This window comes from Pseudomonas sp. GW460-LB5 (assembly GCF_059423245.1).
In genome coordinates this window covers 1-112,851 of the sequence record NZ_JBWKXT010000001.1, presented here as the reverse complement: position 1 = coordinate 112,851, position 112,851 = coordinate 1, and the positions used below count along the sequence as shown (strand labels likewise).

Below are 112,851 nucleotides of genomic sequence, written 5' to 3'. Positions count from 1 at the left end.
GATTGGCTTGCTGGAGGAAGGGTTGCGTCCTTGGTCATCCATACTCGGTCACCTTATGTCGAAGCCATACGGCACGGTCTGTTGCGCCGCAAAGTGACTACCGTTCTCCCCGTATCCGCGTTGTTACGGGCGGGAAGCGAACCTGGCTAGGTGGGCCTGGATGACGCCACCTGTGCTGCAGGAATCGGCTGTCTGGTTTCTTCATACCGCAAAAACCATGACCGTAAAAAGCATTTTTACGTGTTTTTGAACTTTATTTTTCCGATTGACGAAGAGGCCTTGGCGACAGCGCCAGAGGGGGCTACGCTCAGAAGTCATACCCCTGTTCGCGATAAGCATATTCCCGGCAATCCGCCCAGCCGATGCCGCTCTGGGCAGTATTTCGCAGCAACCACTCTACCGCTGGCTGAGCCTTGGGCAGGCTGTCATGGAGCTGGATCACGCCCTTGCGCCACAACAGCATCAGGGTCAGCACCCGCTGCGCAGAGGCCTCTGCGCTCAGCGCGCCATCGTCCAGGGCATCGATATCCCACAACGACACGCGCAGTTGCTGGCGGGCCATGAACGCCTCGCCATCGGCCCGGCGCTGCCCATACGGTGGCCGGAACAACGGCACGTACTGTGCCGGCAGGTCAGCCTGCACCCGTGCCTGGCTACGCCGCAGCGAGTCCTGCCAGCCCGTCCATTGGGCATGGGAACGGTATTCCCAGCCTTGGATGCCTACACACTGCCCGCGGTAGAGCTGGCGCAAGGCATTTGCCGCCCCGGCGTCACGACGTTGCTGCAAGCGGTTGCCCAGCACGAAGAATGTAGCTTGAAGCTTTTGCCGGCGCAGGTAGTCGGCAAGCAGATCGGTGTTACCACCCTCTGGCCCTGGTCCGCCGACAAAGGTCAGCAAGAACATACGGTCGTTCAGTTCATCGCCAGTGCGCTCCCGCGCAGACAGCCGCTCCACCTCGCTGCTGGTCTGCGGCAGCAAGGCGGCCTTGCGCAGCTGCTCGTCCAGGTAACGCACGTGGAACTGGTGGCTCGGCTCAATCCAGTTTGTATAGAACGTGCCGACATCGGCCGCGAACGTTGCTGCCTGCGTACGTAAATCTGCCATTGAAGTTACCGGGTAGCAGAATGAGGCATCCTGCTCGCAGCTGCGCTGCGCCTGCTCATACCCCTGCCACAGGCGCTGCCACAGGCGCGCGCGCACAAGACGCACCTTTTGCAGGTTGATCTGCCGCAAGCCTAGCCGCGCCGCCAGCGCCGCGTCGTCCAGCAACTCGCTTTCATGCAGTACCTGCGCAAACGAGAGGATCTCGGCCCGCGAAGCCACATCGAACAGCGCCGGGCTGTTCAGTTGCTCGGGCCACAGGCTGCGATCCAGGCTTACCTGGGGTGAAGGGGCGGCTTGCACGGCAAGGCTCAGCAGCGCGGCCAGCAAGGCAAAGGCAATGCGCACGGTGGAGGGCTCCGCATCGACAAAACGCGAACTATAGCGCCTGCGCCGGCCATGGTCTGTGACTATCGTCGCCATAGTTTGGACTTGCACCGCCCAGCCCGTAGAATCTTGGGTCAACGATGCCAGGAGCCGACCCGATGCTGACGGTGATTTCACCCGCCAAGACCCTCGACTACGACACCAAGCCTGTGACAGAACGTTTCACCCTGCCCCAGTACCTGGACGACTCACAGGTACTGATCCAGCAGCTGCGCGAGCTGTCGCCTGCGCAGATCAGCGAACTGATGCACCTGTCCGACAAGCTCGCGGGCCTGAACGCCGCCCGCTTCGGCAGCTGGACCCCGGACTTCACCCCGGCCAATGCCAAGCAGGCACTGCTGGCGTTCAAGGGTGATGTGTACACCGGCCTCGACGCAGAGAGCCTGGGCGAGGACGACTTCAGCTACGCGCAAGACCACCTGCGCATGCTTTCGGGTCTGTACGGCCTGCTGCGTCCGCTGGACCTGATGCAACCCTATCGCCTGGAAATGGGCACCAAGCTGGCCAACGCCCGCGGCAAGGACTTGTATGCCTTCTGGGGCACACGCATCAGTGAATGGCTGAACCAGGCCCTGGCCGAACAAGGCGATGACGTGCTGCTGAACCTGGCCAGCAACGAGTACTTCAGTGCAGTGAAACGCAGCGCACTGAAGGCCCGAGTGATCAATGTCGACTTCAAGGACTTGAAGAACGGTCAGTACAAGATCATCAGCTTTTACGCCAAGAAAGCTCGCGGCATGATGAGCCGCTTCGTTATCCAGCAGCGCATCAGCGACCCGGAACAGCTCAAGCAGTTCGATGTGCAGGGGTACTACTACAGTGCCGAGCAGTCAAAGGCTGATCATCTGGTGTTTTTGCGGGATCATCCCTCGGATTGATCCTGTGACGCCCTCTTCGCAGCTAAAGCCGCTGCCACAGGGATTGCTCGGGCCGGGAGCTCAGCGCGCCCCAGGTGGCAGCAGGCCTTTGCCGCGAAGAGCCTGCTGCCATTAAACCTCCCCTCCGCCCTGATTTGGGGCTCGATGCAAATCGCCATCACGTCACGATTTCGGCGCCAGAAAAACATCACCCCTACCTTTATCGCAAAACGCCATAAGACCGTTCATACCTTTTTTGACGAATTCTGAAAATTTTTTTCGGATGCTGGCATAAAAATATCCCGTTACAGTTTCACCCTTTATACACGGGGGTGAACTACCCGCGTGCTATCAAATTGAAACTGCCGACAACTGAATAAATATTTAGAAATCTTTCATCCGGTCGAAACCCACTCAGGAACTTCTTATGCAGCAGATCGCTCATAGTGCCGTAACGATTTTCCTGCCTACGGGCTGTGAGAGATGACTTACAGGTGACAGAGGCAGATATCTACTCACTGCCTTGGTAACTTCAACAGGTTGCACGGGGTCCCCCGAAAACCTTGCCCATGCAGGAGAGAAGCGTCCCTTACAAATCGTCCTAGTGGTTGATTTCAAAGGATTTATCCACTTGAAAAAACAAGCACAGCAGTGTGCCAAGTAGCGCATTGCAATAAAGACGGCTGCATGCCAGGGCACGTTTTTTATTAATGGCTTTTGACTGCCAACTTTAAGTGCATAAGTTTGTGCGCTCCGGATTTATTTTGCCTGCGCTCGGCCAAGTGTGCATTCGCCATGAATCCGTGCGCCTGAAAAACTGTTGTTAATCAACCCAGCCCGACTCTCTGCGGAGGTGTCGGCGTGATAAACACATGAGGTGATAGCGATGCGTATCAGCATCTTTGGTTTGGGTTATGTGGGTGCAGTCTGTGCAGGCTGCCTGACGGCGCGTGGCCATGAAGTGATCGGTGTGGACGTGTCCAGCACCAAGATTGACCTGATCAACCAGGGCAAGTCGCCCATCGTCGAACCTGGCCTGGAAGCACTGCTGCAACAGGGCATCGCCAATGGCCGTCTGCGCGGCACTACCGACTTCGCCGAAGCCATCCGCGCCAGCGACGTTTCGATGATCTGCGTGGGTACGCCCAGCAAGAAGAACGGCGACCTGGGCCTGGAGTACATTGAGTCGGTATGCCGTGAGATCGGCTACGTACTGCGTGACACCACCCGCCGTCACACCATCGTGGTGCGCAGCACCGTGCTGCCGGGTACCGTCAAGAACGTGGTCATCCCGATCCTCGAAGACTGCTCGGGCAAACAAGCCGGCGTCGACTTCGGCGTCGCGGTAAACCCGGAATTCCTGCGTGAAAGCACCGCGATCAAGGACTACGACCAGCCCCCGATGACCGTCATCGGCGAACTGGACAGCGCCAGTGGCGACATCCTGCAAGCCCTGTACGAAGAACTCGACGCCCCGGTCATCCGCAAGCCGATCGAAGTGGCCGAGATGATCAAGTACACCTGCAACGTGTGGCACGCCACCAAAGTCACCTTCGCCAACGAAATCGGCAACATCGCCAAAGCGGTAGGCGTTGATGGGCGTGAAGTGATGGACGTGGTCTGCCAGGACACGGTACTGAACCTGTCCCAGTACTACATGCGCCCAGGCTTTGCCTTCGGCGGCTCATGCCTGCCCAAGGACGTGCGCGCCCTCACCTACCGTGCCGCCAGCCTGGACGTGCGCGCCCCGCTGCTCGACTCGCTGATGCGCAGCAACGAATCGCAGGTGCAAAACGCCTTCGAACTGATCGAAGCCCACGACAAGCGCAAGGTCGCCCTGCTTGGCCTGAGCTTCAAGGCCGGTACCGATGACCTGCGCGAAAGCCCGCTGGTAGAACTGGCCGAGCGCCTGATCGGCAAGGGCTACCAGTTGGACATCTTTGACGAGAACGTTCAGTACGCCCGCATGCATGGCGCCAACAAGGACTACATCGAGTCGAAGATCCCGCACGTGTCGTCGCTGCTCAATGCCGACCTCCAGCAGGTGATCGACAACGCCGACATCATCGTCCTGGGCAACCGTGACGAGCAGTTCCGCACGCTGGCCCAGCAAGCGCCAGCCGGCAAGCAGGTGATCGACCTGGTCGGCTTCATGAGCAAACCGAGCAGCACCACCAGCCGTACCGAAGGCATCTGCTGGTAAGCCCTCGGCCGGGCGACGCGGCCGAGCCTGCGTCGCCCACCCTTTCCCGAATTCTCGACGGATGCTGAACATGCAAAGGCTCCAGACCGTGCTGTTGCAGTGCGCCGGGTGGCTGCTCTACATGAGCCTGCTCATGCTGATCGCCCTGGCCCTGCCAGCCGATATCTTCGACTCGCAATCGAAGCACTTCATCTTCCTGGTCGGCGCAGTCGGCATCTGGCGCTATTCCATGGGCGCCACCCATTTCATCCGCGGCATGATCTTTCTTTACGGCGTGTACCCGTACCTGCGCCGCAAGGTGCAGAAAATGGGCGATGCCACCGACCCATCGCATGTCTACCTGATGGTGACCAGCTTCCGTATCGAGGCACTGACCACGGCCCAGGTTTACAGCTCGGTGATTCGCGAGGCGATCAACTGTGGCTTCCCTACCACCGTGGTCTGCTCGCTGGTGGAGATGTCCGATGAACTGCTGGTGAAAAGCCTGTGGGCCAAGTACAACCCGCCGGCCCATGTGAAACTGGACATCGTGCGCATTGCCGGTACCGGCAAACGCGATGGCCTGGCCTACGGCTTCCGCGCCATCTCGCGCATGCTGCCGGACGAAAACGCCGTGGTGGCCGTGATCGACGGCGACACCGTGCTGGCCGATGGTGTGGTACGCAAGACCGTGCCGTGGTTCAAACTGTTCCCCAACGTCGGCGGCCTGACCACCAACGAGTTCTGCGAAGTGCGCGGCGGCTACATCATGAGCGAGTGGCACAAGCTGCGCTTCGCCCAGCGCCACATCAACATGTGCTCCATGGCCCTGTCCAAGCGCGTGCTGACCATGACCGGGCGCATGTCGATGTTCCGCGCAAGCGTGGTGACCAACCCTGAGTTCATCGCCGACGTTGAAAGCGACTCGCTGATGCACTGGCGCCTGGGCCGCTTCAAGTTCCTTACCGGTGACGACAAATCCAGCTGGTTCAGCCTGATGCGCCTGGGCTACGACACCTTCTACGTGCCGGACGCTGCCATCAACACGGTCGAGCACCCACCAGAAAAGAGCTTCTTCAAGGCCAGCCGCAAGCTGATGTACCGCTGGTACGGCAACAACCTGCGGCAGAACTCCCGTGCACTGGGCCTGGGCCTGCGCCGCCTCGGGCTGTTCACCAGCATCGTGCTGTTCGACCAGCGCGTATCGATGTGGACCAGCCTGCTAGGGCTGACGGTGGCGGTGATCGCCAGCCTCAAGTTCGGCCTGGCCTTCCTGCTGGTGTACCTGCTGTGGATCGGCATCACCCGCCTGATCCTCACCATCATGCTGCTGTGCTCCGGCCACAACGTAGGCCCGGCCTACCCGCTGATTCTCTATTACAACCAGATCATCGGCGCGCTGATGAAGATCTACGTGTTCTTCCGCCTCGACAAGCAGTCGTGGACGCGTCAGCCCACTGCCCTCAAGCGTGACCTCGCCAGCTTTCAACAATGGTTCAACACCTGGTCCTCGCGGACCATGACCTTCTCGGCTGCCAGCATCTTCGTTGCTGTGCTGTTCATGGTCGTGTGAGCCCAACCCGGATCGGATCTAACAGGAACAAACCCCCATGAATACCGCCGTGAACGTCAATGTCGTGCATGAGTCCGAAGCCCAGCGCCAACACGCCCGGGTGCGCATTCCCGCCAAGCTGCGTTTCCTGGACGCCCAGCGCCAAACCCATGAAGTGAAGGTCGACGACCTTTCCGCCGGTGGCCTGAGCTTCCACACCAAGCAGCAACTGTCGGTGGGCGAAGTACTGCGCGGGCGCCTGCAGTTCGTGGTCGACAACCTGGGCCTGTCGATCGACATCGAGTTCCAGGTGCGCTCGTACAACCCGGACAATGGCCGGACCGGTGCGCAGTTCCAGAACCTTGAACCACGCGACATCGCCACCTTGCGGCACATCATCACCAGCCACCTGTCGGGCGAGCTGATCAGCATCGGCGATGTGCTGAGCACCTTGCAGCGCGACAATTTCACCAAGGCACGCAAGCAGAAAGACGGTGGGTCGGGCCTGAGCGCCTTCGGCCGACTCAAGGCAGTCACCGTCACCCTCGGCGTATTCGTGGTCGGCGTCGCGGCTTTCGGCTTTGTCGCCAAGTCGCTGTACGGCATGTACTTCGTCAGCCACGCCGAAGCCGGTGTGGTCGCGGTACCGACCACCACCGTCACCATGCCGCGCGACGGCACCGTGAGCAGCCTGGTCGACAGCGGTGGGCAGATTGCCAAGGGCGCACCACTGGCCAGCTTCACCACCAGCATGCTGGACATGCTCAAGGGCAACCTGGACGACGCGCAACTGGAGCCGGCGAAGATCGAGGAACTGTTCGGCAAGCAGCTGTCTGGCACCCTCACCAGCCCCTGCGATTGCGTGGTTGCCCGCCAACTGGTGGACGACGGGCAGTACGCAGCCAAGGGCCAGCCGATCTTCCAGCTGATTCCGCGCACCACCACGCCGATGGTCGAGGCCCGCTTCAGCTACCGCCAGTTCGACGAGGTCAAGCCAGGTACCCAGGTCAACTTCCAGGTCGCCGGCGAAGACGAAGTGCGCACTGGCCAGATCGTCAGCAGCACCAGCCTGAACAGCGAAGACTTGTCCTCCGACATCCGCGTGCAGATCAAGCCTGACAGTGGCATGCCTGCCGAACTCGCCGGCCGCCCGGCAGCGGTCAACAGCGACCGTGGCCCGTCGCTGAACTGGCTTGTAGACAAAGCCGTGGCCCGTGGCCTGTAAGAGGATCACCGCATGATGCCCTGCAAGAAGAGCGCAAGCCTGGGCCTGTGTGCCCTGGCAGCCGCCATCACCCTGGCCGGCTGTGCAGGCCTGCCTGACCAGCGCCTGGCCAACGAAGCCCTGAAACGCGGCGACACGGCACTGGCCGAGCGCAACTACAAGGCCCTGGCCGACCTGGGCTACAGCGATGCGCAAGTGGGCCTGGCGGACATCAAGGTGGCCACCCGCGACCCGTCGCAAATCAAGGAAGCCGAGGCCACTTACCGCGCCGCGGCCGCTACCTCGCCCCGTGCCCAGGCGCGTCTGGGCCGCCTGCTGGTGGCCAAGCCTGACAGCACCCAGGCCGAGCGCGAGGAAGCCGAAACCCTGCTCAGGCAGGCGGCGAAACAGGGCGAAAGCAATACCCTGATCCCGCTGGCAATGCTTTACCTCAGCTATCCGCAGAGCTTCCCAACGGTCAACGCGCAGCAGCAGATCGACCAGTGGCGCGCCGCCGGCAACCCGGAAGCGGGCCTGGCCCAGGTGCTGCTGTACCGTACCCAGGGCACCTACGACCAGCACCTGGGCGAGGTGGAGAAAATGTGCAAGGCCGCACTGAACACCACCGACATCTGCTACGTCGAACTGGCCACGGTGTACCAGAAGCGCGCTCAGGCCGATCAGCAAGCCGCCCTGCTCGCCCAGCTGAAAGCTGCCTACGCCCGTGGCGCAGTGCCGGCCACCCGGGTCGACAGCGTGGCCCGGGTCCTGGCCGATCGCAGCCTCGGCCAGACCGATGAGAAAACCGCCAAGGACCTGCTTGAGCAGGTGGCCCCAGCCAATCCGGCATCCTGGGTCAGCCTGGCGCAACTGCTGTACGACTTCCCCGAACTGGGCGACACCGACCAGTTGCTGGCCTACATCGACAAGGGCCGCAAGGCCGAACAACCACGCGCCGAACTGTTGCTGGGCCGCCTGTACTACGAAGGTAAAACCCTGCCAGCCGACGCCAAAAAAGCCGAGCAGCACCTGCAAGCGGCGGCCGATGCCGGTGAAATCAGCGCCCATTACTACCTGGGCCAGCTGTACCGCCGCGGCTACCTGGGCAATGTCGAGCCGCAGAAGGCCGTCGACAACCTGCTGGCCGCCGCCCGTGGCGGGCAGAACAGCGCCGACTATGCCCTGGCTCAGCTGTTCAGCGAAGGCCATGGCATTCGCCCGCAACCCGGCAACGCCTGGGTATTCGCCCAGCTGTCGCAGGCCAACCCGACGCCGCAATCGGCTGAACTGCTGCAGCAGCTCGATCAGCAACTGTCACCTGAACAGCGCAGCCAGGCCCAGCAACTGCTGGACCAGGAGAAGCGTGCACGCGGCAGCATGGCGCAGGGCGCACATAGCACCCTGGCCCTAGAAGCCCTGCAGGACGACGAAAAAGAAGTAGACGGTGAGGACTCGCTATGACGCTCAATCCCTTCGTGAAAGCCGGCATCGGCCTGAGCTTCGCCCTGCTGTGGTCCTGCCCGACCCTGGCGGAGATGACCGCCGAGAAAAACTTCGGCCTGGACGTGAAGATTACCGGGCAGTCGGAAGACGACCGTGACCTGGGCACCCGGCCTGGCGGCGACGTCAACGGCCTGGGCCTGGACCTGCGCCCATGGGTGTACGGCGAGCGGGGCAACTGGAGCGCCTACGCCATGGGCCAGGCGGTCGCAGCCACCGACACCATCGAAACCGACACCTTGCGCCAGAACGACGACGGCAGCACCACCGACACCGGCGAAGACAGCCGCCAGCCAGACAAAAGCTACCTGGCCATGCGTGAGTTCTGGGTGGGCTACAGCGGCCTCACCGCCTACCCGGGCGAGCAACTGCGCTTCGGTCGCCAGCGCCTGCGCAGCGACGATGGCATGTGGCGCGACACCAACATCGAAGCACTCAACTGGACCTTCGACACCACCCTGCTCAAGGCCGACCTGGGCGTGGCCCAGCGCTTCAGCGAGTACCGCACCGACCTCACCGAGCTGGCCCCGGAAGACAAGGACCGCACGCACATCTACGGCAACGTCGCCACGCAGTGGACCCCTGGCCACTGGGTGGGCGTACGCGCCCACCACACCCATGACAGCGGCAGCCTGAAAAACCCCGGCGAAACCGTCGATGCGCTGGACAAGACCCGCACCGGCGACCTGACCTGGCTGGGCCTTGAAGCCAACAGCGATGCCTACAACTGGCGCAACGACCACACCGTCAATTACTGGGGCAGCGTCACCTGGCTGACCGGTGACCGCGACAAGCTCAGCAGCCAGGCCGTAGGCGACGACCAGGTTGCCACCGGCACGCAGAGCGGCGACGTCAACGCCTGGGCCACCGACCTCGGCATCCGCTTGCGCCTGGACCCGCAATGGCAGGTCGGCGCGGCCTACGCCCGCGGCAGCGGCGGCGGCGGTGACGACGGCTCGAACAACTTCGAGCAGACCGGCCTTGAGAGCAACCGCTCCAACTTCACCGGCACCCGCTCGCGCGTGCACCGCTTCGGCGAAGCCTTCCGCGGCGAGCTGGGCAACCTGCAGGCCGCCACCCTCTTCGCCTCCTGGCAACTGCGCGACGATTACGACGCCAGCCTGATCTACCACAAGTTCTGGCGCGTCGACGGCAACCAGAATATCGGCTCCAGCGGCATCAACGCAGCCGTCAACGACAACGGCATCAGCCGCCAACTGGTCGACGGCGAAAAAGACCTTGGCCAGGAAATGGACGTGGTCGTGACCAAGTACTTCAAGCAAGGCCTGCTGCCGGCTTCGATGAGCCAGGCCATCGACGAGCCGTCCGCCCTGGTGCGCTTGCGTGCCGGTGTGTTCAAGCCGGGCGACGCCTACGGCAAGGAAGCGGACTCGTACATGCACCGCGCCTTCGTCGATGTGATCTGGCGCTTCTGAGGCCGCTAGGGGACTGACCGTTATGAACCTTCACCCGCACTTACGTCACAGCCTGTTGGCCAGCGCTTTGCTGCTGGCAAGCGGCCTGGCCGCTGCCGCAGAGCCCCAGGTAATCGCCAAGGGCTTGCAGCAGGCCAAGACCTACACCGTGGCCAGCGCACCGATCGAGCCGCTGCAGATGGACCCGCCAAAGCTGCCTGACCTGACCGGTTTCACCGCCGAAGCGGTGCAGAAGAAGATCGACCGCCGCCACAAAGGCAAGGTCAGCCTGCGCCGTATGTTCCAGGAGGACACCCTCAAGGAGTTCGTCGGCGGCGACAACAAGGCAGCCGAGTGGGTGCAGCGCCAGCACGGCATCCCGCAGGCGATCTTCGTCGATGATGGCCATGTCGACCTGGTCGAGTTGAGCAAGCAGGTACCCAGGCAGTACCTCAGCGAGGTCGAGCCAGGGGTTTACCTGGCACGCCTGCCGATCGTGGTCGGGCAGAAGGGTATCCTCGAGATCGACGGCAAGGTCAAACAACTGCGCCTGTCCCAGGAGGGCGGCTCGTTCCTGGTCAACGACGGCAAGCTGTTCGTCACCGACACCCAGGTGACCGGCTGGCGCGAAAAAGACAACGGCCCGGCCACCTTCCGCTCGCCCAAGGAATTCCGACCGTTCCTGCTGTCGTGGGGCGGTACCGAGACTTACATCGTCAACACGAAGATGGCCAGCTTCGGCTACGCCAAGTCCAAGTCGTATGGCGTGAGCATCTCGCAGTACACGCCCAATATGGCCAAGCGCATGGGCCGCCCGGAACCCACCGGCTGGATCATCGGCTCGGCGTTCAGCGACATGTGGTACGGCTTCTACTGCTACGAGACCCAGGACTTCGTGGTCAAGGACAGTACCTACCGCGACAACATCGTCTACGGCATCGACCCGCACGACCGATCGCACCGCCTGATCATTGCCGGCAACACGGTGCACGGCACCAAGAAAAAGCACGGCATCATCGTTTCGCGTGAGGTCAACGATAGCTGGATCATCAACAACAAGAGCTACGACAACAAGCTCTCGGGCGTAGTGATCGACCGTAACAGCGTCAACAATCTGGTGGCCTACAACGAGATCTACCGTAACCACACCGACGGCATCACCTTGTACGAAAGCGGCGACAACCTGATCTGGGGCAACAAGCTGATCAACAACCGCCGCCACGGGATCCGCGTGCGTAACAGCGTGAACATCCGCCTGTACGAAAACATCGCCATGGCCAACGGCCTGGTCGGCGTATACGGCCACATCAAGGACCTGTCCGACACTGACCGCGACATCGCCCTCGACCCATTCGACACCAAGGTGTCGCTGATCGTGGTGGGTGGCGAGCTGGCGGCCAACGGCTCCGGCCCGCTGTCGATCGACTCGCCGCTGTCGGTCGAGCTGTACAAGGTGTCCATGCTCGCCCCACGCAAGGCCAGCGGCATCAGCCTCAATGGTGTGCTGGGCGAGCGCCAGGACGAAATCCTCGACCTGCTGGTGCGCCAGCAAAAAGCTGTGCTGATCGACCCGGTCGAACGCCAGACCGAAATGATCGATTAAGGAAGCCCAGACCATGACCCCACACCTGATCAAACTGCTGGGCCTGTCCGCCGCCCTCCTGGCGATCAGCCAAGGCGTGCGTGCCGACGAAGTGAAGGCCCCCACCTTCAGCGCCGAACCTTGCTGCCAGCTGTGCCCCGAAGCGCACGACGCCAGCCGCTACACCACTCGCTACCAGCAGAACTTCACCACGCTGGTGCAGGCCAAGGGCGACTGGCTGTTCCGTACCCGCGAAGACCTGCGCACCGAGTTCAACACCACCCCGGCCGGCTACAAGCGCCTGCAGCAGGTGCACGACGCGTTCAAGAAGCGCGGCGTGGAGCTGGTGCTGGTGTACCAGCCGACCCGTGGCCTGGTGAACCGCAACATGCTCAACCCGGCCGAGAAAGCCGCCTTCGACTACCAGAAGGCCCTGGGCAACTACCAGGCGATGCTCAAGCGCTTCGCCAGCATGGGCTACAACGTGCCCGACCTGTCGCCGCTGACCAACGAGCAACTGGCCGCCGCCGACCAGGGCAAGGACTTCTACTTTCGCGGCGACCAGCACTGGACCCCATATGGCGCCGAGCGCGCAGCAAAAATCGTGGCCGACACCGTGCACAAGATGCCGGCCTTCGAAGGCATCCCGCGCAAGGAATTCGAGACCAAGAAGTCCGGGCGCATGGGCAAGACCGGCACCCTGCACAACGTTGCCGGCCAGCTCTGCGGCACCAGCTACGCCGTGCAGTACATGGACCAGTTCGCCACCGAACCGAAAGGCTCGAGCGGCGGCGATGACCTGTTCGGTGACGGCGGCAACGCGCAGATCACCCTGGTCGGCACCAGCCACAGTGGCAAGAACTACAACTTCTCGGGCTTCCTCGAGCAGTACATCGGCGCCGACGTGCTCAATGTCGCCTTCCCTGGCGGTGGCCTGGAAGGCTCGATGATCCAGTACCTGGGCAGTGAGGAATTCCAGAAGAACCCGCCGAAGATCCTGGTCTGGGAATTCTCCCCGCTGTACCGCCTGGACCAGGAAACCATCTGGCGGCAAATCCTGGGCCTGCTCGATGACGGCTGCGACGACCGCCCGGCCCTGATGAGCGCCAGCACCACCCTCAAGCCCGGCAAGAACGAGCTGATGGTCAACGGCAAGGGCGGCGTGATCAAAGACCTGATCAACCGCAACCTGCAGATGGACGTCAAGTTCGAAGACCCGTCGGTGAAGGTGCTGCAGGCCACCCTCTGGTACCTCAACGGCCGCCACGAGGACATCAAGCTGGAGAAACCGGAAACCTCCGACACCGACGGCCGCTTTGTCTTCCAGATGCGCGAAGACGAAGACTGGGCCAGCCAAAGCCTGTTGGCGTTCGAAGTACAGGGGCCGGAAAGCGGCACCCAGAAGGTCGAGGCCAAGCTCTGCAAACGCAACAACTTCGCCGTGCCTGCGCAAACCGCGCAAGCCGGCCAGTGAGGCGACCCATGACCATGCTCAAGCGAATTTCCAGCCCCGCCCTGCTCGCCTTGGCCCTGTTTGGCGGTGCCGCGCACGCCGCGCTGGTACCCCCACAGGGTTACTACGAAGGGATCGAAAAACTCAAGACCAGCGATGGTAACTTCCGCTGTGAAGCGGCGCCCAAGCCCTATACCGGTGCGCTGCAGTTCCGTAGCAAGTACGAAGGCTCGGACAAGGCACGGGCAACGCTCAACGCAGCCTCGGAAAAGGCCTTTCGCAAGTCGACCGAAGACATCACCACCCTTGAGAAAGGCGTGAGCAAGATGGTTGGCCAGTACATGCGCGACGGCCGCCCGGCGCAGCTCGACTGCACCCTGACGTGGCTGGGCACCTGGGCGCGCGCCGATGCGTTGATGTCCACCGACTACAACCACACCGGCAAGTCGATGCGCAAATGGGCGCTGGGCAGCATGAGCGGTTCGTGGCTGCGCCTGAAGTTCTCCAACTCGCAGCCCTTGGCCGCGCACCGCGCCGAGGCCGAGCTGATCGAAAAATGGTTCGCCCGCCTGGCCGAGCAGACCGTGCGCGACTGGAGCGACCTGCCGCTGGAGAAGATCAACAACCACAGCTACTGGGCAGCCTGGTCAGTCATGGCGACCGCTGTCGCCACCGACCGTCGCGACCTGTTCGACTGGGCCGTGAAGGAATACAAGGTAGGCGCCAACCAGGTGGATGACCAGGGCTTCCTGCCCAACGAAATCAAGCGCAAGCAGCGTGCGCTGGCCTACCACAACTACGCCCTGCCGCCGCTGGCGATGATTGCCAGCTTCGCCCAGGCCAATAACGTCGACCTGCGCAGCGAGAACAACTTCGCCCTGCAGCGCCTGGGCGAAGGGGTACTGGCCGGTGCACGCGACCCCAGCCACTTCAAGGCCCGCGCGGGTGAAAAACAGGACATGACCGACCTCAAGGTCGACGGCAAGTACGCCTGGCTCGAGCCCTGGTGTGCGCTTTATCACTGTGTCGGCGACACGCTTGATCGCAAGCAGCACATGCAGCCGTTCAACAGCTTCCGGCTGGGCGGCGACCTGACCCGGGTCTACGACCCGAACGCAGAGAGCAAAAAATGAATTGAGCCCCATTGTGGGGGCGGCACCTGTGGGAGCGGGCATGCCCGCGAAGAAGCCACCGCGGTGCATGGCAAGGGCTTTGCCCTTGTTCGCGGGCTTGCCCGCTCCCACAGGGATCTAAGTTGCCTTCCAGTCTTGCACTGGGGGGTTTGGGGGGCGCTTTGCCCTGGATGCTGTGAACAAATTAGGAGAACCGGGATGGTCTTCTCGTCCAACGTGTTCCTGTTCCTGTTCTTGCCGATCTTCCTCGGCCTGTACTACTTGAGCGGGCAACGCTATCGCAACCTGCTGCTGCTGATTGCCAGCTACATCTTCTATGCCTGGTGGCGGGTGGACTTCCTTGCACTGTTCGCCGGGGTCACCCTGTGGAACTACTGGATCGGCCTCAAAGTGGGTGCCGCCGGCGTGCGAACCAAACCGGCGCAGCGCTGGCTGCTGCTGGGCGTGGGCGTCGACCTGGCCATCCTCGGCTACTTCAAGTACGCCAACTTCGGCGTCGACAGCCTGAACGCGATCATGACCTCGTTCGGCCTGGAGCCGTTCATCCTCACCCACGTGCTGCTGCCGATCGGTATCTCGTTCTATATCTTCGAGTCGATCAGCTACATCATCGACGTATACCGCGGCGACACCCCGGCTACCCGCAACCTGATCGACTTCGCGGCGTTCGTGGCCATTTTCCCGCACCTGATTGCCGGCCCCGTGTTGCGCTTCAAAGACCTGGTCGACCAGTTCAACAACCGCACCCACACCCTGGACAAGTTCTCCGAAGGCTGCACCCGCTTCATGCAGGGTTTCATCAAGAAAGTGTTCATCGCCGACACCTTGGCGGTGGTGGCCGACCACTGCTTTGCCCTGCAAAATCCGACCACGGGTGATGCCTGGCTGGGCGCGCTGGCCTACACCGCGCAGCTGTACTTTGACTTCAGCGGCTACAGCGACATGGCCATCGGCCTGGGCCTGATGATGGGCTTCCGCTTCATGGAGAATTTCAAGCAGCCGTACATCAGCCAGTCGATTACCGAGTTCTGGCGGCGCTGGCACATCAGCCTGTCGACCTGGCTGCGCGACTACCTGTACATCACCTTGGGCGGTAACCGCAAAGGCACCTTCAACACCTACCGCAACCTGTTCCTGACCATGCTGCTGGGCGGCCTGTGGCACGGCGCCAACTTCACCTACATCATCTGGGGCGCCTGGCACGGCATGTGGCTGGCCATCGAACGCGCGCTGGGCATCGACACCAACCCGCAGCGCTTCAACCCGGTGAAGTGGGCCTTCACCTTCCTGCTGGTGGTGGTGGGCTGGGTGATCTTCCGCGCCGAGAACCTGCATGTGGCCGCCCGCATGTACGGTGCCATGTTCAGCTTTGGCGACTGGCAGCTGTCGGAGCTCAACAGCGCCCAGCTGACCGGCCTGCAAGTGGCCACCCTGATCGTCGCCTACATCTCCCTGGCGTTCTTCGGCCTGCGTGATTTCTACCGCAATGCCAAGCCGACGCCCCAGGCAACTCCGGTGCAGGTCAACAACGACGGCTCCATCGGCCTGGATTGGACCCGGGTGATGACCCGCGCCCTGGTGCTGCTGCTGTTCGTGGCCTCGATCCTCAAGCTTTCGGCGCAAAGCTACTCGCCGTTCCTGTACTTCCAGTTCTGAGACCGATGACATGAACCGCACATTACGCATTACTTACTCCCTGTCGTTCCTCGGTTTGCTGGTGGGCATGGGCGTGTGGTCCACCGGTGGCCTGCAAAGCTTTCAGCGCACCGAGCAGATGACCCTGCTCAACGGCAAGCTGGCCAAGGCCGCCGAGACCCACTACGACGCCGAGTTCCCGATCAAACGCCTGGGCACCAACCTTTGGGCGGCCATGGACTTCAAGCTGTTCAACGAGGGCCGCCCCGGTGTGGTGCTGGGCCGCGACCAGTGGCTGTTCAGCGACGAAGAGTTCAAGCCTACGGCTGGCGCCGAACAACTGATGCAGGAAAACCTGGCGCTGATCCGTGGCGTGCGCGACACCTTGCAGCAGCACGGTAGCCAGCTGGTGCTGGCGATCATCCCGGCCAAGGCGCGCGTCTATTCGGAATACCTGGGCAAGGAGCAGCCGGCCAGCCTGCACGATGACCTGTACAACCAGTTCCATGCCCAGGTGCGCCAGGCCAACGTGTTCGCCCCGGACCTGCAAGCGGCCATGGAACAAGCCAAGGCGCGTGGTCAGGTATTCCTGCGCACCGACACCCACTGGACACCGATGGGCGCCGAAGTCGTCGCCCAGGCGCTGGCCGAGGCTGTAAGCCGGCAGAACCTGCTCAATGGTGACCCGCAAACCTTCGTCACCGAAGCCGGCAGCACGGCGCCCTACAAAGGCGACCTGACCAACTTCCTGCCACTGGACCCGCTGTTCAGCAACCTGCTGCCGGCCCCGGACAACCTGCAACAACGCAGCACCCGCCCGGCGCAAGCCGCCGCTGAAGGCGATGACGCGCTGTTCGCCAACAACGAGATCCCGGTCGCGCTGGTGGGTACCAGCTACAGCGCCAACCCGCACTGGAACTTCCTCGGCGCGCTGCAACAAGCCCTGCGCAGCGACGTTGCCAATTACGCCGAAGACGGCCACGGCCCGTTGCTGCCAATGCTCAAGTACCTGCAAAGCGATGCCTTTAAAAACGCTGCACCGCAAGTGGTGGTGTGGGAATTCCCCGAACGTTATCTACCCATGAAAAACGACCTCAGCAGCTTCGATCCGCAGTGGATCGCGCAGCTGAAAAACGCCCGTAAATCCGAAGAAAACCTGGCCTTGTCGTCCACCCGGACGAACCACTGAACGATAGAGAGGAAATGCACATGACTACCAAGACTTCCATTGCCAAAGCCCTCACCCTCGCGGCCGGCCTTTCCCTTGCTTCGATGCAGGCCTTCGCCGGTGCCGATGCTGCGCTGTATGGCCCTAGCGCACCGAAAGGCTCGACCTTTGTGCGCCTGTACAACGCAGCCAGCGCACCGGCTGCCGCGTCGGTCGGCAACACCCAGATCAAGCAGGTTGGCGCCCAGGCCAGCAGCGACTTCAGCTTCCTGCCAGGCGGCGACTACACCGCCCAGGTCGGCGGCAAGAGCGTGCCGGTGAAACTGGCCTCGGACAAGTACTACACCCTGGTCAACAGCGGCACCGGCAACCCGCAGCTGATCGAAGAACCACCGTTCAAGAACAAGCAGAAAGCCCTGGTGCGCGTGCAGAACCTGAGCGACCAGCAGCTGACCCTGAAAACCGCCGACGGCAAGACCGAAGTGGTCAAGCCGGTGGCCGCCAACGGCCGTGGCGAACGCGAAATCAACCCGGTCAAGGTCAACCTGGCGCTGTACCAGGGCGACAAGAAAGTGGGTGACGTGAAACCCGTCGCCCTGGAGCGCGGCGAAGCCGCCGTGCTGTACGTAACCGGTTCCGGCAACGCTTTGTCGCCGGTGTGGGTAACTCGCCCCGTGGCTAGCAACTGATCCCCTGCCTTTAACGACTATTGGAGAAACATGATGATCCCGGTAATTCTTTCTGGTGGTAGCGGTTCGCGTCTGTGGCCTCTGTCGCGCAAGCAGTTCCCCAAGCAGTTCCTGGCCCTGACCGGCGAACACACCCTGTTCCAGCAAACCCTCGAGCGCCTGGCGTTCGAAGGCATGGACACGCCGATCGTGGTCTGCAACAAGGACCACAAATTCATCGTCCAGGAGCAGCTCGCTGCGCTGAAGCTGGAAACCCAGGGCATCCTGATGGAGCCGTTTGGCCGCAACACCGCGCCGGCCGTGACCATGGCCGCCATGAAACTGGTCAACGAAGGCCGCGACGATCTGATGCTGGTGCTGCCCGCCGACCACGTGATCGACGACCAGAAGGCCCTGCAGCGCGCCCTGGCCTTGGCCACCGTTGCCGCCGAGCGTGGCGAAATGGTGCTGTTCGGCGTACCGGCGACCAAGCCGGAAACCGGCTACGGCTACATCCGCTCCAGCCAGGACGCGCTGCTGCCCGAGGGCGTGGCGCGCGTGGCCCAGTTCGTGGAAAAACCCGACGAAAAACGTGCCGCCGAGTTCGTCCAGGCCGGTGGCTACTTCTGGAACAGTGGCATGTTCCTGTTCCGCGCCAGCCGCTTCCTCGAAGAGCTGAAAAAGCACGATGCCGACATCTACGACACCTGCGTGCTGGCCCTGGAGCGCAGCGAGGAAGAGGACGAGGTACTCAGCATCGATGAAGCGACCTTCGCCTGCTGCCCGGACAACTCCATCGACTACGCGGTGATGGAAAAGACCCAGCGCGCCTGCGTGGTGCCGATGTCGGCCGGCTGGAGCGACGTGGGCTGCTGGTCGTCGCTGTGGGACGTGCACGAGAAGGACGACAACGGCAACGTCACCAAGGGCGACGTGGTGGTGCAGGACAGCCGCAACTGCATGATCCACGGCAACGGCAAGCTGGTGTCGGTGATCGGCCTGGAGAACATCGTGGTGGTCGAGACCAAGGACGCCATGATGATTGCCCACAAGGACAAGGTCCAGGGCGTCAAGCAGATGGTCAAGACCCTCGACGAGCAGGGCCGTACTGAAACCCAGAACCATCTGGAAGTGTATCGCCCGTGGGGCTCGTACGACTCGGTGGACATGGGCGGCCGCTTCCAGGTCAAGCACATCACCGTCAAGCCGGGTGCCAGCCTGTCGCTGCAGATGCACCACCACCGTGCCGAGCACTGGATTGTGGTGTCTGGTACTGCCGAGGTCACCTGTGACGAGAACGTGTTCCTGCTGACCGAGAACCAGTCGACCTACATCCCGATCGCTTCGGTCCACCGCCTGCGCAATCCGGGCAAGATCCCGCTGGAGATCATCGAAGTGCAGTCCGGCAGCTATCTGGGCGAGGATGATATCGAGCGTTTCGAGGATGTGTATGGGCGCACTTCCACGCCGGTCGAGCGTGGGGTATCGGTCAAGACCATCGCGCAGTAAGTGAACCTTGGGGCCGCTTTGCGGCCCTTTCGCGGGACAAGCCCGCTCCCACAAGGGCTGGGGGCGGGCTCGCGTTTTTGAGCCCTCCCCCATTTCAGGCTACGATGGTCAGACCCCGCGCAACCTAGGTCTGCAAGCCCCATGATCATCGGCGCCTTCCTCATCCTCACCTGGCTGGTGCTGCTGCTGCGCTACCCGGCCAAGGCCCTACCGATCTCCTTGGCCGCCGTATGTGGCCTGGGCCTGGTAGCCTTGTTCGTTGCCTGGCAGGAAACCCGCGAAGCCTCGCAACTGGCCCGCCTGGACCTGCGCCTTGCCTATGCCCCCGAACAATGCCCGGCTGACCGCGCGTTGCAGGTACACATGAAAAACGGCAACAAGGCCCCGCTGACCGAACTGCGCTGGCGAGTGGCGGCGTATGCACCGGGCGACACGGTGAACCTGGCCGAAAGCACCTACAACGCCCCGCGCTACCGAGGGCCGGGTGATTTGCAGCCGGGGGCCGAGTGGAAGGACTGCCTGCCGCTGCCCCCCCTGCGCGCCGGTTACCGGCCACAGACCCTGGAGTTTCGCGCCGAGCACCTGCAAGGTACATTCGCCAATTAATCGAAGGCTACTCCCATGCCCACCGTCCTGATCACCGGTTGTTCCAGCGGCATCGGCCGCGCCCTCGCCGACGCCTTTCGCGATGCCGGCCACCACGTCTGGGCCACTGCTCGCAAGGCAGAGGATGTTGAAGTGCTGAACGCCGCCGGCTTCACCGCCCGGCAACTGGATGTGAACGACAGTGAGGCCCTCGCCCGCCTGGCCGAAGAACTCGAAACCCTGGATATCCTGATCAACAACGCCGGCTACGGCGCCATGGGCCCGTTGCTGGACGGTGGTGTGGATGCCCTGCGCCAACAGTTCGAAACCAACGTGTTTGCCGTGGTCGGCGTGACCCGCGCGCTGTTCCCGCTGCTGCGCCGCTCACGCGCCACGGTGGTGAACATCGGCAGCGTTTCCGGTGTGCTGGTCACGCCATTCGCCGGTGCCTACTGCGCCTCGAAAGCGGCCGTGCATGCGCTGAGCGATGCCTTGCGCCTGGAACTGGCGCCGTTCGGTGTGCAGGTGATGGAAGTGCAGCCGGGGGCGATTGACACGCAGTTCGCCAACAATGCCCAGCGCCAGGCCGAGCAGGTACTGGCGGCGGACTCACCATGGTGGCCGTTGCGTGAGCATGTCCAGGCGCGGGCGCGGGCTTCGCAGGACAAGCCGACTTCGGCGGCGGTGTTTGCCCAGGGTGTGTTGGCGGCAGTCGGCAAATCGCCGGTACCGGGGATGGTGCGGTTGGGGAATGGCAGTACGGCGTTGCCGCTGATGGCGAGGTTGCTGCCGCGACGGTTGCTGGATTGGGCACTGCGCAAGCGCTTTGGCCTGCTGCGCCCGCTCTGAGATCTCGGCTACCTGTACCGGCCCTGCCTTTACGCTTTCTTCGCGGGCTGCTCATCAAACGCCTGCCAGCCACCCCCCAAGGCCTTGTACAGCCCCACCAACGCCTGGGACACCGCCGCCGAGCTGTCGATCCACTGCTCCTCGCTGGCCAGCAATGCACCCTGCACCGTCAGCACATTGAGAAAGTCCACCGCCCCTTCCACATACTGGCGCTGGGCAGTTTCCAGGGCGATGCGGTTCTGTCGCACGGCCTCGGCCAGGTGGTCACGGCGCAACTGGCTGGCGTTGTACAGGCGAAGTACATCGTCAATCTCATGCCATGCCCCCAGCACCACCTTGCGGTAGTTCAGCGCCGCTTCCTGCTGCTGCGCCTCGCGCAGCTCCAGGGTGCCAGTGAGCCGGCCGCCCTCGAAAATCGGCAGCGACAGCTGCGGCCCGAAGGCAAAGCGGCGCGAATCCCAGCCGCCGAAATCCGACAGTTGCATGGCCTGGAAGCCGACACTGCCCGACAGCCGGATGCTCGGGTAGAAATCCGCCTTGGCCACGCCAATGCTGGCGGTGGCGGCATGCAGGCGGGCTTCGGCCTGGCGGATGTCCGGCCGGCGCTCGGCCAGTTCGGAGGGCAAGCCGATGGCAAACTGCTGCTGCGGCGCGGGCAGCTCGCCGCCCTGCAGCAATTCGGCCTGCAAGCTGCGCGGCGGTTCGGCAGCAAGCAGGCTGAGCGCGTTGATCAGGTCATCACGCCGGGCTTCCAGGCTTGGCAATCGCGACTCGATCGAAGCAACCTGGGCGCTGGCCTGGGCCACATCCAGGCGCGTGGCAACTCCTTCGGCCTGGCGGTTTTCGGACAGCTTCAGGCTGTGCCGGGCAACCTTGAGGTTGTCCTGCGTCACATCGAGGGTGTGCTGCACGGCGCGCAGCTGGATGTAATTGCCGGCGGTTTCCGAGAGCAAGGCCAGCAGCACCCCGCGGCGGTCGTTCTCGGCCACTTCGACAGTAGCATCGGCAGCCTCGACCTGGCGCCGCACGCGGCCCCACAGGTCCAGCTCCCAACCGGCCACCAGGTCGCCTTGCCAAAGGTTGTACGCCGCTTTGCCTGCCTTGCCAGACGGATCGCTCAGGCCTTCGGCGCTGTTGCGGGCGCGGCTGTAGCCGGCGCTTGCATCCACCGACGGCACTTCATCGGCAGCCACGGTACTGCGCAGGGCGCGGCTTTGCAGCAAGCGGGCGCTGGCCATCTGCAGGTCGAGGTTGCGCTCGGCAACGCGCTGGATCAAGGCACTGAGCTGTGCGTCATGGAAGGTTTCCCACCAACGCAGTTCCAGCGGTTGGGCCTGCGGCTGGCTGGCCGCCGCCTCGCCTTGCAGCGGCGCCCACTGCTGCGGTGCCTGGCTGTCAGGGCGCAGGAAGTCCGGGCCCATGGTGCAGCCCGCCAGCAACACGGCCAGCAGTACCGGGCTCAAGCGTAATGCCGGTTTCATCGTGCGCTTACCTCTTTGCCGTCCAGCTTGTCGCCACGGGTATCGATGGTCGCTTCCACCGACATGCCCACACGCAGGCGGGTGAGCAGTGGCTGGCCATCATCGAATACGATCTTCACCGGAATGCGCTGCACCACCTTGGTGAAGTTGCCGGTGGCGTTGTCCGGTTTGACGGCGGCGAAGGTGACGCCGGTAGCCGGGGCAATGCTTTCCACATGCCCTTGCAGCTTTTCGCCGGAGAAGGTGTCGACGCTGATGCTCACCGGCTGGCCAGGCTGCACGTGGGTCAGCTGGGTTTCCTGGAAGTTGCCGACCACATAGGCCTGCTGCAACGGCACCACCGACAGCAGGCGGGCACCCGGGTTGACGTAGGCGCCTATGCGCAGTGCGCGCTCGCCGACCATGCCGTCCACCGGCGCAGTAATGCGTGTGTAGGACAGGTCGAGCTGGGCCTTTTCCACGCCCGCTTCGGCCCGTTTCAGCTGGCCATCGGCGCTGGCCACCTGGGCGGTCAGAATATCCACCTGCTTGCGCGCTGCCACTAACGCCGCCTGAGCATTGGCCAGGCGCGCACGGGCCTGGTCGACGCCGCTGCGCGCCTGCTGGGCGTTCTGCACGGTACCGGCGCCCTGCTCGGCCAGGCGGCTGTAGCGGTTGACCTCATGGTCGGCGAACGCCGCTTCGGCCTGGGCGGCTTTGACAGCAGCCTCGGCCTGGGCAATCAACGATGCCTGGCGCTCAAGGGTGGCGCGGGCATCGGCGCTTTGCGCCTGGGCCACCAGCAACTGCGCCTGCGCGGCATCCAGGGCGGCCTGGTAATCACGGGCGTCGATGGTCGCCAGCAACTGGCCGGCCTTGACCTGCTGGTTGTCCTCCACCAGCACTTCTTTGATAAAGCCGGCCACCTTTGGCGCGACCACGGTGTAGTCGGCAATCACGTAGGCGTCGTTGGTGCTCTGCCGGTGGTCGCTGCCAAATATCCAGGGGCCGACGATGCCAGCCAGGACAGCCACGGCCAGCACCGAGCCGATGAACAGGGTTTTGCGGTTGTTGGTCATTTCAGCGGTTCTCGAATTCATCCAGGGGTCAGGCCACCGCACGCGGCGGATAAACCCGGGTAGGCACGAAAGGAATCAGGCAGATCAGCGCCACGGCAATGCAGGCCAGGACCAGGTACAGGTCAGCCGAGGTCAGTACCAGCGCCTGGTCGTGGATGCGCCTGGCCAAGCCCGCAGCGCTGTCGTCGACCAGCGGGGCGTTGCCCAGGCTGTCCACCAGGTGGTTGGAATGAAAGTGCCGGCGCAGGGTGCCAACGGCATCCAGCAGGCCACCGGCGATCACGGCGGCCAGGCCTTTCACGGTGTTGAACCAGCTGGAGGCGAACGGGCCTTCCTGCGGCGTCATGCCGTTGGTGGACAGCATCAGCAGCGGCAGCACCGCCATCGGCTGGCCGAACACCTGCAACAGGTAGAACGGGTAGAAGTCGCCACGGATCCACTCGCTGGTCAGCAGGCTGCTGCCGATACAGGACACCGCCAGCATCGCCAGGCCAATACCCAGCACCCAGCGGCAGTCCACCGCGCGGATGTTGCACAGCGCCGCCGTCAGCGGCAGGGCGATCAACTGCGGCATGGCCACCAGCATCATCAACGGGCTGGTCTGCGCCGGGCGGTAGCCCTGGATCTGCGCCAGGTAGGCAGAGGGGATGCTGCCCACACCCGAGAGCACAATCAGCACACCGGCCAAGGTCACCAATGCAAAACTCAGGTTGCGCCGCTGCAGCATGCGCAACTGGAAGAACGGCAACGGCTCGGACCACTCGTTGTACATGAACAGCACCAGCAACAGCAGGCCACCGCCCAGCAGCCAGCAGATCAGCGGCGAATCGAACCAGCCCCAGCGGTCGCCCAGCGACAGGCCCAGCACGATGCAGCTGATGGCCGGCAGGCCAAGCAGCACGCCACGCCAGTCGAACTGCTTGAAACGCTCCAGGCGCAGCGGGTCCTGTGGCAGGCCCCAGCCGACGCAGACGATGGCCAGCAGCGAGGGCAGGATGATCTGCCAGAACGCCCATTGCCAACCGAAATATTCGGTCCACAGCCCCGCCAGTGGTGTGCCGAGGTTGGGGCCGAAGGTAGCAGTCAGGGCGTAGCAGGCCAGGCCATAGACCTTGATACCTGGTGGCAAAAAGCGCAGGGCCACGCTCATCAGCATCGGCGGCAGGGCTCCCGAGGCAAAGCCCTGCAGCACACGCAGCAGCATCAGGCTGTGCAGGTTGGGGGCGAACGGTTGCAACAGGCCGAGCACGGCGAACAGGGCGATTGCGCTCATGGTGAAGCGCCGCAGCGAGAAGGTGGTGGCCAGCCAGGGCGCAAAGGCCATGGCCGAGACCGAGGCGGCGCTGTACACCGCCAGCAACCAGGCGCCCTCGTCGGCACCGATGCCCATGGCACCGCGGATATCGGCGAGGGAAATCTTGGTGACCGACTCGTTGAGGCCTGCACACAGCACGGCCAGCAACACACCGAACAGCCCGACCACCACCTGCAGGCCAAACGCCGTCTGCGCAGGTGCGGCCGGCGCGGGGGCGGCGGCCAGCGCCGCAGAGGGCGCGGTCAGGGAACTCATGGGAATACATCTCCAGCAACAATTTCAGGGCTGGGGCAAGTTTAAGAAGGTCGAATGCTGACGAAAACTGACTTGTTGATAGTTGTATATTGCGTCAGACGCAATCGATGCCGAAATCACGGGTCTATGCGGCCACACGCTTTCAACGTCTGGCGCAACCAACGGTGCGCGGGGTCGTTGTCAAAGCGCGGGTGCCACGCCTGCATCACATTGACCTTCTCCAACGGCACCGGGATCTCGAACGAGCGCAATGGCAACTTCAACCGCTGCACGCTGTTGAGGATATTGGCGGGTATCGGCAGGATCAGGTCCGAATCCGGCAGCGAGAACATCGCCGAATGGAAACTGGTGGTGATCAGGGCCACTCGACGTTCCACCTTGTGATTGGCCAACGCCACATCAATGGGTCCATTGGCCCGGCCGCGTCGGGACACGCTGATCTGCGGGTAGGCGGCAAATCGCTCAGGGGTGATCGGGGCGTCGAAGATCGGGTGCCCCTCCCGCGCCAGGCCCACGAAGTAGGTGTTGAACAGGCTCTGCACCTTGATTTCCGGCCCCAGCTCAATGGCCGAGCTGATGATCAGGTCGATATGCCCGTTGCGCAGCACCGCATCATCGTCACCACTGCCCTCCGGGACGAACCGCAACACCGTACGCGGCGCCTGGGCCAGCATCATGCGCAGCAGCTGAGCGCCGTACAGGGCAATGAACAGATCATTGGTGCGGATGTTGAAGGCACGGTCCAGGTTAACCAGGTCGACATCGTCACGGCTGCGAAACACCTGCCCGGCCTGCTCTACCAGCCCATGCACCTGCTCGCGCAAGGCCAGCGCCCGCGGCGTCGGCACCAGGCCACGGCCGGCGCGCACCAGGATGGGGTCACCCAGGGCATCGCGAATGCGCCCCAAGGTGCGGCTCATGGCGGCCGGGCTCAGGTTCATGCGCTGCGCTGCGCCCACGACGCTGCCTTCGTCGAGCAGGGCATCGAGGGCGACGAGCAGGTTCATGTCCGGGAGTTGCATGGCCGTTTTCCATTACAGCTGTGGGAAACGCGATGGTAGCAGGTTGGTGGATTGCATCAGACGCAATGCGCTCTTGCGTGGTGGGGCATTTATTCACTGGGCACGTTTGGCCATAAATGGGTGATGGGCAGGTCCGGCCCTTTCGCGGGGCAAGCCCGCTCCCACAGTTACTCCACAGCGTTTGGGCATTTTGGGAGTCCTGTGGGAGCGGGCTTGCCCCGCGAAAGGGCCCGACCTGCAAGCACATTACTCAGCCTCAGCCAAGGATCCCCATGCCCAGCCCCGTCCTGATCGCCATCGACGCCTCCCCTGCTTCCAGCGCCCTGCTCACCCTCGCGCGCCGCTACTGCCGCCCCGGTGAACACGAACTGCACGTGCTGCTGGCCATCGATTCCACCTTCGCCGTGCATGAGCAACCTGCGCCCTACACCGCCGAGGAACTGGAAGAATACCCCGCCGCCTGCGAGGAACAGCAGCATGCCGACCACGCCGTAGCCGCGGCCGTGCGCGAGCTGCAGCAAGCCGGCTTCACCTGCCAGGGGTGCATGGTGGCCGGCCAGCCCGTTGATGTGATTGTGGCCAAGGCGCAGGAATTGAACTGCGAGCTGATCATCATGGGCCACCGTCACCTGACACGGTTGGGGCGGTTGCTCGACCCGTCGATCAGCTCGAAGGTGATCGATCAGGTCCAGGTACCTGTGTTGGTGGGGGCGACGAGTGTATGAATCGGGACATGTGCCACCTTACGGGCAACACATCTCTCAAGGCGAACTCGGCTTCACCACCACCGTACACGTCGTCCCCGCCGCCAGCAAAAACCCTTCCGGCACGTCATCGATGTGAATACGCACCGGCACCCGCTGTGCCAGGCGCACCCAGTTGAAGGTGGGGTTCACATCGGCGATCAGCTCGCGGCTTTGTGGGTTGTCGCGGTCATAGATGCCGCGGGCAATGCTCTCCACATGCCCCTTGATGCGCTCGCCGCTCATCATCTGCAACTCGGCCTGGTCACCCACCTTCACGTGCGGCAGCTTGGTCTCCTCGAAGAACCCGTACACCCAGAACGAATTTTCGTCGACCACCGCCATCACCGCCTCACCGGTGCGCGCGTAGTCGCCCTTGTGGATATTCAGGTTGGTCACGTAGCCATCCACTGTGGCGACGATATGCGTGCGCTTGAGGTTCAGCTCGGCTGCCGCCAGTTCGGCAAGGGCTTGCTGGTAGTCTGCCTGGGCGGAGTTGGCGATGTTGCTGGCGTCGTCACGGTTTTCCTTGGAGATCACCAGGTTGTCCATGTCGGCACGGCGCTTGGCGTTGACCTTGCGCATTTCCCAGGTGGCCTTGCGTGACGCCACCATGGCCTTGGCCTGGTCGACCGCCAACTGGTAGTGCTCGGGGTCGATCTGGATCAGCAGGTCGCCCTTCTTCACCCGCTGGTTGTCCTTGACCGGTACGTCCACCACGTAGCCTGGCACATCGGCAGCGACGTTGATGATGTCGGCGCGTACGCGGCCGTCGCGGGTCCACGGCGTGGTCATGTAGTGCAGCCACAACTGGCGACCGATGGCCACGGCAGCGACCAGCACCAGCAGGGTGGCGATCAGGCTGAAGAACTTTTTCATCGAAGGATTCTCACCAGTAGACAGTAAGCGCCATGGCGCCGAACAGGCAGACGAACAGGCTCAGGCGCAACAGCGCCGGGTGCCAGAAGAAGCGGTAGCCATCATGGCTGGCAATGAACCGGTCCAGGCCCCAGGCCAGGCCCAGGGCGAACAGGAACATCAAGGTCATGGTGGGCATGTAAACGCCATGAAAGGCGATCTCACGGGGCATGGTGCAATCCTTTCGCCGGTGCCAGTGGCGACTGTGGGTCGAGCAAGGAGGAACGGATGAAGTGCAGGTAGCTCTGCGCGCGGCGCAGTACCGAGGTGTCGAAATGACGGGCGAACGGTTCGTCGGTGGCCTGCACCCTGGCAATGGCATGGTCCACGGCGACCAGGGCGCGTTCGTGGTTGCTGGCATTTGGCTGCAAGAACAAACGTGTCAGGGCACGGCCCATGACGCGGATGGCCTGGCGCCACGGCTGCGACTCGGCGTAGGCCGGGTGCACCGGTGCGCGAGCTTGTTCCTTGCGCAGCTCGATCACGGCGTGGCCGATTTCCAGCACGGTGAACATCCAGCCCATCAGTTGGCTCTGCACCTGCGGCTTGCCAGCCGCCAGGCCATAGGCCTGGTGCAGCAGGTCGCGGGTACGGCTTTCGAAGGCCGTACCGATACCGCGCAGGCGGCCACTGATGGCGAACAGCACCTGCTCGCGCAGCTCCTGCTCCAGGCGGTTCCACAACCAGCGGCTGTTGGGCGGCAGGATGATCGCCCCGGCGGCGGCACAAACGAACATGCCGATGACCATGCCGATGTAGTCGTTGATGAAGGTGTACGGGTCATACACCGTCAGGTTGTTCGGCACCGAGCCAATCGCGAAGAACACCAGCAGGCCGATGCCGTAACCGGCATAGGCAGGGCGCGACGAAAGGAACGCGCCCAGCACGAACACCGGCGCCAGCACCATGCACAGCAGCGGGAAACCGTCGATCCAGGGGAACACGAAGAAGGTTTCGAAGAAGCCGACAAAGGCGCCGATGGCTGTGCCGCAGGCCATCTGGAACGACATGCGCTTGGGGTTGGGTGACGCCGCCGAAAGGCCCACGGTAACCGTGGCGATGAGGGTCATCATGGCGCCGCTGGGCCAGTCGCTGAGCAGCCAGTAGCTGCCCAGCAGCAACAGCACCGCCGAGGCGCGTACACCGGCGGCCAGCGACACCAGCCAGCTGGTCTGCGCCACGTAGGGCTCGTCCCACTGTTCGCGCTCGTGTTTGTGCGCGGCCAGCGAGGCGTGGGTTTGGGCGTAGCTGAACATCTCGTCGACGAAGCGGTACAGCAGTTCGAAGGCGGTGTGGAAATCGAGGAGGTCGGATTCGCTGGGGTCGGTCGCCAGGTACTCGGCGCGCAGGCCCCGCACCTGCGCTTGCAGCCCCTCTTTGTAGGCAGCCAGTTCCAGGGTCAGGCGCAGTGCATCGGCGTCGGTCAACGCCCGGCCCACGTAAGGCTGCAGCAGCTCCACCAAGGTGTTCAGGCCTGGCTCGATGGCGCTGACGATCTGCAGCGGGCCACGGGCGCGCAGGCGCTCCAGCAAACGGTGCAGGGCGTTGAAGCGCGTGGTAATGGCCATGAACTCGCTGTTCATCCGTACCAGCCGGCCACTGCGACGGCGCATGTGCGGGTCTTCGAAGGCAGTGACGTTGCGCAGGCTCTCAAGGCCCACGGCCTCGGCAACGAAGCGCACGTTGCTGCTCTCGAAACGGTCCTTCTGGCTATCGCCACGCAGCGCCTCGACCACTACCCCGGCAAAAACGCCAAAGCGCTGGTACAAGGCGTTGCGCATGGCGGCACTGGCCGACTGCGGCAGGATGGCGGCGCTGACGAAGGTCGACACCAGAATGCCCAGGGCAATCTCCAGCACCCGCCATACCGCCGCCATGAAGGCCTGGTCGGGGTGCTGAAGCACCGGCAGGCCGATCATCGCGGCCGTGTAGCCGGCCAGCACAAAGCCATAGGCACGGAAGGTGCGATAGCGCATGGCGCCTGCCGAACACAGCCCCACCCACAAGGCCAGGCTGGGCAGGAACAGCTCGGTGTTCTGCGGGAAAATGGCAATCAGCGCCACCATCATCGCCGAGCCGGCCAGGGTGCCGAGCACCCGGTAGAAGCTCTTGGCGAACACATGCCCGCTTTGCGGCTGCATGACGATGAACACGGTGATCATGGCTGTGCGCGGTTGCGGCAGCTCCAGGCGCATGGCCAGCCACAGGGTGATGAACGCGGCGGCCAGCACCTTGAAGATGTACACCCAGGTCACGCCGTCGGTGCGGGCCCAGGCAAAGAAGCCCCGGCGCCACTCCAGGCTTTGCAGCCAGCGCGCGGGCAAACTGGAAGTGCTCATTCGGCGTTATCCGGCTTCTTGTCGAAAATGGCCAGGGTGGCCGGGGTTTTCGGCGCGGCCTGGCGTTCCTCTTTCGGCGCATCCTGACCGGCCTGCAGGCCACCACCCAGGGCGGTCACCAGCTCGGCATGGGCAATCAGGCGGGCGGCCTGCACCTGCTGCTGCACCTGCTGCTGGCGGAACAGCAAGGTCTGCGCGTTGAGTACGTTCAGGTAGTCGGTGAGGCCGCGCTGGAAGGCAACCATGGCGATGTCGTAGGTTTTCTGCGCGGCGGCGACGGACTCGGCAGCGAAATGCGACTGTTCTTTCATCGACTCGCGGCGGATCAACTGGTCGGAGATGTTCTTCAGTGCCCCCACCACGGTCTGGTTGTAACGGGCCACAGCCACGTCATACCCCGCCGACGCCACACCCAGTTCCGAGCGCAGGCGGCCGCCGTCGAAGATTGGCAAGCTGATGGCCGGCCCGACGTTGTAGTTGAACTTGCGCCCGGTCAGGAATTCCAGCGGGCCACCGCCGGTAGCCATGAAGCCCAGGCTGCCGACCAGGTCGACGTTGGGGAAAAAGCCGGCGTGGGCGACGTCGATACCTCGCGCCTGGGCAGCCACCTGCCAGCGGCTGGCAACCACATCGGGACGCTGGCCGACCAGTTCGGCGGGCAGGTTCGATGGCAGTTTCAGCGGCGCGGCCAAGGCCAGGGCCGGGCGCTGCAATTGCGCGCCCTCCCCCGGGCCCTTGCCGGCCAGTGCGGCCAGCTGGTTGCGGGTCAGGGCAATGTCTTCGTTCAGGCTGTCGAGCTGACGGTGGGTTTCCGGCAGCGGCGCTTCGGCCTGGCTGACTTCGAAATGGGTACCGATGCCGGCATCCAGGCGGCGCTTGGCCAGGGCCAGGATCTGCTCCTGCTGCTCCAGTTCGGCCTTGACGATATCGCGCTGGGCAAAATGCAGGCTCAGCTGGATATAGGCACGCACCACGTTGTTCTGCAGCTCCAGCTGCGCCTGGCGGGCTTCGGCCACGCTCATGTGCGCCTGGTCCACAGCCTGCTCGCTGGCATTGCGATCACGGCCCCAGAGGTCGAGGGCATAGCTGAAGCCGATGGCGGCGTTGTTGTCCCAGGTGTTGGCGCCCGACAGCGCGCCCGGGCCGTAGAACTGGTCCTCAGGCCAGTTGTGGCGCTTGAGGGTGGCCTGGCCATTGGCCTGGAGCTTTTCGGCCGACTCGACCACGCCGGCCATGGCCTTGGCCTCGCGCACACGCGCCGCGGCCATGGCCAGGCTAGGGCTACCGGCTACCGCCAGGGTAATCCAGCGATCCAGCTGCGGGTCGCCATAGGCGTGCCACCACTGCTGGTCGGGCCAATGGGCGTCGGTCGCGGCTTCGCGTATGGCCGCGTCGGTGGTCAAGGTATTGGCTTGCAGCGTCTTGCTTTGCGGGGCGATGCCCCAGGTTCCGATACAGCCACTCAAGGTGAGGGCAAGGGCACAGGCACTGAACGCATTGAGCGTTCTGATGATGCGACGCGGCACAGCTGCGATTTCCCGAGGAAGAGGTGAAGGGGGCCGGGCAATTCTAGGGGGCGGCAGCACTGGCGATAAGCGCAGATTCCTGCGAATCTTTGTTACCAAAACAGCGATAATCCGCCTTTGGTCGAAGGCAACTTTTCATCTTTTCTGCGTTACTTCGTGACACAATTTTGTCCTCTACATCGAGAGTGACCCATGGACACCCTGCAAAACATGCGTGCTTTCAGTTGCGTAGCCCAGCTTGGCAGCTTTACCGCTGCTGCCGCGCAACTGGACACGACCACCGCGAACGTGTCGCGGGCGGTCTCCAACCTGGAAGCCCATCTGCAAACAAGGCTGCTCAACCGTACCACCCGCCGCATTGCGCTGACCGAGGCCGGCAAGCGCTACCTGATGCGTTGCGAACAGATTCTTACCTATGTGGAAGAAGCCGAAGCCGAAGCCAGCGATGCCCATGCCCGCCCGGCCGGGCAGCTGAAGGTGCACTCGATGACCGGGGTCGGCCAGCATTTCGTGGTCGATGCAATCGCCCGCTACCGTGAATCGCACCCGGACGTCACCTTCGACCTGACCATGGCCAACCGCGTGCCCGACCTGCTTGACGAGGGCTATGACGTGTCCATCGTGCTGGCCACCGAACTGCCCGACTCGGGGTTCGTGTCGCAGCGCCTGGGCATCACCTACAGCATCGTCTGCGCCTCGCCCGACTACATCGCCCGCCACGGCGTGGCGCACAAGCCCGCCGACCTGCTCAAGCATGCCTGCCTGCGCATGGTCAGCCCGGTGATCCCGCTGGAAAAATGGCTGTTCGACGGCCCGGAAGGCCAGGAGATGGTCAACATCACCAGCTCGCCGTTCATGGTCAATACCGCCGACGCCATGAAAACTGCCATCCGCAGCGGCATGGGTGTAGGCGTGCTGCCGATCTATTCGGCCATCGATGGCCTGCGGGATGGCAGCCTGGTGCGGGTGCTGCCCGAATACCGCCTGCAGGAACTGAACCTGTACGCCATCTACCCGTCGCGGCAGTACCTGGATGCCAAGATCAAGACGTGGGTCGAGTACCTGCGCAACTCGCTGCCGGAGATTCTCGCCGCCCATGAGGCGGACCTGAAAACCCATCAGGTGCTGATCGCCAATTAAAAAGCTGCTGCATGGCGGGGGTGGACAATGGTAGGTTGCTAACCATTGTCGGCCCATTCGCGGGCATGCCCGCTCCCACAGGTACAGCGCTGCCCTCAAGGCCTGTACATAACCTGTGGGAGCGGCGGTGAAGCGCTCCGATTTACCCGCGAAGAATCCACCCTCGTCCCACCGCCTTGCAGAGAAGTTGCCCGATGAAAAAGACCGTCCTGGCCTTCAGCCGTATCACCCCGGCCATGGCCGAGCGCCTGCAGCAAGACTTCAACGTGATTTTGCCCAACCCCAAGCTCGGCGACATCAACGCCCAGTTCAACGAAGCCCTGCCTGAGGCCCACGGCCTGATCGGCGTTGGCCGCAAGCTGGGCCGTGCGCAGCTTGAAGGCGCGGCCAGGCTGGAGGTAGTGTCCAGCGTGTCGGTCGGCTACGACAACTATGACCTGGACTACTTCAACGAACGCGGCATCGCCCTGACCAACACCCCCGACGTACTCACCGAAAGCACCGCCGACCTGGGCTTCTCCCTGGTCATGGGCTGCGCCCGCCGCACGGCCGAACTGGATGCCTGGACCAAGGCCGGCAACTGGCAGGCCACCGTGGGGCCGGCGCTCTTCGGCAGTGATGTGCATGGCAAGACACTGGGTATCGTCGGCATGGGCAACATCGGTGCCGCCATTGCCCGTCGTGGCCGGTTCGGCTTCAACATGCCGGTCATCTACGCGGGCAACAGCCGCAAAACCGCGCTTGAGCAAGAGCTGGGCGCACAGTTCCGCAGCCTGGAGCAGTTGCTGGCCGAAGCGGACTTCGTCGTTATCGTGGTGCCATTGTCCGACGCCACCCGCAAGCTGATCAGCGCCCGGGAACTGAAGCTGATGAAGCCAAGTGCCTTCCTGATCAACATCGCCCGCGGGCCGGTGGTGGATGAAGCAGCGCTGATCGAAGCGTTGCAGAACGGCACCATTCGTGGGGCTGGCCTGGATGTGTACGAGAAGGAGCCACTGAGCGATTCGCCGCTGTTCAAACTGCCCAATGCGCTGACGTTGCCGCACATTGGTTCGGCCACTGCCGAAACCCGTGAGGCCATGGCCAACCGCGCGATGGACAACCTGCGCGCGGCGCTGCTGGGTGAGCGGCCGCGCGACCTGGTGAACCCGCAGGTATGGAAGGGCTGACAGCCTTACTTTGCCTGTACCGGCCTCTTCGCGGGCTTGCCCGCGAAGAGGCCGGTACAGGCAACAGATTATCTATTTAGCCACCAAAATACCCTCAGCCACCTTAGCCTTGGGCTTGCGAAACACCAGCACATTCCCCGCCATTACCGCCACCAGCCCGCACAAGGCCGGCGCCGTCCACTGATACCCCTCGGCCACCGCCGACACATTCAACGCCACCAACGGGAACAGCACGGTGCAGTAGGCTGCCCGCTCCGGCCCCATGCGCCCGACCAGGGTCAGGTAGGCAGTGAAGCCGATTACCGAACCCGGAATCACCAGGTACATCAGCGAACCGATGTAGCGGGTGTTCCACTCCATGGTGAAAGGAATGCCGCTGAACAGGCAATAAACCATCAACATGGCGGCGCCGTAGACCATGCCCCAGGCATTGGTGGTCATGGGCTTGAGCCCGGCCTTCTGCTGCATGCTCGACAGCATGTTCCCCGCCGAGAAGCACAGCGTGCCGAGCAAGGCCAGGCCCAGGCCGTACAGGGTTTCACGGCTGGCCGCATGGTGCGACAGCTCCGGCCAGAACAGCAGCCCCAGGCCGAGCAGGCCCAGGGCACCGCCGCCCAGCACATTGGCGGCGATCTTCTGGCCGAAGAACACCCGCGCGTTCAGGGCGTTCCACAAGGTCGCCGTGGAAAACGCCACGGCGATCAGGCCACTGGCAATCCACTGGCTGGCGGTGAGGAAGCACATGAAATTGACGCAGAACAGGCACAGGCCCTGGGCCAGGCAGATCTGGTGGCCGCGCCGGTTCATGGGTTGCAGGCGACGGGTGAGCAGCAGGATGGCGAACAGGATGAGGCCCGCAAGGGCGAAGCGATAGACGATCGAGACCGGGATGGCGACCACGCCCAGCTGGAGCTTCAGGGCGATCCAGGTGGTGCCCCAGATCAGGACGGTGAGCAGGTAGAGTGACAGGTTCATGGCGGCGGTTCCTTGGGCCTTTCAAAATCGGTGCCCGGCGCTTCGCGGGGCAAGCCCGCTCCCACAAATACCGTGCAGCCTTCGCATGCTGTGGGAGCGGGCTTGTCCCGCGAATCGGGGGCGCAGCCCTCGCCGAGGCCCTCAGTGTTCGTCCTCCTGGCATTAACCGCTTGCACAAACTTGCGCTTTTCCCTCTCAGCTAGCTGTCACTGCGGCGCAAGCGCAGTACGATGGCCGTCAGAGGAACCACCCATGACGCCACTCACCCAGCTGCAAGTGTTCAACGCCATGCACGCCTCGCCCCACGCCCGGCTGGAACTCAGCGCACACCTGGGCGATGGGCTGGCGGGGGCGTTGTGGAGCAACCGCGACGATGCCCGCGACTACCAGGCGCCGACCCATCACACCCTGTCGTGCTACATCGCCGACGGCACCGGCACCTTCCGCCGCCAGCGCCCGGCCGACAAAGGTGCGCCCGGCAAGCTGTGCGTGATGCCGGCCGGGCAGGAATCGAACTGGGTGGTCAATGGTGCAATCCGCCTGGCCCACCTGTATGTCAGCGAGGCACAGTTCGCCCTGGGCTGCGTGCGCCTGCTCGATCGGGAACCGCGAGAGCTGCAATTGCAGGAAGCGACTTTTCTGGACGACCCGCAACAGGCCGCACGTTTTCGCCACCTGATTCAGCTGGACTGGGACGAGCCCGGCGAGCGCCTGCTGGCCAGCAGCCTGGCACACGAGATCGTCGACCATGCGCTGCTCAGCCAGGTGGGGCTGCGCCAGGGCCTGCGCCTGAAAGGTGGGCTGGCGCCGAACCTGCGCCGGCAGTTGGTCGACTACATCGAGGCGCACCTGGACCAGCCGGTTACCCTGGGTGAACTGGCCTTGCGCTGCAACTTGTCCGAATACCACTTTGCGCGCATGTTCCGCACCAGTTTCGGGTTACCGCCGCACCAATACCTGCTGGCCCGGCGACTGCACCGGGCCTGCCAGCTGCTGCAACTGGGGGTGATACCGCTGGGGGAGATTGCCCTTTTGTGCGGGTTTGCCAGTGCCAGCCATTTCAGTAACCGGTTCCGGCAGGCGCTTGGTGCAACGCCTGGGGAATATCGCTCGGCATTCAAGGCGTGAAATGGGGCCGCTTTGCGGCCCTTTCGCGGCACAAGGCCGCTCCCACAGGGATCATCGTTCCCTTGCAGGAGCGGCCTTGTGCCGCGACAGGGCTGCAAAGCAGCCGCAAATACCTAGAATTCGAAGGTGCTGGACAAACTCACCTGCCGGGCATCCCCAATCGCCACAAAGTACTGGTTCACCGCCGAACTGTAATAAACCTTGTCGAACAGGTTCTTCACGTTCAATTGCAAACGCACGTTGTGCTCATCAAGCTTGGTCTCGTAACTGGCGAACGCGTCGGCCACGGTGTACGACGGCAAGTCGAAAGTGTTGGTCGCGTTGCCCGCCCGCTCACCCACGTAACGCGCGCCTGCCCCCAAGCGCAGATTGTCGCCACCGAACAGGCTGCCGAAGTCGTACACCGCCGACAACGAACCGCTGTGCCTGGCCACATTCTGCAGGCGTTTGCCTTCAAGATCAGGGTCCTTGGTCACCTTGGCATCGGTAAACGCATAGCTGCCGATCAGGCTCCAGCGCTCGCTGAGCTGCCCGGTCAGGTCAAGCTCCACACCCCGTGATGACTTCCCCTGCATTGCTGTAGACGGTCTCGCCGGTTCCGCTGTCGAAATTGGCGACCAGCACGTTGCGCTTGGTAATGTCGAACAGCGCAAGGGTACCGGTCAGGCTACCGGGCATGTCGAGCTTGGCTCCCAGCTCCCAGGACTTGCCCTCTTCGGGTGCGACCGAAGCGTCCAGCACCACACCGCCGGTCAGCGGTGCAATGCTGGAGTTGGGCTTGAACGACTCGCTGTAGCTGCCATAGAACGAGAGCTGGTCATCAACCTTGTAGACGATGCCTGCGTGCGGCACCCATGCCTGGCCGCTGGTATCGGTATTGGCCGTGAACGGCCGGCCACGGCCGGCATACTGGTCGTATTGCTGGAAACGTGCGCCGGCCACCAGTATCCAGTGCTCGTCCAGGTGCAGTGCGTCTTGCATGAACAGTGCATCGGTGCGCAGCTTGTCGGTCTGGTCGCTGTCACTGGCTCGTATGCTGGTGCCTTCCACCTCCTGACCATAAACGGGGTTCAGGTAACTGAAGGTGGAGCGGGCAGTCTGGCGAATGAGGTCGCCGCGATACACTTTGCGGTCTTCATGGTCGACGCCGAACAACAGATCATTCTGCATGCCGGCCAATTCCACATTACCGGCCAGGCTCAGAGTAGCGAACTGGTCGCGGCTCATGGCGTTGTGGGTGCCGTCGATGCTGCGCGTCAGCGTGCCTTTGGCTTCGTTGACGCCGGTCACCCGCACCTGGCTTGCATCATAGGTCTCGCGGTTGAAGCTGTAGCCAAAGTGCAGCTTCCAGTCGTCGGCCAGCTGATGGTCGACTTCCAGGCGGTACAGGTCGGAGCGCCCCTCCATGTCGTTGAACGGCTCGTCCAGGCGGCGCGTGGCGGGGATGTTCAGCGGGTGGCCGTTGCTGCCGAACGCGGTGCCACGGTCGAAGGGGTAGAGAAACTCGCGGTGCTCGTAGGCCAGCACCACCTGCGTGTCTTCGCCCAGCCAGGCCAGCGACGGCGCCACCAGCGATTCGCGGTGCACGCCGTAGTTGCGCCAGTAGTCTTCGTCTTCGTGATCGACGATCAGGCGGTAGGCGAAGTTGCTGTCGCCCAGCGCACCGGTGCTGTCCAGCCCGCCGCCACTGCCGTTCTTGCCGCTGCCGTAGGTCGAGCCACGCACGGTCAGGGCGTTGTACTGCTGCAGTTGTGGGCGCTTGCTGACCACGTTGATCACCCCGCCCGGGTCCTGGATGCCGTACAGCAGCGAGGCCGGCCCCTTGAGCACTTCGACCCGCTCGGTGCTGGCGTTGAGGCTGCGGCCCTGCACGATGGGCATGCCATCGCGCATGATCGAGCCGTCGCGGTTGTCGCCAAAGCCGCGCTTCATCACCGTGTCGGATGTGCCGCCAAAGTTGTTGCCCTGGGTAATGCCGCTGACGTTGGCCAGGGCATCATCGAGGTTGCGCGGGGCTTGGTCGCGGATGACCTGGGCCGGTACCACGTTGATGGCCTGCGGGATGTCCTGATTCGGCCCCTGCCCGCGCATGATCGAAGCGCTGGCCGGGGGCTGGTAGCTGTAGTCGTCCAGCTGCGAGGTTACGTTGGTGGCCTGCAGGTTGAGGGCGCCTGAAGTGTCGGCGGGTTCGAGGGTCAGGGTGCGTGCGTCGACGCGCCGCCAGGCCAGCCCGGCGTTGCCCAGCAGCTGTTGCAGCGCCTGCTCGGCGCTGAACCGGCCATTCAATGCCGGGGCCTGTACACCTGGCAGTTCGAGGGTGTAGACCACGCTCTGGCCGGTGGTGCGGCTGAAGGCGTTGAGCGCCTGGGCCAACGGTTGGGCCGGCTGGGCGAAGGCAAAGGCCTGCAGCTGCTCGGCGGCGCTTGCCAGGGGGGCGACGGCGAAGGCCGGCAGCGCAGCAAGGCCGAGCCAGAGAGGGACGCAACGCGGGGAGAACTTCATGGACGCTGACCTGTGAGAGGGTGATGATTGCGAATGAATCGCACTTTCACTCATTACACGGATGCCACGTCCTGTTACCTCACCCGCTAACTGAAAATATTTTCCCTGTACCGGCCTCTTCGCGGGCACAGGCAACTACCGGATCAAGGTCAAACGCCCGAACACGGTCTGCCGCGAAAAACCCATCACCTTGCCCAGCGAATCCAGCGCCAGCAGCGGCTCGGTCACCGGGAAGCTGCCGCTGACCTTGCGCCGCCCCAGTTCGCCATCCAGCAACAGGATGCGCCCCGGGTAATAGCGCCCAAGGTCTTCGACCACCTGCGCCAGCGGCACCTGGTAATAGTTCAGCCACCCCTGCCGCCAGGCCAGGCGGTTGTCACTGTCCACCACCAAGGTGTCGCCTACCCTGCCTGCGCTGTAGGCCACCTGCTGGTTGGCAGTCAGTTCACCCGCCAAAGTGCCTTGCGCGGGGCTGACCCTGACCCGCCCACTGCGCACTGTCACCTGGGCGCCCTCGCCTTGCTCACGCACCTCAAACTGGGTACCGAGCACTCGCACTTCGCCACCGCCCGCTTCGACCACGAATGGCTCACCGTTATGAGTGACCTCAAAGTATGCCGCGCCATGCAGCAACCGCACACGGCGCTCACCCTGGGCAAAATCGACTGCAATGGCGCTACCTGCATCAAGCGTCACCTGCGACTGGTCGGCCAAGGTCATCTGGCGAATCTGCCCGGCACTGCTGTAGTCAGCCTGCAGCTCCTGCAACCAGTATCCCGGGTGCCAGCCCCCGGCAACGCCCACGGCCAGCATCAGGCAGGCCGCCATCGCCATTGCCGCCATCCGCCGCCACGGGCCACGGGTCGGTGGCCTGGCCATTGCATTGAGGTAGTGCTGCAGGGCGTCCTGTTCTTCGTCGGCCAGTTGCGCGGCCGGAGCGGCGCTTTTCTGCCACAGCGCCTGGGCCTGTTGGTAGGCCTCACGGTGCCCGGGGTCGGCCAGCAACCAGCGCTTGAACGCAGCCCCTTCCGCTTGCGCGGGCTGCTCATTGATGCGGCTGAGCCATTGCAAAGCGGCCTGGGACTGCGCCTCGGTGATCGGGGGCAAACGGCTCATCGACGGGCACTCCCAGGCCGGCGTGGGGTGGGCGCGGGCTCGGCAACACTCGCCTTGCACGCTTCAAGGGCGCGCATCATATGCTTTTCCACGGCACTCTGGGACAGCTGCATGGCCTTGGCGATTTCACCGTACTTGCAGCCGTGGATGCGGTTGAGCAGAAAGATCTGCCGGGTGCGCTCGGGCAAGGCGCGCAAGGCGGCTTCGATGCGCTGCAGGTCGTGGTCGATCTCCAGCGCCTGCTCGGGCGCCTGAGCCATGCCCGTGTCGTCCATTGGCAGCGCGGCTTCTGCCACGCGTTCACGGCTGCCTTCACTGCGCAGGTGGTCGATCGCCAGGTTGCCGGCACAACGCAACAGGTACGTGTCCAGCGCCTCGACCTTGACCTCGGGGCGGCGCCAGAAACGCAGGAACAGCTCCTGGACCAGGTCTGAAGCCGTGGCGCGACAGCCTACACGCCGGCTGACCAGTGCCTCCATGCGCGCACGCTGGGCCAGGAACACCTGGACGAAACGTGCACGCCCGCCCGCGCTGTCGGCCTCGGGCTCGATGATATCCCTCTGCTCGCTCACGGGTTCACACAGCGAACACGGCCAGCAAAGGCCCGAGCACCACACTGGCGGCAGCTGCGCCCAGCAGCAGGCGCGGCTGGTAGGGCAAGCCAAACACCCACACGGTCACCCCCGCCATCATCACCGCCGTCCACTCCACCAAGCCATGGGCCCAACCACGCAGGTGCACGCTGAGGACCAGCGACAGCATCAGCAGCAGCCAACCGGCAACCCGCAACACCCGTAACTGCCCGGGGCGCGGCTTGCGCCCAAGCAGTTCGCTGAAGTGCTTTTCCATGGCCAGGCACAGGGCGACAAAGCCTGCGAATGCAATCAGTGCGTTACCCAGCATCAGCTCACCTGCGCCGTTTCAGTGCCCGGTTTTTGTGCCACGCGTGCTCGCCTGGCTGCCGGTTTGGGGATGCGCAGCATCTTGCCGGCCAGCCAGGCCAGGAACAGGCCGGTACCCAGTGCCGTCAGGTCGAAGCCCGCCATGGCCCAGTCACCCGCCTGCAACGAATGGTTCAGTCCCCGGTCGGTGCCAAGGCCGTTGAGCAGCGGCAACAGGGCAAAGGCCAGCGCACCCAGGGCCAGTTGCTCGCCCCAAGCCCGGCGCCCGCTGCGCAGCACGGCATGCACCAATGACAAGCCCCAGGCGATGAAGAAGGCATTGACCTCCCAATTGGCGCGGCCCTCGATGCCCACCGGAATCAGGCGGTTGGCCCAGAAGAAGCCCGCCACCGCCAGCAACAGCCCGCTCATGCTGGCGATATTGAGCACCTCGACCAGGCGCAACTCACCCGGCATGTGCGGGCGCTTGGCATGTTTGAGTTGGCGCTTGCCCAGCCACATCACCAGCCCGGTGCCGATCACCGCAGTGCCAGCAATGCCAAAAAAGAAGTACAGCCAGCGCAGCCAGGGCCCGGCAAAGTTGCCCATGTGCAACCCGGCAAAGCTGAAGGCGGTCATCATTGCCCCGCTCTCTGGCTTGCCCTGGCTCAGCAGCGCGCCACTGGCGCCGTCAAACGTCCAGTTGGCACTGCGCCGATAAGCCACGTGGTCGGCAGCCGATTGGGTAAAGGTGACGCGGGCATTGCTGTCACCCGGGTTCTGCACCTGGATGTTGCCAATGCGCGCCCCGGGCTGCAGCGCCTGCACCTTGGCATACAGGCTTGGCAGGGCGACCAACGGCGTCGCCAGTTGGGCTGCCTTGGGCGCATCGTCGCGCCCGAACAGGTCGTTGAAGTACTTGCCGGTGTCATTGCCATAGCTGGCCATGATGCCCGCCGGCATCACCATGTACATGAACAGCACCAGGCTGCTGTAGCTGATCATCAGGTGGAATGGCAGCACCAGCACGCCTATGGCGTTGTGCCCGTCCAGCCAGGAACGCTGGCCCTTGCCGGGGCGGAAGGTGAAGAACTCCTTGAAGATCTTCTTGTGGGTGATGATGCCGGTGACCAGCCCCAGCAGCATGATGAAGGCGCAGAAGGTCGACAGCCAGCGGCCAAACGGGTATGGCATCTGCAGCTGGAAGTGGAAACGGTAGAAAAAATCGCCACCACGGCTGTCGCGCGCCTCAACCGGTTGGCCGGTCTGCGTATCCAGGGTTTTGTTGACAAAGCCACGCGGCCCGCCATTGGGATCGCGATAGCCAACGCTCAAGCCCGCCTCGCGCTCGTTGGGCATGCGGATGAACCAGGACGCGGAATGCCCGGCGTTGTCTTGCAGATACTGCTGGGCCTTATCCAGGCTGAGGGCCGGGTCCAAGGCATGACTGCGCACTTCGGGCTGCATCCAGTGGGTAATTTCTTCCTTGAAATACGACAACGTGCCGGTCAGGAAGATGGCAAACAACAGCCAGCCGAAGATCAGGCCGGTCCAGGTGTGCAGCCAGGCCATCGCCTGGCGGAAGCCTTCTTTCATGGGTTTTTCATCCAGTAGGCAACGCCGCTGATCATGGCCAACAGCAGGCTGGGCGCCAACACGCCCAGCCAGGCACGCCAGGCGCTGCGACAGGCAAAGCACCAGATGAATGCCAGCAGGTAAAAGACGAACGACAACAACAGGCCGGTCAGCGTGGCATCGACCGTTGGCAGCGGTACTACCAGGGCAATGCAGACGCTGGCCATGGACGCCAACAGGTAGCCGCCCAATAGCGCGGCCAGGCTGCGTGAGGCAACGGCCAGCCGATAGCTGTGCGGAAGGCCGGCAGTTTTGCGCGTCATGGCAAGGTCCGGATGTTTTCTGGGGGTGCAATAATAATGATTTCAATTCTCATAGGCAAAGAGTTAGCGATGTGCTGCATGTTCTGGCCCTATCGCCGGCAAGCCAGCTCCCACCGGTACTGCACAGGGCTTGAAGACAGCGGGCTTCTGTGGGAGCTGGCTTGCCGGCGATAGGGCCGGTGGAGATTGGCGAGCACTTTGCCCTGCAATACAGTGCGAACAATTCTTACTACTATTTGCGCTACACAGCGGCGGAGTATCACGGTGCCCAGCGCGCTCACATCCACGGTCGAAGGCCTGTACCGCGCCCATCACAACTGGCTTACCCGGGTGCGGCTGTTCGAAGGTGAACTGGCGCTGCAAGTGGCCAACGATCCCCGACGGTCTCGGCGCTCGACCACAATGCGGGCGCCTGGGTCGACGGCATGCTGGTGGCCTCGCAGATGCGCCTGGCGGATTTCCGGGTCGTATCCGCTGGATGACAGTGAGCGCATCCTGCAAATGCTGGAGGTAGCACTGCCGGTTCGGGTGCGGCGCTTCACCCGGTAGTGGGTGATGGTGGATGTGGGGTGAGGGCTACCAGGTGACCGCCGCGGGTTTTGCAGGGGGCGTAGATCGAGCGCCGCCCGCGCGGCGCTCGATCTCACAGGCGACAAAAAATTCATGGCGAAAACACCCGCAAAAAAAAAGATCAAATCAACTGAGCCATTTTCCCAACCTTGCGTGACAGACATGGCAGCCCCCTCTCTCAGGACCCGACCCATGCCGTTGCGCCCCAGCCCCCTCGTCCACGCCCTGCTGCTCACCACATCGCTCGGCGTGGCCACGCCTGCCAGCCCCATTTGCAACAAGAAATTTATTTTCAAAAAGGGCTTGAATTCGGTCCGCGGTTGCCTGACCTTAGAGTCAAGAGGCGCAGAAATTCCAAGGGTCTCAAGGACCTGAGCGCGTCTCCATGCGAGCAAGCTGAATAAGGATTGAATCATGCAAATCCAGGTCAACAGCAGCAACCATTTCGAAAGCAACGCCCGTCTCGACCAGTGGGTCCGCAGTACACTGCAAAGCTCCCTGGAACGTTACGAAGAAGACCTCACCCGCATCGAGGTTCACCTGCGCGACGAGAACGGCGCCAAGCCCGGACCGCATGACAAACGCTGCCAGATGGAGGCTCGCCCCAAAGGCCACCAACCGATTTCCGTGACCCACACTGCCACTTCGGTGGACCAGGCAGTCGACGGTGCCGCCACCAAGCTCAACCACGCGCTGGAACACTTCTACGGCAAGCTGCGCAGCAAGCGCGGCGCCCTGGAACTGAGCGACCCGGACGCCTGACCGCACAATGAAAAACGCCCGGCCAAGTGCCGGGCGTTTTTATTAAAGGCCATTGAAGGCCTTCCTCAACTCACTACCCTCAGCTTTGGTACGGGGAACAGGTTCTCCAGGGTTTTCAGCAAACGCGCGTGATAAAGCGGCTTGCGGAAAAAATCCACCACCTGCAGGTGCAGCATTTCACTGACGTCATCCACGTCGGCCTGCCCGGACATGACAATCACCGGCAGGTGCTGGCGGGCCGTGTGATTGCGCATGCGCCTGATCAGACCAATGCCGCTTTCCTCCGGCATACGCAGGTCGGTGATCACCAGGGCAACGTCCGGATGACGGGTAAGCTGTTGCAAGGCAACCTGTACCGATGTCGCGGTCAGGCAGGCGAAGCCTTCATTTTCGAGAAGTTCGGCCAGCTCCAGCAGAGCGTCCTGCTCGTCATCCACCAAAAGGATCTGCTGGCGCGAGAAAGCGTTCTGCATGGCGTTGGCTCCTGCTCACCGGTCAAAGGGCATTTTTGATCGTGGTGAAGGTGGTGTTGACGGCCGTGGAGATGTCGCCAACGAAGGCGGCCAGCACCACTGCGACCATCGTCGCGATGACCGCGTATTCGATACCGGACGCACCGTCCTTGCGATGCAGGAAGGTCATGCAATGCAGAATGAACAGTTTCATGTCTCAGCTCCTTGCGGCACATGCCGGCGATTGCGGTATCAAAGTGACACCTATTTGCCATCAAAGAATCGCCAAGCTGAGGCGGACTGCAAATGTATCAAAGGATTAATCACAAAGGATTAGCTCAAGAGAATTAACACCCGCAATACTGCTAACCCTCTGTATTGCCTCGACTTAATCACAATTCCAAAAAAAAGCCCTCACGCTCATGGCAAATGGCAATGGCTGCGCTACCGTCCTATAGCGAAATAGTGACTTTTTGCCATCAGTTGCAACGTGCAGGGAGGCCGAGATGAGCAGTCGCTTGACCCTAGCCTTGGCTGCTTTCTTCCTGCTGGCAGCGCTGTTGGCCGGCTACTGGGGTGTTGTGCTGAGCCGCCCGGCGGCCACGCCCGCACCGGTTACCCCTGCGGCCGAACAACCGATTGCAGCCGTTGCCCCACCCCCCATCACTCCACCGGAGCCACCGCGTACGGCCGTGGTCGTCCTGCGCAAGGCTTTACCCGCCAATACGCCGGTCAGTGAAGACGATGTGCTGATCGAGCGCCTGCAGGTTGCCCCCACCGGGGCCTACCAGCAAACCGCCCAGGTGATCGGGCGCACCAGCGCCAGGCCACTTGCAGCGGGCACCTGGCTGGATGAGTCCAGCTTCCAGGCTGGCGGGCCGCTGGCGCGGATGATCCGTGCCAACGAGCGGGCGGTGGCAGTCGGTGTGGACGAAGTGGTCGGCGCCGCCGGCCAACTGCGCCCAGGCGACTACGTGGACGTGTTGCTGTTCCTGCGTGAAGAGCCCAACAACCCGCAATCCTCCGCCCAAGTGGTGCTGCCGGCCTTGCGCGTGCTCAGTGTCGGCGACCAGACGGGCCTGGCCAACGACGGCCGCCCGGCGCAGACCGCCGAAGAGCAAAAGGCCCGGCGCGAACAAGCCAGTATGAACAACGGCACAGGTACCCGCACCGTGGCGCTGGCAGTGCCGGAGGCCTTGGCCAGCCGTTTGATGCTGGCTGCCCAGGCTGGCACCTTGCGCCTGGCCGTGCGCAGTGCCGATGAGCAGCGCCTGGCGCGGTACTGGAACGAGCCCGGTGCCCAACCGCAGGTGGAGGCCGCCAACCGCGAACTCTACCGCTTCAGCCAGCTCTCCCAGTCGCCGGTGGCCAACGCTGCCAGCCTGGCGACCAGCAAACCCACACCCGCCATGCACATCATCCGTGGCGCACAGGCTGACGATACGAATAAAACCCCCTGACCCGGCAAGGATGCAGCGATGCGTAGTTCCTTTTTGAGACAAGCATGTTGTACCGGGCTGCTGGCCGCGCTGTTGCCCCAGGCCCAGGCAGCGGGCAAAGGCTGCGAGGCGATCAGTCAGCTCCCTTCGGTCATCGAGATAGACCAGGGCCTGCAGCAGGAACTGCGCCTGCCACTGGCGATCAGCCGGGTTGCCGTAGGCGAGCCCAAGGTGGCCGATGTGCAGGCCAGCGGTGACCGCGGTGTGGTGATTACCGCAGTGGGCCAGGGCAATACCACGTTGATGCTGTGGACAGCATGCGCCCCGTCACCGCACCGGGCCATGGTATTCGTCAAAGGCCGGGCCAGTGCCGACATGGCCGAAGACAGTTTTTTGCCATCGCAGGATGCACAACTGATCAGCCAGGTGCAGGCCGATATCCGTTTCGTGGAAGTACGCCGAAACAAGTACAGAGAAGCTGGCGCACGGCTGTTCTTCAAGGGTTCGAACAACAGCCTGATCGGTGCGCCTGGAACAGTGCCTAACACCTCTGTATCCCCAGGTTCGGTACCCATTGCGAACCCGGAGATCCCGCTCACAGAGAACGTCTTCAACATCGTCTGGGGCGGCGGCAGTAGCCGCTTCCTTGCCATGATCAACGCACTGGAAAGCAGCGGCTTCGCCTACACGTTGGCCCGCCCGAGCCTGACCGTACTCAGCGGCCAGACCGCAAGCTTCCTGGCGGGTGGCGAAATTCCGATTCCAGTCCCCAGCTCGGGCAGCGACAACGTGTCCATCGAATACAAGGAGTTCGGCGTACGTCTGGCGCTGACACCAACCATCATCAGCCCCGGCAGGATCACCCTCAAGGTGGCGCCGGAGGTCAGCGAGCTGGACTACAGCAACGTAGTAACCATCGCCGGCACGCAAGTGCCGGGTTTGACCGTAAGACGCACCGACACCAGCATTGCCCTTGCCGATGGCGAAAGCTTCATCATCAGCGGCTTGGTCAGCAGCAACACCAGGTCCGATGTCGACAAACTGCCTGGCCTCGGTAACCTCCCAATCCTGGGCGCATTCTTCCGGCAATCGACGCTCAAACGCGAAGAAACCGAACTGCTGATGATCGTAACTCCACACCTGGTCCAGCCGCTGGCCGCCAACGCGCGGCTGCCGGAACTGCCGGGTGAGAACTTGCGCAACTACGACCCCAGCTGGGGGCGCCTGTTCTTCCTGGAAAACGGCAACTTTGATGGCAAGGGTGGGTTATCCCAATGAACGAGAGCCTGAACCCCACCTTCCTCGCCATCACCCGCAATGAAGAGGACCTGCACTGGCTACAGGGCGCACTGGCGCCGCAAGGCCAGGTGATCGGTGCCACTGCCGGCAGCCTCGACGAGCTGCTGGCGCTGGTCAACGCCACCTTCAGCAACCTGATGTTCATCGGCCTGGACCGCGAACAGCTGGTCAGCCAGTGCGCCTTGATCGAGGGGGTGCTGGAGGCCAGGCCGATGTTGGCGATTGTCGCCCTTGGCGATGGCATGGACAACCAACTGGTGCTGCATGCCATGCGCGCAGGCGCCCGCGATTTCGTCGCCTATGGCTCACGCCCCAGCGAAGTGGCCGGGCTGGTGAGGCGCCTGGGCAAGCGCATGCCGGCGGTGACCAGCAACCCCAGCCTTGGCGGGCTGACCGTGCTGTTCGGTGTGCAAGCCAATGCAGACGGCGCATTGCTCACCACCCACCTGGCCCGGGTGGTGCAGGAGAGCGGCCAGCAAACCCTGCTGCTGGACCTGGGCCTGCCGCGTGGCGACAGCCTGGCGCTGCTCGGCCTGGAGGCTTCGTTCTTTTTCGGCGACGCCCTGCGCCACCTGCGCCGCCTCGACACCACACTGATCGACAGCGCATTCACGCGCGACAAGAAAGGCTTGCGCCTGCTCACTTACGCCGAGGCCGACGACCCGCTGCAACAAACCAGCGCCGCCGAGCTGTACATGCTGCTCAGCGCCCTGCGCCAGCACTTCCAGCACATTGTCGTGAACCTGACTGGGCATGCCGACAGCGAAGCCCTGCGCACGTTGGTGAGCCATTGCGACAAACTGATCGTCTACACCGACCAGAATATCCTCGACTGCCGGCGCAACCTTGAAGTGCTCGACCTGTGGCGTGACCACGGCATGAAGCTGGAGCACGCCAGCCTGCTGGTGGACCGCTACCTGAGCAACGTTGCACCCGATGCCGATACCCTGGCCAAACGCTACGGGCTGCCCTTGCTCAAGGCCATCCCCTACAGCCCCGAAGTGCGCCTAAATGTGAAGAACCAGGGCCTGAGCCTGTTCGAACTGGCCCCGCGTGAAAACCTCACTCAAGCCCTGCGCAGCCTCGGCGAACGCCTGGCACGGCGCTCGGAAAACCTCGCACCACCCGCCTTCACCTGGCTGCGTCGGCTTTGGGGGAGCAAATGAGCAATGACCAACCCTTTGGTGGCCAGCAACACGCCTCCGGCGACCCCTACGCGCTAAAGCGTGCACTGCACCGCTTTGCCATCGACGCCATCGAGGACAGCGGCCGCAACCTGCTCGAAGGCGCCCGGCCAGCACTGACCCAGTTCGTGCTGGAGCAGGTGGGCGATTACGTCGCGCGCCTGCGCCTGGCCATGTCGCGCTACGAAATGGAGCGCCTGGCCGAAGAGCTGGTAGATGAGCTGACCGGTTTCGGCCCGCTGGAAGTGTTGCTGCGAGACCCCACCGTTACGGAAATCCTGGTCAACGGCCCCCATCGGGTGTTCGTGGAACGGGCGGGCCTGTTGCAACAGACCGACCTGCGTTTTATCGACGCTCACCATGTGGAGCGGGTGATGCAGCGCATCCTCGCGCCGCTTGGCCGGCGCCTGGATGAATCCTCGCCAATGGTCGACGCGCGCATGCCCGACGGCAGCCGGGTGAATGCGATCATTCCGCCTGTGGCGCTGGACGGCCCGTGCCTGTCGATCCGCAAGTTCCGCCAGGACATGCTCAAGAGCGCCGACCTGCTGGCCACACGCGCCATCGACCAGTCCATCTTCGACTTCTTCGAACGCGCCGTGGGCAAACGTTGCAACATCCTGGTCAGTGGCGGTACCGGCACCGGCAAGACCACCCTGCTGAACATCCTCAGCCAGATGATCGCGCCCCGCGAACGCCTGGTAACCATCGAAGACGTCGCCGAGCTGCAGCTGCACCATCCCCACGTGGTGCGCCTGGAAACCCGCCCGCCGAATGCCGAAGGGCATGGCGAAATCAAGGCCAGCGAACTGATCCGCAACGCCCTGCGCATGCGCCCAGACCGCATCATTCTGGGCGAGATCCGCGGCAGCGAAGTGCTCGACGTGCTCACTGCGATGAACACCGGCCACGATGGCTCGATGAGCACGGTGCACGCCAACACCGCACAGGATGCGCTGCTGCGCCTGGAAACCCTGGTCGGCCTGAGCGGCCGGCAGATTGCCGAGAAGACCTTGCGGCAGATGGTCTGCGCGGCGCTGGATGTGGTGATCCAGCTGACCCGCCTGCCCGACGGCCGACGCTGCGTCAGCGAGGTGCTGGAAGTGGTCGGCGTGCGCGATGAGGTGTACGTGACCAACACCCTGTTCCGCCTCGATCGTCGTGGCGGCGATACCTTTCTGCGCGAAGCACCCAACCCGGCGGGCAGCAAGCTGCGCGCAGAGGGCGTGCTGTGACCGGCCCCTTGCTGCTGGCGCTGTCCCCGCTGCTGCTGGGCGTCGCCCTGCTGCTGTTGCGCCGTAGCCTGTACAAGCGGCACGAAGAACGCATCCTGCAACGCCTGGGGCGGGCGTTCAGCATTGTGCGCAATGGCACCGTCCGGCGCGAATGGCTCGACGCCCTGCTGCAGCGCGCCGGCTTGGGGGCTGTCGACATCGAGCCACAGCGCTGGTTGCTGGCGTGGCTGGGCGTGGTGCTGCTGGGGCTGATCGCCGCCGGCTGGGTGGCCGCATTGATGCTGCTGGTCGGCCTGCCAACCCTTGCGTACCTGATCCTGAGCTGGCAAAGCCGCCGGCAGATGCGGCAAATCGTCGACCAGTTGCCTGGCCTGCTGGACTACAGCGTGCGCAGCCTCAAGGCCGGCCGCACCCTCAATGACGCGGTGCTGGGCGGTATCGACAGTAGCCGCGATCCCCTGCGCTCAGCCATGGCGCGGGTGCGGCGCAACGTACAGTTGGGCGTGGCGCTGGAGGATGCTGTGAGCGAGCTGGCCGAACTGCACAAGCAGGACGAACTGCGGCTGTTCGCCCTTGGCTTGCGCATCAACCAGCGTTACGGCGGCAATGCCAGCGAGCTGATGGAAAACCTGATCAAACTGATCCGCGAGCGTGAACAAGGGGCGCGTCAGCTCAAGGCGATGACCGGCGAGACCCGCATCACCGCGATCATTCTCGGCTCCTTGCCGCTGGCGATGGTCGGCTACTTCCTGATGGCCAACCCGCATTACCTGCTGGCCATGTGGCGGGACAGCAGCGGCCAGATGATGCTGTTGCTGGCCTTTGCCCTGCAGGTGCTCGGTTGCCTGGTGCTGTGGCGAATGATGAGGAGCCTGTGACCATGGCCTTGCTGATCTGCGCCCTGTGCCTGTTCATTGCCGCCAGCCTGTTTGGCCTGCAGGTCATTCGCCAATGGCGAGCGCGGGTACTGGTGACCCGACGCCTGCAGGGGCGACTAACCCGCGACGAACGCCTGGGCGACTGGCTGCACTGGCTGGGCAGCAGCGCGTGGGGGCAGCGCTTGCAAAGATTCGACGGCGAAAGCCAGGCCCTGCTCGAACGTATCGGCTGGCGCCGCAGCCGCCAGCGCGCCCTGTTTGCCGCTGTTCAGCTGGGCCTGCCGCTGTTGGCCGTGATGCTGACACTGCTGTTGCAACAGGGGTTCAAGGGCAGCGCGGCAGCCGGCTGGGTGGTCTGGCCATTGTGCGCGCTGGGCGTCGGTTACCTGCTGCCCAAGCGCCTGCTGGCCGTGGCTGCGGCACGTCGCCAGCAGCGCATCGCCGAAGAAGTCAGCCTGATGATCCCCTTGCTGCGGATTCTTTTCGAGACCGGCCTGGCCGTCGAGCAGGCACTGCGTGTGCTGAGCCAGGAAGGCCGAACGCTGATCCCGCACATCAGCGCAGAGTTGCGCCAGGTGCTGCAACGGGTGGATTCAGGCATGGCGCTGGGCCCGGAGCTGGAAAAAGTCGCCCAGCTGCTGGCTGTGGATGAGTTCACCGATACCTGCGTGATCCTGCGCCAATTGCTGGCACAAGGCAGCGGCGCGATGAAGTCGCTGCAGGCACTGAAGGCGCTGCTCGACGACCGTCGCCTGACCCGCCTGCAAGAACGGGTATCGATGATGTCGGCAAAGATGTCGGCAGTGATGATGGTGTTCCTGTTTCCGGCCTTGCTCATTGTCCTTGCCGGGCCAGGCTTTTCTGCATTGGCGCGGGCGTTGAGCCCATGAGGACTGAATGATGAAGACAATCCTGTTGTGCGCAAGCCTGGTGTTGCTGACCGGATGCGCCGGGCAACAGCCGGAAGGGCTGCGCCAGTTGTTCGCCACCGCCAGTTGCAGCAAGCCTGACGCCGACCAGCAACTGTCATTGAACCTGGCAGACGAAATGCTCAACGACGGGCGCCCACACGCCAGCCTGGCCCACCTGCAGCAACTGCCGGACACCTTCGAACAGGTTCGCCTGCGCAAGGCCAAGGTGTCACGGCTGCTTGGCCTCAGCGAGGCCGAACCTTTGTACCGCAGCCTGCTGGGCGGTTGCCTGGCCGCCGAAGGCGAACATGGCCTTGGCCAATTGGCCTCGGCCCGGGGCGACGACGTCCAGGCCCTGCAGAACCTCCAGCGGGCAGTAAGGCTCGCGCCTACCGATGAGCGAGTGCGCAACGACCTTGGCGTGGTGCTGATGAACCTGGGGCGCTATGAGCAGGCGCGCTTCGAGTTGCTGACGGCCATCGAACTGAAAGACGACAACCCGCTGCCTGCGGTCAACCTGGTGACCTTGGCGCTGGTGCAGGACAACTGGCAGCAGGCCACCGACCTGGTAGGCCGGCTGCAGCTCAAAGCGGGGCAATTTGCCGAAGCCCAGGCACGCGCCAGCAAGATCAAGGCCGGCGGCCGAGGCCCGATCGCATCGGCCAGGGCCCCGGACATGATGGTCAATTGATACACGGAGGTGATCATGATCAGGTACGTGATGCTACTGGCCTGCTGCGTAGGCAGCGCGACTTTGATGGCCGAGCAATACCCGCCCCATGCCGCTCCGGACGAAACGGCCACCGAACGGCTGTTGCGCGTGCAGTCCAGCGGCGAGCAGGCATCCAGGCGCCTGCAGGTGCAAACCGCGCGGGAGCGTGACCAGTCCATGCAGCGCTGGCTGGATACCTACAAGTATGAAATCCCCGACTTCTACCGCTGGACCAAGATGGCAGAGCGCAATAATTAGTTCGCGGGTATTTTTGCGTCGCCTGTTAGATCGAGCGCCGCCCGCGCGGCGCTCGATCTAACAGGCGACGCGATACTCAAGCCAGGCAAGCGAAACGGCAAAACCGGCCAGCAAAAAAGGCGCAAACGGCCTTTTCTCCCCCGGCTGGCGTGCCCTGCGCCGTACCATTTGCCACACAACCAGTGCCACACCGGCACCCATAAAAGTGCCGAGTACGTGGGCCAGGCTGCTGGCCAGGGCCAGTGCGCCGAGCAGCTTGACGTCGCCAGCCCCGAATTGGCCCAGCATATAGCCGGGCAGCGTCAGCAGCAGCACGATGACGAAAGCCAGCGCGGCATCGCTGCCCGGGGCACCGAGCCAACTGTGCCCGGTGGCCAGCAACCAGGCCAGCGCACAGGCGGCAGCACCCAGCGTCAGGACATTGGAAATCTGCCGTTCCCAGGCATCCTGCCCCGCGCACAACACAAGCCAGACAAGCACTGCAAGGCTATGCATAGGCAAATGGCCATCCCTGTTCGTCGATCGGTTCTATGCTGTTACTCAGGATTCATGGTCAGGGTAGACGCAATCATGAAAGCAGGCCCGGCAAAACGGCAAAACGGCGCAGCGGCCATTGAGTTCGCGGCCGTATTCATGATCTTTTTCGCGGTGTTCTACGGCCTGGTCAGTTACACCTTGCCGATGCTGATGCTGCAGTCATTCAACCAGGCCAGCGCCGAAGCCGTGCGCCGTTGCGTGGCCCTGGACCCGAACAGCGCCAGCTACAGCACCGATGTGCAAACCCTGGCCCATCAGGTCATCAGCCAACAATTACAGTGGATGCCCTCCGCGTTCAACTTCCAGCCCGCCAGTGACGCGCAGGTAACCCTGGGCGCCAACAAATTGCTGACCGTGACCATCAATTACCCCAAAACGAAACTGACCAACGTGCTGCCGATGCTGGTACTGCCACTGATCGGTGAAGTACCGCGCCTGCCCGACCGCCTGCGGGCCGAAGCGAGCTTGCAGCTGTGAGCGGGTTGTTCGAGCGCTGGCTGGGCGGCCAGGCCACCGAGCACGCAGCGACGGCCCCGCAAGCGGTGGGGCTGCAACTTTGGCTGGATGACCAAGGGCACGTGCTGCGCCTTGCTGGCCCACTGCGCACGGTGCTCCCTGCGAGTTCGCACAGCGCCCCCCGTGTGCATGACTACCTGCAACGGCACAGCTGGCTGGTGCTTGAAGGCCCCCCTGCCGACTGGCAGGGGCAACCGCTGGACCTCGACTTCGCGACCGTACACGGCCCTGCCCTGCACACCCGCGGCTGGCTCCAGCGCCAGGCAGATGGCTGGCTGCTGCAGTTGTTCGATATCGGCGACCTGCTGGGCGAGCACGAGCAACAAGGCCATCGCCTGACGCAACAGGCACTGGCAGCCGCGCTTGGCCGCGCCCTGCGTGACTGCGACGAAGACCGCCTGATGGTGACAGCCACCGATCAACTGAAGCACCTGGCTGAGCACTGGCAGGCGGGCTCTCTGCGTCTGATGCTACTGGGCGATGGCGGCTGGTACACCTACACCAGCAGCGACAACGACTGGCCCTGGGCCGATGACGAGCGGTTGCGCCCCTGGCTACAAACGCTACCGCCACGGGGCCGAGAAGTGGCTGCCGGAAACCCGCTGTTGCAGTCATCGTGTGCCGGCTTGCCATTGCTGGCCGTGCCCTATCTGCACGGCCATACCGTGCAGGCCTGGTTGCTGTGCGCAGGGGCACAGCGGCCGCCTGCTAGCGAAACGGTTGCGGCCCTGCTGCAAGCGCTGATCGAACCCCTGCTCAGTCGCCTGCGCCAGCACCAGTTGCGGCAACGTTCACGCCACCTGGATGAACTGCAACAGCAATTGGGGGCCGGCTGGTGGTCATGGCCCCTGCAAGGGCCGCTGCAATTCGACCCCGCCCTGGCCTTGCGCCTGGGTTTACCGGCCGAAGCCACCGCAGAGCAATGGCTAGGCCGGATACACCCGGCCGATCGCGAAGCCGCACGCATGGCATTGGAACAACTGCGCGCAGGCATTGCGTTGAACCTGAACCTGCGCCTGCTGCCAGCCAACCGCCTGGCAAGCCCGCGCTGGCTACAGTGGGCAGGCCAGCTGCAAGGCCGTCAGGTTCAGGGGTTTGTGCTCGATATCAGCGCGCTGAAAGCCCAGGAACTACAGGCCGGGGCCGCGCGCGCCCGGCTCGAAAACCTGATCGCCAGCTCGCCCGCAGTGATTTACGTCCAGCGCTATGCCGAAGGTGCACTGCACAGTGAATTTTTCAGCGCCAGCCTGATGCCGCTGCTGGGCTGGCCCAAAGACAGTGAACTGGCGCGCCACCCTGCTCAGGCCGTGCATCCCGACGACCACCCGACGTGGCTCGAACGCACCCGTACGCTGCTGCGCGATGGCCAGGTACGCTGCCGCTATCGCCTGCGCGATCACCTTGGCGGTTACCACTGGATACTGGACGAAGCCCGCCTGCTGCGTGACGACCTGGGCCAGCCTGTGGAGGCTGTCGGGCTGTGGCTCGACGTCAGCGAATTGACCGAGGCGGCCGAACGTGTGCGCCAGAGCGAGGAGCGTTACCGGGTGCTGGTAGAGGACTCGCCAGCCATGATCTGCCGCTATCGCCCAGACCTCGAGCTGCTGTTTGGCAACCACCCGCTTGCCGAACAGCTGGAATGCGCGCCGCAACAATTGACGGGCATGAACCTTGATCAGTGGCTGTCCGACAGCCAACGGGCGGCCTTTCTCCAGCGCCTGTCTATGTTGACGCCGGCGCAGCCGTTGGCCAGTGCCGAAATCTGCCTGCAATTGCCCGGACGCAGAACAGCCTGGTGGGTGTGGGCCGAGCGTGGCCTGTTCGATGAGCACGGTCAGTTGCAGGAAGTGCAGGCGGTGGGGCGCGATAACACAGCGGTACGCCACAGCCAGCAGCAACTGCTGCAAGGGGCCAAGATGGCCACGCTGGGCGAATTGGCAACGGGCTTCGTGCATGAAATCAACCAGCCGCTGGCGACCATGCGCCTTGCGCTGGTCAATACCCTCAAACGCCTGGAAAGTGGCGTGGTCGATGCCGAGTATGTGGCGGGCAAGCTGCAGCGGATCGATGCCCAGGTCGAACGCATTGCGCGCCTGGTCGAGCATCTGCGCACCTATGGGCGCCGGTCCGAGGTAGAACAGCAGGTGTTCGCCGCCTGGGTGGCGGTGCAAGGTGCGCTGGGGTTGCTGGCTGAGGGGTTGAGCGGCAAAGGCGTGGCCTTGCTTGTTGAAGAGCCAGACCTGTGCCCGGAAGTACTGGGCCATGAGGACCAGCTCGAGCAGGTGCTGATCAACTTGCTGGTCAACGCCCGGGATGCGTTGCTCGAACGGAGGGTTGCCAAGCCGCGGATCAGCGTGAGCCAGCGCGTCGAGGACGGGCAGCTGTGCCTGTTGGTGGAAGACAACGGCGGCGGTATCGACCCACGCCTGCTCGAACGCATCTTCGAACCGTTCTTCACCACCAAGGCCGCCGGAGCGGGCACCGGCTTGGGCTTGTCGGTCAGCCACAGTATCGTCGAAGCCATGGGCGGCCGGCTCGAAGCGCACAACCGCAACGAAGGTGCGTGCTTCCAGGTCTGGTTGCCCGTCTACAGCGCCAGCTGAGCACGGCCGCCGGAGCAACTGAGGTTGGCCCCGACTTCGGCGTTGACCAGGTCGATGCCGAGGACCTTGAGCAACACGTTGACCAAGGGGTCCAGCAACGGGCTGAGCAGATTCTTGATCAAGGGTTCGACGATGCCTTTGACGCCGCCAAGGACGTTGCCGACGATTACCAGTACTTCACCGAGGCCGCTGTTTGCAGTGGGTTTGTAGGCTTCCAGCTGTATGCCTTGCAAGGTATCGGTGAGGCTGCCGACTACGTTGCTGTTGGCGGTTTGCATGCTCTGGTACACCGAGGGAAGGCCGATGTTCGGCGGCGTGCTGTTGGGGGCCTGGAACACCAGCGGGCGTTCGACCGCTCCGCTGCCCAGCACCTTGCTGTTGACGCGCAGGCCCAGGCCGCCACCAGCGAAGGGGCTACGTGCATCACAGATCGCAGGCAGTATGAGCAGCCGGGTGCAGCGTTTGGTCCCGATGTCGACCAAAGGCAACGCTTTGACAACGGTGGTGCCACTGGTAAAGAACGCGTCCACGGACTCAAAACGCCCCACCGCAATCTTGGCGGCTGAACTCTGAGTCTGAGTCGTCAAACGTTTGGGTGAGCAACTGAACGTTTCAGGCGATAACGGGTTGAGCCGCGTCGTCGCTTCTGCCACTTCAAGACCGATGTCCAGCGACAGCTTGTCCGGGACCAGGATTATATCGGTGACCGTACACGGCACGCCGACCAGGCATAGCACCGATTGCAATGTACTGGCGAGGTTCAGGCTGAGCAGATTGTTAAGCACATTGGTGATCGGCCCGACGAGATCCAACACGGCATTGAGCAACCCAAGCACCGAGTTGAGCAAAGGCAAATCCAGCGAAATCATCGCCCGCACCTGTGCGGTATGCACCCGCAGCTCATCGGTACGCGGGTCTCCCACCGCAGAAATCTGCTGCGGCTCGATCACTTTCAACCGTACCCGACCATTGACCAGCCCCAGCACGCTGATTGGCAAATCCACCGTTGCCGCACTTTCGCTGACCGCCAGCTGGATTACCCCCTGCACCAGTTGCAGCAATTGAATGCTGGCATCCAGCCCGGCCTGCGCTGTGCCGTTCTGAATATCGAGCAAGTCCCCCAGTTGCAATAACGTGCTGTTGCTGGCGCCCAGTGCCACCTTGCCCAGGTTGGTCACCACATCTGCCGCCGCACCACTCTGCTGCAGTACTTTTACCGCCGCTTGCAGCAACTGGGTAGCGGTGGCATCGGCAGTGAGCAGTTGCTGGTAGTCGCCCGCCTTGAGCTTGAGATCGATGGCGAGTTGGTCAAGGTAGCTAAGCAGAATGAGCTGGGTACTGGCGATGCCTTGCCAGCCGGCCACATCAAGCTGAACCTTACCACCCAGGGCGCCGAGAAGAGCGTTGAGCAAAACCGACTGCCGCGAGTCGACGGTCGCCAGCGTGGTACGAATACTCAACATCGCCTGCGGCGGCAGAGGCGACGATGCCACGGCATGCGCGTGCAAGGTCGTGGTCAACGGCACGCCATTGCCCTGCGCCAAGGTGTACACCCCCGCAGCAAAACTGGTGGGCACCGTATTGCTGACATCCACCCGTATGGCTTCATTGCGAGTGTTGTCACTGGTGAAGGTTCGCAAGCTGTTGGCGCCAGTCTGCAAGTACCCGCAACTGGCCGTTAGCGGGTTGCTGGCCGCATGGCCGTTGCGTGTGGCGGCGGCCTGGGCAATCGCGGTCGCCTGTGGCCCGCTGCCGGTGCACACGGCAAACTGGCCTGCCGCCTCCAGCGCCGACATGTCGGCAATGCGCTGCAGCTTGCGCTGTTCAAGAAACAGGCGGCCGCTGTCAATCACCACCAGCATGAACAGCAGGGCAAGGCCCAGGGTAACCACCGCCATTAGGCCGATTGCGCCACGCTGACGGGCAGCAGATGAGGGAACCACGGGCACTCCTTTGCCGGCCATTGGCCATGCGTCGCGGCTGCGATTCAAGGAGTGTAGTTACGATAATGGCTAATTGCCCACCAGGAACCAACCTGACAGGGGCCGGTCAACTTCAGCAGACAATCTTTGCAGGCCCTCAGGCATGAATAACCCTTTCGACCGAATCAGTGCTGCCTTCGCCCCCGAATACCGGGTCAACCTGAGCATTGCCAACCTCGACGGCAGCATCATGCTCACCCTGTCTGACGACGCCGGCGTAGTCGCCAAGCGCCTCATCACCCAGGCCCAGCGCAACGACCCGGTGCGCCTGCAACGGGTGATCGACAGCATCCGCCTGGGCCTCGCCATCGAACTCAGCCAGAACCCCATGCAAGTGCTGGCCGCGCTGACCCGTGACGCCCGCCACGAGCCGCGCCATTTCGTTGCCAACTGAGGGCTACTTGCCCTCCTCCACGGTCTTGCCGTTGGCGTCCAGCACCTTGGTCGAGGGGTAGCGGTACGAAGCGTAGCGCACCACCAGGATCGAAAACGCCAGCAGCAGGATGCCCCCACACAGGTACAGCAGGCCTTCGTCCGGTGCCTTGTGGTGCGAAACATCGCCGATCAGCAGGCGGGTGAGTGCGGTGATGGCCACGTACAGCAGGAAGCGGATCGGCATGTGGTTGGTCTTGAAGTAGATGCCGACCATCGCCCCCAGCTCCAGGTAGATGAACAGCAGCAGGATGTCATCGACACTGATCCCGCCCTTGCCGAGCATGTCCAGGAAGGTGACCACCGCCGCATAGGCGGTGATTGCGCCGATGCCGAACAGCGCCAGGTAATGGAACGCCTCGACACACAGGTTGCCCAGCGAGTCGGCCGAGCCGTGCAGGCCCTTGCGCAGTTTTTCTGCCCATTTGATGTTCACGATGTTCCATTCCCCGATACGTCTTGTAAGGATGATGCGTCACCGGTGTGACGCTTGTGCCATGCAGTTAAAGGGCCAGGCCCCTGTCTTGGAAGGCGACCGATTGCCGCAAGGCACGTCGGGGCGTGGCAAGAAGACGGGTCGCCTGGGCCGGCCCTTTCGCGGGTGAACCCGCTCCCACAGGTTCTGCATCTGCCTTGCAACCTGTGCTGCCCCATGGGAACGCTACAATTTCTGCTTGCGAACCAACCAACATTGCCATTACTGTATATAAATACAGTAAATCGCAACGCAACCAGCAAAAAGGCATAGAGGTGATGAATGGCCGTCGAAGTGGTGTACCGCAGCAGCCGCGACCCGGAGCGCTTGTTTATGGATAAGGCCGAAGCAGACCGTCACGACAAGATGCTCGAACTGGCCGAGCGCCTGGCCGAAGTGCTGCACAAGGCGGTGCCGTCGCTGACCGAGCAGCAGGTTGAAGAAGCCGGTATCTACATGGCCAAGAACCGCGATGTGTTCGCCCGGGCGTTCAAGAGCCAGCCGGATGCGTTGGCCGAGTTGCTGGAAGGTGGCGCAGCCGAGTGACATCGGCGGCGCCTGCTCCCACAGGGCCCCCACTGCCTTCGAGGCTTGTGCAATACCTGTGGGAGCGGGCAAGCCCTCGAAGAGGCCAGCAAAGCCAGTATCAACCTTCAGCCATATAACAGCCGCTCCGCCAACATCTGCGCCACCCGCGCCGGCGAACGCTTTTCCGCCTGCGCATGGCCAAACACTTCGGTGAGCCGTGAAGGAATGCGCGCCAGGTGCGCGGTAATGGTGCCCAGGTCCTCGCCACGGTGGGTCAGCGCCACATAGATCAGCCCACCGGCATTGATCACGTAGTCTGGCGCATACAGTATCCCGCGTGATTCCAGCTGGTCTGCCACCTGCAAGGTAGTCAGCTGGTTGTTCGCCGCCCCCGCCACTGCCGCACAGCGCAGCTGCATCACGCTCTGCCCGTTCAATACCGGCCCCACACCGCAGGGTGCGAAGATATCGCAAGGGGTGCTGATCAATGCATCGTTGGTCACCGGTTTGGCATCGAACTGCTCCATCGCCAGCCGCACCCGACCTGGGTCCAGGTCGCTGACCAGCAGCTCCGCCCCCACCGCATGCAGTTGTTCCGCCAGCGCATAACCGACATTACCCAACCCCTGCACCGCCACCCGCAAGCCTCTGAGGTCATCGCTGCCCAGCCGGAACGAGGTGGTGGCGCGAATGCCAGCGAATACCCCCATTGCCGCATGCGGCGAGGGGTCACCCGAGGCCGTGGTGCTGGTTACGTGGGGGGTACTCTGGGCGATGCAGTCCATATCCAGGGTCGAGGTGCCGCTGTCTACGGCGATGATGAAACGCCCATGCAAGGTATCGATGAAACGGCCAAACGCCTCGAACAACGCGGCGCGGTTCTCCACATGCGGGTTGCGCATGATTACCGCCTTGCCGCCACCCAGCGGCAGGCCCGCCAACGCCGCCTTGTAGCTCATGCCCTGGGCCAGGCGAATGGCATCCGTCATGGCGCTTTCATCATCGGCGTAGGGCAGGTAGCGGCAACCGCCCATGGCTGGGCCCAACTGCTCGCTGTGGATCGCTACAACCGCTTTCAGGCCCGTAGGTGGGTCATTGAACAGGTGCAGTGACTGGGTACGGGTGCTTTGCATCAGAGCGAACATCGACAGGCTCCCCACGAGGTGCTCCTTCCAGTATAGGCACCGGCCCGAAGCCGGGGTGGTCGCCGGACCACTGGACGAAACCGCCCGCCACGGCTAATACTCAAGCGTGTGTGGAGATACCCAATGAAGCCACGTCAAGCCTGCCTGGCCTGCCTGGAAAGCGAGCCTGTCGCCCTGCTGGAAGCCGCCTTGTGGATTGCCGCCGAGCACGACCGCAGCGTCGAGCCCACAGACAGCCTTGCCATTCTGCATGACCTGCAGCGTGAGATCAGCGCCAACCTGCCGATGCTGCCACTGTGCGAACTGGCCCAACCACTGCTGCGCCAACTCAATGCCCTTGGCTTTCAGCAGGATGAGTACCACCCGCTGCGCCCGCAGGCTGCACTGATGGACAAGGTGCTGCAACGCCGCCGTGGCCAGCCGCTGACCCTGGCCATCCTTACCCTGGAGCTGGCCCGGCGCTTGTCCATCCCGCTGGAGGGCGTGGGCTTCCCTGGCCATTTCCTGCTGCGTGTGCCGGGTGCCGACCACCTGCTAGACCCCTGTGGTGGCCGACGCCTGTACCCCAATGATTGCCGTGAGCTGCTGGCCCGCCAGTTCGGCCCGCAGGTTGCGCTGACGGCAGAACACCTGCGCAGTGCCAGCCCGCTGCAGATGCTGCAACGCCTGTCACGCAACCTGCGCCAGTTGCACATCAGCAACGATAACCACCTGGCGGCCTTGATCGATGCCGAGCGGATCATGCAACTGGGCCCGGTGCAAGTCAGCGACTACGTGACCCGCGCCTCGCTGTACCAGCACCTGGACTGCCCACAGGCCGAGCGCTTCGACCTGGAGCATGCGTTACTGCTGACGGAAGACCCGGTCCAGCGCCTGAAGCTGTCCGAACGTATCGGCAAGCTTCCGACGGCGAACCGTTCGCTTCACTGAGCCGGGCTGTCGGGCTGCTGGGCAGGGTGGGCTTTGGCGAACGCCGGGTGCCCAGCTGCCAGTGCGGCAACCCGAAGGATGCGCGGGAAGCTGTCGAGGTCGACGTTGAAGCGTTCGGCGGCATACAGCTGGGGGATCAGGTAAACATCCGCCAGCCCGGGTTGGTCACCGAAACAGTAACCGTGGTCACCAACCAGTTGCTCTACTGCCGCCAACCCCTGGCTGATCCAGTGGCTGATCCACTGGTTGACCTGGCCCTCGTCCTGGCCCGCCTGGCGCAGCCGGTTGAGTACGCTGACGTTATGCAGCGGATGAATGTCGCAGCCGATGATTGCCGCCACGCCACGTACCTTGGCACGCGCTTCGGCCGTGGCTGGCAGCAGCGCAGGCTGTGGATAAACCTCTTCCAGGTACTCGATGATCGCTGGCGACTGCACCAGCAAATCGCCGCCATCGGTGCGCAAGGCCGGCACGCGGCCCTGCGGGTTGACGGCGACATAGCCCGCACCGCGCTGCTCGCCCTGCAGCAGGTTGACCGGCAGGGACTGGTAAGCCAGCCCCTTCAGGGCCAGGGCAATGCGCACCCGGTAGGACGAGGTGGAACGGTAATAGGTGTACAGCTCCATGCCCCTGCCTCCTCAGTTGGCTGCGATAACCGTGCCACGGCATTCGCCAAAACCGATGCTGGCCACGCCGTCACGCGTGCAGCGGGCACGCAGGATGATTTCGTCGCCGTCTTCGAGGAACTTGCGTACCTCGCCGCTGGCCAGTTCAATCGGCAGCTTGCCGCCTTCGGTGATTTCCAGCAGGCTGCCGTACGAACCCGGCGTAGCGCCCGACAAGGTGCCCGAACCGAACAGGTCGCCCGACTGCAACTGGCAGCCATTGACGCTGTGGTGCGCCACCAGCTGGGCAACGGTCCAGTACATGCTGCGGGTGTTGCTCAGGGTCAGGCGGTGCGGGGCAACGCCCTGCTCGCGCATGCGCTCGGTCAGCAGCAGCACTTCAAGCTCGATATCGTATGCACCGGCGGCCTGGTCGCGCTTGTCCAAAAGGTATGACAGCGGCTGCGGGTCGCCTTCCGGGCGTGCAGGCTGGGCGCAGCGGAAGGGCTCCAGCGCCTCGGCAGTGACCACCCAGGGCGAGATCGTGGTAATGAAGCTTTTGGACAGGAACGGCCCCAATGGCTGATATTCCCAGGCCTGGATATCACGCGCCGACCAGTCGTTGAGCAGGCACAGGCCGGCCACGTGCTCGGCGGCGTCGCCGACCGGGATCGCCTGGCCCATGTCATTGCCCTGGCCAATCCAGATGCCCAGCTCCAGTTCGTAGTCCAGCCGCGCGCAAGGGCCAAAGCTCGGCTCGGTGTGCCCGGCCGGCAAGGTCTGGCCCTTGGGCCGGCGCACGTCGGTGCCGGACGGGCGGATGGTCGAGGCGCGACCGTGATAACCGATCGGCACGTACTTGTAGTTGGGCAGCAACGGGTTGTCGGGGCGGAACAGCTTGCCCACGTTCTTGGCGTGCTCGATGCCCACGTAGAAGTCGGTGTAGTCACCGATCTGCGCGGGTACATGCAACTGGCAGGCGCTGGCCGGGTACAGCGCGGCCTGCAGCGCAGCCTGGTGTTCGCTGTGTTCGCCAAGCAGCACCTGCAAGCGCTCACGCAGGGCGACACGGGCGCTGCGGCCCAGCGCAAAGAATGCGTTCAACGCCCCACCACGGGTGGCTTCGACGGCGGCCTTGGCGGCGCCGTCGAACAGGCCGGCGGCCAGCACCGCCTCCAGGTCAAGGATCGCGTCGCCGATGGCCACGCCACAGCGCCTGGCTTCACCCGGCCGGCTGAAGATACCCAATGGCAGGTTCTGCAGCGGGAAATCGCTGTGCCCGTTGGCATGCTCGACCCAGCTACGGGCATTGGCAGTGTGGTTCATGGGTTATCTCCGGTTCGGGTTGAAGGTGCTCGGCAAGGTGGCCCAGCAACTGTCGTAGTCGGCCTGCAATTGCGGGCATTCAAGGGCTTGCTGGCTCGGGCGCAGCACTTGGCTGGTCTCGAACATGAAGGCCATGGTGTTGTCGATCTTGTGCGGCGCCAGGTCGGCGGCAATGGCTTTTTCGCAGGTTTCGGCATCGGGGCCATGGGCGCTCATCACGCCGTGCAGCGACGCGCCACCGGGCAGGAAGCCCTCTGCCTTGGCATCGTAGGCACCGCTGATCAAGCCCATGAACTCGTTCATCAGGTTGCGGTGGAACCATGGTGGTCGGAAGGTGTTCTCGGCCACCATCCAGCGTGGCGGGAAGATCACGAAGTCCATGTTGGCCAGGCCGTGCACGCTGGTCGGCGAAGTCAGCACGGTGAAGATCGACGGGTCCGGGTGGTCGAAGCTGACCGTACCAATGGTGTTGAAGCGGCGCAGGTCGTATTTGTACGGCACGTTGCTGCCGTGCCAGGCAACCACATCCAGCGGCGAGTGCTGCAGTTCGCAGCCCCAGTGTTCGCCGAGAAACTTCTGCACCAGCTGCACCGGCCCTTCGGCCTCTTCGTAGTGCGCCACCGGGGCAAGGAAGTCGCGCGGGTTGGCCAGGCCGTTGCTGCCGATCGGGCCCAGCTCCGGAAGACGCAGCGGTGCACCGTGGTTTTCGGCGATATAGCCACGGGCCTGGCCGTCGAGCAGTTCGACGCGGAACTTCATGCCACGAGGGATCACTGCAATTTCCAGCGGCTCGACCTCCAGCACACCCAGTTCGGTGGCAATGCGCAGGCGGCCCTGTTCGGGCACCAGCAGCAGTTCACCATCGGCGTTGAAGAACACCCGCTCCATGGAACGGTTGGCGCGGTAGATGTAGATGCTCACGCCGGCCGGTTTCTCCGCGCTGGCGTTGGCCACCATGGGCAGCCAGCCTTCGATGAAGTCGGTCGGCTCGGCAGGCATCGGCTGGGGGCTCCAGCGCAGGCGGTTGGGGTTGATGGCCCCCAGCGGCCCGCTCAGCGGCTGGCGTGCCAGGCGCTCGAAACGCGGGTGCAATGCAGACGGGCGAATACGATACAACCAGGTACGGCGCAGCTCGCTGCGGGCCATGGTAAACGCGGTGCCCGAGAGCAGCTCGGCATACAGCCCGTAGGGTGCCTTCTGCGGCGAGTTCTGCCCGACCGGCAGGGCACCTGGCAGCGCTTCGCTGGCAAACTCATTGCCGAAGCCGCTGAGGTAGTGAAGGTCGGGTGATGTGTCGCGATTCATCGATGCCTCCGGGCTCTGGTCGAGCCATTGCGGGCAGCTGGCTGCTGGCCCGATGCGGGTGACAGCGCGTCTGCATTGTTTTTATCGTAATCAGATTACGAATAACGTAATTTGCTACGCGCATGGCGTCAAGCTATAAAGGCGCGACTCGACGAATCCGGAAGCAGATGTCCATGACCAAAGCCAGCTCCTCCGCCGACAACGGCAAGCAGAAAGTTCGCTCGGCGGAGGTTGGTACAGACATCCTCAAAGCCCTTGCCGAGCTCTCCCCTTCCACCTCGCTGTCACGCCTGTCAGAACATGTGCAGATGCCGGCGAGCAAGGTGCACCGCTACCTGCAGGCACTGATTGCCAGCGGCTTTGCCGAGCAGGATGCAGCCACCAACCATTACGGCCTGGGCCGCGAGGCACTGCGGGTGGGGCTGGCGGCGCTGGGCAGCATTGATGTGTTGAAAATTGCCGCACTGCCGCTGTCGCAACTGCGCGACGAACTGAACGAGAGCTGCTTCATCGCGGTGTGGGGCAACCAGGGCGCCACCGTGGTCAGCATTGAACCCGCGGTGCGGGCAGTGACTGTGGTCACGCAGATGGGCTCGGTGCTGCCGCTGCTCACTTCGTCCACAGGCCTGGTGTTCGCTGCCTACCTGCCTGAGCGCGAGACCCTGGAGTTGCGTGATCGGGAACTGGCTGCCCTGCAGCAGCGTGCAGACGATTACCAGGCAGTACTGGCGGGCATCCGCGAACGCGGCCTGCACCATGTGCACGGGCTGCTGATGCCGGGCGTGGATGCGCTGTCGGCGCCGGTGTTCAACGCCTTGGGGCAGATTGCTGCCGTAATGACCGTGGTCGGGCCGACATCGATCTTCCATGCCGACGAGCACGGTCCGGCGGCGCAACGGCTGCTGGCGGCAGCGCGGGAAACCAGCTGGCGGATGGGCTATTCGCCTGCTGCCTGAACGCCGGCGGCACTATTGCCCGATACGTAAAGGTGAATGTCATAAGCCGCTATTTTTCCTACCGGATCAAGCGCTTATTCTTTACTCACTGGCCGGCATGAAGGGCTCTCCCCCCGCCTTTCATGCCGGCGAGGTTCACCGACGTAGATTTTGAAGCTCCTTGATCTGACGTCTCGATTGGCCGCTGCGGCTTGCAGCGGCCTTTTTTTTGCCCTGAACAACATGCGCTCTCGACTGGCTGACGCGGCCCCTGTGGGAGCGGCCTTGTGTCGCGATCGGGCTGCAAAGCAGCCCCGGCAATTTATGCAGTGCGGCTGATATCCTGGGGCCGCTCTGCGGCCCAATCGCGACGCAAGGCCGCTCCCACAAAGTACCCTGCAAGCTCTCTACAGCGGGTACTTCTGCAGGTTCGCCATCATCTGCTGCAGCGCCTGCAAACTGTCCTGCGGATGCACTGCCCGCTCAAAGTCACCGATCCGTGCCCAGTTCTCGGCCACCTGCTCCGGGGTAAAGCCTTCGCGCGGATCGAAGCCCACCCCCAGGCTGCGCTCCCAACGCACCTTGCCCACCCAGCCGCCGCCTACTTCGAACAGCTCACCGGTGCCCTGGCACTGCTCGCTGCCCAGGTACACCACCAGCGGGCTGACCAACTCGGGCTTGAGCCGCTCGAATACCTGGGGCGGGATCAGACCTTCGGTCATGCGCGTGCCACCGGTGGGGGCGATGGCGTTGACCAGGATGCCGTGCTTGCGCCCTTCGATCGCCAGGGTGCGGGTCAGCCCGTACAAGCCCAGCTTGGCCATGCCGTAGTTGGCTTGGCCGAAATTGCCGTAAATGCCAGAGGTAGAAGCGGTGAAGATCACCCGCCCCCAGTTCTGCTCACGCAGGTGGGGCCAGGCCGCGCGGGTGACTTTGTAGGCCCCTTCAACGTGCACCTGGTAGACCTGCTCCCAGTCGCTGTCGTCCATCTTGTGGAAGGTCTTGTCACGCAGGATACCTGCATTGTTTACCAGCACGTCGACCCGGCCGAAGCTGTCCAGGGCCTGCTCGACGATACGTGCACCCTGGCTGACCGAATCGTGGTTGGCGATGGCGATGCCACCGGCGGCGCGGATCTCTTCCACCACCCGGTCGGCGGCCGAGGCGCTGGCACCTTCACCGTGGGTAGAGCCGCCGAGGTCGTTCACCACCACCTTGGCGCCACGTGCGGCGAACAGCAGCGCATGGGCACGGCCGAGGCCACCGCCGGCTCCGGTGACAATCACCACGCGATCTTGCAGACGGACAGGCTCGCTCATGCTCATGGCTCCAGGCAGGTTCAGGTAAGCCGAGTGTCAGCCGCAAGCAACGGGCGGACAACAAAGCTCACGCAGGCTGAATGCCTGGCAATAACGCAGGGCGATGCGGCCCGGTCAGGACCACGCCACTTTCTGCGGATAGAAGCTCACAGGCTGCTCACGAAAGGCCAGGTAGTGGCGCAGCACCTGGGCTGGCGCTTCAGTGTGCGGGTAATGGCCAATGCCCGGTAGCTGCACGGTGTCCGGTTCCGGCACCAGTTGCCGGTAGCGCTCAAGCATGTGCGTGCCGGAAAGCGGGTCGACCACGCCATTGATCAGGCGCAGTGGCACGCCTGAACGCTGCATCGCCCCGACCCAGCGCTCGCGGTGCAATCTGCGCTCGGGCATATAGCCCACCAGCTTGTGCAGGATGCGCGTCCCCCGGTTGGCGGCAATCAGGCTCCAGAAATCATCCAGAGCACTTTCGCTGGGGTGGGTGCAAGGGCCGTAGACCTGCGTCACGTTGCGCACCAGGTCATCACGCCCGAACGAACGCCCGACCAGCCAGCCGAACCGGCTGAGTAGCAGCTTCTGGATCAGCAGCATGCGGCAGCTTTCGGGGAACAGCCCGCTGTTGAGGAAAACGCAGCTGGCAACCTCGGCACGCTGTTCATGGTGCCGTGCCAGCAATTCCTGGGCGACGCTGCCGCCGTAGTCGTGGGCCAGCAGGTGCACCGGCTGGTCGACCTGCAGGTGGCCAAGCAAAGCCTCCTGCAAGTCCGCCTGCTCCATCAGGCTGTAGGCGTGATCGACCGGCTTGGCCGAATCGCCAAAGCCCAGCATGTCGCAAGCGATCACCCTGAAGCGTTGGCTCAAAGGCCCCCACAAATAGTGCCAATCCCAGCTGGCAGTGGGGAAACCGTGTAACAGAAGCAGGGGCTCTCCTTGCCCTGCGGTCCAGTAGCGGATGCTCTGGCCCCGGAAAGTGAAACTCTGTCCCCGGGTACGCCAGACGCACAATGGAATTTCGGCCATAGGCATCAGAACGGTCCCGGTGATTTGGTGTTGGCGGAATAGGGCAAGGCTGCGGTCATTGCATGTCACCTCGGCACATACATGTGCTCTCTATGTCGAGGCAGAGTCTAGCCAGCAGGCCATGGGCTGAAACTTGCGTTGCCAGCCAGCTTGATGACTGAGCGAGTCAGTGGCACGAACGGTCAGAGCAGCATGGCCAGCAGCGGTGCCGCGAACAGGTTCAACAGCCCCGTCAGGACCATGACCAGCCCGGCCACCGAACCTTCCTCGCGGCCTACCTCCTGGGCCCGGCTGACCCCGGCACCATGCGCGCCAACGCCGAACAGCGCACCCCGTGCCAACGGCGTGCGCAGCGGCAACCAGCGCAGCAGCACGCCACCGAACATGGCGCCGAGCACGCCGGTGAACATCACGAACACCGCCGTCAGCTCTGGCACCCCACCCAGGTCATGGGCCAAGGGCATGGCAAACGGCGTGGTGATCGAACGCGGCACCAGCGACAGGCTGGTTGCGTTGTCCAGCGCCAGCAGGTGCGCAAGGCCCCAGGAGCTGGCGATCGAGGCACTGCTGCCCGCCACCATGCCCACCATCAGCGCCGGCCAATGGCGCGCCAGCATGGCCCGCTGCTGCCAGATCGGCACCGCGAAGGCCACGGTCACCGGGCCGAGCACGCTCATCAACCAGTGGGTGTTGCGGGCATATTCGGCATAGGCTGTATGCAGCGGCACTGCCACCGCCAGCAGCAACACTGGCACCAGGATCAACGGCGACAGCAGGTAGCGCTTGCTGCGCCGGTACAGCCAGCGGCTGCCCAGATACGCCAGCAGGGTCAGGGCCAACCAGAACAGCGGCATGGGTTCAAGGCTCATGGCGCAAACTCCAGCGGCACACCAGCTCCACGGTCAAAGCAGTCACCACCATCACCATCAGCGTGCTCACGGCGATCACCAGCAAAATGCGCCAGCCCTCTTCACGGATGAGCGAACCGTAATCAAGCAGGCTCATCAGCGCCGGGATGAAAAACAGCAGCATCTCGGCCATCAGCCAGCCAGCGCCCAATTGCAGCATGGCCGGCTTGAGCACACCCGAAGCGAACAGTATCAGCAACAGTGCCAGGCCCATCACGCCACCGGGGATCGGCCAGCCCAGCCAACTGGCGAGCTGGCCGCCGAGCAGGAACAAAGAACAAAGGATCGCCAGCTCGACAAGCAGGCGCAGGGCTTTTTTCATTAATGCGGGTTTCATGGTGCGGATTCCTCGACAAGCCCTCATTTTAAGATTCGGCTGCCTAGGCCAGAAGCGAATTGTTAGACTGGTCGCCATTCCATAATGGAATCCGAGCATGGAATTCAAACAACTGCGCAGCTTTATCGAAGTGGTCCAACGCGGCGGTTTTACCCAGGCGGCGCAAACACTGCACATCAGCCAGTCGGCGGTGAGCAAGCAGGTAGCACAGCTGGAGCAAGATGTGGGCCAGCCGCTCCTGGAGCGCCAGGCCTCGCAGCTGCACCTGACGGCTGCCGGGCGCATTGTGCTGGAGCGCGGCGAGGCCCTGCTACGCCAACGCCAGGCACTGCTAAATGAACTCGACGACCTAAGCCAGATGGAGCGTGGCGAGCTGCGCCTGGGGTTGCCGATGCTGGGCAGTGACGCCTTGTTCGCCAGTTTGTTCGCCGAGTATCGGCGGCGCCACCCGAACATCGCGATCCAGTTGCTCGAAGGTGGCAGCCGTAACGTGGAGCAGGCGGTGAAGAGTGGCGAACTGGAACTGGGCGGCAGCCTGACGCCTAGCGACGAAACGTTCGACTACCAGCCGTTTTGCAATGAACCGCTGGATGCCCTGCTGCCGGCTGGCCATGCCTTGGCGGGCCTGGACGGGGTCGACCTGGGGCAACTGGCCGATACGCCGTTCCTGCTGTTTCAGCGCAGCTTCGTGCTCAATGACCGGCTGCTGAAGGCGTGCCAGCAGCAAGGGTTTATCCCGAAGGAAGGCGGCCGCAGTGGCCAGGCGGATTTTTTGGCAGCGCTGGTGGCAGCGGGCCAAGGCGTGGTGTTGCTGCCCCGGGTGGTGGCAAAAGCGCTTGAGCGCCCTGGGGTGGTGCGTTTGCCGCTGCGTTCGCCGCAGGATTTGCGGTGGGATATTGCCTTTATCTGGCGGCGCGGGGCGTACCTGTCACGGGCGGCGCAGGCGTGGTTGGCGTTGCTGCGCGAGTGGCCGGTGCCGGGCAGTAGCTAATGATTGAGCCAGTGCCGGCCCTTTCGCGGGTGAACCCGCTCCCACAGGGACACCACAGTTTGGGAAAACTGCGCCCTCCATGTGGGGTTTACCCGCGAAGAGGCCAGGACACGCGAACATGCCCCGTCAGGCTTTCAACGCTTGAAGCAGCTCCGCCAACCACGGTTCGGCATCGGCTTCCGGGGTCACCGTCTCGCTGGCATCCAGGCGCAGCATCGGCTGCACTTCGCGCACGCCCAGCTCGGCAAACAGCTCGCGCATTTGTTCGCCACCACCACAGTAGGTATCGCCATAGCTGGCGTCGCCCAGCGCAATCACTGCACCCGGCAGGCCACGCCAGGCCGCAGGCAGGGTGTCACGAATGGCGCTGTACAACGGCATGAGGTTGTCCGGCAGCTCGCCCATGCCGGTGGTCGAGGTCACGGCCAGCAAGGCGTCTGGGGCAAAACCTTCAAGGTCCTGCAAGGTGGCACGCGCCGCATGCCAGGCCTCCAGGCCTGCTGCCTTCAGCAACGATTCGGCGTGACGGGCGACTTCTTCGGCGGTGCCATAGACCGATCCGGAAATAATGGCGACTTTCATCGGGTAGAGGATTCCGAAACTGAGTGAAAACGTAGGATACTAGCATTCAGCGCTGGCAAAAGGCCGCCTCTACCAAAGTCGCCGCCTTCAGCCTTTCTTTGCTCAATGGCCCAGACATGATCAACGCGCAATTACTGCAATCGATGGTCGATGCGTCCAATGACGGGATCGTGGTTGCCGAACAGGAAGGCGACGACACCATCCTGATCTACGTGAACGCCGCCTTCGAACGCCTGACCGGCTATAGCCGCGACGAAATCCTCTACCAGGATTGCCGCTTCCTGCAGGCCGACGACCGTGACCAGCTTGGCCGTGCCCGCATCCGCAGGGCCTTGGCCGAAGGCCGCCCCTGTCGCGAAGTGCTGCGCAACTACCGCAAGGATGGCAGCGCGTTCTGGAACGAGCTGTCCATTACACCGGTAAGGCTCGAAAGTGAACGGCGATCCTATTTCATCGGGATTCAAAAGGATGTCAGCCGCCAGGTCGCACTGGAGCGCGAACTGGCCGAGCTGCGCGCTAGCCTGCTACCCGACGAACGCACCTGAACCAAGTACGCCACGCACGGTCAATACCGTTGAAGAAATCGCCACCACCGAGTTCGATCATGCAAGCAGACGCGCTCCTGACCCAGGACGAGCTGGATTTCATCCAGAGCATGCAGCATTCGCCACAGTTGAACCTGGCCGACTCGATGTCGAGCCTGCTGGTCAATGGCGACCGTCGCATCCAGAGCTTGCTGACCCGCCTGGTGGCCAACGAACAAGTGACTTTGCAGGCCCAGTTCAACAACCAGCAGATCAGCTTCCCACTGCAGTTGGTGGAAGACGAGTTCCACGCCTTGCATCTGCAAGTGGGTTCACCGGAAATCTACGAAGACGGCCCCATGCTGCGCGCGTGGCGGCTGCCGATGGATACGCCCAGCCCGTTGCTCGACAGCCATGAGCAGCAAAGCGGCCTGTGGGTCCGCGACATTTCGTTCAAAGGTGTACTGGTTGAGATCCGCGGCTTGCCAACAGCGCCCACCCGTTTCGAGTTGAACTTCGCACCGGGCGACATCAGCCCGATCGAACTGCATGGTGTGCTGGGCCGGCGCATCGGCCCGGACCTGGCAGCCTACGACCTGGGCCAGAGCCCGGCAGAAGAGATCGACCGCCTGCGCGACTACATCCTCCAGGCCCATCGCCGGGCGCACCCCGAACTGCACACTCAAGTATCGAGCTGACCGGCCAGAAACTGCCGCAAGCGCTGGCGCATCACACTACCTTGACCTTGCGCCCCCAGACAGGCGATCTGGCTGCCTGCCAAGTGGTCCTGTGCCACTTCTGCAGCTTCGCCGGCCAGTAACAACGGGCATTCCAGTACCGCAGCCATGCGCACCAGTCGGCGGGTGAGTTCAGCCGTGGGTGGGTGGTGGGAAAACAGCACCAGGGCATCGGGTTCCAGGCGTTCGCAGACCAGCGCCAGCTCCTGCAGCGGCTGCCCGCTTGCCAAGGGCGTCACGCCAATCTCGTCGCTGCCCAGGCTCAGGCCGGTCACCAGTAATTCCAGTTCGTGGCATTGCCCTGGCAACGCTGCCAGCAGCACTGTGCGGCCACGCGGCACATGGGCGAGCTGCAAACGGGCAAATACCCGGCCACGCAAGAACTGGTCAAGGAACAGCCACTCGCTGGCCTGCCCATAGACGCCCTGCCCGGCCGCCAGGTCGTGCCAAACCGGCATGAACACCTCAGCGAACACTTGGTCCAGGGTGTTGGCAGCAAACACCTCGTCGAACAGCCGGTCCAGGCCGGCCATGTCAAACCGCTGCACGGCCTGACGCGCCTGGTGCTGCCAGCGCAACCAGGCGTCCGTCGCCCCGCTGACCTGCGCGGCAAGGGCATGGCCGCGAGCGAGGATGCTGCCCACTTTGCTCACCGCTACGCCGCGCTCAAGCCAGCCGAGGATACGGCGGATATCATCGATGTCCGCTTGGGAATAAAGACGGTGGCCACTGTCGGTGCGGGTTGGCTGAATCAGCCCGTAGCGGCGCTCCCAGGCACGCAGGGTCACGGCGTTGACACCCGTCAGTCGGGAAACTTCGCGGATCGGAAACAGCTCCTGCTGCTCAAGAGCCACTTCGATCAGCGGATCACGTCCATGTTCGTTCATCTGCACGGCGTACCCTGAGTGCGGAAGTTGAGCGCTCATTCTACTACGCCGACACCGATCGCAGGGTGCAACCGTTTGCCGGCTGACATTTGCCGAAGATCACACAGGCGCGATAATCCGCGCCCGATTCTTGCATGCACACCTGCGTTGCCCACCACCCCGGGCCACGTAGCCAAAGGGGCCAGCTACCCGCCAGCCCCGTTGCCAGGAGATACACGATGTCTACCCCACCCGTCACCTTGATGGTGTCGCGCCGCGCCGCCCATGGCCGCTACCAGGACCTGCTGGCCTGGCTGCATGAAGGCGAGCAGCTGGCCACCGACTTCCCCGGCTACCTCGGTTCCGGCATCCTCGCCCCGCCCGCCGATGGCGACGAATTCCAGATCATCTTCCGCTTCAGCGACGAACCCACCCTGCATGCCTGGGAGCATTCCGCCTCGCGCCGGGCCTGGTTGCAGCGCGGCAACGGGCTGTTCGAGCGCCCCAAAGAGGCGCGCGTCAGTGGTATCGACGACTGGTTTGGCACCAATACGGTGCAAAAACCACCGCGCTGGAAGCAGACCGTGGCCATCTGGCTGGCATTTTTCCCGGTCTCGCTGGCGTTCAATCTGCTGTTCGGCCCCTGGCTGGCGACGCTGGGCATGCTGCCCCGGGTAATGCTCAGTACCTTGGCCCTGACGCCGCTGATGGTGTACCTGTTCATCCCCCTGTCCACCCGCCTGCTGGCCAGTTGGCTGCATGCCTCCCCGGCCACCACTGGCGCCTTGCGCAGCCGCTGAACCCAGGCCATACAACAAGGAAACAGTTCGGGTATGCTGGGCGGCAACCAAAGGACAGACAAGTTGACCGCCCCGAACATGAACAGCCCCATTCTCGTTACCGGAGCCAGCCAGCGCGTCGGGCTGGCCCTGGCCCTTGAACTGGCACAGGCCGGCCATACGGTGGTCAGTGCCAGCCGCAGCGTCCATCCACAGACGGCCCACCCGAACATCGTGCACTTTCAGGCCGACCTGTGCCTGGCAGCCGATCGCCAGGCCCTGATCGATCACCTGCATACCCATTACGACGGCCTGCGCGCCATCATCCACAACGCCTCGCTGTGGCTCGATGACGGGCTCGACAACCTCGAGACCATGTTCCGCCTGCACGTCGAAGCGCCCTACCACCTCAATCTGGCCCTGGGCGACCTGCTGGCCAAGGTGGACAAAGCCGACATCATCCATATCTGCGACGAAACCTCTTCGCGCGGCAGCAAAAGCCACATCGGCTACGCTGCCACCAAGGCTGCGCTGCAGAACATGGTGCTGTCGTTCGCTGAAAAATATGCGCCCAAGGTGCATGTGAACGGTATCCTGCCCGGGCTGCTGATCCTCAAGGAAGGGGGCGACGAAGCCTACCGCCAGCAAACCCTGAAAAAGGCCCTGCTGGAGTTCGAACCCGGCGCCGGCCCACTGATCGAGACAGTCAAGTACCTGCTCGCCAGCCAGTACAGCACTGGCAGCCAGGTGGTCATCAACGGTGGCCGCCACTTGAAGAACCGCATGATCTGAGAGAAGCCCATGACCCCACAGCAACAGCTCGAACTCGAAGCCGCCGCGTTCCGGCGCCTGGTCGAACACCTGCAAAAGCGCACCGATGTACAGAACATCGACCTGATGAACCTGTCCGGTTTCTGCCGCAACTGCCTGTCCAAGTGGTACAAGGCCGCAGCTGACGAGCGCCAGCTCGACCTGAGCCTGGATGACGCCCGTGAAGCGGTGTACGGCATGCCCTACGCCGAGTGGAAAGCCCAATACCAGAAAGAAGCCAGCGCCGAACAACAAGCGGCGTTCGAAAAAGGAAAACCTCGTGACTGATCTGAACACCCTGCGCGCCAGCCTGGCCAGCGGCCACCATGTATTTGCCGATACCTTGGCGTTCATTGCCGACAATTACAGCTATCAGCCGCAGGCCTTCAACAACGGCGGCGTGGAGAACGCAGCCGGGCAAAACGAAGGCTCGTGCAAGACACTGGGCCTGGCGTTGCTGGAAGGGCTGAGCGACCAGGAAGCGCTGCTGGCCTTTGGCGAGCACTACCGTGATGTGCTGGCCACGCCTGAGGGCAGCGACCATGGCAATATCCGTGCGCTGATCGAGCATGGTTTGGCCGGTGTGAAATTTGCCGGGCAGCCGCTGTCGCGCAAGCCGTGAGACAAGCGGGGCTCTGTGGGAGCGGGCTTGTCCCGCGAACACCGGCAAAGCCGGTGCCAGGCACCGCGTGGCTCCATTCGCGGGACAAGCCCGCTCCTACAGAATGCACCCTCAATCCATGAGGGTGCCAGGCCCACCTTCATCCAGCGCTCCCTGCATCAACCACTGCAAGGCCACCGGCCACAGGCTCTCGCGAAACCGGTCATGGAAAAACGCGAAATGGCCAATTTCCTCGACCGAAATATCCACAGGCGCGATACGCAGGTGCCGGGCCCCCTGTAGATAACTCAGCAACCGCTCGGTCGCCGCCACAGTGCCAAACGGGTCATCGGTCAAGCTGATGGCCAGCGTCGCTGCCTGGACGTGGGCAAACGGTACCCTCTCAAGCCGGCGCCCACTTGGCCGGTGCTCATAGCGTGGCGTACGGGTGGTCCAGTCATCCACCACCCCCGCCGGGGTGTCTTCCATCCAGCCCAGGCGCTTGCCAGGGAAGTAGCCCAAAGCGCGGGTTAGCAAAGGCATCACCACATGCCATTTGCCGAACAGCCGCCAGCGTTGATCAGCCGCGTAATCGCGCCAGTAGGCAAACTGTGCGCCTACCATCACTACCCTGCGTATCTGGCCGGCCGACGGTGCCAGGCCTACTGCACAACCGCCAAAACTGTGCCCCACCACGTCTATTGGCTGGCCGGGGAAACGCTCGACCGCATGCGCCAACATCGCTTCGAAATCCAGACGGCCCCAGTCGCTCCACGATGCCTGGAAGCCACGCAACGAAGCCGGGCGGGATTCACCGATGCCACGGTAGTCGTAGGTCAGCACATCGCAGCCCTGGGCAAACAGGTAGTCGGCAAAGCGGGAGTAATAGCGGCAGCGTACCGAAGTGGCCGCGTTGATGATCACCAGCGGGCGCTGGGGGTCAGGCTGGGCGTGACGCCAGCAGAAGCCGCAGAGGCTGTAGCCATCGGCTGTGGCCTGGCGAAAAGGGGTGGCGGGTTGGGTGAGGCTACTCATGGCGCATTCCCTGTTGTTGTGCGCCAAAACTAGCAAAAAATCTTGAACCTGTGCTGGCCTTATCGCCGGCAAGCCGGCTCCCACAGAATTCCACAGGCCATGAGGCTTGTGGTCTAGCTGCGGGAGCTGGCTTGCCGGCGATAGGGCCAGCCCGGTTCGGCTTACAGCTCGATGCAGTCGAACTTCACATCGGTGGCCACGTCGTCGTCATAGTTGACGTCAGCACGCTCGAAGCCGAACAGGTTGAGGAACTGCTTCTTGTAACCGGCATAGTCGGTCAGGTCGAACAGGTTCTCGGTGGTGACCTTTGGCCACAGGGCCTTGCACTCGTCCTGTACGTCGTCGCGCAGCTCCCAGTCGTCCAGGCGCAGACGGCCCTTCTCGTCGACTTCGGCCGGCGCACCATCGGCGCGATACAGACGGTCGCGGTACATACGGTCCAGTTGGTCCTGGGTGCCTTCGTGAACGCCTTTCTCCTGCATGATCTTGAAGACCATCGACAGGTACAGCGGCATCACCGGAATGGCAGAGCTGGCCTGGGTGACCACCGATTTCAGCACGGCCACGTTAGCGCCGCCTTTCACTTCGCTGGCCAATTTCTCGTTCAGGCGCAAGGCAGTTTCGTCCAGGTCCTGCTTGGCCTGGCCCAGCGCACCGTGCCAGTAAATTGGCCAGGTAATGTCGCTGCCGATGTAGCTGAAGGCCACGGTGCGAGCGCCTTCGGCCAATACGTCGGCGCCTGCCAGGGCGTCGATCCACAGCTGCCAGTCCTGGCCGCCCATGACGGTGACGGTGTCGGCAATTTCCTGCTCGGTGGCCGGCTCGATGCTGGCCTCGATGATGGTGTCCTTGTTGGTGTCGATGGCGGTCGACTTGTAAGGCTCGCCGATCGGCTTCAGTGCCGAGCGGATGACTTCACCGGTCTGCGGCAGTTTGCGCACAGGCGAGGCCAGCGAGTAGATGACCAGGTCGACCTTGCCACCCATCTCGTTCTTGATCAGCTCGATGACTTTGGCACGGGCCTCGTCGGAGAAGGCGTCACCGTTGATCGACTTGCTGTACAGGCCCTCGGCCTTGGCAAACTTGTCGAAGGCAGCGGAGTTGTACCAGCCAGCAGTGCCGGCCTTGGTTTCGGTGCCTGGTTTTTCGAAGAACACGCCCAAGGTGTCGGCCTTGAAACCGAACGCTGCGGTGATACGTGCGGCCAGGCCGTAGCCACTGGAAGCACCGATGACCAGGACCTTTTTCGGGCCATCCTCGCGCACGCCCAGCTTGCGGGTGGCTTCGATCTGGTCACGGACGTTGAGCTCGCAGCCCTTCGGGTGAGTCGTGGTGCAGATAAAACCGCGAACCTTAGGATGAATGATGGCCAATGTCTGTACCTCGTCAGGTTTATGCCGGGGAAGCGCCGCGTGGGGCGATTCCGATTGATCAGAGGGTGAGACTACCCCCGCAGGTTATCCGACACATATTACGGGGTGATCAAAAGGATGCAAAACCTGGGTTTACCTGTACCGGCCCTATCGTCGGCAAGCCAGCTCCCACAAGGACTGCGCAAACCTTCCGCCCTGTGGGGTACCTGTGGGGGCTGGCTTGGCGGCGATAGGGCCAGTAATGCCAACATCACTCTGAGGCCAAAGCACCTTTCAACCACTCCAGAAACTGCCGGGCCAGCGGATCTTCCTGACTGTCCCGATGCACCAGGCAAGCCCACGCCGGCCCCCGTACCCGCTGCGCCGACAACGCCTGCAGACGCCCCTCCTCCATCGCCCGCTGTGCCAGCAACTGGCTGACCAGGGCCACCCCCAGCCCCTCGCTCGCCGCATCCAGCAACAGCCCGGGATCGGAAAAATTCAGCCCCTTGCCCTGCTGCCCCACATCCTCGCCACCCTCCAGCTGCCAATGGCTCCAGTCCATCTCCCGCTCGCCATGCAAGGTAGTGCGCACAACCGAAGCGGCCATTGAAGGATGGCAGGCCGGGTACAGTTGATCCTGATGCAGCACGCTGAAGCTGCACTCGGCCTGGGCACTGAGGTCATCGCGGATGGCCAGGTCGATGGTCTCGGTGGCCATGTCCGGCACCTCGAAGCTGGTGAACAACCACAAGTCGACCTGCGGGCAACGCCGGTGAAAGTCAGCCAGCCGCGGCAACAGCCAATGCCTGGCAAATGCCGGGCTGGTGTTGACCACCAACTGGTCAGGCTTGCGGTACTGGTCAAGCCGACGAATGCCCACGGCCAGGTGCTGCAACAGCGATTGGGTGGTGCTGAGCAGGTCATGCCCGGCATCGGTCAGGCTCACGCTACGCCCGCTGCGGTGGAACAGCGGCTGCTCCAGGTAGGTTTCCAGGCTGCGGATCTGCTGGCTGATGGCCGACTGCGTGAGGTTCAGCGCCTCGGCAGCCTTATGGAAACTGCCCAGCCGCGCCGCAGCCTCGAAACCGCGCAGGGCATTAAGAGGTGGCCAGTGTTTAAGCATGATTGATAAGCCCTGCTAATCAGATGTGCGCTAAATCTATCGTTTGTCGCCCGCCAGGCCTAGCCATAGCATGAATACCAACACCCGCGACGGCGGGCTTCGTTGATAAAAATCCTTCATAGATCGGAGTTCACTATGCACCTGTTCCTCGACAGTGGCTGGCGCATGCCCGCCGAATGGGCACGTCACGCGGCAACCTGGATGATCTGGCCACACAATCAGGACTTGTGGGAAAGCGCCTGGAACGTGCGCCTGGCCGATGTACAGCAGGACTACGCTCGGGTCGCAGCGGCCATCGCTCGTTTCGAGCCGGTGAAGATGGTGGTCGACCCGTCTGCCGTGGCCAGCGCCCGCGCGCTCTGCGGTGCCAACATCGAGCTGATCGAACTGGCAGTGGACGACAGCTGGTGCCGTGACAGCGGCCCGAGTTTCGTCTGCCACCCGCAGCATGGCCTGGCCGGCCTGAGCTGGCGCTTCAATGCCTGGGGCGACAAGTCGCAGCATGGTCTGGACCGCAGCCTGGGCCGGCGCATCCTCGACCAGCTAGGCCTCGACGGTTTCAGCACCTCGCTATGCAACGAAGGTGGCGCGGTGCATGTCGATGGTGAAGGCACGCTGATCACCACAGAATCGGTGCTGCTTAACCCCAACCGCAACCCTGGTGTGAGCAAGGCCGAGTTCGAAGCCTGCTTTGCCCGCCATCTGGGCATCAGCAAGACCGTCTGGCTGCCGGGTGACCCGCAATACGTCACCGGCGACATGACCGACGGCCACATCGACGGCGTGTGTGCCTTCGCCCGGCCAGGCGTATTGCTGGTCGACGCCACGCATGATCAAGGCTCGTTGTACGCCGAAGTTGTGCGGGAAAACCGCCGTGCCCTGGAACTGGCCACGGACGCCCGGGGCCGACACTTCGAACTGCTGGACCTGTACGAAGCCACCGCCGCGGTCGACCATAACGCCGAAGTGTTCTGTGCGTCCTACACCAACTTCTACATCGCCAACGGCGCAATCATCATGCCGGCCTATGGCATCGCCGCCGACAAGGAGGCCGCTGCACAGCTGGCCCACGCTTTCCCGGGCCGGCAGATCGTACCCGTGCGTATCGACCACATAGCCCACGGCGGTGGCGGCATCCACTGCATTACCCAGCAGCAGCCGGAGGTACAGCCATGAGCCTGCTACGGGTGGCCACCACTCAGATGCCGTGCAGCTGGAACCTGCCCGATAACCTCGACCGCGCCGAACAGCTTGTGCGCCAAGCCGCTGCCAAAGGCGCCCAGGTGATCCTGCTGCAGGAGCTGTTCGCTACCCCGTACTTCTGCATCGAACAGGACCACCAGCACCAGGCCCTCGCCCAGCCCTACCCCGGCAGCCCGATGCTGCAGCGCTTCGCTGCGCTGGCCGGCGAGCTGGGCGTGGTGCTGCCGCTGAGCTGGTACGAGCGCGCCGGCAATGCCTTCTTCAACTCGCTGACCGTGGCCGATGCCGACGGCCGCCTGCTCGGGGTGTACCGCAAAACCCACATCCCCAACGCTATCGGCTACCAGGAGAAGGAGTACTTCAGCCCTGGCGACACCGGCTTCAAGGTCTGGGATACCGCCTTTGGCCGCCTGGGCATTGGTATCTGCTGGGATCAGTGGTTCCCCGAAACCGCTCGCTGCCTGGCACTGATGGGCGCCGAAGTGCTGTTGTTCCCCACCGCCATCGGCTCCGAGCCCGGCTGCGCCGAACTGGACTCACGCGACCATTGGCAGGTGGCCATGCGCGGCCACGCCGCCGCCAACCTGTTGCCGGTGGTGGCGGCCAATCGCGTAGGCGATGAAGTCGCCGCCAGCGACGCTTCGTTGAGCATGCGCTTCTATGGTTCGTCGTTCATCTGCGACCACAAGGGCGCCATGCTCGCCGAGGCCGACCGTGACAACGGCGGCATCTGGCTGCACGACCTGGACCTGGCACGCATGCGCGATGACCGCCTGAGCTGGGGCATCTACCGCGACCGTCGCCCGGAAATGTACGCCCCACTGCTGACTCTGGACGGCAAGCATCCACATACCCTGAGGGCCTGAGCATGAAACACCACCTTCTAGCCGCATTGGCGCTGGCCATTTGCGCCAGCCAGGCCCAGGCCGAACAGGCCGTTTTGCGCCTGTACAACTGGGCCGACTATTTTGCCGAGGACACCCTGAAGCAGTTCACGGCCGAAACCGGCATCCAGGTCATCTACGACGTCATGGACGGCAGTGAAGTACTCGAAGCCAAGCTGATGTCCGGGCGCAGTGGCTACGACCTGGTGTTCCCCGGTGACACCGTTGCCGAACGGCTGATGCGCGCCGGCAGCCTGCAGCCACTGGACCACAGCCGCCTTGAGGCACTGGACGACATCGAGCCTGGCCTGCGCCAGCTGCATGCCCGGTACCCCAGGGCCAGCCAGGCGACCGTCCCCTACACCTGGGGCACCATCGGCCTGACGGTGAATGCCGAGAAAGTCCGCCAGCGCATGCCCGATGCGCCGCTGGACAACCTCGACCTGCTGTTCAAGCCGGAGCTGGCGGCCAAGTTCGCCGACTGCGGTATCTCGGTCATCGACTCGCCCGACGAAGTGTTGGCTGTGGTCCTCAACTACCTGGGGCGCGAGCCACGCAGCGCCAAGCGTGAAGACTTGGCCGCCGCCAGCGAGCTGCTCAAGGCCATACGCCCGTATGTGCGCAAGTTCCAGTCGCAGCCGGTGACCGAACTGGTCAACGAAAACCTGTGCGTGTCCCTGGGCTATAGCGGCGACGTGATCCAGGCCCAGCGCACGGCCGAGGCCGCAGGCAAGCACCTGGACTTCCAGTACCGCGTGCCCCGCCAAGGCACCACGGTGTGGATGGACACCATGGCCATCCCGGCCGACGCCAGGCACCCGGAATACGCCTATCGTTTCATCAACTTCGTCATGCGCCCGGCGAACATGGCTGCCATCAGCAACTTCACCGGTTACCCCACAGCCAGCGCCAAGGCGCGCCAGGCGGTGGACCCACGCATGCGCGACAACCCCGATATCTACCTCGACGAAGCAACCTATGCCCGACTAATACCGGGCCGCGATATTCCACAGGCTGACATGCGGGCACGCATGCGCGTGTGGACACGCTTCAAGACTGCACAGGACTGAGCCATGCCAAGCCGTAGAACCTTCCTGCAACTGTCACTGGCGGCCGGCCTCGGCACCGGCCTTGGCTTGCCCCTGGGCCTGACTCGCGCCGACGAGCCCGGGCGCTGGCTCATGCCTGACGAGGGCGAACCGCAGCAGCGCGCCTTCATCGCCTTCGGCGCCCAGGATGTCATCTGGGAAGACTTCACCGCCGATGTGCAAGCTGCCCTGGGCCGCATAGCCCAAGCCATCGCGCGTTATCAGCCGGTCACCGTGTTCTGCCGGGCAAGCGAACGAAAGCTGGCCGAGCAGCACTGCGCCAGCCCGCGCACAAGCTTTGTCGAGTGCGAACTGGACGACATCTGGATGCGCGACATCGGCGCCAACTTCGTCCTCAATGACGACGGCGCGCTGGGCGCGGTGGATTTCAACTTCAACGGCTGGGGCAACAAGCAGCGCCACCGCAACGATGCACAGCTGGCCAAGCGGATCGCCACACTCGCCGGCGCGCGCTATCAGCGCAGCGAGTTGGTCGGTGAAGGAGGTGCCATCGAAGTGGATGGCCATGGCACCGGCATCATGACCGAAAGCAGCTGGGTCAATGCCAACCGCAACAAGGGCTGGAGCAAGGCCGAGGTCGAGGCCGAGCTCAAGGAGCGCTTGGGGTTGAGCAAGGTTATCTGGCTGCCGGGCATCGCCGGTGAGGACATCACTGACGGGCATGTGGATTTCTATGCCCGCTTCGTGCGGCCGGGGGTGGTGATTGCCAACCTGGACAACGACGCGGAATCGTATGACCACGGCGTGACGCGCAAGCATCTTGAGATTCTCAAGCGCGCCACCGATGCAGAAGGCCGGACGTTGCAGATTCATGTCGTGTCACCGCCACAGCGCGGGCGGCGTAACAGGTTCAGCAAGGGCAATGAAGACTTTGCGGCCGGATACGTCAATTACTTCCTGATCAATGGCGCGATCATCGCGCCGCAGTTTGGTGATGCGCAGGCGGATGAAGAGGCTCGGGCGTTGCTGGCGGCGTTGTACCCGGGGCGCGATATCGTGCAGCTGGATATTGATGCCATTGCCGCCGGGGGTGGCGGGATTCACTGTGTGACCCATCAGTGTCCGGCTGTTTGAGTTGTGTTGCCTGACCTGGCCTCTTCGCGGCTAAAGCCGCTCCCACAAGGGCCCCGCCGCTCTAAAGGTCTGTGTAATACCTGTGGGAGCGGCTTTAGCCGCGAAGAGGCCGGCACAGTTAAATTCAATCCCGGCGCCGTCGACGCCCGGTGATCATAGACAACGGCAGGTTCTCGCGCAGGCGCACACTCTCGTAGATCGCCGCCAGCACATGCACACACACCAACGCCAACACCGCATCGGCCAACCAGCTGTGCAGGTCGGTCGGCCAATCGGCGCCCCACAGCGCGTCCACCTCCTGGGACGCCCAGCCGGTCAGGACCAGCCCTGCGATACCGGTGAGCATCAACAGCATCACCAGGGCGCCAATTGGCGAATGCCCCAGGCGATGACAAGGCTCGCCGCGCAGCAGCGCACGGGCATGCACTGCCAGGCGCGCCGGGGTTGGCCAGAAATCGGCCCAGCGCGCACTGGGTGGCCCGACAAAGCCCCAGACCACGCGCACCACGACACAGGCCAGTGCGTAGTAACCCAGCCACTGGTGCCAGTCGTCACCTTCTTCGTTGAAAAAATAGTCGGCGAAGAACACACCGGCGATGGAGAGATGGCACAGCCGCAGGAGCGGGTCCCACAGCTGCACCGTGCCGTCGCTGTTCAATCGTGGTACTCGGACTTGACCGCCTTGCCGCTCACCGGGTCATGGTAGATCTCGACCTTGCGGCCATCCTTGTCGAGACCATAGATCTCGTAGCAGTTGCCCTTGGTAACCTTGAACTTGTTGATCTTGTAACCCTGCTCCTTGAGCTGGGCCTGGAACTTTTCCTGGTCTTGCCAGGTGCTTTTGTCTGCGGTGGTGCATTGGGTGGCGGCGAATGCTGTGCTGCTGCCGATCAGTAGCATCAAGGCGATGAGGGTGCGCATGGGTATGGGCTCCATTCAGTTGAGTGAAAACAGCACGGAATTCAGCTTAGTTGGATAGCCCGCCGAGCGCCCATTGATTTGTTTTTCACATCAATCCGAAAGAAAAACAAACTTAACAAATGAGCCAAAGCCACCGATGCTTGGGCATTACGCCCATCGCACGGAGAACAACAACATGAATGACGTGGTCATCGTCGCCGCTACCCGCACCGCCATCGGCAGCTTTCAGGGCGCCCTGGCCACGGTACCTGCGGTCGACCTCGGTGCCGCCGTGATCAAGCGCCTGCTGGAGCAGACCGGGCTGGACCCGGCGCAGGTGGACGAAGTGATCCTCGGCCAGGTGCTCACCGCCGGCGCCGGCCAGAACCCAGCGCGCCAGGCCGCGATCAAGGCCGGCTTGCCCTACAGCGTACCGGCACTGACCCTGAACAAGGTCTGCGGCTCGGGCCTCAAGGCACTGCACCTGGCCGCACAGGCCATCCGCTGCGGTGATGCCGATGTTGTGATTGCCGGTGGCCAGGAAAACATGAGCCTTGCCCCCTATGTGATGCCTTCAGCCCGCACTGGCCAGCGTATGGGCCATGGCCAGCTGATCGACAGCATGATCACCGATGGCCTGTGGGATGCCTTCAACGACTACCACATGGGCATCACCGCCGAGAACCTTGTGGACAAGTACGGCCTGAGCCGTGAACAGCAGGACGCCTTTGCCGCCGAGTCGCAGCGCAAGGCCGTGGCGGCCATCGAGGCCGGGCGCTTCAACGATGAAATCACCCCGATCGTGTTGCCGCAGAAAAAAGGTGAGCCCAAGGTGTTCGCCCAGGACGAACAGCCACGCCCGGACACCACCGCAGACTCCTTGGCCAAACTGCGCCCTGCGTTCAAGAAAGATGGCAGCGTTACCGCGGGCAACGCCTCCAGCCTGAACGACGGCGCCGCCGCCGTGCTGCTGATGAGTGCCGCCAAGGCCAAAGCCCTGGGCCTGCCGGTGCTGGCGAAGATCGCCGCCTATGCCAGTGCAGGGGTAGACCCGGCAATCATGGGTATCGGCCCGGTTTCAGCGACTCAGCGTTGCCTGGACAAGGCCGGTTGGCAACTGGCCGAACTGGACCTGATCGAAGCCAACGAAGCCTTTGCCGCACAGGCGCTGGCAGTGGGCAAGGTGCTGGAATGGGATGCTGCGCGGGTCAACGTGAATGGCGGGGCGATTGCCCTGGGCCACCCGATTGGCGCTTCCGGGTGCCGGGTGCTGGTGACCTTGCTGCACGAGATGATCAAGCGGGACGCCAAGAAAGGCCTGGCGACCTTGTGCATCGGGGGTGGGCAAGGCGTGGCGCTGGCGATCGAGCGCTGATCAGCAGGCCCGGCCTATTCGCGGGTAAACCCGCTCCCACAGGGACCGCACAAGTTTCAAGGTTTATGCTGTACCTGTGGGGCCAGGGACCACATGAATTTTCAAGGCTTGCACTGTACCTGTGGGAGCGGGTTCACCCGCGAAGAGGCCGGCACAGGCAGCCGATGATCAAGCCGCAGCGCGGTTCTGTTCCAGTGCAGCAGCCAGCACCGCGACTTCCTGGCACTTCTGCACAGCCAGGTCCAGCGGGCAGTGCAGCAGCGCACAAGATGGCGCCAGCCACAGCCGCTCTCCCAGGCGCTCATGGGCATCGTACAGCAGGTCCAGGGTCTGTCCCAGGTTGCAAGGCGCGGGGTTGACGCCGTCAACCAGGCCCAGCGAAAGCACTTTGTAGGCCGGCAGGCGGTCGAGGATGGTCACGTACTGGTCGGGTGCCTGCATCAGGTCGATGTGCAGGCCATCGACCGGCAGGTTGGCGGCCAGGCCGAGGTTGCCGCCAAGGCCACCCGAGTAGGTGGCAATCAGCTTCTTCAAGGGCGCGCGCTGAAGGATGTTATAGACGCGCTCGAAAGCGTTTTTCCAGTCTTGAGGCAGATCTTCGGCGAGAATCGGCTCATCGATCTGTACCCACTCGACGCCCAGCGCAGCCAGGCGGTTGAGATACTGGTCATAGAGCGGCAGCAGGGTCTCGAGGCGCTCCAGCTTGTCGGTCCCGTCGTTGTATTCGCCCTGCCACAAATAGGTCAATGGGCCGATTACCACTGGCTTGACCGCGTGGCCCAAGGCCTTGGCTTGCGCCACTTCGTCGAAGAGTTGCGCCCAGCCAAGGTCGAACGGTTGGTCAAGCCAGGCAAAGTCGCCAACGGGCAGCAGTTCGATGCCGGCGTCTTTCTGCACCTGCCAGTGGCGGGCACGCAGCTCGCGGTTGCCACCGATGCGTGGAAAGCCCAGGTTGTGTGCCAGTGCCATGTCTTGTCCCTTCAGCATGCATAAATGAATGAGGGGATTGTCCGGTTGACAATGGTTTGAGACAAACTCATTAAATTTGAGATGAACCCAAGATTTTTTCATGATCATGCTGATGTCTCATTCAGAGCACCACCCTGCGCATCCGGACATGACCCCGCCCGCCTTGTGCCGCACAATGCCACCCTGACCACACCAGGTGCCCGGCCACATGAGCCTGCTGAAAACCGCGCTGCGCGAACAGAACTTCGTCTGCGTCATGGAGTTCGTCCCCAAGCCTTCCACAGAACGCTTCGCCGCCATGGAAGCGATCATGGCCCGTGCGCACCTGTGCGGCTGGCCGATGACCGTGGCCATCGGCGATCGCGTCGGCAGCCCGCTGGACATGTCGCCGCTGGACGCCCTCGCCGCTTTCAGCAACCCGGTACCTGCCTTGCCGCACTTTTCCGGCAAGGACCGCGAGCGCCACCACCTGCTCGCCCAACTGCAGCGTATGGACGCCGCGGGCCTCGACCAGCTGTTGCTGCTGACCGGCGACCGCCTGCCCGGCCACGAGCCCGGCCAGCGCCCCGTACGCTACCTGGAATCGGTCGCCGCCCTGCAGCTCGCCCGCCAGGCTTGCCCGCACTGGCTGCTGGGCGCTGCCCTGAACCCGTTCAAGTACTGTGAGGAAGAAGGCGGCGCCCAGTATTTCAAGGCCGAGAAAAAGCTGGCAGCGGGGGCCGACTTCCTCACGCTGCAACTGGGCTTCGACGCCGCCAAGCATCAGGAAGCCATGCACTGGATGCGCCGCCAGCCCACGCCCCTGCCCATGCTGGCCTGCCTCATGAGCCTTACCCACGGGCGTGCGGCCATGCTCGACCACGTGGCCGGCGTCACTGTCACCCCGTCCATGCGTGACATGCTCGAAGCGGAGACCGCGCAGTCCAAGGTGTTTGCCCAGGCGCGCAGTGTTGACCGCCTGGCCTTGCAGATCATCGGTGTAAAGCTGATGGGTTACGCCGGTGTGCACCTGTCAGGGGTTCACGAACTCAAACAGCTGCTGGCTCTGGAAGCCCGTATCGAGCACTGGCAAACCCAGGTCCACACGCTGGAGCAGTGGGCGCCCGCCTGGCAGGCCAGTTGGCAGATGCCCGGGCTGCCGGCGGTGATCTTCCATCCGCCGCAAGCGGCCTGGCGGCAGGGCGAATCGCGGGTCGATGCCTCCTTCAAAGAGAAAGCACGCTATCACCTGATGCACGGCATGCATTCGCTGCTGTTCAGCCGCCGCAATGGCTTGAGCAAGGCATTTGGCTGGGCGGTTCGCCGGCCGCTGTGGGCTACGCGCGTTGGTGCTCAGGTGTTGCACAAAGTGGAACGTGCGGTGAAACGGCCATGGGTGGGTTGCGATACGTGCGGCCGCTGCCGTCTGGAAGACACGCTGTACGTCTGCCCGGAAACCTGCCCCAAGGGCTTGGCCAACGGCCCTTGCGGCGGTACCGCACTGAACCGCTGCGAGTTCGGCGACCGCGAGTGCATCCACAGCGTCAAGTACCGCACCGCCAAGGCAGTGCGGCAGACCGCTGTGCTGACCGAGCGCCTGATCCCATGCATCGAGGTTGAAACCCGCCACCGCAGCTCGTGGCCGCAGTGGTTCCAGGCCGCAACGCCGCGGCGGGTCAGCCCGCAGCCAGCGCCTCGAAGCCAGCCCGAATCATAGCCTCGGGCAGTTCATCGGCGATGAACACCATCACGCTCTCACGGGGTTCACCCTCGGCCCACTGGGCGTCCCAGTCAAAGCCGTAGAGCTTGAGCACGCCCTGGAAGACCAGCTTGCGGTCTTCACCGGCGATGTTCAGCACGCCCTTGTAGCGCAGCAGCTGTTTGCCATGAGTTTCCAGCAACTCGTTCATGAAACCGCTGAGGCGGTCGATATCCAGCGCGGTTTCCGTGCGCAGCACCAGCGTCGAGATCCTGTCCGGCGTGGCGGGCTTGAGCACCGGGCGAAGCGCCGGTTTCAGGTTTGCGCCCAGGTCAGGGTTGAGGTTGAAACCACGCACATCCAGTAGCTCAGCCAGGTCGATGCGGCCGTGTTCGACGACACCGATGGCGGCCCGGCCATTGATGCGCGCCAGGCGCTCGCGCAGAGCCTGCACCGCAGCCGGTTCAGCCAGGTCGGTCTTGCTCAGCAGCAGGCGATCGGCAAAGCCGACCTGGGCCTGGGCGATGGTCTGGGTCAGGTGCAGTTCGGCATGAACCGCATCGACCAGGGTGATGATGCCGTCAAGGATATAGCGCTCACGCAGCTCCTCGTCGATGAAAAAGGTTTGCGCCACCGGCGCCGGGTCGGCCAGGCCGGTGCATTCGATGACCAGGCGCTCGAAGGCGATCTCGCCTGCGTCCAGGCGTTCGAGCAGCAGGTACAAGGCGCGCGTGAGGTCGCCGTGGATGCTGCAGCACACGCAGCCATTGGCCAGGGTCATCACCTGCACCGGCTCGTCGCCCAGCAGCTGGCTGTCGATGCCGGCCTCGCTGAATTCGTTTTCGATCACGGCAATCTTCAGGCCGTGCTCGGCCTTGAGCATGTGCTTGAGCAAGGTGGTCTTGCCAGCACCAAGGAAACCTGTGAGTACGGTTACGGGAATAGGCGTCTGCACGCAGAACATCTCCTGTGCGGAAAAAACAGTGGCCTCATCGCCGGCAAGCCAGCTCCCACAGGTACTGCACAGACTTGTGGCCTATGGAGTACCTGTGGGAGCTGGCGTGCCGGCGATGAGGCCGGACAGGTCAACGCTTAGGGTTCAACAGCATTTGGGCCCGGACTTGCCGCCGTAACGGGCTTCCTGGCGTTCGCGGAAGAACGCCTCGTAGCTCATCACCGGCTTGTCCGGATGCGTCTTCTGCATGTGTTCGACATAGTTGTCGTAGTCGGGCATACCGACCATCAGGCGGGCTGCCTGCCCCAGGTATTTTCCCAGTCGACCCAAGTCGTTGAACATGATTGCAGTCCTCTCGATTACGCGTCAGGCAGGGCCTGGAACGGGGTTTCCTTGTCGCTGCGCTCCTTGCGGCCCCAGGCGGCGTAGCCGACCTTGATGGCGAAGAACAGGATGCTGAAGACCACCAGCAGGAATAGAATCGTCAGGCCCGCGTTGGTGTAGGCGTTGAAGATCACGTGCTGCATCTGCCCGATGTCCTTGGCCGGGGCCAGTACCTGGCCGGCGTCCAGTGCAGTGCTGTACTTCTTGGCCAGGGCCAGGAAGCCAACGGCCGGGTTCGGGTCGAACAGCTTGATCAGGCCTGCGGCAGTGGTGCAGATCAGCAGCCACACGGCCGGCACCAAGGTGACCCAGATGTAACGCTGACGCTTCATCTTGATCAGCACCACAGTACCGAGCATCAAGGCGATACCGGCCAGCATCTGGTTGGAGATGCCAAACAGCGGCCACAAGGTGTTGATGCCACCCAGCGGGTCGATCACGCCCTGGTACAGCAGATAACCCCACATTGCCACGCAACCCGCGGTGGCAAGCAGGTTGGCCCCCCACGACTCGGTGCGTTTGAGCGCCGGCACGAAGCTGCCAAGCAGGTCCTGCAGCATGAAGCGCCCGGCACGGGTACCGGCGTCCACCGCCGTGAGGATGAACAGCGCCTCGAACAGGATCGCAAAGTGGTACCAGAACGCCATGGTGTTCTCACCTGGCAACACCTGGTGCAGGATCTGCGCGATACCGACCGCCAGGGTTGGCGCACCGCCGGCACGGGCCAGGATGGTGTGCTCGCCGATGTCACGGGCGACGGCTTCGAGCTGCTCGGGGGTGATCAGGAAGCCCCAGCTGCTGACCGTCTGCGCCACCGAGGCAACGTCTGCGCCCACCACGGCGGCCGGGCTGTTCATGGCGAAGTACACGCCCGGCTCGATCACAGACGCGGCGACCATGGCCATGATGGCAACGAACGATTCCATCAGCATGCCGCCGTAACCGATGTAGCGGGCGTTGGTTTCGTTGTCCAGCAGCTTGGGCGTGGTCCCCGAAGAGATCAGCGCGTGGAAGCCGGACACCGCACCACAGGCAATGGTGATGAACAGGAACGGGAACAGGGTGCCCTTCCATACCGGGCCAGTGCCGTCGGTGAACTGGGTCAGCGCGGGCATTTTCAGCTCGGGCGCGATGATCAGGATACCGATGGCCAGACCAACGATGGTGCCGATCTTGAGGAAGGTCGACAGGTAGTCACGCGGCGCCAGCACCAGCCACACCGGTAGCACTGCGGCGACGAAGCCGTAGCCCACCAGCATCCAGGTAATCTGCACGCCGGTGAAGGTGAACGCCGGGCCCCAGACCGGATCCGCAGCAATTACGCCGCCCAGCCAGATCGAGGCCAGCAGCAGTACCACGCCAACGACCGAGATCTCGCCAATGCGGCCCGGACGGATATAGCGCATGTAGATGCCCATGAACATCGCGATCGGGATGGTCGCCATGACGGTGAACATGCCCCACGGGCTCTCGGCCAGGGCCTTGACCACGATCAGCGCCAGCACCGCGAGGATGATGATCATGATCAGGAAGCAGCCGAACAGGGCGATGGTGCCCGGAATGCGGCCCATCTCCTCGCGCACCATGTCGCCCAGCGAACGGCCGTTGCGGCGGGTGGACAGGAACAGGACCATGAAGTCCTGCACCGCACCGGCCAGCACCACGCCGGCGATCAGCCACAGCGTGCCGGGCAGGTAGCCCATTTGCGCGGCGAGCACCGGGCCGACCAAGGGGCCTGCGCCGGCGATGGCAGCGAAGTGGTGACCGAAAAGAATGTGTTTGTTGGTCGGGACGTAGTCCAGGCCGTCGTTGTTGAGCACCGCAGGGGTAGCACGGCGCGGGTCCAGTTGCATCACCTTGGTAGCGATGAACAGGCTGTAGTAACGGTAGGCAACCAGGTAGATGGCCACTGCCGCGACCACGATCCACAAGGCGTTGATTGCCTCACCGCGACGCAGGGCGACCACACCCAGCGCGCAGGCCCCTATGACTGCCAGCGCCAGCCACGGAATGTGGCGTAGCAGGCTATTATTGTTGTTCATGGTTAGCTTCCAGCTGGTGGATTGGAAAGACCGCCCACCGAGTCTAGGGCGAGTCATCGCGCATTGCCACACTTGCTTTGGTCTAGAGCCTCTGCGGCCAGATTGCGGTACCTGATGCACGTAGCATTTTAACTATAGTCAGGATGTCACTTTAGGACCTACCCGAGGATCCATGCCATGAGCGATCACGACGAACGCCGCCGTTTCCTGCGTATCCCGTTCGACGCCCCGACCAGGCTGTGCCAGGGCGAACGTTGCTGGGAGGTGAAACTGCTCGACCTGTCCCTCAAAGGCCTGCTGGTCGAAAGCCCGCAACCCTGGGATCCCGACCTGAGCCAGGACTTCGAAGCCTACATTGTGCTCAACGACGAAGTGACCGAGGTGCAGATGCAGGTCGAACTGCGCCACGAAGAACCGAACCGACTGGGCTTCATCTGCTTGTACATCGACATTGATTCGATGAGCCATTTGCACCGTCTTGTGGAATTGAACGGGGCTGACAGCACCAGAATGATGCGTGAGCTGCGCGAACTCATCGAATAATGAAATCTTTTAGCTAGCTAATAGCCTTCCCGCGTTGTGTTTCCTGTCTACCCAGACAGCTTTAAGGCTGGGTAGCTGCACTTTGTACACACCCCTCTAATACAGCATTTGATGAGTTGGTACGCCTTCTGCATTGGGTTTTCGCACATCCGGAGGCCGCCGATGTGCGCGCTCCGATCAAAATATTGTATACAATTCTAGTGGCAATCATTTGCAGGAACTGTCTACAGTAGCGACACAAAAATAAACAGAGAGCCTGCTCCATGACTACGTCCCCTAGCACGTCTCCCGCCAAGCGCCCCGAGGACGAAAACCTCGGCCTTGGTGCCAACCTGGCCTACGGTCTGCAACATGTGCTGACCATGTACGGAGGGATTGTCGCGGTACCCCTGATCCTGGGGCAGGCCGCAGGCCTCAACGGCGCCGAGATCGGCATGCTGATTGCCGCCTCGCTGTTTGCCGGTGGCCTGGCCACCCTGCTGCAAACCCTCGGCCTGCCGTTCTTCGGCTGCCAGTTGCCGCTGGTGCAGGGCGTGTCGTTTGCCGGTGTGGCGACCATGGGTGCCATCCTCAGCAGCGAGGGCGGCGGTGGCCTGCCCGGTGTGCTCGGCGCAGTCATGGCAGCATCGCTGATCGGCTTTCTGATCACCCCGGTGTTCTCGCGCATCACCAAGTTCTTCCCGCCGCTGGTGACCGGCATCGTCATCACCACCATCGGCCTGACGCTGATGCCGGTCGCCGCTCGTTGGGTGATGGGCGGCAACAGCGCTTCGCCGGAATTTGGCAGCGTGGCCAACATCGGCCTGGCGGGGCTGACCTTTGCCATCGTGCTGCTGCTGAGCAAGCTGGGCAGCGCGACCATCTCGCGCCTGTCGATCCTGCTGGCCATGGTGTTCGGCACCCTCATCGCCTGGGCGCTGGGCATGACCGACTTCAGCAAGGTCGCCGAAGGCCCGATGTTCGCCTTCCCCACGCCGTTCCACTTCGGTATGCCGGAATTCCACATCGCCGCGATCCTGTCGATGTGCATCGTGATCATGGTAACCCTGGTGGAAACCTCGGCCGACATCCTCGCCGTGGGTGAGATCATCGAGACCAAGGTCGACTCCAAACGCCTGGGCAACGGCCTGCGCGCCGACATGGCATCGAGCATCCTGGCGCCGATCTTCGGCTCGTTTACCCAGAGCGCGTTCGCCCAGAACGTTGGCCTGGTGGCCGTGACCGGGGTCAAGAGCCGTTACGTGGTGGCCACGGGTGGCGTGATTCTGGTGGTACTCGGCCTTCTGCCGGTCATGGGCCGGGTGATTGCGGCAGTACCGACCCCGGTACTGGGCGGCGCGGGCATCGTGCTGTTCGGCACCGTGGCGGCCAGCGGTATCCGCACCCTGTCCAAGGTCAGCTACAAGAACAACGTCAACCTGATCATCGTCGCGGCTTCGCTGGGCTTCGGCATGATCCCGATCGCCGCACCAACCTTCTACCACCACTTCCCGAACTGGTTCGAGACCATCTTCCACTCGGGCATCAGCTCGGCGGCAATCATGGCCATCCTGCTGAACCTGATATTCAACCACTTCACCACCGGCAACTCGGAAAACCAGTCCGTGTTCGCTGCAGCTTACGAACGCACCATCCAGTACTCCGACATTTCCGCGCTGCGTGATGGCGACTACTTCAAGGATGGCAAGCTGTTCGATGCCGAAGGCAACGAAGTGCCGATGCTGGAGCTGGACGAGCACGGCAACCAGACGGTCAGGCGCGAGGCAGTTGCCGAGCATTGACCGCTGACTGAGCGGTGAGAGGGGGGCCGCGCGCATCGTCGGCCCCTTTTTCGTTTGACTGTACTGGCCCTATCGCCGGCAAGCCAGCTCCCACAGGTACTGCACAGGACCTGGAAACTGTGGTCCTGTGGGAGCTGGCTTGCCGGCGATAGGGCCGGGCCTGACTACGGATTACTCGAACAATGCATCCAGGGCCTGTTCCAGACGGGTGACGGCAATTACCTGCAGCCCCGCCGGCGCCTCTTTCGGCGCATTGCCCTTGGGCACGATCGCCCGCTTGAAGCCATGCTTGGCCGCTTCCTTCAACCGCTCCTGCCCGCTAGGCACCGGCCGCACCTCGCCCGACAGGCCGATCTCGCCAAACACCAGCAGCCCATGGGCCAGTGGCCGGTTACGCAAGCTGGACATCACCGCCGCCAGCAGCGCCAGGTCCGACGCCGTTTCCAGCACCTTGACCCCGCCTACCACATTTAAGAACACGTCCTGATCGTGGGTGGGAATACCGCCGTGGCGGTGCAGCACCGCCAGCAACATGGCCAGGCGGTTCTGGTCCAGGCCCAGGGTTACCCGGCGCGGGTTGGCCAAGTGGCTGTCGTCGACCAGCGCCTGTACCTCGACCAGCATTGGCCGGGTGCCTTCCCAAGTCGCCATCACCACACTGCCCGGTACTTCTTCCTGGGTACGGTTAAGGAAGATCGCCGACGGGTTGGACACCTCTTTCAGGCCCCGGTCGGTCATGCCGAACACGCCCAGTTCGTTGACCGCACCAAAGCGGTTTTTCACCGCTCGCAACAAGCGCAGGCGGCCGTCGGACTCACCTTCGAAATACAGCACGGTATCGACCATGTGCTCCAGTACCCGTGGGCCGGCCAGCGAGCCTTCCTTGGTCACGTGGCCGACCAGGAAGATCGCCGTGCCGCTCTGCTTGGCGTAACGCACCAGTAGCGCCGTGCTCTCGCGCACCTGGGCTACCCCGCCAGGAGCCGACTGCAACTGCTCGGTGAAAATAGTCTGGATCGAGTCGATCACCATTACCCGAGGCTTCTCGACCCGCGCGGTGGCGATAATGGTTTCAATACAGGTTTCGGTCATGACCTTGAGCTTGTCCTGGGGCAAGCCCAGGCGCCGCGAGCGCATGGCCACTTGCTGCTGCGACTCTTCACCCGTGACGTACAGCGCCGGCATGCCCGAGGCAATGTTGCACAAGGTCTGCAGCAGGATGGTCGATTTGCCGATGCCTGGGTCGCCACCAATCAGCACCACCGAGCCATCCACCAGGCCACCGCCCAACACGCGGTCCAGTTCGGTGCTGCTGGTGGTGAAGCGCGGGATTTCCTCAACGCTGACTTCGGCCAGGGTCTTGATCTGCGCTTGCTGGCCGGTCCAGCCGGCGCGGCCGCTGCTGGGCGCAGCCGCACCACCGCTTTCGATCATGGTTTCGACCAGCGTGTTCCAGGCTCCGCATTCGCCACACTGGCCGGCCCATTTGGGGAAGGTCGCGCCGCACTCGGTGCAGCCATACAAGCGCTTGGCCTTGGCCATGGGTGGGGTCTCCTGGAAAAAACCGCCATCATAGCCGAGCAGGACGTGTCTCGAACGCTTCGGGATGCGACAAAACTATTCGTTCTAAGCGCAGTCAGTAGCCCTGAACACAACGCATGAAGCGTTTTAGTGGCTTACACTGCGTTAACCTTACCTTTTGTTACAAGGAACCAAACATGGGCATGATCAGTGAGTTCAAGGCCTTCGCGGTCAAAGGCAATGTCGTCGACATGGCGGTCGGTATCATCATCGGCGCAGCCTTCGGCAAGATCGTCTCGTCCTTCGTCGGCGACGTGGTCATGCCGCCACTGGGCCTGTTGATCGGGGGGGTGGACTTCAGCGACCTGGCCATTACCCTGAAGGCTGCCGACGGTGACATTCCGGCAGTGGTGCTGGCCTATGGCAAGTTCATCCAGACCGTGATCGACTTCCTGATCGTTGCCTTTGCCATCTTCATGGGGGTGAAGGCGATCAACAGGCTCAAGCGCGAAGAAGCCGTGGCACCGACTGCGCCGCCGGTGCCTTCTGCTGAAGAGACGCTGCTGACCGAAATTCGCGATTTGCTCAAGACGCAGAACCAGAATCGGTTGCCTTGAGGTTGCTGGGGCCGCTTTGCGGCCCCAATAGCATTACCAATAGTTTTCTACCGCCACCTGCCCCGGCCGCTTGCTCAGGCTCAGCTGCAAGTCACGCGCCTTCAGCACCTTGCGAGTTTCATCGATCATCTCCGGGTTACCGCACAGCATCACCCGCGAATGCTCGGGCGACAGCTCCAACCCCGCCGCCTGCTCCAGCTCGCCATTCTCGATCAGCGTGGTAATCCGCTGATTCAAAGCCCCGGGGTGCTGCTCACGGGTCACCACCGGAATGAACTGCAGCTTGCCGGCATACTCAGCCAGATAGTCGCGCTGCTCCAGCCCCGCGATTTCATCCACGTAGGCCAGCTCTTTCGCTTCACGCACCGAATACACCAGCTTGATGCTGTCAAAACGCTCCCAGGCTTCGAAGTCCTGCAGGATCGACATGAATGGCGCAATACCGGTGCCGGTCGCCAGCAGCCACAGGTCGCGCCCGCCCACGAAGCGGTCAAGGGTAAGGAAACCGAAGGCCTGGCGGTCGATCAGCAAGGTATCACCCGCCCCCAGCCGGCTCAGCTCACTGGTGAACTCCCCCCCTGGCACCACGATGGAGAAGAAGTCGAGGTGCTCGTCATGGGGTGCGCTGACCATTGAGTAGGCGCGCCAAACCACGCTGCCATCGGCCTTGGTCACACCAAGGCGGGCGAACTGTCCGGAACGGAAGCGGAACCCCGCATCGCGCGTAACCCGCAGGCTGAAGAGGTTCGGCGTGAGCGGCTGAACATCGAGCAGGGTCTGGCGGGTGAACTTTTCGGCGCTAGCGGTCATATCGGGCTCCAGGGTTGACGTGCGCACAGTGTCGCGCAAAGTGGCGCGGATAAAAACCACTGCTTTGTAGGGCCTCACACAACCGGATCGTGCCGAATTTGCAGAAACCCCTAAGCGCTATAACAAAAAATTCCCAACGCCATGGTAGGTCTTTTCCTACAATAAGCCGGGTACCCAAATGGATTGGATCCGACGCACCCGAGGAATTTCTGATGCTTCACTGGAATCCCGAACACCTTCAAGCGTTCGTCAACGAACGCAGCCCACGGAAGCTGTTCGACATCGCGGTACATCTGGCGCAAGACCTGGACATGGAGTACCTCGGGCTGAACATGCGCATCCAGATCGCCACGCAGACACCCAGGGTGTACCTCTACAGCAACTACCCGGCGGAGTGGATCGAGCGCTACCAGCGCGATGAGTTCTACAAACAGGACCCGGCCGCCAGCGTCAGCCACAGTTCGACCATGCCGGTGCTGTGGACCGACGAACTGTATCGTGAGGCCCCGCAGTTTCGCGAAGCGGCCTGCCAGTACGGCTTGCGTCATGGCTGGACGCAATCACTGCACGACCTGCAGCACAATGAAAGCCAGATCAGCGTGGCCAGACCAGCCCAATCAATCGACATCGTGGAGCTGTACGACAAGGCCGGCAGCGTACAGTGGCTGTGCCATACCCTGCATGCCGTACTCGGCGAACACCACCTGAGCGCACTGTGCCCACCGCAACCTAAAATGAGCGAGCGTGAACTGGAAGTACTGAAATGGTCGGCCGCTGGCAAGACCGCAGCCGACGTGGCTTGCATCCTGTCACTGTCGCAGAGCACCGTGAACTTCCATATCCGCAGCGTGATCACCAAGACCAATGCCGCCAACAAGGCCGGCGCCATCGCCATCGCTGCCCTGCGTGGCTGGATCTGACCTTCAGACCTGCGACCTTGGGCAAAGCCCTGTAGAATTGCCCGGCAAAGCCCGGGGCGAACCGCAACGGGCAGTTTCATACCCGAGCCAGACGCCATGCCCCTGTTGACCACCCCCTACGCCGAACTCGACCTGATCCGCCAGCCGGAACAGGCCAACGACCCGCTGCAGGCGTTCGACGCCGCCGACGAGTACCTGCTTGCGCAGTTGCACGCACAGGCACCCGACGCCAACTGCCGGGTACTGGTGCTCAATGACAGCTTCGGTGCCCTGGCCGCCAGCCTGGCGGGCCGGCTGCAGGTGGTCAGCAGCGGCGATTCTCACCTGGCGCACCTTGCCCTGGAAAAGAACCTGGCGCGCAACGGTTTGCCGTTCGACAGCGTGCCCTTCGTACCGGCCAGCGAACACTGGAATGGCACGTTCGACCGGGTGCTGGTGCGCGTGCCCAAGACACTGGCCCTGCTTGAAGAACAACTGATCCGCCTGCAGGGCCACCTGGCGCCAGGCGCGCAGGTGATTGCCGGGGCGATGATCAAGCACTTGCCACACGCAGCCGGCGACCTGATGGAAAAGTACATCGGCCCGGTGCAAGCCTCGCTGGCGCAGAAAAAGGCTCGCCTGCTGACCGCGACGCTGGCCGAACGGCCGGCCGCAAGCTCGCCCTACCCGAGCCGCTACCGCCTCGACGCGCCTGCGCTGGAGCTGGTCAACCACGCCAACGTGTTCTGCCGTGAAGGCCTGGATATCGGCACCCGGGCATTCCTGCCACACCTCCCACGCGACTTGGGCAACGCACGGGTGGCGGACCTTGGCTGCGGCAATGGCGTGCTGGCAATTGCCAGCGCACTGACCAACCCCGATGCCCAGTACACGCTAGTCGACGAATCGTACATGGCGGTGCAATCGGCGCAGGAAAACTGGCAAGCCGCGTTGGGCGAGCGCCCGGCGACTTTCATTGCAGCCGATGGGTTGGCAGGGGTGGAGAAGCAGTCGCTCGATGTAGTGCTGTGCAACCCGCCGTTCCACCAGCAGCAGGTGGTGGGCGATTTCCTTGCCTGGCGCATGTTCCAGCAGGCGCGCGAAGCGCTGGTGGTGGGTGGGGCGTTGTATATCGTGGGTAACCGCCACCTGGGCTATCACAGCAAGCTGGCGCGGTTGTTCCGAGGGGTGGAGCAGGTGGCGGCGACGCCCAAGTTCGTCATCCTGAAAGCCCGCAAGTAAGCCCCTGCGGGCATCCTGTGGGAGGTTGCCCAGTCCTTGGGCTGCGCTGTCACGCAGAGAACACCGGTCATTGTGGGCGTGGGCTTGTCCCGCGAAGGGGGCCGCGCGGTGCATGGCACCGGCTTTGCCGGTGTTCGCGGGGCAAGCCCGCTCCCACAGATGTCCCCGTTGTTCTCAATGGGTGGTCAATCCTGCTGCTCCCATGAAAAGCCGCATCACCCACGCTGCCACCCCCAGGGCCGCAACGCTCATTGCCCAGATCAGCACCAGCCAACCCAGTCGCTGCCACAGCGGTTTCTTCTCTTCCAGGCCATGTTTGCCGGTCATCATGCGGCCCTCCTAGTGATAGCCGTCTTCATGGGTCACCTTGCCGCGGAACACGTAGTAGCTCCAGAAGGTGTACATGAGGATGAACGGCAGGATAAACAGCGTGCCCACCAGCATGAAGCCCTGGCTTTGCGGTGGCGCTGCAGCATCCCAGATCGAAATCGACGGCGGGATGATGTTCGGCCACAGGCTGATACCCAGCCCGCTGTAGCCGAGGAAGATCAGCACCAGGGTGAGCAGGAACGGCGTGTAGTGCGCATTGCGCGCCACCGCCTTGAGCAGCCCGTAGAACGTCACCAGTACCAGCAGCGGCACCGGCATGAACCAGATCAGGTTAGGCATGCTGAACCAGCGGTCGGCGATCTGTGGATAAGCGATGGGTGTCCACAGGCTGACGATACCGATCACTACCAGCAATACCAGCGCCAGCGGCCGTGCAAGATCGTGCATCTTCTGTTGCAGCGACCCTTCGGTCTTCATGATCAGCCAGGTGCACCCTAACAGGGTGTAGGCAACGATCAGCCCCACGCCACAGAACAGGCTGAACGGGGTGAGCCAGTCGAGGGTACCACCGGCAAAATGCCGGTCGACCACTTTGAAGCCTTCGAGGAAGGCGCCCAGGGCCACGCCCTGGAAGAAGGTGGCGACCAGTGATCCCCAGATGAACGCCTTGTCCCAGATATGCCGCTTGTCGGACGTGGCCTTGAAGCGGAACTCGAAGGCAACACCGCGGAAGATCAAGCCAATCAGCATCAGGATCAGTGGCAGGTACAATGCTTCGAGTATCACTGCATAGGCCATCGGGAACGCCCCGAACAGCCCGGCACCGCCCAGGACCAGCCAGGTTTCGTTGCCGTCCCATACCGGGGCGACGGTGTTCATCATCACATCACGGTCCTGCTCGCCCTTGACGAAGGGGAAAAGCATGCCGATCCCCAGGTCGAAACCGTCCATCACCACGTACATCATGACGCCGAAGATGATGATTACGGCCCAGATCAGCGGAAGGTCGATACCCATGGCTCAGTCCTCCTTGCTCAGGCTGGCAGTCTTGGCCTCATGGCCATCATCGGCGGCAGACAGCGGCCGCGCGGGCGTGCGCTTCTGGCCAGGTCCGCCCGGTGTAGGCGCGTCGCCTTCTCCAGTCTGCGGGCCCTTGCGCACCAGGCGCATCATGTAGCCAAGCCCAGTGCCGAACAGGGCGAAATACACCACCACAAAGGCCACCAACGTGAAACCAAGCTGGGCGTAGCTGTGATTCGACACACCGTCCGCCGTACGCATCAGGCCATACACCACCCACGGTTGGCGGCCGATCTCGGTGGTGAACCAGCCGGCGAGCAATGCGATCAGCCCGGAGGGCCCCATCCATAGCGCCATATACAGGAACGGGCGGGAGGTATAGAGCGTGCCGCGCTTGCGTAGCCACAGGCTCCACAGGCCAACGAAGATCATCAGGAAGCCGAGCCCGACCATGATCCGGAACGACCAGAAGACGATGGTGGAGTTGGGCCGGTCCTCGGGTGGAAACTCCTTCATCGCCGGCACCTGCTTGTCCAGGCTGTGGGTCAGGATCAGGCTGCCGAGCGCCGGGATCTCCACCTTGAAGCGCGTGGTCTCGGCCTTCATGTCGGGGATACCGAACAGGATCAACGGGGTCGGCTCGCCAGGTACATTCTCCCAATGCCCTTCGATCGCCGCGATTTTCACCGGCTGATGCTTGAGCGTATTAAGGCCGTGGAAGTCGCCGATCACCGCCTGGACCGGAGCCACGATCAACGCCATCCACATGGCCATCGACAGCATTTTGCGCACAGCCGGGTTGTCACGCCCACGCAGCAGGTGCCAGGCCGCCGAGGCGCCGACGAAAAAGGCTGTGGAAACGAACGCGGCCGTGGCCATGTGCATCAGTCGGTAGGGGAACGATGGGTTGAACACCACTGCAAACCAGTCCACCGGCACCACCCGGCCATCGATGATCTCGTGGCCTTGGGGGGTTTGCATCCAGCTGTTGGACGCGAGGATCCAGAACGTGGAGACCAGCGTGCCGAGCGCCACCATGCACGTGGAGAAAAAATGCAGGCCGCGGCCCACACGGTTCCAGCCAAACAGCATGACGCCAAGGAAACCCGCCTCGAGGAAGAAGGCGGTCAGTACTTCATAGGTCAGCAGCGGTCCGGTCACGGCGCCGGCAAACTCGGAGAAACGGCTCCAGTTGGTGCCGAACTGGTAGGCCATGACCAGGCCAGAGACGACGCCCATGCCGAAGTTGACGGCGAAGATCTTCGACCAGAAGTGATAGAGGTCGCGGTAGACCTGCTGGTGGGTGCGCAGCCATAGCCCTTCGAGGACTGCCAGGTAGCTGGCCAGGCCAATGGTGATGGCCGGGAACAGGATGTGGAACGACACGGTAAAGGCAAACTGCATTCGGGCGAGCTCTAAGGCCTCTATTCCGAACATGGTGCTTCCTCTTCAGATAATCCGGCGTCCGGGCTTGTGGCCCCGTCGCCCACTGCCCCCACGGTAGTCGAGTGCGGCGCGTTGGAATTGTTCTGTTCGATCGTGGGGATTCCGGCCCGCAGGCCAATTCGTTCGTCGGTTGTTGCAAAAGCAACGGTTGACCCAGATCAACGAATGCCTAGAAGCATAGTCCCGAATAGGCCGGCGAGCCGTGTGGTTGTTTGTCGCGTGACCCGTTGCCCCACCCTCTTTCATACAGCGTGAAAAAGTGCCGATCCGGGCAAACAGTAACCACTTGTTACAAACAGGTGATACGCTGCGCACCCCCTCTACTGCGCCGAGGCCCTTGGTTTCCGATGTCCGATTCCGCACCGCAGTTGTTGCGTCACCACCGTCCCTTCCTGGCCTTCTGGCTGGCCCGTGTATTCACCGCCAGCGGCTTTCAGATGCTCACCGTGGCCATTGGTTGGCACCTCTACCAGTTGACCGGCAATGTGCTGGACCTGGGGCTGGTCGGCCTGGTCGAGTTCGCCCCGCGTGTGCTGTTCATGCTGCACACCGGGCATGTGGCTGACCGCTATGACCGGCGCAAGGTCGCTGCCCTGTGCCAGAGCCTGCAGGGGCTGATTGCCCTGGCACTGGCCGTAGGCAGCGCCACCGACAACGTCACCCGCGAGTTGATCTTCGCCCTCGCCTTCCTGCTCGGCGCCACGCGCTCGTTCGAAATGCCGGCAACCCAGGCGCTGTTACCCAACGTGGTGCCGCCCGGCCTGTTCCCTCGGGCAGTGGCAGCGTCGGCGTCGGCGACCCAGTCGGCAACCATCGTGGCGCCGGCGGTGGGCGGCTTCCTGTATGCCTTTGGCAGCCTCTGGGTGTATGGCCCCACCGTGGCCCTGTACGCCATCGCCTGCGTGCTCACCCTGAGCCTACAGGCACGCGGCCAGGTCGTGCAGCGCGGGCGCGCCAGCATCGAATCACTGCTGGCCGGCATCCGCTTCATCCGCAGCCGGCCCGATATTCTCGGGGCCATTTCGCTGGACCTGTTCGCTGTATTGCTGGGTGGGGCCACCGCGCTGCTGCCGGTGTTTGCCAAGGACATCCTGCTGACCGGCCCGCTGGGCCTGGGCCTGCTGCGCTCGGCACCGGCGGTGGGGGCGTTGTGCATGTCGCTGTGGCTGGCACGCTTCCCGTTCGAGCGCAACGTCGGGCGGACCATGTTTACCGCTGTCGGCGTGTTCGGCGTGGCCACCATCGCCTTCGGCCTGTCGACCTCGTTCTGGTTCTCGCTGGCGGTGCTGGTGGTGCTAGGCGCGGCGGACATGATCAGCATGGTCATTCGCAGTTCGTTCGTGCAGCTGGAGACACCGGATGAAATGCGTGGCCGGGTAAGCGCGGTGAACGGGTTGTTCATTGGTGCCTCGAACCAGCTCGGCGAGTTCGAATCCGGGGTGACGGCGCACTGGTTTGGCACAGTGCCGGCAGTGGTGATGGGCGGGGTGGGCACGCTGGTGGTGACCGGGGTGTGGATTAAAATGTTCCCGACACTGGCCAAGCGGGACCGGTTGCATAACGGTTGATCAGTTGCCTGTGCCGGCCTCTTCGCGGGACAAGCCCGCTCCCACAGGGCCGGTACCGGCTATGGAAACCCATTCCCCAACGGCCATAGGCCCCCGCCAAGCATGCTGGTATGATGCGCGGCTTTTTTCCTCCCCACACAAAACCACGGCAACCGGTACGGTCTGTGCTTTGCTGATGGGGTCGATACATTCATGGCGCCGGGGGCGCCTTGGGGAGCGGGCATGCTGGAAAGGCTGTTTCAACTAAAAGCACACAACACCAACGTGCGCACCGAGATTCTCGCGGGCGTCACCACCTTCCTGGCGATGGCCTACATCCTGTTCGTCAACCCGAGCATCCTCGGCGAGACCGGCATGGACAAGGGCGCGATCTTCGTCGCCACCTGCCTGGCAGCGGCCATCGGCTCCACCACCATGGGCCTGATTGCCAACTACCCGATCGCCCTGGCGCCGGGCATGGGCCTGAACGCGTTCTTCACCTACACCGTGGTGCTGCACATGGGCCACACCTGGCAAGTCGCGCTGGGCGCGGTGTTCCTGTCGGCGGTGATGTTCTTCCTGCTGTCGATCTTCCGCATCCGCGAGTGGATCGTTAACAGCATCCCGCTGCCGCTGCGCTCGGCCATCGCTGCTGGTATTGGTTTGTTCCTGGCGCTGATCGCCTTGCATAACGCGGGCATCGTCGTCGATAACCCAGCCACCTTGGTGGGCATGGGCGACCTCAAGCAGCCCTCGGTGATTCTCGCCACGCTGGGCTTCTTCCTGATCGTCGGCCTTGAGTCGCTGAAGGTGCGCGGCGCGGTGTTGATCGGCATCCTGGCCGTCACCGTCGCGTCGATCGCAATGGGTGTGACGCCGTTCGGCGGGGTCGTGTCGATGCCCCCTTCGCTGGCACCCACCTTCCTGCAGCTGGACATCGCCGGTGCCCTCGATGTGGGCCTGATCAGCGTGATCTTCGCGTTCCTGTTCGTTGACCTGTTCGACAACTCCGGCACCCTGATCGCCGTGGCCAAGCGCGCCGGCCTGATGGGCAAGGACGGCCACATGCCGAAGATGGGCCGCGCCCTGATCGCCGACAGCACCGCCGCCATGGCCGGTTCCCTGCTGGGGACCTCGACCACCACCAGCTATATCGAGTCCGCTGCGGGCGTGAGCGCCGGTGGCCGCACCGGCCTGACCGCCATCGTGGTTGCCGTGCTGTTCCTGCTGGCGTTGTTCTTCGCTCCGCTGGCCGGTAGCGTGCCGGCGTTCGCCACCGCACCGGCGCTGCTGTTCGTCGCGGTGCTGATGGCCTCGGGCCTGGCAGAAATAAACTGGGACGACGTCACCGAAGCCGCGCCGGTGGTAGTGACCGCCCTGGCCATGCCGCTGACCTACTCGATCGCCAACGGTATCGCCTTCGGCTTCATCTCCTGGACCGCCGTCAAGCTGATCTCCGGCCGCCACCGCGACCTGAACCCGGCCTTGGTGATCCTTTCCATCCTGTTCGTCATCAAGCTGGGCTGGTTCAACGCATGAGTGCTGCTTTCGACTCCTCCTCCTACGCCACCCAGCTGGACGCCAAGGTGGCCCGGCTACGCGAGCTGCTAGCGCCCTTCGGTGCGCCGGAACCCGCAGTTTTCGACTCGCCGCGCGAGCACTACCGCCTGCGCGCCGAGTTCCGCCTGTGGCGCGAGGACGGCCAGCGCCACTACGCCATGTTCGCCCCGGGCGACAAGCACAAGGCGATTCTGATCGACGATTTCCCCATTGCCAGCGAGCGCATCAATGCACTGATGCCGCGCCTGAAGGCGGCCTGGCAAGCCAGTGAGGAACTGGGCAATCGCCTGTTCCAGGTGGAGTTCCTCACCACCCTGGCCGGCGATGCGATGATCACGATGTGTTACCACCGCCCGCTGGACGAGGCCTGGGAAGCGCAAGCGCGGCAACTGGCCGAAGCGCTGGGTGTGAGCGTGATTGGCCGCTCCAAGGGCAAGCGCCTGGTGATCGGCCGCGACTACGCGGTGGAAAAACTCGACGTGGCCGGCCGTGTGTTCAGCTATCGCCAGCCGGAAGGTGCGTTCACCCAGCCCAACGGCGCGGTGAACCAGAAAATGCTGAGCTGGGCCTACGAGGCCATTGGCGAGCGCCAGGACGATTTGCTGGAACTGTACTGCGGCAACGGCAACTTCACCCTGCCACTGGCCACCCGCGTGCGTCAGGTCCTGGCGACCGAAATCAGCAAGACCTCGGTCAATGCTGCGCTCAGCAACCTCGAAGAGAACGCTGTGGATAACGTGCGACTGGTGCGTTTGTCGGCAGAAGAGCTGACCCAGGCGCTGAATGAGGTGCGGCCGTTCCGTCGTCTGGAAGGCATCGACCTGAAGAGCTACGCGTTCGGTACGGTGTTCGTCGACCCGCCGCGGGCAGGGATGGACCCGGACACCTGCGAGCTGACCCGGCGTTTCGAGCGGATTCTGTACATCTCGTGCAACCCGGAAACCCTGGCGGCGAACATCGCCCAGTTGCAGGACACCCATCGCATCGAGCGCTGTGCGCTGTTTGACCAGTTCCCCTATACCCACCACATGGAGAGTGGGGTGTTGCTGGTTCGGCGTTAAAGCATTCGCGGGGCAAGCCCGCCCCCACAGGACAGTGCAGTACCTGTGGGAGCGGGTTTGCCCCGCGAATGGGCCGCAAAGCGGCCCCGGGCTTCAACTCAGAAGTCGAAGAAGACGGTCTCGCCTTCCCCCTGAATACGGATATCGAAACGATACGCCGTTTTCCCATCCACTTCGCAACGCTTGGCAATCAAGGTTTCACGCCGCTGCGGCTGCTCGATCAGGTTGAGCACCGGGCACTTGGCGTTGGCTTGTGCTTCATCATCGAAGTACAGGCGCGTGTGCAGGTGGATGTTGATGCCACGGGCAAACAGGCTGATGTTGATGTGCGGCGCCATCGGCACGCCAGCAGCATTGTTCACCACACCCGGCTTGACCGTGTGCAGCGTCCACTCGCCAGCATCGAAGGTGGTGGCGGTGCGGCCGAAGCTGTTGAAGGCGTTCTCCAGGTTGTAGGCATCCTGATACTCGCCATTGGCGTCGGCCTGCCACACTTCCAGGAACGAGTCGCGTACCAGGTGGCCGTTACCGTCATACACCTGGCCGAGCAGCAGAATGTGCTCGCCTGGCGCGTCCGGCTTGGCCAGGCGGTTCCAGATTTCCTGATCGCGGGTCGGGTTGCCGGCCGCTTCCAGGGCCAGGCCGATGTGCACGTAGGGGCCGGCGGTCTGCGAAGGGGTTTCCGGCAGCAGTTCGATTGGCATGGCGGGTTCCTCAGCAGTTTTCGAAGTGGGTCTTGCGCTGGCCGCGCAGCACGATGTCAAAGCGGTAGGCCAGGCAGTCCATCGGGTTGGCGTTGCTCATGTCGAGCTTGGCGATCAACTGCTGTACAGCTTCAGGGTTGGCGATCGACTTGACGATCGGGCACATCGGGATCAGCGGGTCACCCTCGAAATACAACTGGGTGATCAGCTTGGTCGCAATCGACGGGCCGCTGATGCCGAAGTGGATGTGCGCCGGGCGCCAGTCGTTCGGGCCGTTGCGCCATGGGTACGGGCCCGGCTTGATGGTGCGGAAGCTGTAGTAGCCGTCGCTGTCGGTCAGGCAACGGCCGACACCACCAAAGTTCGGGTCCAGCGGTGCCAGGTAACGGTCGTTCTTGTGCCGGTAGCGGCCACCGGCGTTGGCTTGCCACATCTCCACCAGGGTGTTCGGCACAGGCTTGCCGTACTGGTCGACGACGCGGCCGGCCACGATGATGCGCTCGCCGATTGGCAGGCCACCGTTGTTGAAGTTCAGCAGCAGGTCATGGTCGTGGGCGCCGAAGCCCAGGTGGGAAAAGTTCGGACCAGTGGTTTCGCTGATCGACTGTGGAATGCTGACCAGTGCCTGGCGCGGCGAGCGGGCAATGGACGTTTTGTAGTCAGGCGTAAGGGCTTTGGGGTGCCAGTTGCGATCACGGATCACGAAGCGGCTGTTGTCCTGGGCGGGCATGCCGGTTTCCTCTCTTGGAATTATGTGAACGCCTGGGCGTGGCAGGCGGACTTACAGTTTCCGGCAGGTCGCGGCCATTGAATATTGAAATCGACCACTAGTTCCATAACCAAATGGTTATGGATGAACACTTTGGCCTGACACCTGACGCTGCCGTGAACTAATCTTTGTCTTCTTGTTTCACGGCTCGGGAGAGCACACATGGAATGGCGAAAAGGCCGACGCAGCGACAACGTGGTCGATGCCCGGGGCGAAGGTGGCGGTGGCGGCGGCATGCGCTTCGGCGGCGGCAAGGGGCTGGGGCTCGGCGCAATTCTGCTGATCGTCGGCATCGGCTGGCTCACGGGGCAGGACCCGTTGCAGATTCTTGGCCAGCTCACCGGCCAGATGGCGCAGCAGCAACAGCAGACAGCGCCCAGTGGTGCGGGCGGCAAGGCGCCACCGGCCAACGACCAGCAGGCCGAGTTCGTTGCCTCGGTCCTGGGCGACACCGAAGACACCTGGAAAGCGCTGTTTGCCGAAGCCGGCAAGCAATACCGTGACCCCAAGCTGGTGCTGTTCAGTGGCCAGGTCAATTCGGCCTGCGGCTTTGCCTCGGCGGCCGTGGGGCCCTTTTACTGCCCGGCAGACCAGCGGGTTTATCTGGACATGTCGTTCTTCCGTGAAATGGAAACCCGCTTCGCTGCGGCCGGCGACTTCGCCCAAGCCTACGTGATTGCCCACGAAATCGGCCACCATGTGCAGACCCTGCTGGGCGTTTCGGCCAAGGTCGACGCCGCCCGCCGCAACGGCCAGCGCATGGAGGGCGACAACGGGCTGCTGGTACGCCAGGAGCTGCAAGCCGACTGCCTGGCCGGCGTATGGGCCTACCAGGCGCAAAAACGCCTGAACTGGCTGGAGCCGGGCGACGTCGAGGAAGCGCTGAACGCGGCCAACGCCATTGGCGATGACCGCCTGCAACAGCAAGGCCGCGGCCGCGTGGTACCGGACTCCTTCACCCATGGCACCTCGGCGCAGCGAGTGCGCTGGTTCAAGGCCGGGTTTGCGCAAGGTGAGGTGAACAGCTGCGATACCTTCAGCGCGCGCAGCCTCTGAAACTGCCGGGGCTGCATAGCGGCCCCTGGTTATCCAGTTACAAATCTGCTGAAAAAGCGTTTCAGCTTCCCGGATCATTGCCGATAACCCCTGCACGAGTCAGCGGGCACCCAGAACAACAACGCCTTGCGATCGAAGATCAAGAGAGCGAAAACTACTTCTGGAGTGCGTGCATGAACAGCTGGTTCGCCAACATCAGCGTCAACCTAAAACTTGGCCTGGGCTTCGGCCTGGTGCTGATCCTCACTGGCCTGCTGGCCCTGACTGGCTGGACCAGCCTGGGCAGCCTCATCGACCGCAGCAACTGGATGGGTGACATCGGCCAGCTCAACAAAGACCTGACCGACCTGCGTATTGCGCGTCTGCAGTACATGATCGCCAACGGCGACGATGCCGCCGCCGCCAACACCCAGACCAAGCTGGATGCCTTCAGCAAGCAGCAGGCCTACCTGGCCAGCACCTTCAACAGCCCGGACAACGTCAAACTGCTGAATGAGCTGGGCGCAACCATCAGCGCCTACAAGGTGTCGCTCAACAAGATGCGCCAAGGCTACGACGCCACCCGCGCAGCCCGCGTCTCCATGGACAGCTCGGCCACCCGCGCCGATCAGGCGATGGACGCCCTCAGCCAGGAAGTCATGGCGCGCCCAGAGGCCGACAGCGTACGCCTGGCCCAGTACCTGTTGATCAGCAAGGCCCGCCAGCAACTGCTGCAGGTGCGCATCGACGTGCGCGGCTACATTGCCGACAACAGCGCTGCCAACGAGCAGGCCGCCCTGCGCCAGCTGGATGCAGCGCTAGCCGATATCGACAACCTCAAGCGCCAGCTGCCCACCGAAGACGCCCGCCTGCAACAGTTCGAAAGCGCGGTACTGGCCTACCGTGACGCCGTGCGCCAGTTCCGCGACGCGGTCGCCAACATCACCACCTCACGCGCCGAAATGACCGTGCAGGGCGCCGATATCGTCAAGCGCAGCGATGCGCTGTACCAGATCCAGCTGGAACGCCGCGACATCGAGAGCACCCAGGCCCGTAGCCTGCAGGCCATCGCTACCCTGCTGGCACTGCTGGTCGGCATCCTGGCAGCGGTACTGATCACCCGCCAGATCACCGGCCCACTGCGTGAAACCCTGGTAGCGGTGGAAAAGATCGCCAGCGGCGACCTCACCCACCACGCGCGCATCACCCGCCGCGACGAATTGGGCGTGCTTCAGCAAGGCATCGCGCGCATGGGCACCACCCTGCGCGAGCTGATCAGCGGCATCCGTGATGGCGTCACCCAGATCGCCAGCGCCGCCGAAGAGCTGTCGGCGGTCACCGAGCAGACCAGTGCCGGCGCCAACAGCCAGAAGGTCGAAACCGACCAGGTGGCCACTGCCATGCACGAAATGGCCGCGACCGTTCAGGAAGTGGCGCGCAACGCCGAGCAGGCCTCGCATGCCGCCACCGGTGCCGACGACGAAGCCCGCGCCGGCGACCGCGTGGTCGGCGAAGCGATTGGCCAGATCGAGCGCTTGGCGGAGGACATGCACCGTTCCACCGAAGCCATGAACCTGCTGCAGCAGGAAAGCCAGAAGATCGGTAGCGTCATGGACGTGATCAAGTCGGTGGCCGAACAGACCAACCTGCTGGCGCTCAATGCGGCGATCGAGGCGGCACGGGCTGGCGAGGCCGGGCGTGGTTTTGCCGTGGTCGCCGACGAAGTGCGCGGCTTGGCCCAGCGCACGCAAAAGTCCACCGAAGAGATCGAAGAGCTGATTGCCAGCCTGCAGCATGGCACCCAGCAAGTGGCGAACGCCATGCAGGGCAGCCGTAGCTTGACCGACAGCAGCGTCGAGCTGGCGCGCAAGGCCGGAGCCTCGCTGGAGAACATCACCAGTACGGTGTCGGGCATCCAGTCGATGAACCAGCAGATTGCGGCGGCGGCGGAGCAGCAGAGTGCGGTGGCTGAAGAGATCAGCCGCAGCATCCTGAATGTGCGTGATGTGTCCGAGCAGACGGCGGCGGCCAGTGACGAGACGGCAGCGTCGAGTGTGGAGCTGGCGCGGTTGGGTGGGCAGTTGCAAATGCTGGTCAGCCAGTTCCGCGTCTGACCTGGGTAACCCGGGGCCGCTTTGCGGCCCTATCGCCGGCAAGCCAGCTCCCACAGGGACCGCACAGGCCTCGTGGGCATCGGCATCCCTGTGGGAGCTGGCTTGCCGGCGATAGGGCCGGTACAGGTGTCCGCTTACTTGACGATCATCCCCACCCCACGCCCACGCGGATCGGAAGCGGTCTCAAGCTTCGCTCCATCCACCCGGATCGCCTGGATATCGCCCATCTCCCAGCCTTGGTCCTCAAGCACGTAGCCCATCTTTTTCAGCTCATCCGCCACCGGCCCGGTCAGGGGTGCATAGCTGTCAAAGTAGATAGTGTCCTTGGGCAGCAACTGATGGTGCACGCGCTGTGCCGCCACCGCCTTGTCCAGCGGCATACCGTAGTCGTACAGGTTGTTCATCACCTGAAAGATCGAGGTGAAGATCCGCGAACCGCCTGGGGTACCGATGACCAGCTCGACCTTGCCATCACGGGTCATAAGGCTGGGGCTCATCGAGGACAGCATGCGCTTGCCCGGTTCGATTGCGTTGGCATCGCCACCGACTACGCCAAAGGCATTCGCAGCGCCTGGCTTGGCGCTGAAGTCGTCCATCTCATCGTTGAGCAGGAAGCCTGCGCCCTTCACCACCACGCCACTGCCGTAGTCAAGGTTGAGGGTGTAGGTGTTGCTGACCGCATTGCCCTGCTTGTCCACGATCGAGAAATGCGTGGTCTGATGCGGCTCAAGGCCCGGTTTGACCTTGTCGGTGTCGGAAATGGCCTTGGGGTTGACCTGCGCGGCGCGCTTGGCCAGGTAGTCCTTGGCCACCAATTGGTCCACCGGCACCTTGGTAAAGGCCGGGTCGCCCAGGTAGTCGGCACGGTCAGCGAAAACGCGCTTCTCGATTTCGGCCAACAGGTGAATGTACTGCGTCGAGTTGTGCGCTACGCCCTTGAAGTCCGCCGCGCGGTCTTCCTTGATGCCCAACAGCTGGGCCAGGGCGACACCGCCAGAACTTGGCGGTGGTGCGGTATAGACCACATTGCCACGCCAGCTCACCGCCATCGGCTCACGCCATACGGCTTTGTAATCCTTCAAGTCATCCTTTGTGATCAGGCCCTTGTCAGCCTGCATCTGTGCCACCAGCAGGTCGGCGGTCTTGCCCTGGTAGAACTCGCTCACGCCCTTGTCGGCGATGCGTTCCAAGGTCTGAGCCATTTCTGGCTGCTTGAACAACTCGCCGACCTTCATGTTGCCAAAGTAGTCATTGAAGTTGGTCGCAGTCTTGAACATGCCCTGGGCATCGTTGCGGTACTGGTACTGTTTTTCAGCCACCTTGAAACCGTTTTTCGCATAGCCGATGGCCGGGGTCAGCAGCTCGCTCCAGGGCAGCTTGCCGAACTTCTGGTGCGCCTCCCACAGGCCCATCACCGTGCCTGGCACACCCGCAGCGCGAACCCCGACCAGGCTCAGGTTTTCGATGACCTCACCCTTGTCGTCCAGGTACATGTTGCGTGTAGCGGCCTTTGGCGCGACTTCGCGGTAGTCGAGGAAGTACGGCTTGCCGTCGACGAACAGGGTCATGAACCCACCACCGCCAATGTTACCGGCCTCCGGATAAGTCACCGCCAGGGTGAAGGCAGTGGCCACTGCGGCATCTACCGCGTTACCGCCCTTTTTCAGAATATCGGCGGCCACCTGTGCACCATATTGATCGGGTGCAGCCACCGCGCCGCCCTCCAGCGTGGCGGCATAAACCGAGGAACAGCTCAGGATCGCGGCTGCGAGAGCCAGGTACTGGAACGGGACAATACGCATGACACTTCCTTGGTGTTGTTTTTGTTGAGCACTCAGTAAGACCCAAGCGTTTCGACTGTGCAATCAACCGTAGGAAATTTCGCCGCCTGTGGACAGGATCTGTCGCGTTCAGGCAACTCAGCAGGCGTACATCGCCAGCTTGCGCTGGATGAAATCGAGGAAGCACTGGATACGCAGCGCCAGCTGGGTGTTGCGGTAGTACACCGCGTGGATCGGCTGGCGGTAGCCATTGTTGGCCTCGCTCAGCAGCACCTGCAGGCGCCCGGTGCGGATGTCCTCGTGGGTCATGAAGTGCGACAGGCTGACGATGCCCTCGCCGGCCAACGCCAGCTGGCGCAGGGTTTCACCGCTGGAGGCGATCAGCGCCGGGCGGATGCTGAAGCGGTCACCCTGAGCGTGGCGCAGCGGCCAATGGTTGAGCGATTCGGGCTGGCTGAAACCGAGCAGGCAGTGGCTGGCAAGGTCTTCGACCCGCTGCGGCGTGCCGTGCTGCTCAAGGTAGGCCGGGCTGGCCAGCACCTGTACCGGGCTGCACCCCAGGTTGCGTGCGTGCAGGCTGGAATCGGCCAACTCGCCAATGCGGATCGCCACATCGGTGCTTTGCTCCAGCAGGTCGATGATCAGATCATCGGTGTTCAGTTCAAGCTCGATGCCGGGGTACTGGCGACGAAACTCGCCGATCCACGGCAGGATGGCATGCAGCATGAACGGCGCAGCGGCGTTGATACGCAAGCGCCCGCTGGGTGTCTGGCGGTTCATCGACAGACGCTCTTCCATCTCGTTCATCTGCTCCAGAACCTGCCGCGAGCGCTCAAGGAAGTAACGGCCCTCTTCCGTGAGGTCCATGCGCCGGGTGGTGCGGTTGACCAAGGTGGTACCCAGCTTGCCCTCCAGGCGCGACAAGGTGCGGCTGACGGCGGATGGGGTCTGGCCCATCTGCTCGGCGGCAGCAGAAATCGAGCCGCAGTCGATGACGGCGACGAATACCTGGAGTTCTTCGGATCGGGTTTTCACATCTGGGCCTGTGGTTGGTCTGCGCAAGGATTAGATAGCCGCTTGTCGAGGCCACGTCCAGCAGCGCCTTTACCGGCCTCTTCGCGGGGCAAGCCCGCTCCCACAGGTTTTGCACAACTATCAGGAACTGTGGAGAACTTGTGGGAGCAACTGTCTTCTTGTGGAAGCTGGCCTTGCCGGCGATGGGGCGAGTAGCGCCCCAAGCCCGGCTCTGCC

At 63.3% G+C, this 112,851-nt stretch carries 107 protein-coding genes and 1 pseudogene (1 of these 108 only partly in view); 58 read left to right on the top strand and 50 right to left on the bottom strand.

The genetic code is table 11. The features are described 5' to 3' along the window. Positions 1–42 carry the start of a PhoH family protein gene (locus AC07XM_RS00540; RefSeq protein WP_016489005.1) on the bottom strand. 1,353 nt of this gene lie to the left of the window's left edge, so only the first 42 of its 1,395 coding nucleotides appear in the window; it begins with the start codon at positions 40–42; its stop codon lies beyond the left edge, outside the window. Positions 43–307: 265 nt separating this feature from the next. Next, a complete protein-coding gene (locus AC07XM_RS00535) occupies positions 308–1,450 on the bottom strand; it encodes a polysaccharide deacetylase family protein (RefSeq protein ID WP_016489006.1) in 1,143 nt (380 codons plus the stop codon). A 137-nt stretch (positions 1,451–1,587) separates the two neighbouring features. Here AC07XM_RS00535 and yaaA point away from each other — a divergent pair, with 137 nt between their 5' ends. The 15 genes from yaaA (at position 1,588) to AC07XM_RS00460 (ending at position 20,781) form a co-directional block, all read left to right on the top strand. Further along, positions 1,588–2,367: a peroxide stress protein YaaA gene (yaaA, locus tag AC07XM_RS00530; RefSeq protein WP_016489007.1), complete on the top strand. Its 780-nt coding sequence runs from the start codon at positions 1,588–1,590 to the stop codon at positions 2,365–2,367. Between the two features lie 865 nt (positions 2,368–3,232). Continuing rightward, on the top strand, positions 3,233–4,549 hold the full coding sequence (locus tag AC07XM_RS00525; protein ID WP_023047936.1) for a nucleotide sugar dehydrogenase: 1,317 nt from the start codon (positions 3,233–3,235) through the stop codon (positions 4,547–4,549). A 70-nt stretch (positions 4,550–4,619) separates the two neighbouring features. Continuing rightward, positions 4,620–6,101: a glycosyltransferase family 2 protein gene (locus tag AC07XM_RS00520; protein WP_033731751.1), complete on the top strand. Its 1,482-nt coding sequence runs from the start codon at positions 4,620–4,622 to the stop codon at positions 6,099–6,101. Positions 6,102–6,138: 37 nt separating this feature from the next. Beyond that, entirely contained in the window at positions 6,139–7,305 is a 1,167-nt protein-coding gene (locus AC07XM_RS00515) for an alginate biosynthesis protein Alg44 (protein ID WP_023047937.1), read from the top strand. Between the two features lie 12 nt (positions 7,306–7,317). Further along, complete coding sequence (gene algK, locus AC07XM_RS00510) at positions 7,318–8,745, top strand: alginate biosynthesis TPR repeat lipoprotein AlgK (protein ID WP_102689055.1); 1,428 nt, start codon at positions 7,318–7,320, stop codon at positions 8,743–8,745. Continuing rightward, positions 8,742–10,220 carry an alginate export family protein gene (locus AC07XM_RS00505; protein ID WP_060517452.1) on the top strand — a complete coding sequence of 493 codons (1,479 nt, stop codon included), beginning with the start codon at positions 8,742–8,744 and terminating at the stop codon, positions 10,218–10,220. The genes algK and AC07XM_RS00505 overlap by 4 nt, the downstream gene beginning before the upstream one ends. 22 nt (positions 10,221–10,242) lie before the next feature. Beyond that, positions 10,243–11,802: a mannuronan 5-epimerase AlgG gene (gene algG / locus AC07XM_RS00500; protein ID WP_060517450.1), complete on the top strand. Its 1,560-nt coding sequence runs from the start codon at positions 10,243–10,245 to the stop codon at positions 11,800–11,802. A gap of 13 nt (positions 11,803–11,815) precedes the next feature. Further along, the gene (locus AC07XM_RS00495) at positions 11,816–13,255 is read left to right on the top strand and encodes an alginate O-acetyltransferase (RefSeq protein ID WP_060517448.1); all 1,440 of its coding nucleotides are present in this window, start codon (positions 11,816–11,818) and stop codon (positions 13,253–13,255) included. Between the two features lie 8 nt (positions 13,256–13,263). Next, the gene (locus tag AC07XM_RS00490) at positions 13,264–14,367 is read left to right on the top strand and encodes a mannuronate-specific alginate lyase (protein ID WP_016489016.1); all 1,104 of its coding nucleotides are present in this window, start codon (positions 13,264–13,266) and stop codon (positions 14,365–14,367) included. Positions 14,368–14,565: 198 nt separating this feature from the next. After that, the gene (locus AC07XM_RS00485) at positions 14,566–16,023 is read left to right on the top strand and encodes an MBOAT family O-acyltransferase (RefSeq protein ID WP_016489017.1); all 1,458 of its coding nucleotides are present in this window, start codon (positions 14,566–14,568) and stop codon (positions 16,021–16,023) included. A 10-nt stretch (positions 16,024–16,033) separates the two neighbouring features. After that, complete coding sequence (locus AC07XM_RS00480; RefSeq protein WP_016489018.1) at positions 16,034–17,191, top strand: alginate O-acetyltransferase; 1,158 nt, start codon at positions 16,034–16,036, stop codon at positions 17,189–17,191. A gap of 20 nt (positions 17,192–17,211) precedes the next feature. Then, on the top strand, positions 17,212–17,859 hold the full coding sequence (locus AC07XM_RS00475) for an alginate O-acetyltransferase AlgF (RefSeq protein WP_016489019.1): 648 nt from the start codon (positions 17,212–17,214) through the stop codon (positions 17,857–17,859). A 33-nt stretch (positions 17,860–17,892) separates the two neighbouring features. After that, complete coding sequence (locus AC07XM_RS00470) at positions 17,893–19,347, top strand: mannose-1-phosphate guanylyltransferase/mannose-6-phosphate isomerase (RefSeq protein WP_102689054.1); 1,455 nt, start codon at positions 17,893–17,895, stop codon at positions 19,345–19,347. Positions 19,348–19,488: 141 nt separating this feature from the next. Continuing rightward, the gene (locus AC07XM_RS00465; RefSeq protein WP_016489021.1) at positions 19,489–19,953 is read left to right on the top strand and encodes a hypothetical protein; all 465 of its coding nucleotides are present in this window, start codon (positions 19,489–19,491) and stop codon (positions 19,951–19,953) included. Positions 19,954–19,968: 15 nt separating this feature from the next. Beyond that, positions 19,969–20,781: an SDR family oxidoreductase gene (locus AC07XM_RS00460; RefSeq protein WP_016489022.1), complete on the top strand. Its 813-nt coding sequence runs from the start codon at positions 19,969–19,971 to the stop codon at positions 20,779–20,781. Positions 20,782–20,810: 29 nt separating this feature from the next. On the opposite strand, the gene AC07XM_RS00455 is transcribed toward AC07XM_RS00460, so the two are convergent. From AC07XM_RS00455 to AC07XM_RS00440, 4 genes are all read right to left on the bottom strand, one after another. After that, a complete protein-coding gene (locus AC07XM_RS00455; RefSeq protein WP_096426737.1) occupies positions 20,811–22,262 on the bottom strand; it encodes an efflux transporter outer membrane subunit in 1,452 nt (483 codons plus the stop codon). Further along, complete coding sequence (locus tag AC07XM_RS00450; RefSeq protein WP_060517442.1) at positions 22,259–23,320, bottom strand: HlyD family secretion protein; 1,062 nt, start codon at positions 23,318–23,320, stop codon at positions 22,259–22,261. The genes AC07XM_RS00455 and AC07XM_RS00450 overlap by 4 nt, the downstream gene beginning before the upstream one ends. A gap of 28 nt (positions 23,321–23,348) precedes the next feature. Then, the gene (locus tag AC07XM_RS00445; protein WP_102689053.1) at positions 23,349–24,890 is read right to left on the bottom strand and encodes an MFS transporter; all 1,542 of its coding nucleotides are present in this window, start codon (positions 24,888–24,890) and stop codon (positions 23,349–23,351) included. A gap of 116 nt (positions 24,891–25,006) precedes the next feature. Next, complete coding sequence (locus AC07XM_RS00440) at positions 25,007–25,912, bottom strand: LysR family transcriptional regulator (RefSeq protein ID WP_060517440.1); 906 nt, start codon at positions 25,910–25,912, stop codon at positions 25,007–25,009. A 272-nt stretch (positions 25,913–26,184) separates the two neighbouring features. On the opposite strand from AC07XM_RS00440, the gene AC07XM_RS00435 reads away from it, so the two are divergent. Next, a complete protein-coding gene (locus AC07XM_RS00435) occupies positions 26,185–26,637 on the top strand; it encodes a universal stress protein (RefSeq protein ID WP_016489027.1) in 453 nt (150 codons plus the stop codon). A 36-nt stretch (positions 26,638–26,673) separates the two neighbouring features. Here the strand turns inward: AC07XM_RS00435 and AC07XM_RS00430 are convergent, their stop codons facing one another. From AC07XM_RS00430 to AC07XM_RS00415, 4 genes are read right to left on the bottom strand one after another with little or no spacing between them, the layout of a single operon-like run. Then, positions 26,674–27,534, bottom strand: a complete 861-nt coding sequence (locus AC07XM_RS00430; protein WP_102689052.1) for an efflux RND transporter periplasmic adaptor subunit — start codon at positions 27,532–27,534, stop codon at positions 26,674–26,676. A 10-nt stretch (positions 27,535–27,544) separates the two neighbouring features. Beyond that, on the bottom strand, positions 27,545–27,745 hold the full coding sequence (locus tag AC07XM_RS00425; RefSeq protein ID WP_009685040.1) for a DUF1656 domain-containing protein: 201 nt from the start codon (positions 27,743–27,745) through the stop codon (positions 27,545–27,547). Then, complete coding sequence (locus tag AC07XM_RS00420; protein WP_016489029.1) at positions 27,735–29,912, bottom strand: FUSC family protein; 2,178 nt, start codon at positions 29,910–29,912, stop codon at positions 27,735–27,737. The genes AC07XM_RS00425 and AC07XM_RS00420 overlap by 11 nt, the downstream gene beginning before the upstream one ends. Then, a complete protein-coding gene (locus AC07XM_RS00415) occupies positions 29,909–31,438 on the bottom strand; it encodes an efflux transporter outer membrane subunit (RefSeq protein ID WP_016489030.1) in 1,530 nt (509 codons plus the stop codon). The genes AC07XM_RS00420 and AC07XM_RS00415 overlap by 4 nt, the downstream gene beginning before the upstream one ends. A 192-nt stretch (positions 31,439–31,630) precedes the next feature. On the opposite strand from AC07XM_RS00415, the gene AC07XM_RS00410 reads away from it, so the two are divergent. Both AC07XM_RS00410 and AC07XM_RS00405 read left to right on the top strand, forming a co-directional pair. Then, positions 31,631–32,578: a LysR family transcriptional regulator gene (locus AC07XM_RS00410; protein ID WP_016489031.1), complete on the top strand. Its 948-nt coding sequence runs from the start codon at positions 31,631–31,633 to the stop codon at positions 32,576–32,578. Positions 32,579–32,772: 194 nt separating this feature from the next. Then, positions 32,773–33,747, top strand: a complete 975-nt coding sequence (locus tag AC07XM_RS00405; protein ID WP_016489032.1) for a 2-hydroxyacid dehydrogenase — start codon at positions 32,773–32,775, stop codon at positions 33,745–33,747. Between the two features lie 72 nt (positions 33,748–33,819). Here the strand turns inward: AC07XM_RS00405 and AC07XM_RS00400 are convergent, their stop codons facing one another. After that, a complete protein-coding gene (locus tag AC07XM_RS00400) occupies positions 33,820–34,722 on the bottom strand; it encodes a DMT family transporter (RefSeq protein ID WP_102689051.1) in 903 nt (300 codons plus the stop codon). A gap of 252 nt (positions 34,723–34,974) precedes the next feature. Here AC07XM_RS00400 and AC07XM_RS00395 point away from each other — a divergent pair, with 252 nt between their 5' ends. After that, positions 34,975–35,850 carry a helix-turn-helix domain-containing protein gene (locus AC07XM_RS00395; protein WP_102689050.1) on the top strand — a complete coding sequence of 292 codons (876 nt, stop codon included), beginning with the start codon at positions 34,975–34,977 and terminating at the stop codon, positions 35,848–35,850. 113 nt (positions 35,851–35,963) lie between these two features. Here the strand turns inward: AC07XM_RS00395 and AC07XM_RS00390 are convergent. The 6 genes and pseudogenes from AC07XM_RS00390 to AC07XM_RS00365 form a co-directional block, all read right to left on the bottom strand. Next, a pseudogene (locus AC07XM_RS00390) lies at positions 35,964–38,406 on the bottom strand (TonB-dependent siderophore receptor). Between the two features lie 81 nt (positions 38,407–38,487). Continuing rightward, entirely contained in the window at positions 38,488–39,468 is a 981-nt protein-coding gene (locus AC07XM_RS00385; protein ID WP_102689049.1) for a FecR family protein, read from the bottom strand. Next, positions 39,465–40,040, bottom strand: a complete 576-nt coding sequence (locus AC07XM_RS00380) for an RNA polymerase sigma factor (protein WP_102689048.1) — start codon at positions 40,038–40,040, stop codon at positions 39,465–39,467. Before AC07XM_RS00380 ends, AC07XM_RS00385 begins: the two co-directional genes overlap by 4 nt. A 4-nt stretch (positions 40,041–40,044) precedes the next feature. Next, positions 40,045–40,371 (bottom strand): DUF3325 domain-containing protein, encoded by a 327-nt coding sequence (locus AC07XM_RS00375; RefSeq protein ID WP_016489038.1) that lies wholly within the window; start codon positions 40,369–40,371, stop codon positions 40,045–40,047. Next, positions 40,371–41,945 carry a PepSY-associated TM helix domain-containing protein gene (locus AC07XM_RS00370; protein WP_102689047.1) on the bottom strand — a complete coding sequence of 525 codons (1,575 nt, stop codon included), beginning with the start codon at positions 41,943–41,945 and terminating at the stop codon, positions 40,371–40,373. Before AC07XM_RS00370 ends, AC07XM_RS00375 begins: the two co-directional genes overlap by 1 nt. After that, positions 41,942–42,247 (bottom strand): DUF3649 domain-containing protein, encoded by a 306-nt coding sequence (locus AC07XM_RS00365; protein WP_016489040.1) that lies wholly within the window; start codon positions 42,245–42,247, stop codon positions 41,942–41,944. Before AC07XM_RS00365 ends, AC07XM_RS00370 begins: the two co-directional genes overlap by 4 nt. Positions 42,248–42,511: 264 nt before the next feature. Here AC07XM_RS00365 and AC07XM_RS00360 point away from each other — a divergent pair, with 264 nt between their 5' ends. Beyond that, complete coding sequence (locus AC07XM_RS00360) at positions 42,512–42,796, top strand: hypothetical protein (RefSeq protein ID WP_219735799.1); 285 nt, start codon at positions 42,512–42,514, stop codon at positions 42,794–42,796. 435 nt (positions 42,797–43,231) lie between these two features. After that, positions 43,232–43,579: an HPF/RaiA family ribosome-associated protein gene (locus AC07XM_RS00355; RefSeq protein ID WP_016489041.1), complete on the top strand. Its 348-nt coding sequence runs from the start codon at positions 43,232–43,234 to the stop codon at positions 43,577–43,579. 65 nt (positions 43,580–43,644) lie between these two features. Here AC07XM_RS00355 and AC07XM_RS00350 read toward each other — a convergent pair whose 3' ends face one another. Both AC07XM_RS00350 and AC07XM_RS00345 read right to left on the bottom strand, forming a co-directional pair. Next, entirely contained in the window at positions 43,645–44,052 is a 408-nt protein-coding gene (locus AC07XM_RS00350) for a response regulator (RefSeq protein ID WP_016489042.1), read from the bottom strand. A 22-nt stretch (positions 44,053–44,074) separates the two neighbouring features. Next, entirely contained in the window at positions 44,075–44,245 is a 171-nt protein-coding gene (locus AC07XM_RS00345) for a Flp family type IVb pilin (protein ID WP_016489043.1), read from the bottom strand. 292 nt (positions 44,246–44,537) lie between these two features. Here AC07XM_RS00345 and cpaB point away from each other — a divergent pair, with 292 nt between their 5' ends. From cpaB to AC07XM_RS00305, 8 genes are read left to right on the top strand one after another with little or no spacing between them, the layout of a single operon-like run. Further along, entirely contained in the window at positions 44,538–45,491 is a 954-nt protein-coding gene (gene cpaB / locus AC07XM_RS00340; RefSeq protein WP_016489044.1) for a Flp pilus assembly protein CpaB, read from the top strand. Between the two features lie 18 nt (positions 45,492–45,509). Beyond that, positions 45,510–46,748, top strand: coding sequence for a type II and III secretion system protein family protein (locus AC07XM_RS00335; RefSeq protein ID WP_023047443.1), 1,239 nt, complete (start codon positions 45,510–45,512; stop codon positions 46,746–46,748). Beyond that, the gene (locus tag AC07XM_RS00330; protein ID WP_016489046.1) at positions 46,745–47,935 is read left to right on the top strand and encodes a CpaE/TadZ family protein; all 1,191 of its coding nucleotides are present in this window, start codon (positions 46,745–46,747) and stop codon (positions 47,933–47,935) included. The genes AC07XM_RS00335 and AC07XM_RS00330 overlap by 4 nt, the downstream gene beginning before the upstream one ends. Next, positions 47,932–49,188, top strand: a complete 1,257-nt coding sequence (locus tag AC07XM_RS00325) for a TadA family conjugal transfer-associated ATPase (RefSeq protein WP_016489047.1) — start codon at positions 47,932–47,934, stop codon at positions 49,186–49,188. Before AC07XM_RS00330 ends, AC07XM_RS00325 begins: the two co-directional genes overlap by 4 nt. After that, positions 49,185–50,066, top strand: a complete 882-nt coding sequence (locus AC07XM_RS00320; protein ID WP_024717468.1) for a type II secretion system F family protein — start codon at positions 49,185–49,187, stop codon at positions 50,064–50,066. Before AC07XM_RS00325 ends, AC07XM_RS00320 begins: the two co-directional genes overlap by 4 nt. A gap of 2 nt (positions 50,067–50,068) precedes the next feature. After that, complete coding sequence (locus AC07XM_RS00315) at positions 50,069–50,956, top strand: type II secretion system F family protein (RefSeq protein WP_016489049.1); 888 nt, start codon at positions 50,069–50,071, stop codon at positions 50,954–50,956. A gap of 10 nt (positions 50,957–50,966) precedes the next feature. Further along, complete coding sequence (locus AC07XM_RS00310; RefSeq protein WP_024717469.1) at positions 50,967–51,668, top strand: tetratricopeptide repeat protein; 702 nt, start codon at positions 50,967–50,969, stop codon at positions 51,666–51,668. Positions 51,669–51,683: 15 nt separating this feature from the next. Continuing rightward, the gene (locus AC07XM_RS00305; protein ID WP_016489051.1) at positions 51,684–51,947 is read left to right on the top strand and encodes a DUF3613 domain-containing protein; all 264 of its coding nucleotides are present in this window, start codon (positions 51,684–51,686) and stop codon (positions 51,945–51,947) included. Positions 51,948–52,004: 57 nt separating this feature from the next. Here AC07XM_RS00305 and AC07XM_RS00300 read toward each other — a convergent pair whose 3' ends face one another. Further along, positions 52,005–52,442, bottom strand: coding sequence for a prepilin peptidase (locus tag AC07XM_RS00300; RefSeq protein ID WP_102689699.1), 438 nt, complete (start codon positions 52,440–52,442; stop codon positions 52,005–52,007). A gap of 75 nt (positions 52,443–52,517) precedes the next feature. Between AC07XM_RS00300 and AC07XM_RS00295 the strand changes: the two genes are divergently transcribed. Further along, entirely contained in the window at positions 52,518–52,961 is a 444-nt protein-coding gene (locus AC07XM_RS00295; protein WP_016489053.1) for a TadE/TadG family type IV pilus assembly protein, read from the top strand. Beyond that, the gene (locus AC07XM_RS00290) at positions 52,958–55,603 is read left to right on the top strand and encodes a PAS domain-containing sensor histidine kinase (RefSeq protein ID WP_102689698.1); all 2,646 of its coding nucleotides are present in this window, start codon (positions 52,958–52,960) and stop codon (positions 55,601–55,603) included. Before AC07XM_RS00295 ends, AC07XM_RS00290 begins: the two co-directional genes overlap by 4 nt. On the opposite strand, the gene AC07XM_RS00285 is transcribed toward AC07XM_RS00290, so the two are convergent. Continuing rightward, positions 55,588–57,546: a TadG family pilus assembly protein gene (locus AC07XM_RS00285; RefSeq protein WP_256596963.1), complete on the bottom strand. Its 1,959-nt coding sequence runs from the start codon at positions 57,544–57,546 to the stop codon at positions 55,588–55,590. The two genes, AC07XM_RS00290 and AC07XM_RS00285, sit on opposite strands and share 16 nt — an antisense overlap. A 142-nt stretch (positions 57,547–57,688) precedes the next feature. Between AC07XM_RS00285 and AC07XM_RS00280 the strand changes: the two genes are divergently transcribed. Next, entirely contained in the window at positions 57,689–57,979 is a 291-nt protein-coding gene (locus AC07XM_RS00280) for a DUF3509 domain-containing protein (RefSeq protein ID WP_016489056.1), read from the top strand. Between the two features lie 3 nt (positions 57,980–57,982). On the opposite strand, the gene AC07XM_RS00275 is transcribed toward AC07XM_RS00280, so the two are convergent. Then, positions 57,983–58,453 carry a phosphate-starvation-inducible protein PsiE gene (locus tag AC07XM_RS00275; protein ID WP_023048378.1) on the bottom strand — a complete coding sequence of 157 codons (471 nt, stop codon included), beginning with the start codon at positions 58,451–58,453 and terminating at the stop codon, positions 57,983–57,985. Positions 58,454–58,774: 321 nt separating this feature from the next. Here AC07XM_RS00275 and AC07XM_RS00270 point away from each other — a divergent pair, with 321 nt between their 5' ends. Further along, positions 58,775–59,038, top strand: coding sequence for a YebG family protein (locus tag AC07XM_RS00270; RefSeq protein ID WP_016489064.1), 264 nt, complete (start codon positions 58,775–58,777; stop codon positions 59,036–59,038). Between the two features lie 107 nt (positions 59,039–59,145). On the opposite strand, the gene AC07XM_RS00265 is transcribed toward AC07XM_RS00270, so the two are convergent. Then, a complete protein-coding gene (locus AC07XM_RS00265) occupies positions 59,146–60,165 on the bottom strand; it encodes a Leu/Phe/Val dehydrogenase (RefSeq protein WP_016489065.1) in 1,020 nt (339 codons plus the stop codon). A 123-nt stretch (positions 60,166–60,288) separates the two neighbouring features. On the opposite strand from AC07XM_RS00265, the gene AC07XM_RS00260 reads away from it, so the two are divergent. After that, positions 60,289–61,095, top strand: a complete 807-nt coding sequence (locus AC07XM_RS00260; RefSeq protein WP_102689696.1) for a SirB1 family protein — start codon at positions 60,289–60,291, stop codon at positions 61,093–61,095. On the opposite strand, the gene maiA is transcribed toward AC07XM_RS00260, so the two are convergent. Genes maiA through hmgA form a run of 3 tightly spaced genes read right to left on the bottom strand, consistent with a single transcriptional unit; the run spans position 61,089 to position 64,331 of the window. Continuing rightward, positions 61,089–61,721 carry a maleylacetoacetate isomerase gene (gene maiA, locus AC07XM_RS00255; RefSeq protein ID WP_016489067.1) on the bottom strand — a complete coding sequence of 211 codons (633 nt, stop codon included), beginning with the start codon at positions 61,719–61,721 and terminating at the stop codon, positions 61,089–61,091. The two genes, AC07XM_RS00260 and maiA, sit on opposite strands and share 7 nt — an antisense overlap. Before the next feature lie 12 nt (positions 61,722–61,733). Then, complete coding sequence (gene fahA, locus AC07XM_RS00250) at positions 61,734–63,026, bottom strand: fumarylacetoacetase (protein ID WP_016489068.1); 1,293 nt, start codon at positions 63,024–63,026, stop codon at positions 61,734–61,736. Positions 63,027–63,029: 3 nt separating this feature from the next. Continuing rightward, positions 63,030–64,331 (bottom strand): homogentisate 1,2-dioxygenase, encoded by a 1,302-nt coding sequence (gene hmgA / locus AC07XM_RS00245; protein WP_016489069.1) that lies wholly within the window; start codon positions 64,329–64,331, stop codon positions 63,030–63,032. A 173-nt stretch (positions 64,332–64,504) separates the two neighbouring features. Here hmgA and AC07XM_RS00240 point away from each other — a divergent pair, with 173 nt between their 5' ends. Next, positions 64,505–65,287: an IclR family transcriptional regulator gene (locus AC07XM_RS00240; protein ID WP_016489070.1), complete on the top strand. Its 783-nt coding sequence runs from the start codon at positions 64,505–64,507 to the stop codon at positions 65,285–65,287. Positions 65,288–65,673: 386 nt separating this feature from the next. Here AC07XM_RS00240 and AC07XM_RS00235 read toward each other — a convergent pair whose 3' ends face one another. The 4 genes from AC07XM_RS00235 to AC07XM_RS00220 all read right to left on the bottom strand — a co-directional run bounded on the left by AC07XM_RS00235 (position 65,674) and on the right by AC07XM_RS00220 (position 68,844). Beyond that, the gene (locus AC07XM_RS00235) at positions 65,674–66,585 is read right to left on the bottom strand and encodes an SDR family oxidoreductase (RefSeq protein WP_060517420.1); all 912 of its coding nucleotides are present in this window, start codon (positions 66,583–66,585) and stop codon (positions 65,674–65,676) included. 114 nt (positions 66,586–66,699) lie between these two features. Then, the gene (locus AC07XM_RS00230) at positions 66,700–67,605 is read right to left on the bottom strand and encodes an alpha/beta fold hydrolase (RefSeq protein WP_016489072.1); all 906 of its coding nucleotides are present in this window, start codon (positions 67,603–67,605) and stop codon (positions 66,700–66,702) included. A 176-nt stretch (positions 67,606–67,781) separates the two neighbouring features. Continuing rightward, entirely contained in the window at positions 67,782–68,468 is a 687-nt protein-coding gene (locus AC07XM_RS00225) for an LrgB family protein (RefSeq protein ID WP_016489073.1), read from the bottom strand. Beyond that, positions 68,458–68,844: a CidA/LrgA family protein gene (locus tag AC07XM_RS00220; protein ID WP_016489074.1), complete on the bottom strand. Its 387-nt coding sequence runs from the start codon at positions 68,842–68,844 to the stop codon at positions 68,458–68,460. The genes AC07XM_RS00225 and AC07XM_RS00220 overlap by 11 nt, the downstream gene beginning before the upstream one ends. Positions 68,845–68,941: 97 nt before the next feature. Here AC07XM_RS00220 and AC07XM_RS00215 point away from each other — a divergent pair, with 97 nt between their 5' ends. Next, positions 68,942–69,835 carry a LysR family transcriptional regulator gene (locus AC07XM_RS00215; protein ID WP_016489075.1) on the top strand — a complete coding sequence of 298 codons (894 nt, stop codon included), beginning with the start codon at positions 68,942–68,944 and terminating at the stop codon, positions 69,833–69,835. A 126-nt stretch (positions 69,836–69,961) separates the two neighbouring features. Here the strand turns inward: AC07XM_RS00215 and AC07XM_RS00210 are convergent, their stop codons facing one another. Next, the gene (locus AC07XM_RS00210) at positions 69,962–70,417 is read right to left on the bottom strand and encodes a flavodoxin (RefSeq protein WP_016489076.1); all 456 of its coding nucleotides are present in this window, start codon (positions 70,415–70,417) and stop codon (positions 69,962–69,964) included. 116 nt (positions 70,418–70,533) lie between these two features. Here AC07XM_RS00210 and AC07XM_RS00205 point away from each other — a divergent pair, with 116 nt between their 5' ends. Continuing rightward, entirely contained in the window at positions 70,534–70,962 is a 429-nt protein-coding gene (locus AC07XM_RS00205; RefSeq protein ID WP_060517415.1) for a PAS domain S-box protein, read from the top strand. 59 nt (positions 70,963–71,021) lie between these two features. Further along, positions 71,022–71,639 (top strand): PilZ domain-containing protein, encoded by a 618-nt coding sequence (locus AC07XM_RS00200; RefSeq protein ID WP_023047711.1) that lies wholly within the window; start codon positions 71,022–71,024, stop codon positions 71,637–71,639. Here the strand turns inward: AC07XM_RS00200 and AC07XM_RS00195 are convergent. Next, on the bottom strand, positions 71,624–72,565 hold the full coding sequence (locus tag AC07XM_RS00195; protein ID WP_102689695.1) for a MerR family transcriptional regulator: 942 nt from the start codon (positions 72,563–72,565) through the stop codon (positions 71,624–71,626). The genes AC07XM_RS00200 and AC07XM_RS00195 overlap by 16 nt on opposite strands. A gap of 218 nt (positions 72,566–72,783) precedes the next feature. Here AC07XM_RS00195 and AC07XM_RS00190 point away from each other — a divergent pair, with 218 nt between their 5' ends. From AC07XM_RS00190 to AC07XM_RS00175, 4 genes are read left to right on the top strand one after another with little or no spacing between them, the layout of a single operon-like run. Continuing rightward, positions 72,784–73,344, top strand: coding sequence for a putative antibiotic biosynthesis monooxygenase (locus AC07XM_RS00190; protein WP_102689694.1), 561 nt, complete (start codon positions 72,784–72,786; stop codon positions 73,342–73,344). A gap of 33 nt (positions 73,345–73,377) precedes the next feature. Then, positions 73,378–74,115 (top strand): dihydromonapterin reductase, encoded by a 738-nt coding sequence (gene folM, locus AC07XM_RS00185; RefSeq protein ID WP_016489081.1) that lies wholly within the window; start codon positions 73,378–73,380, stop codon positions 74,113–74,115. A gap of 9 nt (positions 74,116–74,124) precedes the next feature. After that, on the top strand, positions 74,125–74,421 hold the full coding sequence (locus AC07XM_RS00180) for a DUF1244 domain-containing protein (protein WP_010955294.1): 297 nt from the start codon (positions 74,125–74,127) through the stop codon (positions 74,419–74,421). Further along, positions 74,414–74,755 (top strand): HopJ type III effector protein, encoded by a 342-nt coding sequence (locus AC07XM_RS00175; protein ID WP_016489082.1) that lies wholly within the window; start codon positions 74,414–74,416, stop codon positions 74,753–74,755. Before AC07XM_RS00180 ends, AC07XM_RS00175 begins: the two co-directional genes overlap by 8 nt. Positions 74,756–74,866: 111 nt before the next feature. Here AC07XM_RS00175 and AC07XM_RS00170 read toward each other — a convergent pair whose 3' ends face one another. From AC07XM_RS00170 to AC07XM_RS00160, 3 genes are all read right to left on the bottom strand, one after another. Next, entirely contained in the window at positions 74,867–75,769 is a 903-nt protein-coding gene (locus AC07XM_RS00170) for an alpha/beta hydrolase family protein (RefSeq protein WP_102689693.1), read from the bottom strand. A 161-nt stretch (positions 75,770–75,930) separates the two neighbouring features. Next, complete coding sequence (fabV, locus tag AC07XM_RS00165) at positions 75,931–77,142, bottom strand: enoyl-ACP reductase FabV (RefSeq protein ID WP_016489084.1); 1,212 nt, start codon at positions 77,140–77,142, stop codon at positions 75,931–75,933. Between the two features lie 250 nt (positions 77,143–77,392). After that, entirely contained in the window at positions 77,393–78,247 is an 855-nt protein-coding gene (locus AC07XM_RS00160; protein WP_016489085.1) for a LysR substrate-binding domain-containing protein, read from the bottom strand. Between the two features lie 135 nt (positions 78,248–78,382). On the opposite strand from AC07XM_RS00160, the gene AC07XM_RS00155 reads away from it, so the two are divergent. Genes AC07XM_RS00155 through AC07XM_RS00140 form a run of 4 tightly spaced genes read left to right on the top strand, consistent with a single transcriptional unit; the run spans position 78,383 to position 82,517 of the window. Continuing rightward, positions 78,383–79,423, top strand: a complete 1,041-nt coding sequence (locus tag AC07XM_RS00155; protein ID WP_095116116.1) for an agmatine deiminase family protein — start codon at positions 78,383–78,385, stop codon at positions 79,421–79,423. Further along, positions 79,420–80,316, top strand: a complete 897-nt coding sequence (aguB, locus tag AC07XM_RS00150) for an N-carbamoylputrescine amidase (RefSeq protein WP_023047706.1) — start codon at positions 79,420–79,422, stop codon at positions 80,314–80,316. Before AC07XM_RS00155 ends, aguB begins: the two co-directional genes overlap by 4 nt. Positions 80,317–80,318: 2 nt before the next feature. Beyond that, a complete protein-coding gene (locus tag AC07XM_RS00145) occupies positions 80,319–81,404 on the top strand; it encodes an extracellular solute-binding protein (RefSeq protein ID WP_102689692.1) in 1,086 nt (361 codons plus the stop codon). A gap of 3 nt (positions 81,405–81,407) precedes the next feature. Continuing rightward, on the top strand, positions 81,408–82,517 hold the full coding sequence (locus AC07XM_RS00140; protein WP_102689691.1) for an agmatine deiminase family protein: 1,110 nt from the start codon (positions 81,408–81,410) through the stop codon (positions 82,515–82,517). 124 nt (positions 82,518–82,641) lie between these two features. On the opposite strand, the gene AC07XM_RS00135 is transcribed toward AC07XM_RS00140, so the two are convergent. Beyond that, positions 82,642–83,175, bottom strand: a complete 534-nt coding sequence (locus AC07XM_RS00135; protein ID WP_016489090.1) for a cytochrome b/b6 domain-containing protein — start codon at positions 83,173–83,175, stop codon at positions 82,642–82,644. Continuing rightward, positions 83,172–83,438: a PepSY domain-containing protein gene (locus tag AC07XM_RS00130; protein ID WP_016489091.1), complete on the bottom strand. Its 267-nt coding sequence runs from the start codon at positions 83,436–83,438 to the stop codon at positions 83,172–83,174. Before AC07XM_RS00130 ends, AC07XM_RS00135 begins: the two co-directional genes overlap by 4 nt. A 175-nt stretch (positions 83,439–83,613) precedes the next feature. Between AC07XM_RS00130 and AC07XM_RS00125 the strand changes: the two genes are divergently transcribed. Further along, positions 83,614–84,792 (top strand): acetyl-CoA C-acetyltransferase, encoded by a 1,179-nt coding sequence (locus AC07XM_RS00125; protein WP_024718026.1) that lies wholly within the window; start codon positions 83,614–83,616, stop codon positions 84,790–84,792. Positions 84,793–84,960: 168 nt separating this feature from the next. Here AC07XM_RS00125 and AC07XM_RS00120 read toward each other — a convergent pair whose 3' ends face one another. Beyond that, on the bottom strand, positions 84,961–85,761 hold the full coding sequence (locus AC07XM_RS00120) for a 5-methyltetrahydropteroyltriglutamate--homocysteine methyltransferase (protein ID WP_102689690.1): 801 nt from the start codon (positions 85,759–85,761) through the stop codon (positions 84,961–84,963). 208 nt (positions 85,762–85,969) lie between these two features. Between AC07XM_RS00120 and AC07XM_RS00115 the strand changes: the two genes are divergently transcribed. Then, positions 85,970–87,457 (top strand): methylenetetrahydrofolate reductase C-terminal domain-containing protein, encoded by a 1,488-nt coding sequence (locus tag AC07XM_RS00115; protein WP_023047382.1) that lies wholly within the window; start codon positions 85,970–85,972, stop codon positions 87,455–87,457. Here the strand turns inward: AC07XM_RS00115 and yjiA are convergent. The 3 genes from yjiA to AC07XM_RS00100 form a co-directional block, all read right to left on the bottom strand. Then, positions 87,417–88,394, bottom strand: a complete 978-nt coding sequence (gene yjiA, locus AC07XM_RS00110; RefSeq protein ID WP_024718027.1) for a GTPase — start codon at positions 88,392–88,394, stop codon at positions 87,417–87,419. The genes AC07XM_RS00115 and yjiA overlap by 41 nt on opposite strands. 144 nt (positions 88,395–88,538) lie before the next feature. Continuing rightward, a complete protein-coding gene (locus tag AC07XM_RS00105) occupies positions 88,539–88,736 on the bottom strand; it encodes a YbdD/YjiX family protein (protein WP_003251633.1) in 198 nt (65 codons plus the stop codon). A gap of 17 nt (positions 88,737–88,753) precedes the next feature. Continuing rightward, positions 88,754–90,820 (bottom strand): carbon starvation CstA family protein, encoded by a 2,067-nt coding sequence (locus tag AC07XM_RS00100; RefSeq protein WP_016489096.1) that lies wholly within the window; start codon positions 90,818–90,820, stop codon positions 88,754–88,756. A 177-nt stretch (positions 90,821–90,997) separates the two neighbouring features. Between AC07XM_RS00100 and AC07XM_RS00095 the strand changes: the two genes are divergently transcribed. After that, entirely contained in the window at positions 90,998–91,363 is a 366-nt protein-coding gene (locus AC07XM_RS00095; protein ID WP_023047384.1) for a PilZ domain-containing protein, read from the top strand. Between the two features lie 263 nt (positions 91,364–91,626). Further along, entirely contained in the window at positions 91,627–93,144 is a 1,518-nt protein-coding gene (locus tag AC07XM_RS00090; protein ID WP_016489098.1) for a nucleobase:cation symporter-2 family protein, read from the top strand. A 171-nt stretch (positions 93,145–93,315) separates the two neighbouring features. Here the strand turns inward: AC07XM_RS00090 and radA are convergent, their stop codons facing one another. Then, positions 93,316–94,686: a DNA repair protein RadA gene (gene radA / locus AC07XM_RS00085; RefSeq protein ID WP_016489099.1), complete on the bottom strand. Its 1,371-nt coding sequence runs from the start codon at positions 94,684–94,686 to the stop codon at positions 93,316–93,318. A gap of 176 nt (positions 94,687–94,862) precedes the next feature. On the opposite strand from radA, the gene mscL reads away from it, so the two are divergent. Then, complete coding sequence (gene mscL, locus AC07XM_RS00080) at positions 94,863–95,282, top strand: large-conductance mechanosensitive channel protein MscL (RefSeq protein ID WP_016489100.1); 420 nt, start codon at positions 94,863–94,865, stop codon at positions 95,280–95,282. Between the two features lie 33 nt (positions 95,283–95,315). On the opposite strand, the gene AC07XM_RS00075 is transcribed toward mscL, so the two are convergent. Further along, positions 95,316–96,092: a ferredoxin--NADP reductase gene (locus tag AC07XM_RS00075; protein WP_024718028.1), complete on the bottom strand. Its 777-nt coding sequence runs from the start codon at positions 96,090–96,092 to the stop codon at positions 95,316–95,318. A gap of 212 nt (positions 96,093–96,304) precedes the next feature. On the opposite strand from AC07XM_RS00075, the gene AC07XM_RS00070 reads away from it, so the two are divergent. After that, positions 96,305–97,012 carry an autoinducer binding domain-containing protein gene (locus tag AC07XM_RS00070; protein ID WP_060517403.1) on the top strand — a complete coding sequence of 236 codons (708 nt, stop codon included), beginning with the start codon at positions 96,305–96,307 and terminating at the stop codon, positions 97,010–97,012. A gap of 96 nt (positions 97,013–97,108) precedes the next feature. Then, entirely contained in the window at positions 97,109–98,233 is a 1,125-nt protein-coding gene (locus tag AC07XM_RS00065; RefSeq protein WP_023047385.1) for a methyltransferase, read from the top strand. 174 nt (positions 98,234–98,407) lie between these two features. Here the strand turns inward: AC07XM_RS00065 and AC07XM_RS00060 are convergent, their stop codons facing one another. The 3 genes from AC07XM_RS00060 to AC07XM_RS00050 are packed head-to-tail and all read right to left on the bottom strand — an operon-like array spanning position 98,408 to position 101,020. Beyond that, positions 98,408–98,563 carry a DUF2474 domain-containing protein gene (locus AC07XM_RS00060; protein WP_016489104.1) on the bottom strand — a complete coding sequence of 52 codons (156 nt, stop codon included), beginning with the start codon at positions 98,561–98,563 and terminating at the stop codon, positions 98,408–98,410. Between the two features lie 9 nt (positions 98,564–98,572). Continuing rightward, complete coding sequence (cydB, locus tag AC07XM_RS00055; protein ID WP_016489105.1) at positions 98,573–99,580, bottom strand: cytochrome d ubiquinol oxidase subunit II; 1,008 nt, start codon at positions 99,578–99,580, stop codon at positions 98,573–98,575. A 3-nt stretch (positions 99,581–99,583) separates the two neighbouring features. Next, positions 99,584–101,020 (bottom strand): cytochrome ubiquinol oxidase subunit I, encoded by a 1,437-nt coding sequence (locus AC07XM_RS00050; protein ID WP_016489106.1) that lies wholly within the window; start codon positions 101,018–101,020, stop codon positions 99,584–99,586. A 356-nt stretch (positions 101,021–101,376) separates the two neighbouring features. On the opposite strand from AC07XM_RS00050, the gene AC07XM_RS00045 reads away from it, so the two are divergent. The 3 genes from AC07XM_RS00045 to trmA all read left to right on the top strand — a co-directional run bounded on the left by AC07XM_RS00045 (position 101,377) and on the right by trmA (position 105,197). After that, positions 101,377–102,597: an MFS transporter gene (locus AC07XM_RS00045; RefSeq protein ID WP_016489107.1), complete on the top strand. Its 1,221-nt coding sequence runs from the start codon at positions 101,377–101,379 to the stop codon at positions 102,595–102,597. Between the two features lie 222 nt (positions 102,598–102,819). Further along, positions 102,820–104,115: an NCS2 family permease gene (locus AC07XM_RS00040; protein WP_016489108.1), complete on the top strand. Its 1,296-nt coding sequence runs from the start codon at positions 102,820–102,822 to the stop codon at positions 104,113–104,115. Beyond that, the gene (gene trmA, locus AC07XM_RS00035) at positions 104,112–105,197 is read left to right on the top strand and encodes a tRNA (uridine(54)-C5)-methyltransferase TrmA (protein WP_102689689.1); all 1,086 of its coding nucleotides are present in this window, start codon (positions 104,112–104,114) and stop codon (positions 105,195–105,197) included. Before AC07XM_RS00040 ends, trmA begins: the two co-directional genes overlap by 4 nt. Positions 105,198–105,295: 98 nt before the next feature. Here trmA and pcaG read toward each other — a convergent pair whose 3' ends face one another. Together pcaG and pcaH are read right to left on the bottom strand one after the other, a co-directional pair. After that, entirely contained in the window at positions 105,296–105,901 is a 606-nt protein-coding gene (pcaG, locus tag AC07XM_RS00030; RefSeq protein ID WP_003251601.1) for a protocatechuate 3,4-dioxygenase subunit alpha, read from the bottom strand. A 10-nt stretch (positions 105,902–105,911) separates the two neighbouring features. After that, entirely contained in the window at positions 105,912–106,631 is a 720-nt protein-coding gene (gene pcaH / locus AC07XM_RS00025) for a protocatechuate 3,4-dioxygenase subunit beta (protein ID WP_016489110.1), read from the bottom strand. A gap of 201 nt (positions 106,632–106,832) precedes the next feature. Between pcaH and ypfJ the strand changes: the two genes are divergently transcribed. Both ypfJ and AC07XM_RS00015 read left to right on the top strand, forming a co-directional pair. Beyond that, complete coding sequence (gene ypfJ / locus AC07XM_RS00020; protein ID WP_016489111.1) at positions 106,833–107,726, top strand: KPN_02809 family neutral zinc metallopeptidase; 894 nt, start codon at positions 106,833–106,835, stop codon at positions 107,724–107,726. A gap of 173 nt (positions 107,727–107,899) precedes the next feature. Then, entirely contained in the window at positions 107,900–109,819 is a 1,920-nt protein-coding gene (locus AC07XM_RS00015; RefSeq protein ID WP_060517399.1) for a HAMP domain-containing methyl-accepting chemotaxis protein, read from the top strand. Between the two features lie 134 nt (positions 109,820–109,953). Here the strand turns inward: AC07XM_RS00015 and ggt are convergent, their stop codons facing one another. Both ggt and AC07XM_RS00005 read right to left on the bottom strand, forming a co-directional pair. Continuing rightward, the gene (gene ggt, locus AC07XM_RS00010) at positions 109,954–111,621 is read right to left on the bottom strand and encodes a gamma-glutamyltransferase (protein WP_102689688.1); all 1,668 of its coding nucleotides are present in this window, start codon (positions 111,619–111,621) and stop codon (positions 109,954–109,956) included. 117 nt (positions 111,622–111,738) lie between these two features. Continuing rightward, positions 111,739–112,635: a LysR family transcriptional regulator gene (locus tag AC07XM_RS00005; RefSeq protein WP_016489114.1), complete on the bottom strand. Its 897-nt coding sequence runs from the start codon at positions 112,633–112,635 to the stop codon at positions 111,739–111,741. Between the last annotated feature and the right edge of the window lie 216 nt (positions 112,636–112,851).

Bases quoted from the DNA above. Each gene is read 5' to 3' on its own strand.
- AC07XM_RS00200 (WP_023047711.1), top strand. From the start codon at position 71,022: ATGCAAGCAGACGCGCTCCTGACCCAGGACGAGCTGGATTTCATCCAG.
- aguB (WP_023047706.1), top strand. From the start codon at position 79,420: ATGAGCCTGCTACGGGTGGCCACCACTCAGATGCCGTGCAGCTGGAAC.
- AC07XM_RS00350 (WP_016489042.1), bottom strand. From the start codon at position 44,052: ATGCAGAACGCTTTCTCGCGCCAGCAGATCCTTTTGGTGGATGACGAG.
- ypfJ (WP_016489111.1), top strand. From the start codon at position 106,833: ATGGAATGGCGAAAAGGCCGACGCAGCGACAACGTGGTCGATGCCCGG.
- folM (WP_016489081.1), top strand. From the start codon at position 73,378: ATGCTGGGCGGCAACCAAAGGACAGACAAGTTGACCGCCCCGAACATG.
- AC07XM_RS00230 (WP_016489072.1), bottom strand. From the start codon at position 67,605: ATGCCTATGGCCGAAATTCCATTGTGCGTCTGGCGTACCCGGGGACAG.
- AC07XM_RS00225 (WP_016489073.1), bottom strand. From the start codon at position 68,468: ATGAGCCTTGAACCCATGCCGCTGTTCTGGTTGGCCCTGACCCTGCTG.
- AC07XM_RS00520 (WP_033731751.1), top strand. From the start codon at position 4,620: ATGCAAAGGCTCCAGACCGTGCTGTTGCAGTGCGCCGGGTGGCTGCTC.
- AC07XM_RS00490 (WP_016489016.1), top strand. From the start codon at position 13,264: ATGACCATGCTCAAGCGAATTTCCAGCCCCGCCCTGCTCGCCTTGGCC.
- cydB (WP_016489105.1), bottom strand. From the start codon at position 99,580: ATGGGTATCGACCTTCCGCTGATCTGGGCCGTAATCATCATCTTCGGC.
- AC07XM_RS00130 (WP_016489091.1), bottom strand. From the start codon at position 83,438: ATGCGCACCCTCATCGCCTTGATGCTACTGATCGGCAGCAGCACAGCA.
- AC07XM_RS00050 (WP_016489106.1), bottom strand. From the start codon at position 101,020: ATGTTCGGAATAGAGGCCTTAGAGCTCGCCCGAATGCAGTTTGCCTTT.
- AC07XM_RS00195 (WP_102689695.1), bottom strand. From the start codon at position 72,565: ATGAACGAACATGGACGTGATCCGCTGATCGAAGTGGCTCTTGAGCAG.
- AC07XM_RS00015 (WP_060517399.1), top strand. From the start codon at position 107,900: ATGAACAGCTGGTTCGCCAACATCAGCGTCAACCTAAAACTTGGCCTG.
- AC07XM_RS00370 (WP_102689047.1), bottom strand. From the start codon at position 41,945: ATGAAAGAAGGCTTCCGCCAGGCGATGGCCTGGCTGCACACCTGGACC.
- AC07XM_RS00270 (WP_016489064.1), top strand. From the start codon at position 58,775: ATGGCCGTCGAAGTGGTGTACCGCAGCAGCCGCGACCCGGAGCGCTTG.
- AC07XM_RS00425 (WP_009685040.1), bottom strand. From the start codon at position 27,745: ATGCCCCGTGAGATCGCCTTTCATGGCGTTTACATGCCCACCATGACC.
- AC07XM_RS00260 (WP_102689696.1), top strand. From the start codon at position 60,289: ATGAAGCCACGTCAAGCCTGCCTGGCCTGCCTGGAAAGCGAGCCTGTC.
- AC07XM_RS00465 (WP_016489021.1), top strand. From the start codon at position 19,489: ATGATCATCGGCGCCTTCCTCATCCTCACCTGGCTGGTGCTGCTGCTG.
- AC07XM_RS00475 (WP_016489019.1), top strand. From the start codon at position 17,212: ATGACTACCAAGACTTCCATTGCCAAAGCCCTCACCCTCGCGGCCGGC.
- AC07XM_RS00495 (WP_060517448.1), top strand. From the start codon at position 11,816: ATGACCCCACACCTGATCAAACTGCTGGGCCTGTCCGCCGCCCTCCTG.
- AC07XM_RS00115 (WP_023047382.1), top strand. From the start codon at position 85,970: ATGAGCCTGCTGAAAACCGCGCTGCGCGAACAGAACTTCGTCTGCGTC.
- AC07XM_RS00460 (WP_016489022.1), top strand. From the start codon at position 19,969: ATGCCCACCGTCCTGATCACCGGTTGTTCCAGCGGCATCGGCCGCGCC.
- trmA (WP_102689689.1), top strand. From the start codon at position 104,112: ATGAGTGCTGCTTTCGACTCCTCCTCCTACGCCACCCAGCTGGACGCC.
- AC07XM_RS00480 (WP_016489018.1), top strand. From the start codon at position 16,034: ATGAACCGCACATTACGCATTACTTACTCCCTGTCGTTCCTCGGTTTG.
- AC07XM_RS00440 (WP_060517440.1), bottom strand. From the start codon at position 25,912: ATGCAACTCCCGGACATGAACCTGCTCGTCGCCCTCGATGCCCTGCTC.
- AC07XM_RS00170 (WP_102689693.1), bottom strand. From the start codon at position 75,769: ATGAGTAGCCTCACCCAACCCGCCACCCCTTTTCGCCAGGCCACAGCC.
- AC07XM_RS00385 (WP_102689049.1), bottom strand. From the start codon at position 39,468: ATGAGCCGTTTGCCCCCGATCACCGAGGCGCAGTCCCAGGCCGCTTTG.
- AC07XM_RS00355 (WP_016489041.1), top strand. From the start codon at position 43,232: ATGCAAATCCAGGTCAACAGCAGCAACCATTTCGAAAGCAACGCCCGT.
- AC07XM_RS00045 (WP_016489107.1), top strand. From the start codon at position 101,377: ATGTCCGATTCCGCACCGCAGTTGTTGCGTCACCACCGTCCCTTCCTG.
- AC07XM_RS00325 (WP_016489047.1), top strand. From the start codon at position 47,932: ATGAGCAATGACCAACCCTTTGGTGGCCAGCAACACGCCTCCGGCGAC.
- AC07XM_RS00525 (WP_023047936.1), top strand. From the start codon at position 3,233: ATGCGTATCAGCATCTTTGGTTTGGGTTATGTGGGTGCAGTCTGTGCA.
- pcaG (WP_003251601.1), bottom strand. From the start codon at position 105,901: ATGCCAATCGAACTGCTGCCGGAAACCCCTTCGCAGACCGCCGGCCCC.
- AC07XM_RS00140 (WP_102689691.1), top strand. From the start codon at position 81,408: ATGCCAAGCCGTAGAACCTTCCTGCAACTGTCACTGGCGGCCGGCCTC.
- AC07XM_RS00180 (WP_010955294.1), top strand. From the start codon at position 74,125: ATGACCCCACAGCAACAGCTCGAACTCGAAGCCGCCGCGTTCCGGCGC.
- AC07XM_RS00315 (WP_016489049.1), top strand. From the start codon at position 50,069: ATGGCCTTGCTGATCTGCGCCCTGTGCCTGTTCATTGCCGCCAGCCTG.
- AC07XM_RS00305 (WP_016489051.1), top strand. From the start codon at position 51,684: ATGATCAGGTACGTGATGCTACTGGCCTGCTGCGTAGGCAGCGCGACT.
- AC07XM_RS00405 (WP_016489032.1), top strand. From the start codon at position 32,773: ATGAAAAAGACCGTCCTGGCCTTCAGCCGTATCACCCCGGCCATGGCC.
- AC07XM_RS00060 (WP_016489104.1), bottom strand. From the start codon at position 98,563: ATGATGACCGGCAAACATGGCCTGGAAGAGAAGAAACCGCTGTGGCAG.
- AC07XM_RS00090 (WP_016489098.1), top strand. From the start codon at position 91,627: ATGACTACGTCCCCTAGCACGTCTCCCGCCAAGCGCCCCGAGGACGAA.
- AC07XM_RS00335 (WP_023047443.1), top strand. From the start codon at position 45,510: ATGCGTAGTTCCTTTTTGAGACAAGCATGTTGTACCGGGCTGCTGGCC.
- AC07XM_RS00215 (WP_016489075.1), top strand. From the start codon at position 68,942: ATGGAATTCAAACAACTGCGCAGCTTTATCGAAGTGGTCCAACGCGGC.
- AC07XM_RS00410 (WP_016489031.1), top strand. From the start codon at position 31,631: ATGGACACCCTGCAAAACATGCGTGCTTTCAGTTGCGTAGCCCAGCTT.
- AC07XM_RS00125 (WP_024718026.1), top strand. From the start codon at position 83,614: ATGAATGACGTGGTCATCGTCGCCGCTACCCGCACCGCCATCGGCAGC.
- AC07XM_RS00075 (WP_024718028.1), bottom strand. From the start codon at position 96,092: ATGACCGCTAGCGCCGAAAAGTTCACCCGCCAGACCCTGCTCGATGTT.
- AC07XM_RS00220 (WP_016489074.1), bottom strand. From the start codon at position 68,844: ATGAAACCCGCATTAATGAAAAAAGCCCTGCGCCTGCTTGTCGAGCTG.
- algG (WP_060517450.1), top strand. From the start codon at position 10,243: ATGAACCTTCACCCGCACTTACGTCACAGCCTGTTGGCCAGCGCTTTG.
- mscL (WP_016489100.1), top strand. From the start codon at position 94,863: ATGGGCATGATCAGTGAGTTCAAGGCCTTCGCGGTCAAAGGCAATGTC.
- hmgA (WP_016489069.1), bottom strand. From the start codon at position 64,331: ATGAATCGCGACACATCACCCGACCTTCACTACCTCAGCGGCTTCGGC.
- radA (WP_016489099.1), bottom strand. From the start codon at position 94,686: ATGGCCAAGGCCAAGCGCTTGTATGGCTGCACCGAGTGCGGCGCGACC.
- AC07XM_RS00330 (WP_016489046.1), top strand. From the start codon at position 46,745: ATGAACGAGAGCCTGAACCCCACCTTCCTCGCCATCACCCGCAATGAA.
- AC07XM_RS00455 (WP_096426737.1), bottom strand. From the start codon at position 22,262: ATGAAACCGGCATTACGCTTGAGCCCGGTACTGCTGGCCGTGTTGCTG.
- pcaH (WP_016489110.1), bottom strand. From the start codon at position 106,631: ATGCCCGCCCAGGACAACAGCCGCTTCGTGATCCGTGATCGCAACTGG.
- AC07XM_RS00120 (WP_102689690.1), bottom strand. From the start codon at position 85,761: ATGGCACTGGCACACAACCTGGGCTTTCCACGCATCGGTGGCAACCGC.
- AC07XM_RS00105 (WP_003251633.1), bottom strand. From the start codon at position 88,736: ATGTTCAACGACTTGGGTCGACTGGGAAAATACCTGGGGCAGGCAGCC.
- AC07XM_RS00210 (WP_016489076.1), bottom strand. From the start codon at position 70,417: ATGAAAGTCGCCATTATTTCCGGATCGGTCTATGGCACCGCCGAAGAA.
- AC07XM_RS00205 (WP_060517415.1), top strand. From the start codon at position 70,534: ATGATCAACGCGCAATTACTGCAATCGATGGTCGATGCGTCCAATGAC.
- AC07XM_RS00400 (WP_102689051.1), bottom strand. From the start codon at position 34,722: ATGAACCTGTCACTCTACCTGCTCACCGTCCTGATCTGGGGCACCACC.
- AC07XM_RS00430 (WP_102689052.1), bottom strand. From the start codon at position 27,534: ATGAAAAAGTTCTTCAGCCTGATCGCCACCCTGCTGGTGCTGGTCGCT.
- AC07XM_RS00155 (WP_095116116.1), top strand. From the start codon at position 78,383: ATGCACCTGTTCCTCGACAGTGGCTGGCGCATGCCCGCCGAATGGGCA.
- AC07XM_RS00040 (WP_016489108.1), top strand. From the start codon at position 102,820: ATGCTGGAAAGGCTGTTTCAACTAAAAGCACACAACACCAACGTGCGC.
- AC07XM_RS00240 (WP_016489070.1), top strand. From the start codon at position 64,505: ATGACCAAAGCCAGCTCCTCCGCCGACAACGGCAAGCAGAAAGTTCGC.
- AC07XM_RS00100 (WP_016489096.1), bottom strand. From the start codon at position 90,820: ATGAACAACAATAATAGCCTGCTACGCCACATTCCGTGGCTGGCGCTG.
- AC07XM_RS00375 (WP_016489038.1), bottom strand. From the start codon at position 40,371: ATGCTGGGTAACGCACTGATTGCATTCGCAGGCTTTGTCGCCCTGTGC.
- AC07XM_RS00435 (WP_016489027.1), top strand. From the start codon at position 26,185: ATGCCCAGCCCCGTCCTGATCGCCATCGACGCCTCCCCTGCTTCCAGC.
- AC07XM_RS00365 (WP_016489040.1), bottom strand. From the start codon at position 42,247: ATGACGCGCAAAACTGCCGGCCTTCCGCACAGCTATCGGCTGGCCGTT.
- AC07XM_RS00095 (WP_023047384.1), top strand. From the start codon at position 90,998: ATGAGCGATCACGACGAACGCCGCCGTTTCCTGCGTATCCCGTTCGAC.
- AC07XM_RS00065 (WP_023047385.1), top strand. From the start codon at position 97,109: ATGCCCCTGTTGACCACCCCCTACGCCGAACTCGACCTGATCCGCCAG.
- AC07XM_RS00515 (WP_023047937.1), top strand. From the start codon at position 6,139: ATGAATACCGCCGTGAACGTCAATGTCGTGCATGAGTCCGAAGCCCAG.
- AC07XM_RS00450 (WP_060517442.1), bottom strand. From the start codon at position 23,320: ATGACCAACAACCGCAAAACCCTGTTCATCGGCTCGGTGCTGGCCGTG.
- AC07XM_RS00145 (WP_102689692.1), top strand. From the start codon at position 80,319: ATGAAACACCACCTTCTAGCCGCATTGGCGCTGGCCATTTGCGCCAGC.
- AC07XM_RS00300 (WP_102689699.1), bottom strand. From the start codon at position 52,442: ATGCATAGCCTTGCAGTGCTTGTCTGGCTTGTGTTGTGCGCGGGGCAG.
- AC07XM_RS00445 (WP_102689053.1), bottom strand. From the start codon at position 24,890: ATGAGTTCCCTGACCGCGCCCTCTGCGGCGCTGGCCGCCGCCCCCGCG.
- AC07XM_RS00345 (WP_016489043.1), bottom strand. From the start codon at position 44,245: ATGAAACTGTTCATTCTGCATTGCATGACCTTCCTGCATCGCAAGGAC.
- AC07XM_RS00310 (WP_024717469.1), top strand. From the start codon at position 50,967: ATGAAGACAATCCTGTTGTGCGCAAGCCTGGTGTTGCTGACCGGATGC.
- cpaB (WP_016489044.1), top strand. From the start codon at position 44,538: ATGAGCAGTCGCTTGACCCTAGCCTTGGCTGCTTTCTTCCTGCTGGCA.
- AC07XM_RS00190 (WP_102689694.1), top strand. From the start codon at position 72,784: ATGTCTACCCCACCCGTCACCTTGATGGTGTCGCGCCGCGCCGCCCAT.
- AC07XM_RS00235 (WP_060517420.1), bottom strand. From the start codon at position 66,585: ATGAGCGAGCCTGTCCGTCTGCAAGATCGCGTGGTGATTGTCACCGGA.
- AC07XM_RS00485 (WP_016489017.1), top strand. From the start codon at position 14,566: ATGGTCTTCTCGTCCAACGTGTTCCTGTTCCTGTTCTTGCCGATCTTC.
- ggt (WP_102689688.1), bottom strand. From the start codon at position 111,621: ATGCGTATTGTCCCGTTCCAGTACCTGGCTCTCGCAGCCGCGATCCTG.
- yaaA (WP_016489007.1), top strand. From the start codon at position 1,588: ATGCTGACGGTGATTTCACCCGCCAAGACCCTCGACTACGACACCAAG.
- AC07XM_RS00160 (WP_016489085.1), bottom strand. From the start codon at position 78,247: ATGCTTAAACACTGGCCACCTCTTAATGCCCTGCGCGGTTTCGAGGCT.
- AC07XM_RS00395 (WP_102689050.1), top strand. From the start codon at position 34,975: ATGACGCCACTCACCCAGCTGCAAGTGTTCAACGCCATGCACGCCTCG.
- fahA (WP_016489068.1), bottom strand. From the start codon at position 63,026: ATGAACCACACTGCCAATGCCCGTAGCTGGGTCGAGCATGCCAACGGG.
- AC07XM_RS00295 (WP_016489053.1), top strand. From the start codon at position 52,518: ATGAAAGCAGGCCCGGCAAAACGGCAAAACGGCGCAGCGGCCATTGAG.
- maiA (WP_016489067.1), bottom strand. From the start codon at position 61,721: ATGGAGCTGTACACCTATTACCGTTCCACCTCGTCCTACCGGGTGCGC.
- AC07XM_RS00470 (WP_102689054.1), top strand. From the start codon at position 17,893: ATGATCCCGGTAATTCTTTCTGGTGGTAGCGGTTCGCGTCTGTGGCCT.
- AC07XM_RS00420 (WP_016489029.1), bottom strand. From the start codon at position 29,912: ATGAGCACTTCCAGTTTGCCCGCGCGCTGGCTGCAAAGCCTGGAGTGG.
- AC07XM_RS00265 (WP_016489065.1), bottom strand. From the start codon at position 60,165: ATGTTCGCTCTGATGCAAAGCACCCGTACCCAGTCACTGCACCTGTTC.
- algK (WP_102689055.1), top strand. From the start codon at position 7,318: ATGATGCCCTGCAAGAAGAGCGCAAGCCTGGGCCTGTGTGCCCTGGCA.
- AC07XM_RS00505 (WP_060517452.1), top strand. From the start codon at position 8,742: ATGACGCTCAATCCCTTCGTGAAAGCCGGCATCGGCCTGAGCTTCGCC.
- AC07XM_RS00280 (WP_016489056.1), top strand. From the start codon at position 57,689: ATGAATAACCCTTTCGACCGAATCAGTGCTGCCTTCGCCCCCGAATAC.
- AC07XM_RS00070 (WP_060517403.1), top strand. From the start codon at position 96,305: ATGCTTCACTGGAATCCCGAACACCTTCAAGCGTTCGTCAACGAACGC.